Annotated in this window: 81 protein-coding genes and 1 tRNA gene; 31 read left to right on the forward strand and 51 right to left on the reverse strand. The window is 50.3% G+C overall.

The annotated features are described in order from the left end of the window. Positions 1–55: 55 nt before the first annotated feature. From AACY98_RS02370 to AACY98_RS02380, 3 genes are read left to right on the forward strand one after another with little or no spacing between them, the layout of a single operon-like run. The gene (locus AACY98_RS02370) at positions 56–448 is read left to right on the forward strand and encodes a response regulator transcription factor (RefSeq protein ID WP_339801110.1); all 393 of its coding nucleotides are present in this window, start codon (positions 56–58) and stop codon (positions 446–448) included. Between the two features lie 24 nt (positions 449–472). After that, a complete protein-coding gene (locus AACY98_RS02375) occupies positions 473–646 on the forward strand; it encodes a hypothetical protein (RefSeq protein ID WP_339801113.1) in 174 nt (57 codons plus the stop codon). Continuing rightward, a complete protein-coding gene (locus AACY98_RS02380) occupies positions 643–2,331 on the forward strand; it encodes a GspE/PulE family protein (protein ID WP_339801116.1) in 1,689 nt (562 codons plus the stop codon). The genes AACY98_RS02375 and AACY98_RS02380 overlap by 4 nt, the downstream gene beginning before the upstream one ends. A gap of 11 nt (positions 2,332–2,342) precedes the next feature. Here the strand turns inward: AACY98_RS02380 and AACY98_RS02385 are convergent, their stop codons facing one another. The 4 genes from AACY98_RS02385 to AACY98_RS02400 form a co-directional block, all read right to left on the reverse strand. Beyond that, complete coding sequence (locus AACY98_RS02385; protein WP_339801118.1) at positions 2,343–3,830, reverse strand: PAS domain-containing sensor histidine kinase; 1,488 nt, start codon at positions 3,828–3,830, stop codon at positions 2,343–2,345. Positions 3,831–4,229: 399 nt separating this feature from the next. Beyond that, a complete protein-coding gene (locus AACY98_RS02390) occupies positions 4,230–8,192 on the reverse strand; it encodes an autotransporter domain-containing protein (protein WP_339801121.1) in 3,963 nt (1,320 codons plus the stop codon). Between the two features lie 715 nt (positions 8,193–8,907). After that, complete coding sequence (locus AACY98_RS02395) at positions 8,908–9,492, reverse strand: DJ-1/PfpI family protein (RefSeq protein WP_339801124.1); 585 nt, start codon at positions 9,490–9,492, stop codon at positions 8,908–8,910. Positions 9,493–9,502: 10 nt separating this feature from the next. Next, on the reverse strand, positions 9,503–10,156 hold the full coding sequence (locus AACY98_RS02400) for a DNA alkylation repair protein (protein ID WP_339801127.1): 654 nt from the start codon (positions 10,154–10,156) through the stop codon (positions 9,503–9,505). A 157-nt stretch (positions 10,157–10,313) separates the two neighbouring features. Between AACY98_RS02400 and satP the strand changes: the two genes are divergently transcribed. After that, a complete protein-coding gene (satP, locus tag AACY98_RS02405) occupies positions 10,314–10,877 on the forward strand; it encodes an acetate uptake transporter (RefSeq protein WP_339801130.1) in 564 nt (187 codons plus the stop codon). Between the two features lie 91 nt (positions 10,878–10,968). Here the strand turns inward: satP and AACY98_RS02410 are convergent, their stop codons facing one another. Both AACY98_RS02410 and AACY98_RS02415 read right to left on the reverse strand, forming a co-directional pair. Continuing rightward, positions 10,969–11,415 carry a hypothetical protein gene (locus AACY98_RS02410; RefSeq protein WP_126981176.1) on the reverse strand — a complete coding sequence of 149 codons (447 nt, stop codon included), beginning with the start codon at positions 11,413–11,415 and terminating at the stop codon, positions 10,969–10,971. 98 nt (positions 11,416–11,513) lie between these two features. Next, positions 11,514–12,110, reverse strand: coding sequence for a hypothetical protein (locus AACY98_RS02415; RefSeq protein ID WP_339801134.1), 597 nt, complete (start codon positions 12,108–12,110; stop codon positions 11,514–11,516). Positions 12,111–12,325: 215 nt separating this feature from the next. Between AACY98_RS02415 and AACY98_RS02420 the strand changes: the two genes are divergently transcribed. The 3 genes from AACY98_RS02420 (at position 12,326) to speG (ending at position 14,991) form a co-directional block, all read left to right on the forward strand. Next, on the forward strand, positions 12,326–13,462 hold the full coding sequence (locus tag AACY98_RS02420; RefSeq protein WP_339801301.1) for a glycerate kinase: 1,137 nt from the start codon (positions 12,326–12,328) through the stop codon (positions 13,460–13,462). 16 nt (positions 13,463–13,478) lie between these two features. Continuing rightward, positions 13,479–14,369: an aromatic amino acid DMT transporter YddG gene (gene yddG, locus AACY98_RS02425; protein WP_339801137.1), complete on the forward strand. Its 891-nt coding sequence runs from the start codon at positions 13,479–13,481 to the stop codon at positions 14,367–14,369. A gap of 82 nt (positions 14,370–14,451) precedes the next feature. Then, a complete protein-coding gene (gene speG / locus AACY98_RS02430) occupies positions 14,452–14,991 on the forward strand; it encodes a spermidine N1-acetyltransferase (protein ID WP_126981172.1) in 540 nt (179 codons plus the stop codon). Positions 14,992–14,994: 3 nt separating this feature from the next. Here the strand turns inward: speG and AACY98_RS02435 are convergent, their stop codons facing one another. Further along, entirely contained in the window at positions 14,995–15,954 is a 960-nt protein-coding gene (locus AACY98_RS02435; protein WP_339801141.1) for an aldo/keto reductase, read from the reverse strand. Between the two features lie 119 nt (positions 15,955–16,073). Here AACY98_RS02435 and AACY98_RS02440 point away from each other — a divergent pair, with 119 nt between their 5' ends. Further along, on the forward strand, positions 16,074–17,216 hold the full coding sequence (locus AACY98_RS02440) for an enoyl-CoA hydratase/isomerase family protein (RefSeq protein ID WP_339801143.1): 1,143 nt from the start codon (positions 16,074–16,076) through the stop codon (positions 17,214–17,216). Positions 17,217–17,373: 157 nt separating this feature from the next. Here AACY98_RS02440 and AACY98_RS02445 read toward each other — a convergent pair whose 3' ends face one another. From AACY98_RS02445 to uvrC, 5 genes are all read right to left on the reverse strand, one after another. Further along, positions 17,374–19,290, reverse strand: coding sequence for a SurA N-terminal domain-containing protein (locus AACY98_RS02445; protein WP_339801146.1), 1,917 nt, complete (start codon positions 19,288–19,290; stop codon positions 17,374–17,376). A gap of 163 nt (positions 19,291–19,453) precedes the next feature. Beyond that, positions 19,454–19,529 (reverse strand) — tRNA-Val (locus AACY98_RS02450). Positions 19,530–19,568: 39 nt separating this feature from the next. Continuing rightward, positions 19,569–19,841 carry an HU family DNA-binding protein gene (locus tag AACY98_RS02455; protein WP_126981168.1) on the reverse strand — a complete coding sequence of 91 codons (273 nt, stop codon included), beginning with the start codon at positions 19,839–19,841 and terminating at the stop codon, positions 19,569–19,571. 217 nt (positions 19,842–20,058) lie between these two features. Further along, the gene (pgsA, locus tag AACY98_RS02460) at positions 20,059–20,631 is read right to left on the reverse strand and encodes a CDP-diacylglycerol--glycerol-3-phosphate 3-phosphatidyltransferase (RefSeq protein ID WP_126981167.1); all 573 of its coding nucleotides are present in this window, start codon (positions 20,629–20,631) and stop codon (positions 20,059–20,061) included. Positions 20,632–20,949: 318 nt separating this feature from the next. Further along, positions 20,950–23,115 carry an excinuclease ABC subunit UvrC gene (gene uvrC / locus AACY98_RS02465; protein WP_339801150.1) on the reverse strand — a complete coding sequence of 722 codons (2,166 nt, stop codon included), beginning with the start codon at positions 23,113–23,115 and terminating at the stop codon, positions 20,950–20,952. Between the two features lie 67 nt (positions 23,116–23,182). On the opposite strand from uvrC, the gene earP reads away from it, so the two are divergent. From earP to AACY98_RS02485, 4 genes are all read left to right on the forward strand, one after another. After that, entirely contained in the window at positions 23,183–24,316 is a 1,134-nt protein-coding gene (earP, locus tag AACY98_RS02470) for an elongation factor P maturation arginine rhamnosyltransferase EarP (protein ID WP_339801153.1), read from the forward strand. 275 nt (positions 24,317–24,591) lie between these two features. Continuing rightward, positions 24,592–25,146, forward strand: a complete 555-nt coding sequence (efp, locus tag AACY98_RS02475) for an elongation factor P (protein WP_126981164.1) — start codon at positions 24,592–24,594, stop codon at positions 25,144–25,146. A gap of 174 nt (positions 25,147–25,320) precedes the next feature. After that, the gene (locus tag AACY98_RS02480; protein WP_339801156.1) at positions 25,321–26,214 is read left to right on the forward strand and encodes a TIGR00730 family Rossman fold protein; all 894 of its coding nucleotides are present in this window, start codon (positions 25,321–25,323) and stop codon (positions 26,212–26,214) included. Between the two features lie 5 nt (positions 26,215–26,219). Next, the gene (locus AACY98_RS02485) at positions 26,220–27,077 is read left to right on the forward strand and encodes a hypothetical protein (protein ID WP_339801158.1); all 858 of its coding nucleotides are present in this window, start codon (positions 26,220–26,222) and stop codon (positions 27,075–27,077) included. 7 nt (positions 27,078–27,084) lie between these two features. On the opposite strand, the gene phoR is transcribed toward AACY98_RS02485, so the two are convergent. The 7 genes from phoR to pstS all read right to left on the reverse strand — a co-directional run bounded on the left by phoR (position 27,085) and on the right by pstS (position 33,759). Beyond that, the gene (phoR, locus tag AACY98_RS02490; RefSeq protein WP_339801161.1) at positions 27,085–28,437 is read right to left on the reverse strand and encodes a phosphate regulon sensor histidine kinase PhoR; all 1,353 of its coding nucleotides are present in this window, start codon (positions 28,435–28,437) and stop codon (positions 27,085–27,087) included. Between the two features lies 1 nt (position 28,438). Continuing rightward, complete coding sequence (gene phoB, locus AACY98_RS02495) at positions 28,439–29,128, reverse strand: phosphate regulon transcriptional regulator PhoB (RefSeq protein ID WP_423817508.1); 690 nt, start codon at positions 29,126–29,128, stop codon at positions 28,439–28,441. After that, complete coding sequence (gene phoU / locus AACY98_RS02500; RefSeq protein WP_126981160.1) at positions 29,129–29,830, reverse strand: phosphate signaling complex protein PhoU; 702 nt, start codon at positions 29,828–29,830, stop codon at positions 29,129–29,131. A 49-nt stretch (positions 29,831–29,879) separates the two neighbouring features. Beyond that, on the reverse strand, positions 29,880–30,680 hold the full coding sequence (gene pstB / locus AACY98_RS02505; RefSeq protein ID WP_339801168.1) for a phosphate ABC transporter ATP-binding protein PstB: 801 nt from the start codon (positions 30,678–30,680) through the stop codon (positions 29,880–29,882). Between the two features lie 23 nt (positions 30,681–30,703). Then, positions 30,704–31,576 carry a phosphate ABC transporter permease PstA gene (gene pstA, locus AACY98_RS02510; protein WP_239442608.1) on the reverse strand — a complete coding sequence of 291 codons (873 nt, stop codon included), beginning with the start codon at positions 31,574–31,576 and terminating at the stop codon, positions 30,704–30,706. A gap of 12 nt (positions 31,577–31,588) precedes the next feature. Next, positions 31,589–32,593, reverse strand: coding sequence for a phosphate ABC transporter permease PstC (gene pstC / locus AACY98_RS02515; protein ID WP_126981157.1), 1,005 nt, complete (start codon positions 32,591–32,593; stop codon positions 31,589–31,591). Positions 32,594–32,706: 113 nt separating this feature from the next. After that, a complete protein-coding gene (gene pstS, locus AACY98_RS02520) occupies positions 32,707–33,759 on the reverse strand; it encodes a phosphate ABC transporter substrate-binding protein PstS (RefSeq protein WP_404948048.1) in 1,053 nt (350 codons plus the stop codon). 186 nt (positions 33,760–33,945) lie between these two features. On the opposite strand from pstS, the gene AACY98_RS02525 reads away from it, so the two are divergent. The 5 genes from AACY98_RS02525 (at position 33,946) to AACY98_RS02545 (ending at position 37,162) form a co-directional block, all read left to right on the forward strand. Continuing rightward, positions 33,946–34,356, forward strand: a complete 411-nt coding sequence (locus AACY98_RS02525; RefSeq protein ID WP_339801172.1) for a surface-adhesin E family protein — start codon at positions 33,946–33,948, stop codon at positions 34,354–34,356. Positions 34,357–34,457: 101 nt separating this feature from the next. After that, positions 34,458–35,177: a glutamine amidotransferase gene (locus AACY98_RS02530; RefSeq protein ID WP_339801175.1), complete on the forward strand. Its 720-nt coding sequence runs from the start codon at positions 34,458–34,460 to the stop codon at positions 35,175–35,177. A gap of 62 nt (positions 35,178–35,239) precedes the next feature. Beyond that, positions 35,240–35,995: a hypothetical protein gene (locus tag AACY98_RS02535; RefSeq protein WP_339801177.1), complete on the forward strand. Its 756-nt coding sequence runs from the start codon at positions 35,240–35,242 to the stop codon at positions 35,993–35,995. A 2-nt stretch (positions 35,996–35,997) separates the two neighbouring features. Continuing rightward, positions 35,998–36,780 carry a Pr6Pr family membrane protein gene (locus AACY98_RS02540; RefSeq protein WP_339801180.1) on the forward strand — a complete coding sequence of 261 codons (783 nt, stop codon included), beginning with the start codon at positions 35,998–36,000 and terminating at the stop codon, positions 36,778–36,780. Continuing rightward, positions 36,758–37,162, forward strand: coding sequence for a hypothetical protein (locus AACY98_RS02545; protein ID WP_339801183.1), 405 nt, complete (start codon positions 36,758–36,760; stop codon positions 37,160–37,162). Before AACY98_RS02540 ends, AACY98_RS02545 begins: the two co-directional genes overlap by 23 nt. A 47-nt stretch (positions 37,163–37,209) precedes the next feature. On the opposite strand, the gene AACY98_RS02550 is transcribed toward AACY98_RS02545, so the two are convergent. Further along, entirely contained in the window at positions 37,210–38,013 is an 804-nt protein-coding gene (locus AACY98_RS02550; RefSeq protein WP_339801186.1) for a hypothetical protein, read from the reverse strand. Between the two features lie 387 nt (positions 38,014–38,400). Here AACY98_RS02550 and AACY98_RS02555 point away from each other — a divergent pair, with 387 nt between their 5' ends. Then, positions 38,401–40,062 (forward strand): aminotransferase class V-fold PLP-dependent enzyme, encoded by a 1,662-nt coding sequence (locus tag AACY98_RS02555; protein ID WP_339801189.1) that lies wholly within the window; start codon positions 38,401–38,403, stop codon positions 40,060–40,062. 76 nt (positions 40,063–40,138) lie between these two features. Here the strand turns inward: AACY98_RS02555 and nfsB are convergent, their stop codons facing one another. Next, positions 40,139–40,783 (reverse strand): oxygen-insensitive NAD(P)H nitroreductase, encoded by a 645-nt coding sequence (gene nfsB / locus AACY98_RS02560; protein WP_339801192.1) that lies wholly within the window; start codon positions 40,781–40,783, stop codon positions 40,139–40,141. A 182-nt stretch (positions 40,784–40,965) separates the two neighbouring features. On the opposite strand from nfsB, the gene AACY98_RS02565 reads away from it, so the two are divergent. Continuing rightward, positions 40,966–41,577: a glutathione S-transferase C-terminal domain-containing protein gene (locus AACY98_RS02565; protein WP_339801195.1), complete on the forward strand. Its 612-nt coding sequence runs from the start codon at positions 40,966–40,968 to the stop codon at positions 41,575–41,577. A 49-nt stretch (positions 41,578–41,626) separates the two neighbouring features. Here the strand turns inward: AACY98_RS02565 and rmuC are convergent, their stop codons facing one another. The 4 genes from rmuC to pncB form a co-directional block, all read right to left on the reverse strand. Further along, complete coding sequence (rmuC, locus tag AACY98_RS02570) at positions 41,627–43,045, reverse strand: DNA recombination protein RmuC (RefSeq protein WP_339801197.1); 1,419 nt, start codon at positions 43,043–43,045, stop codon at positions 41,627–41,629. A 108-nt stretch (positions 43,046–43,153) separates the two neighbouring features. Beyond that, complete coding sequence (locus AACY98_RS02575) at positions 43,154–44,167, reverse strand: 2-hydroxyacid dehydrogenase (protein ID WP_339801200.1); 1,014 nt, start codon at positions 44,165–44,167, stop codon at positions 43,154–43,156. Positions 44,168–44,170: 3 nt separating this feature from the next. Next, a complete protein-coding gene (locus AACY98_RS02580; RefSeq protein WP_339801203.1) occupies positions 44,171–45,601 on the reverse strand; it encodes a sodium:proton antiporter in 1,431 nt (476 codons plus the stop codon). A 153-nt stretch (positions 45,602–45,754) separates the two neighbouring features. Then, positions 45,755–46,939 (reverse strand): nicotinate phosphoribosyltransferase, encoded by a 1,185-nt coding sequence (gene pncB, locus AACY98_RS02585; RefSeq protein WP_126981146.1) that lies wholly within the window; start codon positions 46,937–46,939, stop codon positions 45,755–45,757. Positions 46,940–47,315: 376 nt separating this feature from the next. Between pncB and ppc the strand changes: the two genes are divergently transcribed. Continuing rightward, the gene (gene ppc / locus AACY98_RS02590; RefSeq protein WP_339801205.1) at positions 47,316–50,021 is read left to right on the forward strand and encodes a phosphoenolpyruvate carboxylase; all 2,706 of its coding nucleotides are present in this window, start codon (positions 47,316–47,318) and stop codon (positions 50,019–50,021) included. A gap of 75 nt (positions 50,022–50,096) precedes the next feature. Further along, positions 50,097–51,047 (forward strand): hypothetical protein, encoded by a 951-nt coding sequence (locus AACY98_RS02595; RefSeq protein ID WP_339801206.1) that lies wholly within the window; start codon positions 50,097–50,099, stop codon positions 51,045–51,047. Between the two features lie 91 nt (positions 51,048–51,138). On the opposite strand, the gene AACY98_RS02600 is transcribed toward AACY98_RS02595, so the two are convergent. The 6 genes from AACY98_RS02600 to AACY98_RS02625 form a co-directional block, all read right to left on the reverse strand. Further along, the gene (locus tag AACY98_RS02600) at positions 51,139–52,494 is read right to left on the reverse strand and encodes a cytochrome c (RefSeq protein WP_339801208.1); all 1,356 of its coding nucleotides are present in this window, start codon (positions 52,492–52,494) and stop codon (positions 51,139–51,141) included. A gap of 12 nt (positions 52,495–52,506) precedes the next feature. Continuing rightward, positions 52,507–54,279, reverse strand: coding sequence for a GMC family oxidoreductase (locus tag AACY98_RS02605; protein WP_339801210.1), 1,773 nt, complete (start codon positions 54,277–54,279; stop codon positions 52,507–52,509). A 2-nt stretch (positions 54,280–54,281) separates the two neighbouring features. Beyond that, positions 54,282–55,004, reverse strand: a complete 723-nt coding sequence (locus tag AACY98_RS02610; protein ID WP_339801213.1) for a gluconate 2-dehydrogenase subunit 3 family protein — start codon at positions 55,002–55,004, stop codon at positions 54,282–54,284. 336 nt (positions 55,005–55,340) lie between these two features. Then, positions 55,341–56,519: an NAD(P)/FAD-dependent oxidoreductase gene (locus AACY98_RS02615; protein WP_339801216.1), complete on the reverse strand. Its 1,179-nt coding sequence runs from the start codon at positions 56,517–56,519 to the stop codon at positions 55,341–55,343. A 63-nt stretch (positions 56,520–56,582) separates the two neighbouring features. Further along, the gene (locus tag AACY98_RS02620) at positions 56,583–57,116 is read right to left on the reverse strand and encodes a hypothetical protein (protein WP_339801220.1); all 534 of its coding nucleotides are present in this window, start codon (positions 57,114–57,116) and stop codon (positions 56,583–56,585) included. An 87-nt stretch (positions 57,117–57,203) separates the two neighbouring features. After that, positions 57,204–57,953 carry a hypothetical protein gene (locus AACY98_RS02625; RefSeq protein ID WP_339801223.1) on the reverse strand — a complete coding sequence of 250 codons (750 nt, stop codon included), beginning with the start codon at positions 57,951–57,953 and terminating at the stop codon, positions 57,204–57,206. A 316-nt stretch (positions 57,954–58,269) separates the two neighbouring features. Here AACY98_RS02625 and AACY98_RS02630 point away from each other — a divergent pair, with 316 nt between their 5' ends. After that, positions 58,270–59,709, forward strand: coding sequence for an amino acid permease (locus AACY98_RS02630; protein ID WP_126981138.1), 1,440 nt, complete (start codon positions 58,270–58,272; stop codon positions 59,707–59,709). A 64-nt stretch (positions 59,710–59,773) separates the two neighbouring features. Further along, positions 59,774–60,436 (forward strand): alpha/beta fold hydrolase, encoded by a 663-nt coding sequence (locus AACY98_RS02635; RefSeq protein ID WP_339801226.1) that lies wholly within the window; start codon positions 59,774–59,776, stop codon positions 60,434–60,436. Positions 60,437–60,509: 73 nt separating this feature from the next. On the opposite strand, the gene AACY98_RS02640 is transcribed toward AACY98_RS02635, so the two are convergent. Next, positions 60,510–61,403 carry a LysR family transcriptional regulator gene (locus tag AACY98_RS02640; RefSeq protein WP_339801229.1) on the reverse strand — a complete coding sequence of 298 codons (894 nt, stop codon included), beginning with the start codon at positions 61,401–61,403 and terminating at the stop codon, positions 60,510–60,512. A 245-nt stretch (positions 61,404–61,648) separates the two neighbouring features. On the opposite strand from AACY98_RS02640, the gene AACY98_RS02645 reads away from it, so the two are divergent. The 3 genes from AACY98_RS02645 to AACY98_RS02655 all read left to right on the forward strand — a co-directional run bounded on the left by AACY98_RS02645 (position 61,649) and on the right by AACY98_RS02655 (position 63,450). After that, on the forward strand, positions 61,649–62,152 hold the full coding sequence (locus tag AACY98_RS02645; RefSeq protein WP_339801231.1) for a (R)-mandelonitrile lyase: 504 nt from the start codon (positions 61,649–61,651) through the stop codon (positions 62,150–62,152). Positions 62,153–62,157: 5 nt separating this feature from the next. Then, positions 62,158–62,895 carry a carboxymuconolactone decarboxylase family protein gene (locus AACY98_RS02650; protein WP_126981135.1) on the forward strand — a complete coding sequence of 246 codons (738 nt, stop codon included), beginning with the start codon at positions 62,158–62,160 and terminating at the stop codon, positions 62,893–62,895. Positions 62,896–62,991: 96 nt separating this feature from the next. Beyond that, positions 62,992–63,450 (forward strand): cyclophilin-like fold protein, encoded by a 459-nt coding sequence (locus AACY98_RS02655; protein ID WP_339801233.1) that lies wholly within the window; start codon positions 62,992–62,994, stop codon positions 63,448–63,450. Between the two features lie 84 nt (positions 63,451–63,534). Here the strand turns inward: AACY98_RS02655 and AACY98_RS02660 are convergent, their stop codons facing one another. Beyond that, a complete protein-coding gene (locus AACY98_RS02660) occupies positions 63,535–64,584 on the reverse strand; it encodes an NAD(P)-dependent alcohol dehydrogenase (RefSeq protein WP_339801309.1) in 1,050 nt (349 codons plus the stop codon). Between the two features lie 602 nt (positions 64,585–65,186). Between AACY98_RS02660 and AACY98_RS02665 the strand changes: the two genes are divergently transcribed. Both AACY98_RS02665 and AACY98_RS02670 read left to right on the forward strand, forming a co-directional pair. After that, a complete protein-coding gene (locus AACY98_RS02665) occupies positions 65,187–67,889 on the forward strand; it encodes a cation-transporting P-type ATPase (protein ID WP_339801236.1) in 2,703 nt (900 codons plus the stop codon). A 359-nt stretch (positions 67,890–68,248) separates the two neighbouring features. Next, the gene (locus AACY98_RS02670; protein ID WP_339801238.1) at positions 68,249–68,848 is read left to right on the forward strand and encodes a YcxB family protein; all 600 of its coding nucleotides are present in this window, start codon (positions 68,249–68,251) and stop codon (positions 68,846–68,848) included. Positions 68,849–68,948: 100 nt separating this feature from the next. On the opposite strand, the gene AACY98_RS02675 is transcribed toward AACY98_RS02670, so the two are convergent. The 7 genes from AACY98_RS02675 to AACY98_RS02705 form a co-directional block, all read right to left on the reverse strand. Continuing rightward, positions 68,949–70,100, reverse strand: coding sequence for a winged helix-turn-helix domain-containing protein (locus AACY98_RS02675; protein WP_339801241.1), 1,152 nt, complete (start codon positions 70,098–70,100; stop codon positions 68,949–68,951). Between the two features lie 463 nt (positions 70,101–70,563). After that, the gene (locus tag AACY98_RS02680; protein ID WP_339801243.1) at positions 70,564–70,905 is read right to left on the reverse strand and encodes a hypothetical protein; all 342 of its coding nucleotides are present in this window, start codon (positions 70,903–70,905) and stop codon (positions 70,564–70,566) included. Then, positions 70,902–71,672, reverse strand: a complete 771-nt coding sequence (locus AACY98_RS02685) for a hypothetical protein (protein ID WP_339801246.1) — start codon at positions 71,670–71,672, stop codon at positions 70,902–70,904. Before AACY98_RS02685 ends, AACY98_RS02680 begins: the two co-directional genes overlap by 4 nt. Positions 71,673–71,834: 162 nt before the next feature. Further along, a complete protein-coding gene (locus AACY98_RS02690; RefSeq protein WP_339801248.1) occupies positions 71,835–72,221 on the reverse strand; it encodes a hypothetical protein in 387 nt (128 codons plus the stop codon). A gap of 93 nt (positions 72,222–72,314) precedes the next feature. Continuing rightward, on the reverse strand, positions 72,315–75,470 hold the full coding sequence (locus AACY98_RS02695; protein WP_339801250.1) for an autotransporter outer membrane beta-barrel domain-containing protein: 3,156 nt from the start codon (positions 75,468–75,470) through the stop codon (positions 72,315–72,317). A 515-nt stretch (positions 75,471–75,985) separates the two neighbouring features. Continuing rightward, positions 75,986–76,681: a tetratricopeptide repeat protein gene (locus AACY98_RS02700; RefSeq protein ID WP_339801253.1), complete on the reverse strand. Its 696-nt coding sequence runs from the start codon at positions 76,679–76,681 to the stop codon at positions 75,986–75,988. Positions 76,682–76,709: 28 nt separating this feature from the next. Next, entirely contained in the window at positions 76,710–77,600 is an 891-nt protein-coding gene (locus AACY98_RS02705; RefSeq protein ID WP_339801255.1) for a hypothetical protein, read from the reverse strand. Between the two features lie 400 nt (positions 77,601–78,000). On the opposite strand from AACY98_RS02705, the gene AACY98_RS02710 reads away from it, so the two are divergent. Then, positions 78,001–78,369: a hypothetical protein gene (locus tag AACY98_RS02710; protein WP_339801257.1), complete on the forward strand. Its 369-nt coding sequence runs from the start codon at positions 78,001–78,003 to the stop codon at positions 78,367–78,369. Between the two features lie 60 nt (positions 78,370–78,429). Beyond that, a complete protein-coding gene (locus AACY98_RS02715) occupies positions 78,430–79,221 on the forward strand; it encodes a hypothetical protein (protein WP_339801260.1) in 792 nt (263 codons plus the stop codon). A 155-nt stretch (positions 79,222–79,376) separates the two neighbouring features. On the opposite strand, the gene AACY98_RS02720 is transcribed toward AACY98_RS02715, so the two are convergent. The 9 genes from AACY98_RS02720 to AACY98_RS02760 all read right to left on the reverse strand — a co-directional run bounded on the left by AACY98_RS02720 (position 79,377) and on the right by AACY98_RS02760 (position 86,291). Further along, on the reverse strand, positions 79,377–79,715 hold the full coding sequence (locus tag AACY98_RS02720) for a hypothetical protein (protein ID WP_339801263.1): 339 nt from the start codon (positions 79,713–79,715) through the stop codon (positions 79,377–79,379). A gap of 4 nt (positions 79,716–79,719) precedes the next feature. Beyond that, positions 79,720–80,169 carry a hypothetical protein gene (locus AACY98_RS02725; protein WP_339801266.1) on the reverse strand — a complete coding sequence of 150 codons (450 nt, stop codon included), beginning with the start codon at positions 80,167–80,169 and terminating at the stop codon, positions 79,720–79,722. Further along, positions 80,166–80,360: a hypothetical protein gene (locus AACY98_RS02730; protein WP_339801268.1), complete on the reverse strand. Its 195-nt coding sequence runs from the start codon at positions 80,358–80,360 to the stop codon at positions 80,166–80,168. Before AACY98_RS02730 ends, AACY98_RS02725 begins: the two co-directional genes overlap by 4 nt. A 119-nt stretch (positions 80,361–80,479) precedes the next feature. Continuing rightward, on the reverse strand, positions 80,480–81,520 hold the full coding sequence (locus AACY98_RS02735; protein WP_339801271.1) for a hypothetical protein: 1,041 nt from the start codon (positions 81,518–81,520) through the stop codon (positions 80,480–80,482). A gap of 63 nt (positions 81,521–81,583) precedes the next feature. Continuing rightward, complete coding sequence (locus AACY98_RS02740) at positions 81,584–82,171, reverse strand: hypothetical protein (protein WP_339801274.1); 588 nt, start codon at positions 82,169–82,171, stop codon at positions 81,584–81,586. 324 nt (positions 82,172–82,495) lie between these two features. Beyond that, positions 82,496–83,110, reverse strand: a complete 615-nt coding sequence (locus AACY98_RS02745; protein WP_339801277.1) for a tetratricopeptide repeat protein — start codon at positions 83,108–83,110, stop codon at positions 82,496–82,498. Beyond that, entirely contained in the window at positions 83,088–83,621 is a 534-nt protein-coding gene (locus AACY98_RS02750; RefSeq protein ID WP_339801280.1) for a hypothetical protein, read from the reverse strand. Before AACY98_RS02750 ends, AACY98_RS02745 begins: the two co-directional genes overlap by 23 nt. An 85-nt stretch (positions 83,622–83,706) precedes the next feature. Continuing rightward, positions 83,707–85,185 (reverse strand): tetratricopeptide repeat protein, encoded by a 1,479-nt coding sequence (locus AACY98_RS02755; RefSeq protein ID WP_339801283.1) that lies wholly within the window; start codon positions 85,183–85,185, stop codon positions 83,707–83,709. 497 nt (positions 85,186–85,682) lie between these two features. After that, complete coding sequence (locus tag AACY98_RS02760) at positions 85,683–86,291, reverse strand: TetR/AcrR family transcriptional regulator (RefSeq protein WP_339801286.1); 609 nt, start codon at positions 86,289–86,291, stop codon at positions 85,683–85,685. A 105-nt stretch (positions 86,292–86,396) separates the two neighbouring features. Here AACY98_RS02760 and AACY98_RS02765 point away from each other — a divergent pair, with 105 nt between their 5' ends. Then, positions 86,397–87,284: an NAD(P)-dependent oxidoreductase gene (locus AACY98_RS02765; RefSeq protein ID WP_339801288.1), complete on the forward strand. Its 888-nt coding sequence runs from the start codon at positions 86,397–86,399 to the stop codon at positions 87,282–87,284. Between the two features lie 55 nt (positions 87,285–87,339). Here the strand turns inward: AACY98_RS02765 and tehB are convergent, their stop codons facing one another. Both tehB and AACY98_RS02775 read right to left on the reverse strand, forming a co-directional pair. Continuing rightward, positions 87,340–88,206, reverse strand: coding sequence for an SAM-dependent methyltransferase TehB (gene tehB, locus AACY98_RS02770; protein WP_339801291.1), 867 nt, complete (start codon positions 88,204–88,206; stop codon positions 87,340–87,342). Positions 88,207–88,349: 143 nt separating this feature from the next. Then, positions 88,350–88,575, reverse strand: a 226-nt coding sequence (locus tag AACY98_RS02775; protein ID WP_339801294.1) for an autotransporter domain-containing protein, incomplete at its 5' end; no start/stop codon positions are given.

Consider the following 88,575-nt stretch of genomic DNA (forward strand, 5'->3'; position numbering starts at 1 on the left):
TTAAAGATTAAGTCATTTCTCTAATTTACACTCTACGTTTGAGGATAATGAAATCATGCCAAGAAAAGTGCGAGTACTGCTTGCAGACGACGAAAAACACGTTCGTACATACATTAAAGCGGTTCTAGTGGGCCTCGGCTGCGAAGTTGTTGGAGAAGCCGAGAATGGATCAGAAGCCGTGTCGCTGTATCAGGAAACATCTCCCGATGTCGTCTTGATGGACGTGAATATGCCCGGAAAAGACGGGCTTGCTGCACTTCGCGACATCAAGAAAAACAATCCCAATGCCGCAGTAATCATGCTGACATCACTTTCTGACATGGCAACAGTTCACTCTGCTGCCGAGCTTGGCGCCCTGCAGTACATTCGAAAAGATACGCCTGTCGCGGAACTGAAGCAAATTATTGTTGAGGCATGGAAAGAGCATCTTAACGATGCCACAGAATAAACCTGCAAAATAGAAAGCTGATATATGGACATGGTAGAAAAACGTGATGATTTCGATGTCCCCAGATTTGACCTGCAGCAAATGTTGAAAGAGGTTGAGTCGGAAACAGGCATGTATGGACAGAGCAGTGTTAAGCAGGCCGACATCACCGAATTGTTCAAGAAAAAAGATAATAAAGACAAGAGGCCTCAATCATGAATACCTCTGCATTTCTTCCCAGTCTGGTCGAGAATGGTCTGGCCGATGAAACGGAAATTCGAACGCTTCTGAGATCATCCGGCGGTGACAACCTCACCATAGCCAAGCAGTTGTTTGAAACTCTCGAGCTGACCAAGGACCGGAATTTGCTCGCCAAGCTGTACAGCGACAGTATCGGCAAAGCCCATGTGCCATTGGGAAAAACACTCTTCCAGCGGGAAGCACTGGCCCTACTGCCAGCAGAGATAGCAAAGAAACTGCTTTGTATTCCTGTTTACAAGATGGGAGATACTTTAACAGTCGCAATGGCTCATCCTGAAGATACAGCTGTGATCGCCAGCCTGGAAAAACTGGTTGGCTGCCCTGTCAGCACAGTATTTGCCTTTCCTCAGGAAATTGAAAACAGCATCGACATTCAATATGAAACAACGGATGAACTAGAAAAGCTTTCGGACCAGCTTGCTGCAGGCTCGCGTGCCCCAGAAAAGATGGATACAGCCCAACTGAAGGAGTTGGCATCCTCTACCGGAGTAGTCGAGCTGGTCAGAGGCATGTTGCTGTATTGCTTACAGAACAGTGCGAGCGACATCCATATCCAGCCCACAGCAAAAACACTGAATGCCCGGTTTCGCATTGACGGGCAGTTGCGAACCGTTTTGCAGCTCAATAAGAATGTAACCCCCACAGTCATGTCTCGCTTAAAAATCATGGCGAGCCTGGATATCACCGAACAGCGTCACCCACAGGATGGGAGACTGTCTCTCGAGTTGAAAAACAGTACCTACGACTTTCGGTTGTCTACAGTCCCAACCGTTTTTGGAGAAAAGGCGGTCATTCGTGTGATCGGATCAGCCGATCAAGTGGGCAAACCAATTGATCAACTCAGCCTCAGCACTCGAAACCAAGGCCTGCTGACTCACCTCATCAAAAAACCCAATGGCGTGTTTTTTGTCACCGGACCCACGGGCTCCGGCAAAACGACCACACTCTATTCAGTACTGTCCAAAATCAACCGTCCCGAAATTAACGTGATTACCGTAGAGGATCCTGTTGAGCTTCGGATTGATGGCATTACGCAGATCCAAACCAATGCCGCAATCGATCTGGATTTTGCAGAAGTGCTTCGGGCTGTTCTTCGGCAGGACCCACAGGTCATTCTCATTGGTGAAATCCGCGATCTGGAAACTGCCCGAATCGCTATGCAAGCCGCCCAGACCGGCCATCTGGTCATGGCCACCATGCATACTAACAATGCATTGCAGGCCATAAACAGGTTGATTGAAATCGGAGTAGATCCATTTATGGTTGCTCCTTCATTGGTGGGTTCTATGGCACAACGGCTGGTACGGCGGATATGCGAGCATTGCAAAGAAAAGTACGAAGCGCCCAAAGAAGTCATCGATCAACTTTTTTATAACCACCCTCCTGAATATCAGGGATACTTTTACCGAGGATTGGGTTGCGACGCATGCAATCACAGCGGGTACTCAGGCCGGGTCGCAATACACGAAATCTTTATCATGACAGACCGGCTGCGCGACCTCGTTATGAACCGCGCATCATCCGTCGAGCTGTACAAAGAAGCCTTGCGCCTGGGGTTCCGGTCTATGCGTTACGACGGCATCATGAAGGCCATGCTTGGGATTACTTCACTTGAAGAAGTTGAACGGGTAACAGCCGGATAAAAGCCGCAAAATCATTGCATTGGCAGGCGTGCCCAGAAGTAGGCTCCCTGCCCTGGTTGGCTATCACAGCCAACCTTCCCTTTATGAAGCTCAATAATAGTTTTCACGATCGACAGGCCAAGCCCTGTCGATGACTCTCCTCCAGTCGGCTTGGCACTGAGCCGCTTGAATTTTCCAAAAAGTTTGGACCTATCCTCTTCGGTCAATCCAGGTCCTTCGTCTTTCACACCAAACTCAATCTGTCCCAGGTCCTGAACTTTCTTAAGACTGACCGTGACCTTCTTGCCCCCCGGAGAGTATTTAATCGCGTTGCTGACATAGTTATCAAATGCCTCTTGCAGACGCGTTTTATCGCCTTGAACAACAACGCCAGGTTCAATCTCATAGGTAATGAGGATTGCTTTTTTCATCGCAGCAGCCTCATTAATGCGAATCAGTGAGGTACACAAAGCGCTGAGATCCACTTCCTTGAAATCAAGCATAGCGCCTTGCTGCTCCAGGCCTTCGCTCTCCAAAATGCCCTTGACAATATTCGACATGTGCAAGGATGCGTCGCAAATGTTCTGGAGAAATTCAATATCCTGTGCTGGTATATTGGGAGAGCTTTTCTTGATGTCCAGCATCAACTGCGCAATGCCATTAATTGCAAGCAGAGGATTTTTCAGGTCATGACTGGCAATCGCCAAAAGCTCTCCTTTTGCTTTATAGGCAGCCTCGGCAGCATCTTTCTTTACCCTCAGTTCCTCTTGTTCACGGCGCGCTGTGATATCAATGATGGATGCCACAGCCACTATCCCTTCTTCGGTCTGAACCGGGTTCAGTCCAATCTCCACGGGGATTTCCGAGCCATCTTTCCTGCGGGCAAAAAGATCACGACCAACCCCCATATTACGGGTTTGTGGATTTGCAAAAAAACCATCCCGAAGGGCACCATGATGCCCCCGGTACCGTTCCGGCAGCAACATCTCCATTTTTTTGCCAACCATGTCAGCCTCACTGTACCCGAACATGATCAGTGCCTGTTGATTCACCAGCGTGATAAAGCCGGCCTGATTAACCAAAATCATGGCGTTAGGAGCAGAGTTGACTATTTTGCGAAACCGGTCTTCTGCCCGCTTACGTTCAGAGATATCAATGATCGTAGCAAGCACCCATGTTCCATCCACCAGCACCAAGGGGTTCAACCCGATCTCAAGCGGGCATATCGTGCCATCTTTACGCAGTCCATAAAGCTCCCTGCCTTCTCCCATACGCCTCATGACTGATGCATGCATGTATTTGCGGCGCAAAGGAACATGCCCTTTACGGAACTGTTCAGGAATCAGCATCTCCACTGCCATACCAATCATCTCGGAAGAGCTATATCCGAAAAGACTCTCACACTGCTTATTCACGTAGGCAATCTTGCCCTCTTGGTTGACTAACAAAACAGCATTCGGCGCTGAATCCACAATCAGGTGAAATGTGATTTCAGTTAACTTTTTTTGATTCAGCTCCATCGTCAATGTCTTTCGCGGGTTTTAACAGGTTCAACTATGATTTAAACGCAATACTCCAAGATAGCCGAAAGCAAAATCCCTCATAGCAGCAGGGCATACATGACTTCTTGGAGCTTATTCATAGCACCGCCACTCTTTTAATGATTGCTTGCAAAAATGGCTCATCAAAGCAGATTTTTAATTTAGCGCCTGTCGGAGGCAATCTATACGCTGTATTGAAGCGGCTTTTTCATTCCTGTCTGCTGAAAACTTCGGCGTGTCTTTACCGCCCAGCCTTTGAGTATCATTCAGGTTTTACACCATTGAAACCGGCAAAAAAACGGCTTTGTCACCCATTGGTAACAAAGCCGTTTGGACTGGGCCTCCCTCTTTTTAGCCTCTAAAAAACTCTTCACCTTATCAGAAGCTGTAGCGGAACTGCACTTTCAGCGCATGCTCCCGGCTCTGGTTACCAAATTGCCCTTCGTAGCCAGCACTCAGCCTCATATCGGGCCTGATCTGATAGGTGCCGCCAAGACCAACAATGGCACTGTCACGGTCCACCCGCGTGCCGTCCACGTTATAGGTGGTGCCACCAATGAAGTTCAGCCGTGCATGGGGTGCTACATCACCCATGTTGTGCTGCCAGCCCAGATGCCCGTCTATGCTCGCCTTGTCATTGAGCTGCCACTGCCCGCGCACCCCGGCTGTCGTGGTCACCAGGTGATCGGAACTGCGGTGCCCCTGAAGCATAGCCTCGCTGCCTTCTTCGGTAAAACTCTCTGCCGTGATTCTTTGATAGGCCACGTTGAGGAATGGGGTGACGCTGGCCTGCTCTGTCAGCTCAAACGTGTGGCTGCCTTCCACATAAGCCTGAACGCGCCCGCCATTGTAGCTGGTCTGGTTTTTGGAGGAGATGCTGCCTACGTTGACGTAACGGGTGGTATCCATATCAAGCCAGCTGTAGCCTGCTGCTGCCCTGATGTCGATCGGGCCGGCACTGGTCCGCCCGTAAGCCAGCAGATGTACCATATTGATGTCGGCCGCAGAGTTGCGGGTGCTGCGTGCTTTGATGTCGGTTTGCTCATAGCCCATGGCCAGACCTGCGGCTGTGGTGCCGTTGTCATAGATATCGGCCCCCACCAGCACGCCCCAGCCCTGGGTTTCAAGCTTGGCCGCGTTGCCGTCGTTTTTAAGGTGACCATCATAGCCCCAGGTACTGACCCACAGTGCTCGTTTGGCTTCGGGCAGGTCGGCATCCGGCACGGGGCTGCGATACAGATGCTCGTTGATGGCATCCCTAGCATAGCGGTTGGTGAGCACAGCGCTCTTGGCACTGCCATGGATTTCGCCGCTGAGGTTGTCAAAAGCATTCAGGGCCGAAAGGCTGTCCATGCTGACAACGGTGTCGTAGATGGCATTGCCATTGCCAAGGCTTTCAATGCCCTTGCCGGTATTGTTTTCGTTGTAAGTGCCTCCGGGCAGTTCATCAAAGCCCACATCGTTGCGGCTCATGGTCAGCCACACCTGGTTTGAAATGTCATAATTGACGGTTTCCGTCAGGAAGGCCAGGTTGCTCGTGACGGTGCCAAATTGGCCTGTCACACCGCCATCGGTATCGATGATGAGGTATCTGGTACTGGTGTTCCAGGTGCCTGCGCCAGCCAGTATCCCCAGTTTGGCACCGGAGTCGATGGTGACGGTCCCGGTGCCGCCCAGAGCAGAGTTGGCGACCAGTTTGTCTGCCGTGCCGTCCGGGTTGACGTCAATCTGATAGGTGGAGCCGCTGTTGAAAATGGCATCTGCCACCGTGAGCGTACCAACTGAATTGCCCGGGGACAGGGTGCCGCCGCTGTTGATGGTGGCTGTGCCTAAAATACGGCCATGTCCACCCAGGGTGGCGCCGTTTTGTACATCCACATGGCCTGCTATCTGGGCACTGCTGCTCTCTGCCGTACTGCCCACCAGCAAGGTGCCATCCTGTACTTCGGTATGACCGGTATAGGTGTTGACACCGTCAAGAATCAAAGTTCCTGCTCCTGTTTTGGTCAGGTCCTGCCCGTTCCAGCCAAAGCCCAGAGCGCTGGTTAAAGTGTTGTCCGCCAATGCAACGCCAACATCAAAACTTTCACCAGTTGGAATGTTAAAAGTGCCGTGCGCACTCGACGGGTCATTGTTGTTCCACACCAGCTCAACCCGTGCAAGGATGTTTTTGCCGGTGGCATCAATCCAGGCCGAGCCGATCAGGTAAGTATCCAGATCCACATAGGTGTGCAAAGGCGCGCCGGCAACTGTGGTTTCAAAGCTGCCGCTCACGCCACTGGTGGTTGTCGCCAGGGTATAAACACCAGAGTCGGTCCTGGCACTGTAACCGTTAATATTGATGATATTGCTGCCTGTCAGCGTGATCGTATCTGCAACCACCGCCGGGGTGCTGGCAATATCCACGCCCAGCGTGGTTCCACTGGCCATGTTCATGGCATTCGCTACCGTCAGGGTACGGCCGGCATCTATGTTCAAGGTACCTGTGTTCAGGTTCACCTGACCAGTTGCTGCATTGGCCGCCAACGTCAATGCATCACTGCCGGCTTTGGTCAGTGTGCCTGTGCCACTCAGAGTGCCGCTGTAAGTGCCGTCGGTTGCCTGGTCAAAAATCAGGGTCGCGTTGTTGACAATATCGCCCTGCAGGCTGGTTGTGTTACCTTGCAGCGTACCTGCTGTGACCTGAGTACCGCCACTGTAGGTATTTGCACCGGTCAGTATTGTGGTACCGGCCCCGTTTTGCTCAAAGCTGCCATCGCCACTGATGATGCCGGAAACAGTCATCGTCCCGGTACGGTTGGCCGCAAGTGTTGCCCCGCTGGCGACCGCCACATCCGATGAGCCAATCGACCCGCTGGCCCCTGCATTACCAATTTGCAATGTACCGCCGTTAACAGCAATGCTGCCGCCAAAACTGTCGTTGTTGCCGGTCAGAATCGTGGTGGAGCCTGCATTCTCCTGATAAACAGCACCTGATCCGGTAATCGGAGATGCAAACACATACCCCGAATCGGTGTGGTTAAACACCAGGCTGCCATACGTGCCCAGGTTGATGGTATTGCTGTTGACAATCGAGCCAGCAGCCACAGCAGCGTTGCCGCGGGCCGCACCGATGTTAAGCACGCCAGAACCGCCAGAACCTGTTCCCACATTGATCTGGGAAGTATTGGTCTTCAACTGCCCGCCATCGGCAACCGTTACACTGCCGGCAGAACTGGCGCCAGTACCAACTTCCAGAATACCCGTTGCGGTTGATTCAAACAACGAACCGCCACCGGTAATCGTCAGAGCCCCCGAGCCACCGGACCCGCTTTGCCCTTTACCAATCTGAACATTGCCGCCACTGATCTTGATGTAGCCGCCATCTTCAACAGTAACAGTGCCGGAGCCGGCACCGTCCCCAATGCGGAACGAGCCTGTCCCTGTCGTCTGAAACTCAGACCCCGCTCCTGACACCGTCAGGGAGCCCTCTCCCGAGCGATACCCGATCCAGGCATAACTGGCGACATTCACCGTACCGCCATTGTTTACATTCATGATGCCTGTGCTGTAATCGCCAACAATAAGCGCAGTACTGCCGCCTAGCGTCATCGAGCCTTCAACATTGACCGTCCCATGCCCCCCGCTGTTGATACCAATACCGACAATGCTGTTGGAACCACTGCTGGTAAATGAACCTCCGTTAAAAACATTCAGCTCGCCGGTACTGTCTCCCCCCACATACATGTAACCGGCCGAATCCAGTACACCGCCACTGTAGATATTCGTTGTGGCAGATGCGCCTCCCACAGCGCCAATATTGCCACCGTTACGGGCGGTAACAATCCCGCCTGAATTGATATTCAAAATGCCGGTTGCACCACTTTGCCCGACCAGCAACTTATCGTACACATCGACCTGCCCGCCGGCGTCGACATTGAGTGTGGCATTCGTGTCTGTTGATCCCCTGCCAATGACAAGTGCCGCACCTGTTCCGCCGGCAGTCGTCTGGATCAGGCCTCCACCTGTGACCGTCACCGTATAAGTGCCAATGCCATCCAGATAGATGTCATCCGCCTCAATGACAGATACATAAAGAATACCATCTATGGTTGTATCACTGGCAAGGTGACGCGCAGCATGAGCCGTACTGCCAAACAACACAGCCGCCATGGCCGATACGCCGAATATGCCACGCAAAAATTGTGAAAACGCTGTACGCTTACAACTAAAAATCTTCGATGAAGTCTTATCTGAAATAGTCGTTGCAGATTTTTCACCATGTCCGTTTTTCGCATGCTCGCAGACTGCCTGAAAAACCCCTTGTTTTTGATTGAAAATAATGCGGTAAATGTGATTCATGCAAATGGCCTCGATAAATTCATAGTTATTAGAACTGCTGATAAATATAATTTTTTATTATTTAGAGATTCCATTCTCCACATAATTCCTCCAGATGAGCATGCAAAAGTCAGATTCATGCTCAAAAGTTTCTGATATGTGAAAAATTACCATTCACCGTGGTAACAATAAAACCTATCGCTGACATCATCATGGAACATGAATGTCAGGCAAAGAACATTGCATGATCACTGAAACCCTGCATTTCTCATTCATTTAAATCAAATGAGCAGAAAGTAAACAGGAAAATTTGGGAAACCATAAATTATCAAAATGAAAACTATAAAAAAATCTTATGCATTTGCACACACTGACACAAACATTGCACAACTTAAAAATAGTTTGACTCCTCAAAATCCCGAGAATACGTTGCATCATATGAAAACGACTTGAGCGCTTCACTTCAGGTTGTCCACTATATGGATGTCCTCTTGAATGGCACTTAATTTTTCAGCCAGCGCACGGATCAACCTGAATAAGCAGGAAAGAACAGAAAAGGATAAAGCCTTTGTATGCAAGCCTGATAGAAGATGTCTGTGAACACATGCAGGTGCAGCAAGATTTTTCCTGCCGCAAACGAACCGGCATTTAGAAATACGGCTCTGTGATGTACAGGTGCAAAACTTGCAAAGTTGATAGCAACAATGAAAAAGGCCGATAATTCCCCTGGCCCTGCTTACCCTGCAAAAGGATCGTTATCGGGGTTGGCATTCCAGACATATTCGATGTGTTGTGCAATATCGTTGGCCTTGTTCATGCCATGCTGGTCTGCAATAAATCCAAGCGTCATATCCATACCCGCCGAAACCCCGGACGACGTATAAAATTTGCCATCCACACACCAGCGTGCCTGCCGCTTCCATAATACCGTCTGGTCAACGGAAGTGACCCAGGGCCAGGCCTTTTTATTAGACGTTGCAACACGCCCGCTCAGTAACCCGGTTTTTGCAAGCAATGCTGAGCCTGTGCATACACTCAGGCAATAAGCCGATTTTGCCGCCAGATTTTTTAGCACGGAAATCGCCTGTGCATCACTGACCAAGGAACGCGTTCCCTGTCCCCCTGGAATCAACAGCACTCCATCCTGATCAACCTGGGAGACAGGCACTGTGACAACCGGTACCTGCTGCCGGCTGGTCACCAGCCCGCCCTGCAAAGAGCAGTAGTGCAGTTGATATGTATCAACGCGCCCCAACACCTCCACGGGCCCAAAGGCATCAAGCGTTTCAAAATCGTTGAACAGAAAAATATTGATATGCATAAAACATCCCTTATAAATATTTACTGCCTTCTCTTGCTGCCAATGCCGAAAGCGAATGCTCTGCCATAAACTGCCTGACCCATTGTGGATTATGCTTGCTGTAATCACGCAATGCCCAGCCTATGGCTTTCTGGATAAAAAACTCGTTTATCGCCAGACTGGCTTCAATGCTCTGCCGCAACAGATCTTCATCTGTTTTTTCTTTATATTGCAATTGCACAGTTATAGCCACCCGGCGCTTCCATAAGGATGCATCATTCATCAGCAGTTGAACCACATGCGCCAATTGATCCGGATTTTGCAGCAGCAAATCCGCCAAAGGCTTTCGCAGGGAATCTACGCTGTCCCACCAGGCCTTTTGGTCCAACAAATCAAAATAGCAGCGCTCCCAATCTGCCAGAGTCACCTTTTTGACATTGGCCTGCACAAGATCAATGGCCAGATACTGGTATTCACGCTCTGGCAGGCCATAGTAATACAGCACTTCTGCCGATAACTGCCGGGGCGTCCAGCTTTGAGAATGCTTTAACAGCGGTTTGATCAACGCATGCCGCTCGGGTTTATTAATCCCCAGAAACGGAAACCTGTTTTTCATATAACGCGCCATCTCCTGCGCTTTGATTGCATTGCCATGCGGTTGCAGATCAATTCTCTGAGGCATCATACCGGTCACTTTATAACTGTTTGAATCATTGCATTATCTACCAACTTGATGCCACCCATGTGCATGCAAAATCTGGTATGACCGACACTGTAGTCTGATATGGTTCGCACCGAATATAATGAATTCACCATAAATAAAATTTCACGGAGACAAACATATGAACGTAGACAAACTGGCCAACCCTGGCCCGCTCGGTTTAATGGGATTTGGCATGACCACCGTTTTACTGAACATCCATAATGCAGGTTTTTTTCCCGTCGCAACAGCCATTGTCGCCATGGGTATCTTTTATGGCGGCTTGGCACAGGTTATCGCTGGCATTTTGGAGTTTAAAAAAGGCAATACATTTGGCGTGACGGCATTTACATCCTACGGCTTTTTCTGGATGACGCTGGTCGGCATCTGGTACCTGCCTGCATCTGCAAGCACTGCGCCAACAAACCACGTGTTCTTTGGCATCTACCTGGCCATGTGGGGTATCTTCACCCTGTTCATGTTCTTCGGCACCTTAAAAGCCAACCGGGGATTGCAGTTCGTATTCGGCAGCCTGACCATTCTTTTTGCGCTGCTGGCCATCGGCAATATCACACAGAGTAAATTCATTTTGAGTATTGCAGGTTTTGAAGGCATTGTCTGCGGCCTCAGTGCCATTTATCTGGCAATGGCCGAAGTGCTCAACGAGCAGTATGGCCGCACCGTTTTGCCGATAGGCGCGCCTTGAATCGGTGGGCTTATATTGCCTCATTTTCTGTGCCTTAAAAACTAAAAAGGAGCCTTTACGGCTCCTTTTTAGTTGCATGAACATGTCAAGCTTATTTCATAACATCTTCAAGTTTTTTCTCATCCAGATACTGGGTGAAACCCATCATGCGTTTTTGCACGTCCGGCGATTGCATCAGGTCCACTGCGGCAACCTGCCCCAGCACCTGAAAGCTTCCCTGCATCGCTGTGTTGCCTTCCCGGCTCACGGCTTCTTTCACCTCGGCGCGGCAATCCTGTGTCAGCAGGCGCATCAGCAGCTTGGCCACGTTCTGGTCATAAGACTGTGCCTGTTTATCCGAGATATTTGCCACCCCTTTCAGGTTGGGGTGTGCGGCCATGGCAGAGAAAAACCACTGCATCAAAGCCATCCGGTCCTGAGGCGTTGTTTTCTGAACCAGGCATTGCCCCATGCGGTCGGCATAAGGGCCGGCATAGACAGATGTCACACCCGCCGTTGCCAGAATCAACCCACAAACAATTGCTTTCACTTTTTTCATCATCATTTCTTTCTAAACAGATTAAGACATGAACCAATTCAAAAACACAGGGTTCAACCTGCAATGGCGCAATTCTAACCTTTAATCTCTCATCGGTTTTACATTGTATTCAGAACATCAGCGACTATCTCGCTGACAAACGGACACAAATGGGCCCGCCAGGCAATATCGCCTTCATCCGTCTGCATACGGAAAAAACCTTCCTCAAAACTCAGACGCGACACCAGCAACCTGCGTTTGGGATTTTTCTGCAGGTAGTACAGTTTGTTTTCCTCGCGGAAGATATAGATGCCATCGTCGGAACCGGCACCGTTTTTCGCCACCATCATGCGGCTCAGGGCTCCGCCTTCAAACTCCATGCTGATTTTGTCATCACCACCAGCCGGCAACTGAACCCCCTGGCAGTGTGCGCTCTCAATATGCGGGAAGATCAACTCGTCACAGGTGTAATTTGCTTTTGCCAGAAACTGGGACTTGCCACCCTTCACAATTGATTCATAAGCCAGGCGTACCGGATCTTGCAGCATTTTCAGTTGCGTAACAGGTGTCAACTCAGGCGTTCCGAATGGGTTGTTATCCAGCATCAACCCCGATTGTCCCCGACGGTATACCAAGGCCTTGCCGACAGAAAAATGCAGTTCTCCTGCTGCCGGGTGGTATTCAAACGTCATTTCTTTTAAGTTCATCTCATGCATAAAGCATCCCTTGTAATGAAGCCAGTTTATTCTACCCTAACAGATTCATTGCTCCACCCACTATCTTACCAAAATATTGACTTACCACCGCTTAATTTGACAGTACGGCCGGGCAACAAACCCCGCACTGCCTATAATTCAAATGAACAGCGGTTTTGATAGCTGCCCATAAGCAGTTCAAACCGGTTACCCTGGTCCCACTCTGCCCCATTGCCATGCCTTCCATCGTCATTGCACCTGATTCGTTCAAAGAAAGCCTCAGCGCTACCGAGGTGGCACAGGCTATCGCACAAGGCTGGCACCACGTGCGACCGCAGGATCTGCTCATTTTGCACCCGATGGCAGATGGCGGGGAGGGAACCGCCGATACCATTCTCAATGCCCTCAACGGTGAAAAAAGAACGTGCAACGCATCAGACCCGTTGGGAAACCCGGTCCATGCCCCCTGGTGCTGGCTGCCTGACTCGCATACGGCCGTCATTGAAATGGCTTGTACCAGCGGGCTGCATCTGGTTCCGCCAAATCAACGCAACCCATTGCACACCAGCACCTACGGCACAGGCCAGTTGATTCTGGCAGCATTGGATGCTGGTGCACAGACCATCATCCTCACACTGGGAGGCAGTGCCACCAACGATGGCGGTTGCGGCATGCTCAGTGCCCTGGGACTGCAATTGCTCGACCGGAACCACCAACCCCTGCCTGCCGGTGGCGCCGCATTGGCACAGCTTGCCGCCATCGGGCTGGATACATTCGACCCGCGTTTAAAACATGTGCGCTTCATTGCAGCCTGCGATGTCAGCAACCCGCTGTGCGGGCCGCAAGGCGCTTCAGCCGTATTTGGCCCGCAAAAAGGTGCATCGGCTTCAGTTGTTGCCGTACTGGACCATGCACTGGCGCACTTTGCCGATATATGCCATCACACCTTGGCTGTAGAGTATCGCAACACTCCCGGTGCAGGTGCGGCTGGCGGGCTGGGTTTTGCCGCCCTCACGTTTCTGAATGCCAGGCTGCGCCCTGGTGTTGAGCTGGTAGCTGAGCTGACCGGGCTGGAACAATCGCTGCGTGGGGCTGATCTGGTCATCACCGGTGAAGGGCAGCTCGACGCACAAACCCTGCACGGCAAAACGCCAATAGGCGTCGCCCGGCTGGCGCAAGCTCAGCATATACCTGTCATTGCGCTGGCCGGCAACCTTCAGGAAGGTTACCAACAACTTTACCAGCACGGCATTACAGCAGCATTCAGCATTGCGCCTGGCCCTGTCACACTCGATTACGCGTACCAGCATGTGCGTGAACTGCTACAACAGCGGGCCGCAGACATTGCCCGGCTATGGACGCTGCAGCATTGATAATGACAGAAAAATCATGACATCTCATCGTGCAACATTATGCGGGCTGCTGGCCATTGTGCTGTGGAGCATGTCTTTGGGCCTGATGCGCAGCATCACCAGTGCGCTGGGGCCAGCTGCCGGTGCCGCATTCATTTTCACCAGTGCTTTTCTGTTTGTACTGGTGCTGCAGGGGAAATCAGCATGGAGCGCTTACTCACGCCCGTACCTGTTGCTGTGCGGCAGCCTGTTTGTTGCTTATGAAATATGCCTGATCGGGGCGATTGGCCTGGCGCACACCCATCTGCAATCGATCGAGCTGGGCATGATCAATTATCTGTGGCCCTGCCTGACGATTCTGCTGGCCATTCCGATCCACAAACAAAAAACCAATGGCGCTGTCTGGCTGGGCATGTTGCTTGCCCTGGGCGGTATCGTCCTGATCATGAGCAGCAATGGCTCATGGTCGCCACATGCGCTCTGGATCAACATTACCGGCAACCCCATTCCTTACACCATGGCACTGGCCGCAGCCATTATCTGGGCTTTGTACAACAATCTGGTCAAAAAATACGGCCGCGGCAACAGAAGCGTTGCACCCTTTCTGCTGGTAACTGCACTGCTGCTGTGGACCAACCTGCTGTTCCAGCCATACCAGCCCATCGTATGGAGTACACGCATCATCATGGAGCTGATCTTTCTGGGCATTTCAACAGCAACCGCATACACCGTATGGAACATCGGCATACAGCAGGGTAACCTCATGACGCTCACTTTTGCGTCTTACTTCACGCCAGCCTTATCTGCCATTATTGCCTGCATGTGGCTGAAAACACTGCCAACACCTTTTTTCTGGTTTGGCCTGATACTTCTCATTTGCGGCGCACTGTTATGCTGGCTGGCCACACGCAGGCTTTCCCGCACATAACCCCATGCGCTGAGCACGGCACACAACAAAGCTAAAATAGAGCCCAGGGAGATACCTCAAAACTCCCATTGTGAGTGCTTTTATGACAGATATCAATAACCTAATTACCCTGCGCCCTTTAGAGCGGGAAGACCTCAGATTTGTTCATACGCTGGACAACAACGCCGTTGTCATGCGTTACTGGTTTGAAGAACCTTTTGTATCTTTTGACGAACTGGTTGAAATTTACCAACGCCATACGCACGACCAGAGTGAACGGCGCTTTATCGTTGCCAATGCCGAGAGCATTCCTGTCGGCCTGGTCGAGCTGGTTGAAATCAACCTGATTCACCGCCACGCAGAGTTTCAGATCATCATTGCCCCAGGGCAACAGGGTCGCGGATATGCCAAACAAGCCACCCAAATGGCCATTGACTACGCCTTCCAGGTACTGAACCTGCACAAACTATCGCTGTATGTCGATAAAGAAAATACCAAGGCCATTCATATTTATACCCAGCTCGGGTATGAGCCTGAAGGCACTTTGCGCGAAGAGTTTTTCGTCAACGGCGCCTATCGCGATGCCATTCGCATGTGCATTCTTCAGCGCGACTATCTGGCAAAGCGGCAACAGCGCAAATAGCCCTTACGGCAAATGACTAGCCCGGGTCAGCAGATCCATGTCATCCTGCCCCAGCTTCAGCGCAGCGGCCTGAGCCAGTTCATGCAACTGCGTTAAAGAAGTTGCACTGACAATCGGGGCGGTAATACCTGGCTGCGCCAGCTCCCACGCCAGGGTAACTGCTGCCGGCGTGGTATTGAGTTTTTGCGCTACGCTGTCCAGCGCCGCCAGTATCCGCATGCCACGGGGCCCCATATACCCCTTCTCTATAATACGCACACCCCGGGCACGCCCCTGCAAATCTTTTTCACTGCGGTATTTGCCGCTCAGAAACCCGGCTGCCAGTCCATAGTAATTGATCACGCCGACTTGTTTCTGCACGCAAAGTGTCTGCATCCTGGCTTCAAACCCCTGCCGGTCATACAGGTTGTATTCCGGCTGCATGCTTTCATAACGCGGCAAACCCAGTTTCTCACTGACATTCAATGCCGCCTCAAAACGCTCAGCCGTGTAATTGGATGCGCCGATCGCCCGAACTTTGCCTTCTTTGATCAAGTCGGCAAATGCGCCCAGGGTTTCTTCCAGAGGTGTTGACGCATCGTCTTCATGCGCCTGGTACAAATCAATGTAATCAGTTTGCAACCGCCGCAAAGACGCCTCCACAGCCTGCTTCATATATGCACGGGAAAGGCCTTTTAACCGTGCTCCCATCGGTTTTCCCAACTTGGTCGCCAGTATCACCCTGTCGCGTTTGCCGGTTGCTTTCAGCCATTTGCCAATGACGGTTTCCGACTCGCCCCCCGCATGTCCGCTCACCCAGCTTGAGTAAACGTCGGCTGTATCCACCATATTAAAACCGGCGTCCAGCCACGCATCCAGTAATGAAAATGATGTAGCTTCATCTGCTGTCCAGCCAAACACATTGCCGCCAAAAACCAGCGGTGCCGTTTTCAGGCCTGATCGGCCCAACGCCCTGAGTTGCATATCGTATCCTTTCCATCAGCTATTCCCGTTTCTTTAAAAACAGGCGATACCCATATCAGGTATATTCCCTATACTGTCGTTATGATAGGACACAACCCAGAGCCAAAGAAAAAATGCCTGTGAATACACCTGTTTCCTTCGCCATTATCCCGACCAAAGGTACTCACACCATTGGCAGAATCACTCTGAACAGCCCCAAAACGCTCAACGGGCTGACGTATGAGATGGTCCGGCTCATCGGCCAACAGTTACAGGCATGGCGCTACGACCCCAACATGATTGCCGTCTGGCTGGAAGGTGAAGGCGACAAGGCTTTTTGTGCCGGCGCCGACCTCAGACAGCTTTACCAGGCGCTGACCGCCCCGCAAGACCCATCGGCTGAGCATGACATTTCATCTTATGCACAGGAATTTTTTGCCAAGGAATACCAGCTCGATTATTTCATCCACCATTACCCCAAACCCATCATTGCGTGGCTGCACGGTTTTGTCATGGGCGGTGGTATCGGCTTATCGCACGGGGCGCGCTACCGCATCGCCACAGAAAATGCCACCTTTTCAATGCCGGAGATTTCCATCGGCCTGTTTCCCGATGTCGCCGGCTCATGGTTCCTGGGGCAGATTCCTGCGCGTATCGGCCGTTTTATCGCACTCACCGCGGCACGCCTGAATGCAGCCGACGCCTTGTTCAGCGGCCTGGCCGATATGATCATTGAACACCAGCGCAAACAGGATGTCATCGGCGCGCTGACCTGGGCTGACTGGCAAACAGACCCGGTACACAACGAGCACACGCTGCACAATATCCTGCAAAGCTTTGCCAGTTGGCAATACTGCCAAAACAGCACACTGCTGGAACACGCGGCAGAACTGGCTGCCTTGTGCAATGCACCGGATTGTCGCTCTTTCCTCATGCAACTGATGCAACTTGGGCAGCAAAACACATGGTTTGAACCTTATATGCTGGCGGCCCGAAACGGTGCGCCAAGCTCGCTGTACCTCTCCTGGATATTGCAGGATATGGCCCGGACCATGTCGCTTGCCGATGTATATAAAATGGAGTTCAATGCGGCCATGGGCTGCTGCGCGCGCGGCGACCTGGTAGAAGGCATTCGGGCACTCGTTATAGACAAAGACAAAAAACCCGACTGGCTGCCGGCGGCCAGTGATGAAAAAGACCTGACCGAACTGATTGAGTTTTACCTGATCCCGCGTTACCACGGTGTCCATATGCTGTCAGATCTGGCCCCTGACACCCTGTAAATACACCCGCAGGCTGCGCACAGGCCCATAAAATGCCCGTCCTGCAATAACGTAAAATATGCAGCCTTTCTGCAAATAAAAATCCCCACCATATCCAGGCTGAACCGGTATGGTGAGGATGTCAAGGCATCCAGCCGTTAATAACGGCCAGCAGTGCTTACTGCCCGCTTGCTCTTAATGCCTCAGCAAAAACTTTCACATCATATTTTGTCTGCAGGTAATTCATGTATGCCTGCTCCTGAGCATTGACTGACTGTTGCATCAGTGCAGACTGAATCATGGCGCGCGTGCTTGCATCCACCGGATCTGCCGGGTCTACCCTTTGCAACTGCACCAGTGCATAGCCCCCTTCATTCAAATTAACACCCAGAGACTGTGGCAACTGTGCTGCCGAAGACAGACGGAACACTTCTGAAGCCGTCTGCGGGGCCACTCCCGTCACAAGTTGGCGGGTAATGGTCAGCTCAGGCGCACTGTTGGCCTGTTCCGGCGATTGCTGCCATGTTTTCAGCGCTTCTTCACCAGCGGCACGGGCCAGATCAACCGCTTTTTCCTGAGTCGCCATTGCCTTCACCTGGGCCTGAACCTCTTCATACGGCTTCAACTGCGCCGGCGTATAAGCCACAACCCGGGCTGTTGCCAGTTGAGTTGGTGTAATTTCCACTGCCGCCGTATTTTGCTGGCCTTCACGTGCCTGCGGTGCAAAAGCAGCCGTTAAAAATGCCGGGCTGGCAAAAACACCGCTGGCGCCGGCTGGCGGTGTGGGTGTGACACGCTCAGCCTTTTCGACTGTCAGCCCATATTTATCTGCCAGCGTTGTCAGCGTATTTTCACCCGCGTTGACATCGTTGCGGAATTCTCTGGCCACCTGGGCAAACTGCTGCTCCACCCATTGTGCATGCAACTGCTTTTCAATATCTGCTTTCACCTGTTCAAAAGGCATGGGCTCGGCAGCCTTGATACCGGTCAGCATGATAATATGGTAGCCATAAGGCGTTATAACCAGGTCGCTGATATCGCCCTCTTTTTGCAGCGTAAAAACGGCATCCTCAAAAGACTGCACCATGGCTTTACGCCCGAAGAAGCCCAGGTCACCGCCTGCTGTCGCACTGCTCTTATCATCCGAACTGGCTTTGGCAATTTCGGCAAACTTGGTTGGATCCTGGCGTACCGTATCCAGCAGTTGCTGCGCTCTGGCACGCCCCTGCTCCTGTTGCTCCAAAGGTGCATCAGGGTCAACTTCAATCAGAATATGACTGGCCCGGCGCTGTTCCGGGTTGGTGAAATAACTCAGATTCTGTTCATAATATTCGCGCAGCGTACTTTCGGGCATTTCCTTGCCAGCCATGTATTTTTCTGCATCAAACACCACATATTCAATGCTGGCAAACTCATCCGTTTTGAAAACATTCTGATGCTGTTCATAATACTGCTTCAGGTCTTCGTCAGACAGTTTCACCTGCGAGGTAAAGTCTGCCGGCACAAAAAGCTGTTGCCGGATCACATATTTTTCACCCAGTATCTGAAGAAACTGATCGATTTCTGTCTGAGAGACAAAACCGCCAGAAACAGCGCTCATCAAACGCTGCTCCATGACGCGTGCACGTACATTTTCCTCATACCGCTGTGGCTGCAAACCATTTCGCTGCAACAATGCCTCATACTCTTTGACATCCAAAGAGCCGTCTGGCTTGAGGAGGGAGCGGATATTGGGATCCTGCAGCAAAGCACCCCGCAATGCGTAGTCCGAAATGAACAACCTGCTGTCCTGCGCGGCAATGCTCTGCAACTGCCCCAAAATCATGCGGTTGAGCATAACCTGCTTGAACTCCGGCGTCTCAAACACCTGCGGGTCAATGCCGGGGTTTTCGTCCATGATCTGGCTCACACGGGCTTTCAGATAAGCATCCAGTTGCACCTTCGTGATCGGCATGCCGGCAATCTTGGCCACTTCTCCGGCAGAACCGGAAGACATATGACTCGACTGTATCCCCCAGAATACGAAGGAAGGGAAAACCAGTAAAACAAGGATCAGCAGCATCAACCGCTTATGTGTCCGAATCATATCCAGCATGTCACAAACTCTTCTTTATGGTAATTAAATAAAACAACAAAAAAGGCGAACCGAAGTCCGCCTTGTTCATGTAGAAGCATCTATCTGCAATACGGTTTGCCATGCTTCTATAAAACTGGCGCCATGCCATTATAGCTGACATTGCACAAATTTCACCGTATTGTGGTGGGTGCTGACGGGTTCGAACCGCCGACCTACGCCTTGTAAGGGCGCCGCTCTACCAACTGAGCTAAGCACCCACAGCCAGAACTTATGTTCTGATCTGTGAAAAGAGCTGCTTATTTTACAGCATCTTTCAAAGCTTTGCCAGGGCGAAAACGTGGCACTTTGGCAGCTTTGATTTTGATTTTTTCTTTGGTACGCGGATTCATCCCGGTACGGGCCTTGCGCTGAGCCACAGAAAATGTACCAAAACCAACCAAAGTCACGGTACCTTTTTTCTTCAGCGTGGTTTTTACACCAGCAATCATGGCATCCAAAGCGCGACCAGCAGCGGCTTTAGGCATATCAGCATTCTTGGCAATGTATTCAATCAGTTCTGTCTTATTCACAAAAACCTCCTATATATAACTACTATCCACCGTTGTATGACAGCAAACCTGCACTGGCATTCAGCCACAAACTGCAAGACTTGATCATATCCTCCGTAACCCGCCTGCCGCCTGGATAAGGCCTTCAGGCAAGATCTGACATCCGCAATGATACATGAACTTAAACGCATTCTCACACGTTTCATCGAATAAACAGACATTATTCAACTTATTTACATCAACTCCTGTTGGCCTGTCTTCGAATTTCTGGTATCGCTTTGCGCAAATAATAAACCATCGACCAGATGGTCAGAATCGCTGCAATATAAATCAGGCAGCTACCCCACCATGCGGTATCAATCACCCAAATCTTACGGTACAACAACAGAAACGGAATCGCCAGCATCTGAACCATGGTCTTGGCTTTGCCAACCATGTGCACCGCCACGCTGGCAGAAGCGCCAATCTGCGCCATCCACTCGCGCAGCGCCGTAATGGCAATTTCACGTCCGATAATGATCAGAGCAATAAACGAGTTGATCCGGCCCAGTTCCAGCAAAATCAGCAAGGAAGCACAGACCAGGAATTTATCTGCAACCGGGTCTAAAAACGCACCAAAAGCCGATGTCTGGTTCAGCTTGCGCGCCAGATAACCGTCAAACCAGTCAGTCACGGCAACTGCGGCAAACAACCCGGCGGCGATGAAATCACGGTATGACGCGGCTTGCGGGAACACATAATAAACCGCGATGATCAGCGGAATGGCAATGATGCGCGTCCAGGTCAATAAGGTAGGAATTGTAAAAAACATCGCAGGCTCAGTTTTTGATCAATGGCATATTTCGCCGCAGGTTTTATATAAAAATCCAAAATCCAATCAATACATCAGCATCAAATCAGATAACGAACGAAGTCCATATTTTTTTGTGAACCCGGCCACTTCAAACGTCGCAAGCATAACTGATAAGCCGCTACTGATAAGGACGTCTCCGAAAGCCCATCACAGCATCTGGATCATTATCCAGCCATTGTCCAGCTTTTCAAAGCTGCATTAGCAGCAAGTATAAGACGAATACACGCTGCTTTGCAGCACATTCAAAAAAGCATGCTTCACCAGTACGATACTATCTTATCTGAGCGCCCGGTAAATTTCATGCGCCAGTTCACGGGAAATCCCCTCTACCGTTGCCAGGTCCTCTTCGCTGGCATTCGCCACACCGCGAACACCACCAAACCGCTGCAGCAGCTTCGCCCTACGCTTGGGGCCGATGCCGGCAATATCTTCGAGCCGGCTTGCGCCAGTGCGCACCTTGGCCCGCTGTGAGCGCATCCCGGTAATGGCAAAACGGTGCGCCTCATCGCGAATTTCAGCCACCAGCATCAAGGCGGCGGAATCGTGTCCCAGATACACTTTGGGGCGCCCATCGGCAAACACCAGTTCCTCCAGCCCCACCTTGCGCCCTTCCCCTTTTTCCACCCCGACAATGCAGGAAAGGTCCAGCCCCAACTGCTCAAACACCTCCCGTGCAACAGCTACCTGGCCTTTTCCGCCGTCAATCAGCACCAGATCCGGCATCCGGGCCGTGACCGTACTGGCAACCTTATCTTTGTCTTGTACGTCACTGTCGGCAGCAGCATCCACCGGCTCGCCAGTTGCCGCAGCGCCCTGCATGGCTTCTACCACTTTGCTGTATCGCCGCAGCAAAACCTGTTTCATCGCGGCGTAATCATCCCCCGCCGTAATGCCGCGGATGTTATAACGCCGGTACTGGGCATTCTGCATCTTGTGGTCCTGGTAAACCACGCAAGAGGCCATGGTGGCCTCGCCGGATGTGTGGCTGATATCAAAGCACTCAATGCGCAGCTCATCAATCCGCTCCACATCCAGCCCCAAAGCCCCTACCAATGCCCGCGTACGCTCGCGCTGCGTTCCTTCCTGCGACAGCAACCGCGCCAGTGCCAGCGACGCCCCTTGTTCTGCCATATCCAGCCAGACCCGGCGTTGCCCGCGCGGATGCGTTACCACATGCACTTTCCGCCCGGCCTGCTCCTGCAATGTGGCAACCAGCTCTGCAGAAATCGGCTGGCTCACCACCAACACCGCCGGCAAAGACAAATCAATATAGTGCTGCGCAATAAATGCTTCCAGCACCGCGTTTTCCGCCGTATGGCTCAACAAGGCAGTCCCTGTTTTTTTCTTGTCCGATGCCTGCTGCTCATCCGGTTGCAACAGTTGCTGGTCTACCAGACGAACCTGCGTACCATCTTCCACATGCGCCGGAAAATAAGCCCGGTCTCCCAAATGCCTGCCACCGCGCACCATCGCCAGGTTCACACAGGCTTTTCCGCCCTGTACCTTAACCGCAATGATGTCCACCTCTTTGTCCATCTGCGTGGCACTGTTGGCTTCTACGGCTTGCTGTTGCAACACCCCGGCCAGCGCACTGAGCTGGTCTCTGACCAGCGCCGCCTGCTCAAACTCCAGTTGTTGCGCATGTGCATTCATCCTGCTTTGCAACTGCCCCATCACGGCATCTGTATCCCCTTCCAAAAACTCCTCGGCACTCAATACATCGGCCCGGTAATCCGCCTGGCTGACCAGCTTGACGCAAGGCCCCGAACAGCGCTTGATCTGATACAGCAGGCACGGCCTGTCACGGTGGTTAAACACGGTGTCTTCACAGGTACGCAGCTTGAACAGTTTTTGCAATAACTGGATCGACTCCTTGACCGCCCAGGCATTCGGATAAGGGCCATAGTAATGATGCTGTTTGTTCACCGCGCCACGGTAGTAGCTGATACGCGGATAGTCGTGCACGCTGATGCGCAGGTAGGGATAACTCTTATCATCGCGAAAAACAATGTTGTAGCGCGGATTCAGCGTTTTGATCAGGTTATTTTCCAGCAACAGTGCTTCTGCTTCTGTGCGAACCGTCGTGGTTTCAAGGCGGGCAATGCGCGAAACCATCAGGCCAATGCGGGTGCCTTCATGGTTCTGGTGAAAATAGCTGGATACACGGTTTTTCAGATTCCGCGCTTTCCCTACATACAACACCTGGTCTGCGGCATCAAAATAACGATACACTCCAGGCAGCGCAGGCAATGCGGCAACCGTCTCCAGCAACAACTGGCGCTGTGCTTCGGTAGGGCTGATCGCAGGTTTATCCTGATCGGTAGCCTGCTGCGCATCAGTTGCAGGCTCAAGCTCTTCAGCGCCTTCACTCTGTACACAGGAGGATGGCGCTGAATCGCTCTGGCTGCTTTTATCTTTGGATTTCTGAGATTTTCGATTCATGGGAAATTCAACCGGCCTTTGGTTACCCTACAGCATAAATGATTCTGCCAATTTGCGACAATACAGCATGATGAAAAAACCTATTTGGGACATTTTTTGCCAGGTTATAGACAACTGGGGCGATGCCGGGATCTGCTGGCGGCTGGCAACACAACTGGGGCAACACGGAATATCTGCACGGCTGTGGATCGACGACCCGCAGCCACTGTCATGGATGAACACACCATCAGCCACATGCCCCCAAGTGCAGATTGTACCTTGGCATGAGGCAGCCGATCATATTGCCCCTGGAGAAGTTCTGATTGAAGCATTTGGCTGCCACGCCCCAGACAGTTATCTCCAACAGGCAGCCGTGCTCCCCCCCCCTCCCATTTGGATTAACCTGGAATACCTCAGCGCCCAGCCTTACGCGGCACAGTGTCATGGCCTTCCCTCCCCGCAGCAGGCAGGGCCAGCCAAAGGCTTAACCCGCTGGTTCTATTACCCCGGCTTCACACCAGAAACCGGGGGGCTGTTGCGTGAGCCTAAATTACCGCAAATGCAGCAGAATTTTGATCCCGGCACCTGGCTGCTGCAACATAGCATCCCTGTGATGCCGGACCATCTGCGCATCAGCCTCTTCTGTTATGCCAACCGCGGCCTGCCTGAATTAATAGCACAGTGGCAAAACAGCGCAACACCCGTACACTTGCTGGTCACGCCGGGAGCAACCGCGCAAGCGCTGAACCCGTTGCTGTCCATTCCGGCAACAGACCTCCCTAATGCGGCGCCTCAGTCGCCCGTCACCCTGCAATATGGTCGCATCACCATCACCTGGCTGCCTTTTCTGTCTCAGCAGGATTTTGACCGCCTGCTATGGAGCAGCGATTTGAACATGGTACGCGGAGAAGACTCCTGGGTCCGTGCCATCTGGGCTGGCAAACCCTTTATCTGGCAACCTTACATCCAAGATGACGGCGAACACCAGCATAAACTGGACGCCTTTCTTGCCCTGGTCCCTGATGCCCCTTCGGCCTGGGTTGATTTTGAACGCCAATGGAGCGCACAATCAGCACCAAACTGGGCCTGTTTGCTTTCGTTATTTGATGCAACTGCACTGGCGCTCAAAAAACTGGAACACCGGCTGATGGCACAACCCGACCTGGTCACATCGCTGATTCAGTTTGTGCAACAAAAAAGCACTGCCACATCGGCAGCATGAACCTGAAACCACTGTATATCTGAATAAAAAACCATGGAAGAGATTCTATATTCCGGCCGCATACCCTATCCATTTGCGCTTGTTCCCTCCAGAGCGCGGCCCGATCTGCTAAAATGTGTTGTTTATCCAATTTGCCATTAGGCAGCAGATACTTTTTCTGAGCATGCTTGATGGCTTAAGCCACAACACGACCATTTAAAATTTGTGAGATTGACATATCCTGCTTTGATCGTGAGCGGCTTCTATTTTTACCAACTCAAGTTACACCATTCGTTATGAAAATTGCTCAAGAAATCCGTGCCGGCAATGTGATCATGCAGGGCAAAGATCCGATGATTGTCCTGAAGACCGAATACAGCCGCGGAGGCCGCGGCGCTGCAACCGTGCGCATGAAACTCAAAGGCCTGCTCAACAACATGGGCACCGAAGTCGTTTTCCGTGCCGACGACAAAATGGACCAGGTCATTCTGGACCATAAAGACTGCACCTACTCCTATTTTGCCGATCCCATGTACGTTTTCATGGATGCCGAATACAACCAGTATGAAGTTGAAGCCGAAAACATGGGTGACGCACTGAACTTCCTGGAAGACGGCATGGAAGTTGAAGTGGTTTTTTATGAAGGCAAAGCCATTTCCGTAGAACTGCCGACCTCTGTGGTGCGTGAAATCACCTGGACCGAGCCTGCCGTCAAAGGCGATACCTCCGGCAAGGTGCTCAAACCCGCCAAACTGACCACCGGGTATGAAGTACAGGTTCCTATTTTCGTCAACCAGGGCGATAAAGTGGAAATTGATACCCGTACCGGCGAATACCGCCGCCGCGTGTAAATGCACGGTGTATAGCAGGTTAACTGCTTGATATCAAGCATGCAGAAAGAGCCTTTCACAGGCTCTTTTCTATTTCATGATCCGTACTTTACATTTTTAGGAAAAATGCCTTGCTTTATAATGCAAGCTTCTCGGGCATGCTATCACGCCCTTTAGCTTTTCAGAATTCAAGTTATGAACGCAAACCTTCATCTTCTCAATACAAAATCAACCATTGCGGCACGTGACATCGTAGACCCGCGTAAAGAACTGGAAGATCCGCCCGCATTTCGCCTGGCTTTCAGTGATGGTGATTTTCTGCTGCGTGATGAAACCCGCGGCGTGCGTTTCCAGCTGGAATTGCTCAAAGCAGACCTGATCCTTAAAGAGCACAATGTCAACTCCACCATTGTGATTTTTGGCAGCGCCCGCCTGCGTTCACGCGAAGCGGCCACACAACTGCTGCGGGATGCAGAGCATCAACTCAGCCTGACCCCGCAGGATTCGGCATCTCAGCTTCAGCTTAAACGCGCCCAGAAACTGCTGGCAGACTCCTGCTACTATGAAGATGCCCGCATTATCGGGCAGATGATCGGCGCCTATGAGCAGGCAGCACCACAGGATCGTAAGGTGTTTGTCTGCACCGGTGGCGGCCCCGGCATCATGGAAGCGGCCAACCGTGGTGCCAGCGAAAGCGGCAGCCCCAACATCGGGCTCAATATCGTCCTGCCGCATGAACAGAAATTCAACCCGTACATTACACCTGAACTGTGCCTGCGCTTTCACTATTTTGCCACCCGTAAAATGCACTTCATGATGCGCGCCAGAGCGCTCATTGCGTTCCCCGGTGGCTTTGGCACGCTGGATGAGCTTTTCGAAATGCTCACGCTGATTCAAACGCATAAAAGCCGACCCGTACCGGTGGTGCTTTATGGCAGCTCATTCTGGAAACAACTGGTCAATTTTGAAATGCTGCTGGACATGGAAATGATCTCCCCCGAAGATGTCGACCTGTTCCAGTTTGTAGACAGTCCGGTAGAAGCCTGGAATGCGGTCCGCTTCTGGTATGACCTGCCTGTAGAAGGGTAAAAGAATTGAACACCCCGCCGGTTGATGCGCTCGAACAGGCTATCGCAGCCCACAGGCAGACACGTCCGCAGGACCGCACATTTCAGCTCACCACCGAACAAGGGCAGGCGCTGTGGATCAAAACGCCCAGTGCGCCCCGGTTACGCTGGTTGTACACCTTCACCAATCAGTTGATGATCTGGATGGAAATGCCTTATTTTCAGGCGCCACCTCATGCCGGCGGCCCTGGCGGCATTGCCTCATTACAGATTGAAAAACAAATGCTGCTGCGCCTGAAAGAAGCAGGCGTTCCGGTGCCCGATGTTGTGGCAAGCACATCCCAATGGATCGCGCTGAGCACGGTGGGTGACAAAAATCTGGATGAGCAGTTAAATGCAGATGCATGGCTTGAGCGCCAGCAACTCTGGCAGCAGGCAGTAAAAAGCATTGCCGATGTGCACGCCCGCGGCTGTTTTCTCAGTCAGTGTTTTGCCCGCAATATGTTGTTGCACAAAATGCCAGCCCCGCTGCCCGGTCAGCCTTCATATCAGATCTATTTTCTTGACCTGGAAGAAGACCCCAGCGCCGTCATGACACTGGCCCAGGCACAGATTCGCGACTGGGCTTTGTTTCTGCACTCCACTGCCAGCCTGGTCACTCAGGACATGGCCGCCTGCCAGCAATTCTTATTGAATTACCTGCAACAAGAGTCTGCTGATGTACAACAGGAGGCCAGACGCCTGTTCCGGCAACTGACCCGCCTGCGCTGGCTGAAACATTTTCAGTGGTTGGGCCGTGACGGCATCAGGTTGTATCAGCTTGGATTATTTGCGCAAGGCATCTCGCAGCACCTGCAACAACAGGACCGCAACGGGTCATATTAATCAATACCTACAGTTCAGCCGGAACTTGAACGTGCCGGACGCGGCTGGCCGGAAACTTCAAGATAAATGAAGAACCTTTGCCCAGTATGCTGTCAATTTCCAGTGCACCTTCGTGACGCTGCATCACATGCTTGACAATGGAAAGCCCCAGCCCGGTACCGCCGGTCTGGCGTGAACGGCTACGGTCCACCCGGTAAAAACGCTCTGTCAAACGCGGAATATGCTCTTTGGCAATGCCGGCCCCATTGTCCTTGACAACCAACAGCCCGCTGCCATCCGGTTCAACCTGCCAGGTCACGGCAATTTTGCTGCCATGCGGCGTGTAACGCACAGCATTGCTGACCAGATTACTCAATGCACTGAGCAGCTCCGTCTGCTCTCCTGCAATCTGGTCTGAGCCCGCCTTTGAAAAACTTATCTCATGTTGTCCGCCGGAAAGCTGTCTGGCTGTATGCTCTGCCTGCTCAAGCAACAAAACAACAGGAACCCATGAGTCTATCCCTGGTGCGGGGCTGCCTTCGAGCTTGGCCAGCGCCAGCAGATCACTGATAAGACCCTGCATGCGGTTGGACTGCTCGGCCATCAACGTCAGGTAATGAGCCTGCTCCGCCTTGTCCAATGGCAGGTTCTGCATGGTTTCAATGAACCCGGCAAGCACTGTCAGCGGTGTGCGCATTTCATGCGACACATTCGCAACAAAATCGCGCCGCATCTGGTCAATACGCTCCTGCTCCGTAATATCCTGAATCAAAACCAGCTTGCGCTGCTCATCGTAGTTGACCACCTGCAATATCAGTGTGCCCTGCTGCCCATGCCCCCACTCCATGCGCAGCGTGTTTTCATAGGCATGCTGCATCAGATAATTGACAAACACAGGCCGCCGCACCAGATTGGTAATATGCTGTCGATAATCGCGCGGAAATTCCAACCCCAGATAGTAGGCTGCATTGGCGTTGCCCCAGGTCACCTGATCATTCTCATCGAGCAATAACACGCCGGTCGGCGCCACCTGCATGGCAGACAAAAACTGTTGCAACTGCTGCTGTTCGGACTGGATCTGGCGATCACGCAAACGCATCAGGCGTACTGCGCGCCGTGCCAGTTCAGACCAGATGTCGACCGGGCCTTTTAACGTCTGCGGCAACTGGGCCTGCGCATCGTCGTTTTCCAGCCAATTCATGACTTTGGTCGCCCGCTGCAAATCAATCAACCAGATCGCTACTAACCCTAACAGCGCCCCCCCCAGCACACCGACTCCGGCAGAAAACCGAAGAAAAGAGGTTGCCAAGCCACCCAGCAGGCCACCGACAAACAATGCCAGCAGAAAATAAAAAATGCGTCTGCTATGCCAGCGCCTCACATCAACCCTTTAAACGGTAACCCGCACCGCGTACCGTTTCAATCAAATCGGTGCAGCCGGCCTGGGCCAGAACAGAACGCAGTCTTTTCACATGCACATCCACCGTACGCTCTTCAATGAAAACATGGTCACCCCATACTTTATCAAGAAGCTGGCCACGGCTGTGGACCCGATCCGGATGGCTCATCAAATAATTCAGCAACCGCAACTCCGTTGGCCCCATGCGCACCGTCTCGTCGTTCCAGGTCAGGCTCAGTGTGGCCTGATCCAGCTTGAGCGCCCCGGCCTCCAGCACCTCTGCTGCAGCTTCGGGTGCCCGGCGCCTGAGCAGCGCACGAATCCGGGCCAGCATTTCCTGGGTTGAAAACGGTTTGATCATATAGTCATCAGCACCGGCATCCAGCCCCATGACAATGTCGGCATCATCTCCACGGGCCGTCAGCATGATGATAGGCAACATGCTGGTACGTGTCTGCTGGCGCCAGTATTTTGCCAAAGACAGGCCATTTTCACCAGGCAGCATCCAGTCCAGCAGTATCAGGTCGGGCAGCTCCCGGTCCACCGCAACCCGCGCGGCCCTGGCATCGACCGCAGTCTCACTGCCAAAGCCCGCATGCTTCAGGTTAATGGCCACCAGCTCTGCAATGGCTGGTTCATCTTCAACAATCAATATCCGTGCTTGCATCATCAATTAATGAATGGCTGAATCGATTTTTTCCCGCGACGTGTGGCGCACATCCGCGCCCTTAACGATATAAATAATGAATTCGGCAATATTTTTGGCATGGTCACCAATGCGCTCCAATGCCTTGGCAATGAACAGCAGATCAAGGCTGGCAGAAATGGTGCGCGGATCTTCCATCATGTACGTGACCAGTTTTCTGACAAAACCATCAAACTCATTATCAATCTGATCATCTTCATGCATGATCGCTATTGCAGCATCCACATCCAGGCGCGCCAGCGCATCCAGCGCCTGGCGTATCAGCTTGGCTGCCAGGTCTGCTGCAATGTGCAATTCGGAAGAAGGCAGGGTTTTAGGCATGCCCATATCAATGATGGACTTCACCATACGGGCAATTTTGACCGCCTCATCTCCAACCCGCTCCAGATTGGTGGTGGTTTTTGAAATGGCAATCAGCAAACGCAAATCGCGCGCAGTAGGCTGGCGTTTGGCAATCACCGTGGTCAGTTCGCGATCAATCTCGACTTCCATCTGGTTGACCAGCACCTCACGTTCAATCACCTGGTCAGATATCTCGGTATTGAATTGTTCCAATGCCTGTATTGCCGCGGCAATTTGAGACTCAATCAGGCCACCCAGCTCCATGATGCGCGAAGATACCGCATTGAGATCCGCATCAAACTGTGAAGATAAATGTTTATCCGCCATATTCATCCTGTCTTTGTGAAGACTCCATATATACTGTTACAACCACACATCAACCAAACCGGCCGGTAATGTAATCTTCCGTTTCCGTGCGATGCGGTTTAAAGAACACCTGATCAGTGGCACCGAATTCAATCAGCTCGCCCAAATACATGTACGCTGTGTAGTCTGAACAACGTGCAGCCTGCTGCATGTTGTGCGTCACAATCATGACCGTGTAATCCTTTTTCAGCTCATGAATCAACTCTTCAATTTTCGCAGTCGAAATCGGGTCCAGCGCTGAACAAGGCTCATCCAGCAGCAGCACTTCCGGCTTGACCGCCACGCCCCGGGCAATGCACAAACGCTGTTGCTGCCCACCCGAAAGCGATGAGCCGCTTTTGTGCAGTTTATCCTTCACCTCATCCCACAAAGCAGCCTGGCGCAGGGCATTTTCCACCCGGTCATCCATATCTGCACTGGAAAGTTTCTCAAACAGCTTGATACCAAATGCAATGTTATCGTAAATAGACATTGGAAAAGGCGTTGGCTTTTGAAACACCATGCCCACACGCGCCCGCAGCAGCGCAGGGTCTTCGGTGGATGCCAGGATATCCTGCCCGTCCATCAGAATTTTGCCCTCTGCACGCTGGTCTGGGTACAGTGCATACATCCGGTTGAACACCCGCAACAAGGTCGATTTGCCGCAACCGGAAGGGCCGATAAACGCCGTCACCTTGTGCTCAGGAACCGATAGCGTAATATCTTTCAGCGCATGAAACTGCCCGTAATAAAAATTCAGGCCTTGTACTTCAATTTTTGGTTTGCCTGCCTGCTGCATTGTATTGAGCCCCATCTGTTTTACTTCCGTCATATTCATATATGTATCAACTTTTATCATTCTTTATTTCTGACCAGCGCACGAGCCAGCATATTGAGCACCAATACCGCCACCAGCATGATAAACACACCGGCCCAGGCCAGTTTTTGCCAGTTGGCAAACGGGCTCATCGCAAATTTGAAGATCGTCACCGGCAAACTTGCCAATGGTCCGGACATCTCCAGGCTCCAGAACTGGTTGGAAAGCGCTGTAAAGAGCAGTGGCGCCGTCTCGCCGGAAATACGCGCCAGTGCCAGCAATACGCCGGTGAGCACCCCGGCTCTGGCGGCACGCAATGAAACCATCAGAACGACTTTCCATTTAGGCGCCCCCAGTGCATAAGCAGCCTCACGCAATGCATCGGGCACCAGTTGCAACATGTTTTCCGTGGTGCGCACCACCACCGGCACAACAATCAGCCCCAGCGCAGCCACCCCGGCCCAGCCGGAAAACCCCTGAAAAGGCCTGACCAGCAAAGCATAAATAAACAGACCAATGACAATGGAAGGTGCAGAAAGCAAAATATCATTCATGAACCGCACCGTAGCGGCAAACACACCGCGCCTGCCATACTCGCACAGGTAAATGCCAACCAAAATGCCAATCGGGGTGGCAATCAGGGTTGCTAAGAAAACCATCATCAGCGAGCCGACAATGGCATTGGCCAACCCACCTTCAGAGCCCATGGGCGGAGGCGTCATCTCGGTAAAAACGGACCATGTCAGGCCGTCAATACCCAGGCGCAGCGCATCCCATAAAATCCATAACAGCCAGAACACGCCAAATGCCATCGCCACCATGGACAGTACAAGCGCCACTATATTTTTACGCCGGCGTGCGCGATGGTGTGCCAGACGGCTTTGCTGCTGCTCTTTGGTCAAAGGTGCCATGCTACTCATCTGTTATTTCCCCTCATGGCGTTTGAGCCGCAACAGCAACAGCTTTGAAAAAGCCAGCACCACAAATGTAATGGCAAACAGCACCAGTCCCAGATAAAACAAGGAAGCCTGGTGCAACCCGCTGGCTGCTTCGGCAAACTCATTAGCCAGCGTGGAGGTAATGCTGTTGGCCGGCTCAAACAGCGAAAGCGAATTCAGCTGATTCATGTTACCAATGACAAACGTCACCGCCATCGTTTCGCCCAAAGCACGCCCAAGCCCCAGCATGATGCCACCAATGACACCGGTTTTGGTATAGGGCAGCACAACCTTGCTGACAACTTCCCAGGTCGTTGCACCCAGCCCGTAGGCCGACTCCTTGAGCATAGGGGGGGTGATTTCAAACACGTCACGCATTACTGACGCAATAAACGGCGTGATCATGATCGCCAGAATAATCCCGGCAGACAAAATACCAATCCCGACGGGTGGCCCTGAAACCAGCGTGCTCAAAAACGGCACGTCTCCAAACCAGGCCTGCAATGGCTGTTGTACAAAACGGGCCAGAAACGGCCCAAAAACCAGCAGCCCCCACATGCCATACACAATGGAAGGCACTGCGGCCAGCAATTCAATTGCAGTACCCAGCGGCTTCTTGAGCCAGTTCGGGGAGAGTTCTGTCAGAAAAATGGCAATGCCAAAACTCACCGGCACCGCAATCAGCAACGCAATGGCCGATGTGGCCAGCGTGCCGTAGATCATAGTCAATCCGCCGTAACGCTGCGCAACCGGGTCCCACTCACTGGTCCATAAAAAAGACAGCCCGAATTCTTTGATCGCCGGCGCGGCACCGATCATCAGAGAAATCATGATGCCGACCAGCATCAGCAAACTGATCACTGCGGCAACCCTGACCAGAAAGGCAAACAGAAAATCTCCGGATGCACCTCGCACCGTACGCAACGGCTGAGAAAGCGAAGCACCTGCGGAGTCGGATGGTTCTAATATTTGGTCTGAAGGCACGGACATGCAAAAAACTTCCTTTTTATGCCATCACGGTTGTTATTATCGTTTTAGAGTATACAAGGCAACTTTCGCCAAGAAAATTGCCTTGATACAGATTTTCCAACAAAACCATGTTGTTATTTGTAGCTGATGACATTGCCCTTGGTATCAACCACACTTGCCCACTCTTTGCGAACAATATCCTTGACCTCTGCCGGGAATGGCACATAGTCCAGCTTGGAAGCGGCCTCATCACCATGGGTGTAAGCCCAGTCAAAGAACTTCAACACGGCACGCATTTGCTCGGGCTTGTCGGTCTGCTGGTAAATCAGGATGAATGTTGCCGTTGAAATCGGCCATGCCTTCTCGCCAGGGGCATAGGTCAGGCTTTGGTCAAACGATTTTGACCAGTCAATCCCGGCAGCTGCCGCTTTGAATGTATCGTCACTGGGAGAAACAAATTTGCCATCGGCATTTTCCAGTTGCACATGTGACATGTTGTTCTGTTTGGCATACGCATATTCAACATAACCAATTGAATTGGCCAACTGCATCACAAAAGCGGAAACGCCCTCGTTGCCTTTGCCACCAGCACCCACTGGCCAGTTGACAGCGGTACCCGTACCAACCTTCTGCTCCCATTCAGGGCTAACTTTGGAAAGATACTGGGTGAAAGCAAAAGAAGTCCCGGAACCTTCAGATCTGCGCACCACCGCAATGGCTGCATCGGGCAGCTTCAGATCAGGATTGAGTTTGGCAATGGCCGGGTCATTCCAGCGGGTGATTTTGCCCAGATAAATATCTGCCAGCAGCCCACCGTTGAGCTTGAGCTCTCCAGGTTTGATCCCCTGAATATTCACCACCGGAACCACACCACCGATCACTGTCGGGAACTGGATCAATCCGGCTTCTTTCAACTGTGCATCCGTTAATGGTGCATCAGATGCACCAAAATCGACCGTTCTGGCTTTGATTTGGTTCACGCCAGCACTGGAACCGACTGACTGGTAATTGATCCGCACACCAGTTGCTTTGTAATAAGCGTCAGCCCATTGCGCATACACGGGTGCCGGAAAAGAAGCGCCGGCGCCTGTTACGTTCTGCGCCATGGCTCCTGTCAGCATACCCAGAGCTACCGTCCCTGCCAATGCCGCCTTCAATATGATTTTTTTAACTGTTATTCTCATCATCGTCCTTTCGTGTCATTTAATGAACATGCTGCAGATTATGACAAGCATTTATGACAGAAATATGACAACACCTTTGCCTTAACAACTTTGCATCACACGTAAAACCGTGTAGTATTTACCCTGAAAAAAGGCTTGGCCCATTTTTAACAATAAAACCACCTATCTTTCCAGTTTGAAATCCGAACCATGAAAAAATACATTCATTTCCTCTTAGCCATCCTGCTGACCGCTCTGGCTGCATGTTCTTCCACAGACAAAACAGAAGCAAACTGGGTGCCTGTTTTTCAGGACCCCAAAGGATTTGATTTCTATCTGGACACCAACTCCATTCAGATCGATTTATCCAACTCCCACTGGAGACGCGTCATATTGGCAAGCGATGTCAAACCGCACACACCAGGCGTCAGGGGAACATCATCGTGGCTTGACATGACACTGGACTGCCAGGCAAAAACCGCACGCATCAACGAAATGCGCCTTTATGAAAAACCCTGGCATCAGGGCAAGATCATAGACACAGCTGGCGCCGAAGAGGAATTCACCCCGATTGGCAGCGATGAAAACGGCATGCGTTTGTTTTATGCTGTATGCAGGTAACCTCTATACCCAATAATCCTCTATGCCCTGGCCGAAAAACGGTCTCATGTTTCAGAAAAATAGCCATGTTGTTTTAACTGCACTCAAAATCAGCAGAAATCATGAAAACGCTTCTCATCATTGAAATGGGCGTTCCGCCTCTTTTCGTTCACCAGAAATGCGGCTCCCATGCCGACTGGTTTATCAGCGCGCTGCAACCTTTGGCAGGCAAAATGTCAACCCCGGTTTGCCGCCCCTATCTCGGGGAAACACTGCAAGAACCTGCCAGCCTGGGCGGAGCCATCATCACAGGGTCCTGGAGCATGGTGACAGACCGGGAAGAATGGAGCGAATACACGGCCCAGTGGTTCAGAACCGCCATGCAGGCGCAACTGCCGGTATTTGGCGTGTGTTATGGGCACCAGTTGATGGCCCATGCATTAGGTGGGACCATAGGCGATAACCCCGAAGGACTGGAAATTGGAACCCGCACCATCACGCTGGATGCCGCTGCCCAAACAGACCCCTTGCTCAGCCAGCACGCTCAAACATTTGATGCGTACCTGCTGCACCAGCAAAGCGTATTGAAACCGCCTGCAGGGGCTGTCAGTCTGGCAACATCTGATCTGGATCGGCACCAGATTTTGCGTTATGCCCCCAACACCTACTCGGTGCAGTTCCACCCGGAATTTTCCGAAGCCGTCATGCGAGCATCCATCGAAGACCTGGCACGCGCACCGGGCCATGGCGCAGAGCATACGCCTATTGCTGCACAAACGCCTTTCTCCAGGCAGATTCTGCTGAGTTTCTGTGACATAGTCCTCACCGCACACCAGAATTGATCACACTGTCATTGAATCTCTTTATACAATAGACGCAATGATTCTTCACAGGATAAATCACTATGGCATTGGTTTTCTGCAAGCGCTGTCAAAACGAATACGATAATCACACATCGACCTGCCCTTACTGCGGCAACCTGACCCCACCTCATACCAGACTGAAGGGGGTATTTGTTATCGCCATCATCGCTGTGGTGGTTGCCGTCACATTTGCCATTCCCTCCCTGATCGCTTCCTGGCAAACGCAACAGAATGCCTCTAACCCCGACCGGGCCGGACATTCTACGGTCGCTTCAGCAACAGACAGCGTCTCCTCCGTTGCTGTCAGTATGCCCCAGCCCAACCAGGGCGATACCACATCAACGACACTGACGCGCTACGCCGAAAGAGTCAATCAATCATTTGAGCAAATGGCACTGTCCAGTACCATTACGCACCTGCCAGCAGATCCCCAGTTTGATCAGGGCTCGCAGACTTTTGTACACCAGATCAACAAGCAGGCAACCCTTGAAATCAAGCTGGACTCACGCGGCAGCCAGATCCTGGCCGTGTATATTTACAATAACAATGTCAAGGCACAGCCCAGGCTGATGAGCAATGTTGCCGCCGCCGCATTCAAAAGCGTGCTGGCTGACGACATGGATATAAGCGAAGTCAGGGACCAAATTACTTATCTGGACCAGTTGGCACAAAGTGCCAGAAACTGCACCGCAGCTTACCAGTTTGAAGACTTCTACCTCTTCGAGACACTTGACAAAGCACAAAACAGCAGTGTTGTCGGCCTCTCATCAGAGCGCCCGCAAAACATCTGCCGCTGAAAATGAACTGCACGCGCACAAAGCTGCTGCTGCAACTGGGCTTGCGCTGTGCGGTGATTCTGGTGATCTGTTACGGCCTTTATCTGGCACTGTACGGTGCGTTTGGCGCATTTCAGTCATGGCAGCTCTCCTTTTACACCGTGCAGTCCAATGCACTGGTTCTGTTGCTGTTTATCGGGTTGGCAGTTAACGATCTCCGGCTGCTTATCAGTCCTTCGCATGTACCGCCACAGGCACATGAAAAAGCTGGTTTTTCAATACACCAGATCAAAGTGGCCCTTACCTGGGCCATTTCCATTACCGGTATTGTCTGGCATCTTCTGCTGGTCCCTTATATCGAGCAGCTTCCTGAGCAGGTCTTTTTTTCTCCTTCTATTTCTCCATCCATCCTGTTGAGTTTTTCACTGCTGCATACCTGGTCACCGCTGCTGGTGTTTCTGGACTGGCTGCTGTTTGACCGCAAGGGCACCCTTCACATTACAACCCCCTGGTGGTGGCTGTTGATCCCGCTGGCTTACTTTGCATTCATCTGTCTGAAAGTGCACTTCACTGGCCCCGTAAATGCCGAATTTGGCCTGGTATATCCCTATCCGTTTATTGATTTCAATGCATTGGGCGCAAGAGCTGTTGCCATCAATGTGGTATTCATGGCAACAGGCATGTTGATACTGGGCTATATTTATTGGGGAATTGACCGATTACTCAGTAAAATGCAGCGTTCCCCCATTTGCACCCCTGAAAACTCACACGATCACACTGATTATGGACACCCAACCAAACATTGAAGACATTTCCAGCATGCTGGCTCCCGGTCAGGTCTGGCATTACCGCACGCGTGTAGGGGAAGAAAGCTCAACCGTCATCATTAACCGCATAGAGTCTGCCCCCAACTACGACCAGATATTTCACATCACCATTCAGGGGCTCAATATTCCCACGCCTGAAACGGGAGAAAGTATCACCCAGATAGACCATGCGCCGGTATCTTTACCCACGCTGCTTACCAGCCTGACCGATCTGGTGGAAACAACAGCCCCCTGCCCGGCGGGCGAGCAAGGGTATCAGACATGGAAAGCCGAATTTGACCAGAACAAGGCCGGCGTTTTTCTCATCAGCATTGCAGACATTGTTTCTGTCATTGAACGCTCTTTTTACCGGCTGCAATAATTTGTGGCCCACCCCATCACCCATCAGCTCTGCACAAGTATCTGTTGTCAGATTGTCAGGTCGCTGGCTGGCTGGCCGATGGCGTTTTCAAGCAGGTCATACATCAACAGAATCTCTCCGGCCTGCAACTGCATATTGACCAGCATGCGTTCATCCAGATAAGCCTCACCGCCTTTGCCACTCATCTTCAAAGCAACCGCGCCCGCGTTCGCAATCTGCTCGATCACATCCCGGTTATCAATCATCAGAATATCACCAAACTCATACAACTGGGAGCCTGTTACCGCCTGCCGCTGGGATTGGTCGGGAGAAATATCCTGCTGGTAAACAACCTTGCCATCTGCCAGCAAAGAAATGTGCTTTAAATACAGCCAGTCCTCGCCAAAATAGATCACACGCATAACGATCTGGGGCCGCTGTCCGTCTTTCAGGCTCAAATAAAACAGCACATTGTTTTTGGCAATACTCTGCCGGCTGGGCGCATAATAATACGTTACGCCCCTGAAAACATCACGGTATGCACTGCTGTGGGCCACACAGTCGTCATCCTGGAGAAAACAGGCGTCAAACTTGTAGTTGGCATTGGGCGCTTCCATCACTTTATTGCTGATTTGCACCAACTGGTCGACACTGCTTTGCCATGCTTGGCTCTGCTCGGCATATGGCAGGGCTTCTGCGCCTGAAGTATCTATTCGCAGCATGCGCCCAGAACTGCCCACACCCTCCATGCCATATGTGGGATGAGACGCCACAGGTGCGCGCTCCTGCACGGAAGGTGCGCTCTGATCACACGCACACAATAGAGCACACAACAGCAATGTCGCTGCTACCTTGACTTTCGCTGTATTCATATTTTTTATTTATATCGGGACCAACCCAATCCCAAGGTTTTCCATTATCGCTCAAAAGGTCTATATTTTAATGCTTTACCCATCGCCAAAAACAATCTGTTGCAGCCGATCAACGATTGTTTTTTCAACCCCCCTCTTACCTGCTGGCATTTCAACGCCGTTTACCCTTCACAATCCGACCCGGTTTGTCCTGGCAAGCCATTGTTTTATTGATCAAAATCAGTCATTTTTGTAATTCAGCTTTGAAGTATCAATTTGCAGTACCCAAAGTATCGTATCATGATACATTTTGGAAAATTGCAGACAGTGCACCTGTAGTTCCAAATAATCGTGCTCGCTCAGTGATTTATCATCTCAAAAGAATGATTTGCGTCATAAGGTAGAAATATGGAACTGCATATCAAGCTGGCCAGTGAAACATGGGAATTTGAACAGATTCATCGTTTGAACTACCGCACATTTGTAGAAGAAATACCGCAGCATCCGCCCAATACAGAAAAACGTCTGGTTGACCAGTTTCATTCGGAAAACACCTACATCATTGCTTTGCACAAACAGCAGGTCATCGGCATGATTGCCGTACGCGGCACACGCCCGTTCTCGCTGGATGCCAAATTGCCGAGCCTAGATCAGTACCTGCCTTCGGGCAGAGCGCCGGTTGAGATCAGGCTGCTGGCGGTAGAACCCCACATGCGCAAAACAATGGTGTTCCTCTCGCTGCTGGACTTTGCTGTCAAACACTGCCAGCAGCAAGGCTATGACCTGGCCGTGATCTCCGGTACAACACGCCAGCAAAAGCTGTATCGTCACTTAGGTTTTCTGCCATTTGGCCCGCTGATCGGCACATCTGCCGCCCAATACCAGCCCATGTACCTGACCCTGGAAACATACCAGCAGATCATGGATAAAAGCGCGGCATTACGCAAAACATTACGTGAACTGCCCGAAACGCACAATGGGCTGAATTTTTTACCGGGGCCGGTTCAGATGACTTCCGAGGTCAGGAACGCATTTTCGGCCCCCTGCATTTCTCATCGGGCAGATACCTTCCTGGCCATGCTGAAACAGGCCAGTAACAAGCTGTGCCAGATCACCGGCGCACGCCATGCCCAGATTTTGTTAGGATCTGGCACACTGGGTAATGAAGTTGTGGCCGCCCAGCTTTCTCTTTTAAAAACTCCCGGCCTGATCGTCTCGAACGGCGAGTTTGGCGAACGCCTGATCGGCCACGCACGCCGTGCGCAGCTCAAGTTCAATACATTGCAATATGCGTGGGGCACACGCATGCATCTGGATGAAATCAAGTATGCGCTGTCACAGCTCCCGGAGGACGGCTGGGTCTGGATGGTCCACCATGAAACCTCTACCGGCATGCTCAACCCTTTTGCAGAACTGAAAACCTTATGCACGCTGCATGGTCTGCACCTGTGTCTGGACTGCATCAGTTCAGTCGGTGCCATACCGGTTGACCTCAGCGCTGTTTACCTGGCTACAGCCGTCAGTGGCAAAGGGTTTGGCAGCTACCCCGGCCTGTCTGTGGTGTTTCATGACTATACGCCAGCCCCCCAGCCCCAAACCCTGCCAGGCTACCTCGACCTGGGGAACTGGGCATGCCAGCACAGCGTTCCTTATACCCACTCATCCAACCTCATGAATGCATTTTTAACTGCGCTTTCTCAGGCAACGCCCGAGCGCATGGAACGCATTCAAAACAACATGGCATGGCTGCGGCAGGAACTGGAATGCTGCGGCTTGTCCGCTCTGGTCTCCCCGCAGGAAGCCTGCGCTGCCATTGTCACCCTTGTTTCTGACCGGCCTGGCCTGACCACAGCCATTGGAGATGAGCTTGAACTACACGGCTGCTGGTTAAGCTACCGCAGCGCCTACCTGCGGGATCGCCATTGGTTGCAGATCTCACTGCTGGGCGATCCGTCAAGGGCGCAGTTGGAAAAACTAATGCAGTTGATTCGCAATGCCTGCCACCAACTGCAAAAAACACCTGCACAAAACCGGCAGCCTGCCAATCAGGCTGTCAATGCAATGCATTAACAGCCATTAAAGTCCGGCACGTTTGGCCACATCCAATAATCAATCAAAGGTGCCCGCCAGAGCACCTTGATGGTTATTACAGAATCGTGAAAATCTGTTCTTCAGGCCAACGTGATTTGGGCAATGCCGCATTAAAATCCTCTTTGCTATGGTAGCCGAGACTTGCCACAACAACACTGGTCAGACCTTTTGCCGGCAGACCCAGAATCTCATCCAGCTTCGCCACATCAAAACCTTCAATCGGTGTCGAATCAATCCCGAGGCTGGCTGCCCCAAACAACAAAGTACCCAGCGCAATATAGATCTGCTTACTTTCCCAGGCCAGCAGGTCCTGCGGTGTTTTATTGTTCAGGCCGACAAAATACCTACGCCCCTTATCCTGCCCCTGCTTCATTTCTTCATTTGCAATGCGCCCATCTTTTTGCTCCTGTTCAATCAGCGCCTTCAGGTACTGATCTGTCATCGCTGTTTTGGCGCAAAAAATCACAACATGCGACGCATCCCGCACCCGCCCATGGTTAAATTCAGCAATGCCAGGCAGAATTCGGGATTTAGCCTCATCTGAGTGGGCCACAACAAAATGCCACGGCTGAGAATTCACCGAAGAAGGGCAGTTTCTCAATAAAGTGCACAATTGCTCAAACTGATCCTGAGGTATTTTTTTTGTTGCGTCATAAGCTTTGGCGGTATAGCGTCTGCTGGCCAGTGTTTTAATATCCAATTATTTTCTCCTTCAGAATCCAAGCGACAATCGGCGACAAGCGGCCACAATCGGCCTGCTCTTTTCACAAATTATCAAACAATATCAATAACCGTATGCAGCCGCACCCCTTATGCAAGGCGGATACGTACTGCTAAAATCCGTCATAAACTGCATTCAGACTGCCTTTGAAAGTTTTACTCATGAAACTGTTTTTTGCCCCCACGTCTCCATTTGTGCGCAAATGCCTGATCTGTGCCGCCGCATTAAAACTACAGGACCGGCTGGAACTGGTATCTGCCAAAGCACACCCTGTTGTACGCGATGTGCAGGTGGTTCAGCATAATCCGTTAGGGAAAATTCCAGCACTACTGACCGATGACGGCCTTACTTTATACGACAGCCGCGTCATTTGCGAGTACCTGAACAGCCTGGTGCAGGGTCCGCTGTTTCCTGCTGACGGCCAAGCCCGTTGGCTGGCGCTGAGCCTGCAGTCATTGGCTGACGGCATGATGGATGCCTGCGTGCTGGCACGTTATGAAGACATTGTCAGACCAGAAGAGTTACGCTGGCCCACTTGGAAAAGTTCACAACTGAAAAAAGTGTCCGCAGGCTTGCGTGCGCTGGAAACACAGGCAGATACGCTTGGCCAGCAACCGGATATCGGCAGCATTGCCGTGGCCTGTGCCTTGTGGTATCTGGACCTGCGCTATGCTGAAATTGACTGGCGCCAGAGTTATCCGCGCCTGGCCCAATGGTATCAGGGCTTCAGCCAACAACCGGCCATCGCTGCAAACTGGCAGACAGAAACCTGAGCAGTAGCGGTACGGTATATCCCTCTGCGCTTTCTCTGCCGCTAACGGCTCAGCGGGGCTCGTCCGGCAAGCCGTTATCCTCTTCCACCACATCTGCACCAGCAGGCAGCACCTGATGAAGCTGCTCTGCGGGCAATGCCTCCACGTGTTTTAAAGCGCGGTTCATCACCCGGGTACGGGTCTGGGCCGCATCAATGGTTTTGGAAACCGTTTGCAACTGGTCGTGCATTTTGGACAGCACGCCCCCAAATTTGCCAAACTCGGTCTTCACAGCACCCAGCACCTTCCAGACCTCGGCTGAGCGCTGCTCCAGCGCCAGCGTCCTGAACCCCATCTGCAGGCTGTTGAGCAGCGCCAGCAACGTTGTCGGCCCGGCAATGGTGACATGGTGCTGGCGTTGCAGCATTTCAATCAGCCCCGGACGGCGCAGCACCTCAGCATACAGCCCCTCGGTCGGTAAAAACATAATGGCAAAATCTGTTGTATAGGGAGCGGCAATGTATTTTTCGGCAATGCTCTTGGCCTCCTGCCGGATACGCTGTTCCAGCGCCTTGCCCGCAGCATCCGCGCCAACAGCATCGGCCTGTTGCTGCGCGTAGAGCAAACGCTCATAATCCTCCGTCGGGAACTTGGCATCTATCGGCAGCCAGCACGGCTGGTCTTCATCGCCCTTTCCAGGCAATGCAATGGCAAAATCCACCGCATCACGCTGTCCGGGCTTGATCATGGCCTGCGCTTTATACTGCTCCGGCGTTAATACCTGTTCCAGCAACTGGCCCAGTTGCACCTCGCCAAACACGCCCCGGGTTTTGACATTGGTCAGCAGGTGTTTCAGGTCGCCCACCCCTTGCGCCAGTTGCTGCATTTCACCCAGTCCGCGGTGAACCTGCTCCAGTCGCTGTGCCACCTGTTTAAAGCTCTCTGAAACCCGTTTTTCCAAAGTGTCGTGCAGCTTTTCATCAACGGTTCGGCGCATTTCCTCCAGCTTGGTTTCGTTGCTGGCCTGCAGTTGCGTCAGGTGCTGTGTCATGACCTGCCGCACCTCCTGCAACTGTTCATCCAGTGTGGTACGAACATCCTGCATGCGTTTGGTATTCATTTCTACCGTTTGCTCAAACTGCCGCGCGAGTGTTTCACTCAGCGCTCTCTGTCCTGCAGCAATCTGGTTAATGACCGATTCAAAACTGGCACTCTGGTTGCGTGCAGCCTCTGCCTGATACGTGACCATCTGTTGTATCAAGCGCTGCATATTCTGTCCCAGCTCCTCACGCTCCAGGCGTGCGCACTCCGTAATCAGTTGCCCCAGATCCTGCCGTATCCGGTCACTTTCGGCTTGTGACGTCTGGCTCAACTGCATCAACTGTTCCAGCGTAGGCTGTCTGGCAGTTTTCACCAGCAGCCACAGCAACAGCAGCAGACTCAACCCTGCCAGAGCCATCAGCCCCCATAAAATGTAGAGTGTGTCCACTTTGTTGATTACCTTTGATGAAAACCCGGAATGACATGCATGGATAAATCCTGCACGGCTTGGTGCTGTGCCAGCGGCATATACGGCAGCAGAATCACTGCAGCCATTTTACCTGCTGCCATACACTTCGGGGTTAATCAGCGTTTCAGGCCTGTGGCCATTGAAAATAGCATCCAGATTGCGAAAGGCCAGTTGACACATGGCCCGTCTGGTTGCATCAGAGGCACTGCCCATGTGTGGCGTCATGACCATGTTGGAGAGTGCCAGCAGGCGCGGATTGATCTGCGGCTCACCCTCATAGACATCCAAGGCAGCAGCCGCAATCCGGTGTGCCTCTAATGCATCCGCCAGCGCGTTTTCATCAATGATGCCGCCACGGGCAACATTGGTCAGTGTGGCCGTTGGCTTCATCAGCGCCAGTTCCTGCGCACCGATCAGGTGGTGAACATCTTTTGTATAAGGCAGTACCAGTACCACATGGTCGGCCTGGCGCAGCACGTCTTCCATTGTGCCATATTGGGCTTGCAGCCCCTTTTCAATATCTGCCTCCAGCTGGGAACGGTTATGGTAAACCAGTTGCATGCCAAACCCATGTACGCCGCGCCGTGCAATCGCCTGCCCGATGCGCCCCATGCCAATGACCCCCAGTGTGGCGCCATGAATATCAGCCCCTGTCATGGCATCCAGCGGAAAAGGCAACTGCCATTTTCCTGCACGTAAAAAACGCTCGGTTTCACTGAGCCGCCTGGCCGCAGCCATCATCAACAAAAAACCAAAGTCCGCTGTGGTTTCAGTCAGCACATCAGGGGTATTGGTACATACAATGCCCCGCTGCGTACAGGCGGCCACATCAATGTTGTTGTACCCGACAGCAATATTGCACACCGCTTTCAGCGCAGGGCAGTTTTCGAGCAATGCGGCATCCACCCTGTCATAAGGAGACAACAAAGCACCTTCTGCATCGCTCATCTTCATGCGCAAGACATCCTGCGACCAGGGCTCGTTGGCCTGGTTATCCACAACGGTATAGCGCTGCTGCAACTGTTGCAACAGATCAGGAAAAATCCGGCACGAAACGACGATACGCCGCGGCACAGTCAGGGGAGAGCTATTTTCCGACATACTTTAAGCGCAATACCAGACAAATGAAATGATGGTAAACAACGGCACCAGAATGCCAAATGACCAGGCCATATAACCGAAGAAACTGGGCATGCGCACGCCCCGGTCTTCCGCAATGGCTTTGACCATCAGATTGGGAGCATTACCGATATAGGTATTGGCCCCCATGAAAACCGCACCGGCAGAAATGGCAGCCAGAGTACCGGCCATCGTGGTCATCAGTACAGACGGGTCACCGCTGGCCGTATTGAAAAAGACCAGATAGGTTGGCGCATTATCCAGGAATGAACTCAGCAACCCCGTTGCCCAGAAATACATCAATGGAATCGGCTCACCCTGTGCATTGGTTACAGAAGCCACAATGGAGGCAAAAGGACCATTGAGGCCGGCACGCAGCATGGCAATCACCGGAATAATGGTCATGAAAATACCGGCAAACAGTTTGGCCACTTCCAGGATAGGGCCCCAGGTGAACTGGTTGGAACGCCGCACACTTCTTTCCGTGATTCTCAAAGACACGATCACCACCGCAATCAGCCCGATGTCGCGTACCAAACTGGGCAGGGTCAATATCGTACCGGCAATGTCAAACTCAATACCAGGCTTCCAGATACCGCTGAGTAATACCAGGCAGACAATGACAATCAATAAAATAAAATTGGCATAACCCTGAATACAAAACTTCTCTGCCGGCACACTGCTCTCTGCTTTCTGGGCTAGTGAGCCTTCGGCCATTTCTTTTTTAAGCATCCAGTTATCCAGCAGGAAAAATAAGACCAGCAAAGCCCCGATCAAAAACAACATTTGCGGCAACAGGTGCTGTATCGTCCAGAAAAAATTGATCCCTTTTAAAAATCCAAGAAACAGGGGCGGATCGCCCAGCGGTGTCAAAGCACCGCCAATGTTGGAGACAATAAAAATAAAAAATATCACCGCATGGGCACAACGCTTGCGGTGCTGGTTGGCACGGATCAACGGGCGAATCAGCAGCATGGAAGCCCCTGTGGTGCCCATGACGCTTGCCAGTATGCCCCCCAGCCCCAGTATGCCGACATTGACCAAAGGTGTGGCGCGTATATCCGTCTGAATATAAATACCGCCGGCAACCACAAACAAAGCCAGCAGCAGCAGAATAAATGGAATATATTCGGCAACCAGTGCATGAATAAAATTCACCCACAAAGCTTCAAAACCGAACATAAATGCAAACGGCACGACAAACACCAGTGCCCACAGCGCGGTAATTTTACCGTAATGATGATGCCAGAAAATCGGTGCAACAACCGGTACGATCGCGATGGAAAGCAGTGTTGCGGCAAACGGAATACCCCACCACAACGAAAGTTCACTGCCATCCAGAACAGCCCCCCAAGCGATCTGTGGACATAAAAACAAAACCACAGTAAGGAATGCCCCGAATTTCAATTTCTTCATCCTTTTGATCTCCTGCCGATTCTCTTTTTATCTCTAAATACGCATCCTATCTTTTTTTAGGTAAAAAGTATCAATTGCAATCAAGTAACGAAGAGATTTATCAGGCTTTATGCGCTGATCAGCGATAAACCCGACAATATTTTAGGGCGTGCTTTAGGCAGGCTCGGGCAGATCAAAAACCTGCCGCAGATAAGCCAGGTAAGCCTTGTCATCGCACATGCTTTTATTCGGCGAATCCGAGACCTTAGCCACCGGCTGCCCGTTGCAGCGCACCATCTTCAAGACGATCTGCAGCGGCTCATACCCCAGGTCGTTGGTCAGATTGGTGCCAACACCAAAAGACAAACCACAGCGGCCGTTAAAACGCCGGTACAGCTCTATCACGCGGGGAATATTCAGCCCATCGCTGAATATCAGCGTCTTGGTGCGCGGGTCAACCCGGTGCGCCTTGTAATGGTTCAGTATCAGCTCGCCCCATTCCAGCGGGTCACCCGAATCGTGCCGAGCTCCATCAAAAAGTTTACAGAAATACAGGTCAAAGTCACGCAGGAAGGCCTTCACGCCATACACGTCTGAAAGTGCAATCCCCAGGTCGCCCCGGTATTCGCGCGACCACGACTCAAAACCAAAAATCTGTGAATCACGCAGGCGCGGCCCCAGCGCCTGACAGGCCTGCAGGTACTCGTGCGCCATGGTCCCCAAAGGGGTGAGCCCCAACTCCCAGGCATACAGTACATTGCTGGTACCCACCAGGTGCGCGCACCCTTTCCCATTTAACTTATTTTGCAGATGCACCAAAACCCGCTTCTGCCAGTCACGCGAAAACCGCCGCCGTGTTCCATAATCTGCAATCCGGCAGTCCTCAAACTCTTTGCCGGTCAGCATCTGTATCTTGGCATCCATGCGCCGTATGCCTTCAGCATAGTCCGGCTGCGACTGAGTGGCGCGAAAATAAGTTTCATTGACAATGGCCAGCACTGGTATCTCAAACGGAATGGTATGCAACCAAGGCCCTGCGATGGAAATGTCAATCTCCCCATTGGCCAGCGGCTTGACCTGAATGTATTTTTCATTCAGGTGAAACAGCCCCAGAAAGTCGATGAAGTCGCTTTTAATGAAACGCAGTTTACTCAGATAGTTCAATTCATCATCGGTGAACTTCAAAGAACATAAATGCTGAATCTGGGCACGGATTTCATCCACATAAGGGGCTAACTGCACCCCGGGGTTGCGGCATTTGAAACGGTATTCAACCTTGGCGCCTGGAAACTGGTGCAATACCGCCTGCATCATGGTGAATTTATACAGGTCGGTATCCAGTAAACTGTCAATAATCATATTCAGAAATCTCTGCTTATAGCAACGATGTGCAATGCAGCTTCTGTTCTGCATTACCCGCATTCGCACAGGGCTGGTTCAGACCTCCCTTTTGCATATCAGCATCATAACCCTGCCCCTGGTTTTTATCTTGATACAAACCAATTGGACCACAGGAGGCAATGGCCTTTCTCCTTCCTCTTCTATATTCTCATCTCCTTTCCCAACAGGCAGACCAGGGCTCAGCGTCTTGCCAGCTTGTGCCTTCATCATGCCTATCTGGCTTCCGGCTCACTCATGCCTGGGGGTTTATCTCGGTGAAGTGCTTTGTTTTTGCAGTTGCTCAATAATAAGAACCGCTTCGTTTGCCGATCATTGCTAACAGGGACATAGATTTATGCGTCACCTTCTCGATTCCAAAAAAGATGCGCCGCTTCTGCACGACATTGAATTGCTCAACCGCATTTTGCAGCGCATTATGCAGGCAAAAATCAGCCCCCAGTCTTTGCAGGCGTTCCAGTTATTGATCAGCGATGAACACCATGACACCAAAATAGCAGAGCTGCTGTCCGGCCTTTCACTGCAGGAAACGCAGGAACTGGTCGCTTCGTGCGGCCTGTATGCGCAGGTCTTCAACATTGCCGAGGATGTTCACCATGCAAGGCGGCGGCGCGCTTATGAAGCAACAGGTGCCAGCGCCTCCAAAGGCAGCATTGAAGAACTGTTGCAGAAAATCAAAACCAGCCACATTTCAACACCCCTTTTGCAGAACGTATTGGACCATGCGCAAATTGGTGCCGTGCTGACTGCACACCCCACAGAGGTACAAAGACAGACGACCCTGACTTTATTGCGCAAGGTATCTCACCTGCTCAGCGTTTACAGCCAGCCTGAATTAAAGCTTGAAGATAAAAACAACATTGAAGAAACGCTGCTTTCTGCCTTGCTGACGCTGTGGCAAAGCGATGAAACCCGCCACTTCAAGCTGACGGTTGAAAACGAGATCAGCAATGGCATAGCCTACTTTCCCTTGAGCTTTTTTGAAGCTCTGCCCAAACTCTACCGCAAACTGGCTCGGGGCCTGAAAGAAATTGACCCTGCCATCAAACTGCCCGAAATCATCCACATCGGCAGTTGGATTGGTGGTGACCGCGATGGCAATCCGTTTGTTTCTGCCAATACGTTAAAAGCCGCTTTTCAGAAACAGGCACAGACCCTGTTCCATTTTTACCGCGGGCAATTGAAATCCCTATACGAAGAACTGTCCGTCTCTATCCGTAAAGTGACGGTGGATGATGCGTTGCTGACACTGGCCAAAAGGTCGCCGGACACCAGCATTGCGCGGGAAGAAGAGCCTTACCGCAAAGCCATTGCGCTGATCCTTTCACGCATCATTGCCACCGGTGAAAAGCTGGGAGCCCAGCTCACATCCAAATTCGGCCTGGGGGACCCTTATCACCATGTGCAGGAATTTCTGCACGACCTCGAAGTGATCCGCGCCTCACTCATCAACAACGGCAGTGCCCCGCTCATTCAGGGCCGGCTCACCAAGCTGATCCGTTGTGCCAACCTGTTTGGTTTTTATCTGATGCCTGTTGACCTGCGCCAGCACGCCCAAATGCACACACAGGTGGTCGCTGCGCTTTTTGCCCATGCCGGGGTGGAAGACTATAGCGCCCTCAATGAAGCAGAAAAATGCCAGGTTTTGCTGCGGGAACTCAAAAGCAAACGCCCTTTGTATTCGGAATTTGCCCATTACTCCAAAGAAGTGCGCAACGAGCTGATGATCTTCCAGGCAGCACGGGAAATCCAGCAACAATATGGCGTCAAAGCCATTCAGCAAAGCATCATTTCCAACTGTGACCACATCAGCGACATTCTGGCGCTGGCGCTGATTCTCAAAGAAACCGGCCTGCTGGAAACTGACGAAAACCAGCCGCAGTCACGCATACACATTGTGCCCCTGTTTGAAACCATCGAGGCCCTGCAAAACGCCCCCGGCATCATGGATGCGCTATGGGCCGAACCCTGGTACCTGGCCCTGCTGAACAGCATGGACGCAACGCAGGAAATCATGCTGGGCTACTCTGACAGCAACAAAGACGGCGGCTACGTCACCAGCCAGTGGTTCCTGTACATGGCGGAAGAAGCACTGGTCAAATCAGCTCAGAAACACCAGGTTCGCCTGCGCCTGTTTCACGGGCGTGGCGGCAGCGTGGGCCGCGGCGGCGGCCCGGCATACGAAGCCATTCTGGCACAGCCTGCGGGCAGTGTTAACGGGCAGATCCGTATTACAGAACAGGGCGAAGTCATCACCTTCAAATATGCCGACCCCAACAATGCGCAACGCAATCTGGAAACCCTGGTTGCCGCAACGCTGGAAAGCACGTTGCTCCCGCATGTGGAAAAAGACCCCGATCACGGCCTGATGCAAAAGCTATCAGACCATGCTTTTGCAGAGTACCGGGCATTGATCACGCATGCAGACTTCATTGACTTCTTTTTACAGACCACGCCGATTGAGCAGATTGCCAGCATGAACATCGGCTCGCGCCCGGCCAGCCGCAAAACACTGGCACGCATTCAGGATTTGCGCGCCATACCCTGGGTTTTCTCATGGACCCAGACCCGGCTGATGCTGCCGGCATGGTACGGTTTTGGCAGTGCAATCCATACGCTGCAACAAACAGATGCATCTGCCCTGTCGCAGCTTCAGAAAATCTACCAGTCCAGCCCTTTCTTTCAAGCCATGCTGTCCAATATGGAGCAGGTGCTTGCCAAGGTGGACCTGCATATCGCGCAGGCGTATGTCAGCTTGAGCGACAACCCGGCCAAGGCGCAAGCCATTTTTGCCAGATTGAAGCAGGAATTTGAACTGAGCCGCAATGCGCTACTGAGCATCATACAAACACAGGATATTTTGCAGGACAACAGAACGCTCTCCCGTTCATTGGCGTTGCGCCTGCCCTACCTGAACACGCTGAACTGGCTGCAGGTCGAACTGCTCAAACGGTTGAAACAAGAGCCCCAAAATGAAGAGATATTGGGCCAGATTCACGCCACCATCAACGGCATTGCACAAGGCCTGCGCAATACCGGCTAAAACCGGGGCTGCACAGGTGTTGGAATCAAGCATGGTACGATCACAACATTGCCGTTAACTTTTCAAATGTCATCTATGCCTGGTTCAGACAGACTTTATTCGCGGTACAGCACATTCAGACGCCTGGCCTGGTTACAGACCAGCCTGCTGCTGGCTTTTGCCTGCCTGCTGTTGCAACCCTCACACGCCAAACCTGCAGAGCCCACCACACTGACGCCTGAAAATGGTGTGACAGCTGAGGTACAAAAACTCGATGAACTGAATAACTACCAGCTATTGCAGCCCGATGGCAGCATTTTGATACTGGGCCGTATCGACCAGCTTGAGGTTGACGACTTCAACTTTGACGGCCATACTGACTTGCACGTTGCCCGCACCCAAGGGCTTAACACATACGACCAGATTTACCTGTATCAGCCAGCCGAAAAGCATTTTGCTTTACTGAAAATCCCGGAGGACATTCAAACTCACCTGCTGTGTGATGGTTTCATGAACGTGCTTATTTTTAAACAATTAGACGGCTCCAAAATACTGCGCAGCAGTTGCATTCTCAAAGGTGCCGATGCCACCCATTTTGAAGATTTTCAGTTTGACGCCCAGGGCCGGTTATGGATTTTCCGCCAGTATGCAAGCCTGAAACGGCAACTGCCCGAAACGCTCCTGCCCTATACGGATCTGCCCTGGGGAGTTACTCAAATGCTTACCGCATTTTCTCCTGAGGGGAAAGTCATTCAACAGCAGCTCACCAGCCGGGCACTGGAGCCCATCACTTTCAAGGCGCTCACCTCCGGCCTGGCATTGCGTGACAGCCCGGCAAGTGAGGCCAAACCGGTATTTTCCATGACTAAAAACCAGGTCTGCAACCTCATCGACTTTGATGCCGAAAGCCTGACCCTCCAACTGGAATGCCGCGCCGCCAATGGCCAGACTTACCGTGGCTGGTTGAACTGGCAGGAAGCCATTGACAAGCATACCAGCGCCAGGCCATTTATTCTGACGGAAATCGGCTCGGCCAAACTGTATTAAATATGGGAGCTTGTTAACACGCCCTGGGCAATCTCACAATTCAAAAAGGCTGCCGTAGCAGCCTTTTTGTTCAGCACAAAACAGTATGACTCTAAGGTGTCAGAGGAACAGGCTTGTCAGACCCCGGAGGTAACTGACTGCGGTACTTGCCGACCTCTGCCGCATCAACCGCAGCGGCCTGGTTACCCCAACTGCTGCGAATGAAAGTCAGCACATCGGCCACTTCCTGATCACTCAGCCGCCATGCAAATGCAGGCATGGTGTAAGAGGTTGGCGCACCTTGTGTGCCTTCCAACGTAGCGCCTTTGAGCACGATATTGATCAGTGACGAAGGGTCTGCCCCCTGCACCACCGGGTTACCGGCCAGTGCCGGGAACGTCTGCTCATACCCCTTGCCGGTGGTACGATGGCATGCGGCACAGTTATCGACAAATACCTGTGCGCCACGCTGACTGACATCGCCGCTGGACAAGGCCTGCGCAACCTTGTCATCATACACAAACGGCTGGTCATTGCTATTGGCTGCCGGCAGCGTTTTCAGATAATGCGCTATGGCGCGCAAATCGTCATCACTGAGGTGTTGCAGGCTGTCATTGACCACATCGGCCATACCGCCAAATACAGCCGAATGTGAGTTGCGCCCTGTTTTCAGCAGTTCAAACAGCTCTTCTTCGGTCATGCTGCCCAGGCCATCGCGGTGATCACCGCGCAGGCTGATTGCCACCCAGCCATCAATCGGCGTTGCACTGCCTGACAGATACAACGGGCTTTGATCTGAATACGCCCGCTCTGCCAGCGTCAGCCCGTTACGCGGTGTATGGCAGGTACCGCAGTGGCCCAGCCCCTGTACCAGGTAGGCGCCCCTGGCGGTCATGGCATCTTGCCCTGGCGCAGGCGTGAAAGGCTTGGCCTCTGGAGCAAACACCATGCGCCACGCCGCCAAAGGCCAGCGCATGGACAAAGGCCAGACAATATCTGTACCCCTGTTGGCTGCTGAAACCGGCTGTACACCATGCATGAAATAGGCGTACAGCGCCTGCACATCTTCATCGCTGGTTTTGGCAAATGAAGGGAAAGGCATGGCCGGATACATGCTGTCGCCATTTTGGCGTACACCGTAACGCAGCGCGTTATCAAAATCCTGCAATGTATAGTTGCCGATGCCGGTTTCCTTGTCGGGTGTGATGTTGGAGGTATAAATCATGCCTACAGGCGATGCAATACCCAGACCGCCGGCAAACGGCTGCCCGTCTTTGGCCACATGGCAGGCAATGCAGTCCCCGGCCCGAGCCAGATAGGCGCCACGCTGTATCAACTCTTCCTGAGATAAAGTAGAAGTGGGTTGCAGCGTAGACCTGTTTCCCTTATAGATGTAGCTGAAAAACACCATCACCAGAATCAGCAACAAGACCAAAGCAAGCACCAGTAATTTAAGTTTTTTCATCATGATGCTGCCTCCTTATGCCTGCACCAGTGGGCCAGGGTTTTTCAGGTACTGGTCTTTCAAAGCCTGCGCGGCATGGTATGCCAGCGCCCCGACCAGGCCGGTCGGGTTGTAAGCCAGATTCTGCGGAAATGCCGATGCACCGGTCACAAACACATTGGGCACATCCCAGCATTGCAGGTATTTGTTGATCACGCTGGTTTTCGGATCGGCCCCCATGATTGCACCACCGGTTGTATGGGTTGACTGGTAAATGCGCGTATCGTAGGTTGACCCAGGGGTGCCGGTACTGTACGATTCGGCCCCCAGATGCTTGGCAATTTCAGCAGCGCGGTTCACCACATACTGTCCCATTTTGATTTCATTGTCATGCCAGTTGAACGTCATGCGCAGCAACGGCAGGCCAGCAGCGTCTTTATATGTCGGGTCCAGGTCCAGATAGGCGTCGCGATATGCCATGACCGAGCCTTCCATGCCAATGCTCATCTTGCGCTCGTAAGTATCTGCCACGGCCGCCTGCCAGCCCTTGCCCCAGGTTGGAGCACCTTTGGGAAGCGATGTCTGGAGAATCGGGCGGCCACCGGTAAAGCCGGCACTGGTATAAGCCCCGCCGACAAAACCCAGCGGCCCATGGTCAAACTGGTCGCCGTTGAAATTATCCAGCGCGTACATGCCTGCGGCCCCGGCACCGATAAACGGATTCATGTGCGTGCCTTTAGGCATCATCACCGTTACGCTGGGGTTGTACTGGTATGCATAGTTTTTCCCGACCACACCTTCACCGGTGACCGGGTCATACGGCTTGCCAATGCCCGAAAGCAGCAGCAACCGCACGTTATGCATCTGATACGCCGACACAATCACCAGATCAGCCGGCTGCTCCACCTCATTGCCCTGCCCGTCAATGTAAGTAACCCCGGTCGCTTTTTTGCCCGAAGCATCCAGATTGATTTTGGTCACATACGAATTAGCACGTATTTCCAGATTTGGCCGATGCCGGATCACCGGCAGAATGGTCGTCTGCGGCGATGCCTTGGAATACATATAACAGCCAAACCGCTCGCAAAATCCGCAGAAATTACACGGCCCCAGGCGCACGCCATATGGATTGGTATAGGCCTGCGAAGCGTTGGACGCCGGCAGCGGAAACGGGTCATAACCTGCTTCTTTAGCGGCCTTGGCAAACAACTGTGCCACGTACATCGGTGAAGATGGCGGCAACGGGTATTCCTTGCTGCGTGGCGCTTCCAGCGGGTTGCCACCGGGCATGATCTGCCCGTTGATATTGCCTGCCTTGCCCGAGGTGCCGCACACCTCTTCAAAATGGGTGAAGTACGGCTCCAGTTCCTCATACGTCACGCCATAGTCCTGAATCGTCATTCCCTCAGGAATGAAATCTTTGCCATAACGCTCTTCAAAATGGCTGCGAATCCGCAGGTCCTCCGGCAGTGCGCGCCAGTGCTGGCCATTCCAGTGAAAACCGGCACCGCCCACCCCATTGCCCAGCAGGAATGACGCATGCTGGCGGTATGGCACCGCCGTTTCTGACATGCGGTGGCGAATCGTCACCGTCTCTTTGGCCAGCGGCTGAAACAGCTTGCCCCTGACCGCATAGGCCAGCTCATCTGCAATTTGCGGATAGGCCGCCGCATCGGCTGTATCTTTATTCGGGCCACGTTCAAGCGCCACCACTTTCAGACCCTCGTCTGTCAGCACCTTCGCCATGATCGAACCGGTCCAGCCCAGGCCGATGATAACGGCATCCACAGCATCTTTTTTCATCGCCATGATTACCCTCTCTTTCCTTCAATAGACACCGGCCCTAATGGATAAGCCTTGTTCGGCTGCTCAATCCAGTCCATGTAATCCGCCCGTGCGCCCGGAAAACCAACCGTTTTCCAACCGGCCAACTGCTGGTTTCCGCCGTACATCGGGTCGGAAAAATAACCTTCTTTGGTATTGGTCAGCAGGTACTGAAAAAACGTCTTGCCCGGAATATTCTCCAAAACAACATCACCACTCTCCAGCCCCGAGAGCACTTTGATCTGCTCCTCCTCGGTCAAATCCTGGTAACGTTTGCCCGCATACTGTTTCTGACAGTAGGCCTGGGTATCTGTTATGCCCGTGCGGTATATTTCCTTGGGCGTATATTTCAACTGGTAACCCAGCTCCGGTACGGCGTCCGGATGGAATGGCCCCTGCATGTACCACAGCCCGCCGTCACCATAGGGTGTCTGCATCTGCTTATCAATAAAAACCGGCACATGGGCCGCAATCGCACCTGGGCCAGCCTCTTCAGCCGGAATCAGCCGGTCACATGCAGCCAGCAGAAATTGCCATTCATCCTCTTGAAAATAAACCGGCTTGTAGCCCGCCAGGCTTTCGCCTGGTGCGTTCTGCGCCAGTGCGCCTGATACCTGGGCCATGCCGGTGCCGGCCAAAGCCACTGCCGGAATAATTTTGACGGGTCTGGACAGAAATTTTCTGCGCGATTCATCATGCTTTTCAGCCATTGCGACATTCTCCTTCTTGTTATTGTGTCCTTATGGCAGCATTTCACCTGACACCGCTGCCCATCAAAGACTTCATCGTTGAATGCAAATACGCGGCCTGTACATCTTCAATTATTTATCAGGCTGCTTGTCCATCATAGAGCGCTCAAAGCATGTAGTTCAATATTTAGAATGTTATCCATGCTTGCAACCATGTCATAGCCCTACCGGAAAAAATGTTATTCCCCCCTGCTGGAAAAGGTGCTTTTTAATGGTGAAGCCACACCTGCCCCTGTTGCTGCGTGCGTCATATGCAGCACAAGCCAGCGCATTTTGATATCACGGTTTTCCGGCAGTTCAGCTATTCATGCCAGCCACGTAACCACTGGACCATGCCCACTGAAAATTAAAACCGCCCAGCCAGCCGGTCACATCCACCACCTCTCCAACAAAAAACAGGCCGGGCATGTTTTTGGCCATCATGGTTTTGGAATCCAGCATCCGCGTATCCACGCCGCCACGCGTCACTTCGGCTTGTTTGTAGCCCTGGGTGCCGTTAGGCAGCACGGCCCAGTTCTGCACAGCTTGAGCAAACTGCAACTGTTTTTTAGCCGATAGATCCCGGACATAAACGTCCTGCATCCCCTGCAATGCCAGCCAGGCATCGGCAAACCGCCGTGGCCAACCCTGCTCGGACAGCACCCGCGCCAGTTTCTGGTGGTGGTGCTCAGGCGCTGAGAGCAACGCGCTGACATCCCGCCCCGGCAGCAGGTTCAGCACAATACTCTGTCCGGGTGACCAGTAGGAAGATATCTGCAAAATAGCCGGCCCCGAAATACCTTTATGGGTAAACAGCATCTGCTCACGAAATGCTGTTTTGCCGATACGCGCCTGCACTTCCAGAGATGTTCCTGCCAGCGGCGCAAAACGTTCGCTGTCCTGCACATGCCATGTCAGCGGAACCAGTGCCGGTTCGGGCGCGAGCATGTTCAGGCCAAACTGCTCTGCCAGCCGGTAACCCAAGGGTGTGGCACCGATTTTAGGCACCGCCAGCCCCCCTGTGGCAACCACCAGCGATTCACTGGTAAAACCCCCGCGCGAAGTTTCAACCTGAAAACCATCACCATGAGATACCGACTTGATCTCTGTTTGCATCATGCGGGTCACGCGGACAGCCCTGCACTCCTCATCCAGCATGTCAATGATCTGCTGGCTGGAATTGTCGCAAAACAGTTGTCCCTGTGTTTTTTCATGCCAGGCAATGCCGTGCCGGGCAACCAGTGCAATAAAGTCGTGCTGGGTATACTGCGCCAGCGCCGAGCGGCAAAAGTGCGGATTGGCAGAAAGATAGCATTCGGGCCGGATATGCAAATTGGTAAAGTTGCAGCGCCCCCCGCCGGATATGCGGATTTTTTCGGCCAGCTTGGTTGTATGGTCAAGCAGCAGAACACGCCTGCCCCTGTGGCCCGCAGTTGCCGCAGCCATCAGCCCTGCGGCACCGGCACCTAAAATAATGACATCATATGACCCGTTCATTGCATGGCTGCCCCATTACTTTGTTGTTTTTCAAGCAGCCAATGCGATATTGCCTTGCCGTGCTTATTCAAATTCAGGAGGGTCAATGTTGTCGCTGATGAAATTGACCACATCCACCTGATTGGTCAGTATTGTACGCACAGATACGTCCCCCCTCACCTGCCATTCGGCAACAAATGAGCCTGCCGCATCTGAAAACAGCCCGCGAAACTGGCAATAAGGCGCGTAGTCAAAACAGGTTCCGCCAAAATACCGGGTATGCTCGTCATATTGCAACGGGCGGCCACCCCAAGCGTTATACATATCCGAGACATCCAGCTCATGCGTTTGGCCCTGGTGGGTGATACGGATACTCTTCACATAAGAACCGGGCACACTTCCATCCACACCAAACGGGATACGCCCGTTGATCAGACAAACGTCACTTTGACCATCGCAACCGGTCACCTCAAACCTGCTGCGGTCAAAATCAGCCTCCACAATTTCCACCGAGGCACCGCTTGGCAATACAAACGAGGCCTTTTCATCTGCGCTGGCAGATACTGCTGCGCCTAAACAGCCGGCGATCAGTGCCAGCTTTACAAAATACGGTTTCATCGGCTTTCCCCTTTTGTATAGTTTGTATATGTTGTCAATTCTGTGCCTGCAGGCTCAAACACAGTGCTCTGGTATCGGTACACGCGGTCAACATGGAGATACTTCAATGTGAATGCTTGATAGAATTCCATTGATGATTCTGCAGCGGTTGAAAATAATATCGCATAAAAGCGCAAAAACAATCCCGATATAAACCAGGTAAAACCAACCTACATAGCTACTGAACAGAATGGTATGCAGCCAGTTTTGCTGGAATAAATACAAATAAGCGGCAATGCCTGTTGCCACAACCAAAACAGCGACAGGTAATATCAACTGAACTTTCGCTCTGCGCTGCACCAGCGCTGCCACAACCAGCAGAAAAAAGACAATTCCATTGGAGCCGGTAAAAATACGAAACTCCCGCGTCAGCTGCGCTACCGTATCCATATATTTCACCTGAATAAAAGAGGTCAGTTGCTGCTGCATCTGCGTAAGGCTTGCGATACGCCAGTTCATGCTGTCTCTGATTCGCTCCTCGGTGATCCGGCGGCACTCACAGTCCAGGTTGCGCATTTGCGCAATCACAGCCGCCAGTTTTTCGGGCAGCTTGTCTGCCAGCAGTTGTTTTAACCGCTCCAGCTCACCGGCCTGACTCCCCAGCAAGCTCCGTGCATGGCCGATCAGAACATGATCATCCAGTGAGTCGATTTTCCCCTGTGTCAGCGTCTGCAGCCGATAACGAATGGCATCCTTGGTGGTCTGCTCCACAAATGTAGGTTTCGCATAGGACAGCGCGAATAATGTACCAAATAACAAACATCCCAGTATTCCGAAAACCAGTGCCAATTTACGCAAAATGCCCTCCAGTATATGCCCCGGCAATTATCAGGTATGGCACGTTATAACATATTGAGCTTTTTATGGATTCATAACCGCCACCCCGCATCACCCGAAACAACTGGTCGGCACCCCCTTTAAAGGCTTATCTTACTTTCTTGTTTTACGAAGCTATACACCGGCCAACAGGCCAAAACACCAAAAGTGCAATATACTGCGGCAACTCAATAACAGCGCTGCCGTTACAGATGTCGTATACCAACAAAGTAGACAACACTGCGCACACCATTGCACCATGGTTCTCTAACCCAGCAGCCATTTTTATTCAATAACAATGCTGAAACGAGATCTTAAAGCACGCCACCTGACCATGATCGCCATTGGCGGATCGATTGGAACCGGGCTGTTTGTTGCCTCCGGCGCAACAGTTGCCAACGCAGGGCCTGCAGGGGCTCTTCTTTCATACATCATCATCGGTGTCATGGTTTACTTTCTGATGACCAGCCTGGGTGAGCTTGCTGCCTACCTGCCGGTTTCAGGTACCTTTTCGACCTATGGCTCCCGTTATGTCGATGAAGCGTTCGGTTTTGCAATTGGCTGGAACTACTGGTACAACTGGGCTGTCACCGTTGCAGTGGACTTGGTTGCTGCGCAGTTGGTGATTTCCTACTGGATTGATCTGTCCTCGGGCTATAGCTGGTTATGGAGCGCGCTGTTTTTAAGCGTTATCTTCTGCCTGAACTACATCTCGGTCAAAGGCTTTGGTGAGGCAGAGTTCTGGTTTGCGCTGATCAAGGTCATCGCCGTGGTGTGTTTCATCGGCATTGGCCTGCTGATGATCGTAGGCATCCTGCGCGGCAGTGAACATACCGGCTGGCATAACTGGACCATCGGGGACGCACCTTTCGTGGGGGGCTTTTCATCGATGATCGGGGTCGCGATGATTGTGGGGTTCTCATTTCAGGGGACGGAGCTCATCGGCATTGCAGCCGGAGAATCCAAAGACCCTGAAAAAAATATCCCGAAAGCCATGAAACAGGTGTTCTGGCGCATCCTCCTGTTTTACGTGCTGTCCATCTTTGTGATCAGCCTGATCATTCCGTACACCGACCCTCGGCTGCTGCGCAGTGAGGCAGGCGATATCAGCGTCAGCCCGTTCACACTGGTGTTTCAAAATGCCGGGCTGTTGTCTGCTGCCGTCGTGATGAACGCCGTGATTTTGACGTCGGTACTCTCCGCCGGCAATTCCGGGTTGTATGCCTCGACACGCATGCTGTACGCACTGGCCAGAGAAGGCAAAGCGCCGCGGATTTTTGCGCGCCTGTCCAGGTCAGGCGTGCCGCGCAATGCCCTGATCGCCACCACCCTGATTGCCATGCTGTGCTTTTTGACGTCGCTGTTTGAAGACCAGATGGTCTACCTGTGGCTGCTCAACATGTCAGGCATGACCGGCTTCATTGCCTGGCTGGGCATTGCCATCAGTCACTACCGGTTCAGAAAAGGCATGATCGCGCAAGGCCTGGATACCAGCATGCTGCCCTATAAAGCCAGTTGCTTCCCGTTTGGCCCGGTGTTCGCTTTCATACTGTGCCTGATCATCACTTTAGGGCAAAACTACAAAGCCTTTACCGAAAACAACATCGACTGGTACGGTGTGGTTGCCACTTACGTCGGCATTCCGCTGTTTTTTGCCATCATGCTGGGTTATAAAATTGTGAAGAGAACCAAATTCGTTCAATACAAAGATATGGATTTTTCCAGATCAACGTATTAACACCTGAGCGCCATTCATTTATCCAGTGCTGTAACGCGCCGCAGACATCGCAAAGGTATGCGTCATGAAAGCCCAAGTCAATCACATTGAACTGTTTTATGAGAAGTCAGGCGCAGGAGCGCCGCTGATCATGCTGCATGGCAATGGTGAAGATCACCACATCTTTGATGCCATCACCGCCAAACTGCAACAGCACTTTACCGTTTACGCCATTGACAGCCGCAATCACGGCCAAAGTTCCAACACAGGCACTTACGCGTATGAAATCATGGCTGAAGACATTAGCGCCTTCATCCGGGCACTTGAGCTGGGGCCGGCCAACATCATCGGGTTCAGTGATGGGGCCATCATCAGCCTGATGCTGGCGATGAAACACCCCGAGAGCATTCACAAAATGGCGCTTCTGGGCGTGAACCTGAAACCGGATGACTTTACGCCGGAAAGCTACCAGTACGTTAAAGACACTTATGAAAAAACAAAAGACCCGCTGTTCAGGCTGATGTTGGAGCAACCTGATATCGAACTGGATGATGTCAGAAGCGTCAACATCCCGACACTGCTGATCGCGGCGGAAAACGATATCTACCGTCCTGACCTGTACCGCGACCTTGTCAACGCGCTGCCTGATGCGCAACTGAAAATCATGCAGGGCCATGAGCACGACAGTTATATTGTGAACCAGGATATGTTATACCCTGACTTGCTGGCGTTTTTTAAAAACAACTGAACTGGGCTGGTTCATGTATATTCATGTATATGTGTGGCAGCCATCCGCATGAACCTGCGGCACGCCCGTTATATCACCCCCGATAGCGCAGTGCATCCACCAGCAAGGCAAACGCCGGTGACGCCTGGCGGCGGTTGGGGTAATAGAGGTGATACCCGGAAAATGGCTCGCACCAGTCCTCAAGCACACGGTTGAGCTGCCCTTTTGCCACATAGGTTTGTGCCAGCCCCTCAGGCACATAGGCCAGCCCGAATCCGGCCAGTGCAGCATTGAGCATATGCGCCGTTTTATTGAAAACCAGCCGCCCTTCAACACGCACCCGGAGTTCATGGCCGTTTTTCCCAAACTCCCATGCATACAGGCCGCCATAGGTCGGCAAACGCAGGTTGATGCATTCATGCCGGGTCAGGTCTTGCGGCACAACTGGCGGAGGCTGCCCGCGAAAATACGCTGGTGCCCCGACAACGGCCATACGCGTATCCGGGCCAATGCGCACGGCAATCATGCCGCTGGCCACCTGCTCACCCAGGCGGATGCCTGCATCATAGCGCTCGGCCACAATATCGGTCATTCCATAGTCGATATTGACCTCCACCTTGACATCGGGATAAGCCGGTAAAAAATCCATCAGCACCGGCCATAAAATAGTGTCCACCGCGTATTCCACTGCCGTAATGCGGATGTTACCCGCAGGCTTTTCACGCAGTTCACTCAAGGCGGACAACTCGGCCTCAATCTCTTCAAAGCGGGGGCCTATGCTTAAAAAGAGGCGCTCCCCGGCTTCCGTAGGCGCAACACTGCGTGTGGTACGGGTCAGCAGCCGGATACCCAGCCGCTCCTCAAGCGAGCGGACAGTATGGCTCAATGCCGACTGGGAAACCCCCAGTTGCGAAGCCGCTTTGGTAAAACTCCGCTCTTTTGCCACCGTTAAAAAAGCAAGCAGGTCATTGAAGTTTTCGTGTGCCATTCATGAATTTAGTTCATATATCTATACGAAATATACCATCTAATCATCTGTATCACAGCAGATAAAATGAAAGCGTCAAAAGCAGTTCACAGCGAACCCGTACTTTAATCTGGCAGCACCACAAGCTGGAATCCATACCCGGCCGTCATCTTCAAACAAAGGCCATCCGGAACCTATCCGATAGAACGTCAGGCGTCGATTCATGTGATCTGTGTTAAATCCACCCTTTGCCGAAAGGAATAAAAATGAACCCCTTCATCACCGCCGCAACATCCATCTCATTACTGGCCTCAGCCAATGCCATTGCAAACCCGGCTTCAGGCTCGGATACAACGGCCAGAGATCATTTGCAGACATCAATCAGCCAGAATGGCTCGCGTCCATCGGCCAAAGGGCCGGCAGACTATTTCACCGGCAACGTGCGCGTCGACCCTCTTTTTGCAGTGAACCCAGCAACCAATGTATCCGGCGCTTATGTCACATTTGAACCAGGTGCCCGCTCTGCATGGCATACCCATCCTGCAGGGCAAACACTGGTTGTGACGGCCGGCACGGGATGGACGCAGGAATGGGGTGGCCCCATCAAAGAAATTCACCCGGGCGATGTCGTTACATGCCCGCCGGGCGTAAAGCACTGGCACGGCGCAAGCCCCACCACGGCCATGACGCACCTGGCCATCACGGGCGACCTTGATGGCAAAAATGTTGAATGGATGGAAAAAGTCAGTGACGAACAATACAGAAAGTAAGGCGCATGAAAAAACAATTCATTTCCATTTTTTCAGCCATCAGCATTTTCATGTTTGGTTTCATCCACGTTTCAGGAGCGCAGAACATGCAGCATGAAGAATCAGGCCTCAGTACCAGACAGCAGCACATTGTGCGCATTGCCGCGCTGACGGCCAAAGGAGATATACCAAACCTGAAAACAGCCCTGAATGAAGGGCTGGATGCCGGGTTAACCGTCGGCGAAACCAAAGAGGTGCTGGTGCAGATGTATGCTTATTGCGGCTTTCCACGAAGCCTGATGGGCATCAACACACTGATCGCTGTACTGGATGAACGGAAAGCACAAAACATCCATGACCATCAGGGACCGCAGGCATCCCCGATTACCGACACACGCGATAAATACACCAGAGGCAAAGAAATACTGGAAACCCTGACCGGCCGCACAGACACAGGCCAGACAAGTGGTTTTGGTGCATTCAGCCCTGAAATTGATGTTTTTCTCAAAGAGCACCTGTTTGCAGATATTTTTGAGCGTGATATCCTGAACTACCAGGACAGGGAGCTTGCAACCATTGCCGCACTGGTCAGCCTGGGTGGTGTTGAACCAATGATGCAGTCCCACATGAACATCGGTATGCATGTTGGTCTGACAGAGCCCCAGCTCAGGCAGGTTTTGTCGATCATCGAGTCCTCAGTCGGCCAGCAAGAGGCTGCGGCCGGTGCCGGTGTACTTGACACCGTACTGGCAGGCCGAAAATAATCAGGGCCATCGGTCATAACCAACTTTGGTCAGCTCTGGTTGGTTATGGTCGGTTTTGCCATGGTACGGCATGCATGAATCAAACAGGAGAATCAGATGAACAGGATTGCCATTTTGATGCTGACCGGCATGCTTTTATATTCGCCAGGCTATGCCGAAAACACCCGGCAACCCGCAGAATTCACCCCTGAAAGGACAGAAACCATGGAAATCAACCTGACCATCGGCAATACGGTGCTGACAGCCACGCTCAACAACAACCAAGCAAGCCAGGATTTCATTTCCCTGTTGCCTTTGACACTGACACTGCAGGACTATGCCGGAACAGAAAAAATAAGCGACCTGCCTCATCAACTCTCCACGGCAGGCGCTCCATCAGGCAGTACCCCCGCAGCGGGAGACATCGCTTACTACGCCCCGTGGGGAAATCTGGCGATCTTTTACAAAGGCGACAGATACGCCAGTGGGCTGATCATTCTGGGAAAAATAGAGGGGCAGATGGAAGCGCTGCGTGCGCCCGGCAACATCAATGTCACCATTGATCTGGTGAAATAAATATCCAATTTGCTGATACAGGGCGGCCCCTGTCCTGATACTGCTTAATCATCAACAGTCAGGACAGGGATCTATAGAAACAGTTTATTTTTTCTGCAATGAGGCCATGTCAATAACAAAGCGGTATTTCACATCGCTCTTCAGCATGCGCGCATAGGCTTTATCAATATCCTGCATGTTGATCATTTCCACATCGGACGTGATGCCATGCTTACCGCAGAAATCGAGCATCTCCTGTGTTTCGGCAATGCCGCCGATCATCGAGCCTGCTACAGATTTTCGCCCCGTAACCAAAGCCGATGAATCCACCGCCGGTTGCAATTCCCCCAGAAAACCGACCAAAACCAAAGTACCGCTCAGAGACAACGTCGGGATGTAGGGGTTCAGATCATGTGCGTAAGGCACTGTATCCACAATCAGGTCAAACCGGCCTTTAACCGCAGCCATCTGGTCTTTGTCAGTCGAGATGATCACCTCATCTGCCCCCAAACGGCGAGCATCGGCCTCTTTCCCTGTGGAGCGTGTGAACAGCGTCACACGGGCACCAAGCCCTTTGGCCAGCTTGATCGCCATATGACCAAGCCCGCCAAGCCCGACAACCGCCACATGGCTGCCCTCCTTGACTTGCCAATGCTTCAGCGGAGACCAGGTGGTAATACCTGCACACAGCAGGGGGGCAGCACCTTTCAAATCCAGCCCGTCCGGAATTCTGAGCACAAACTTGTCTGATACCACAATCTTTTCAGAATAACCACCGAAGGTGGGCCGCTGGTCATGGCGGTCTGTGTCGTTGTAAGTCAGCGTACTGCCCTCTTCGCAGTATTGCTCAAGCCCGAGTTTGCATGGCTTGCAGTGCTGGCACGAATCCACCATACAGCCAACACCGACACGATCCCCCGCTTTAAAGCGGGTGACATTCTGACCGACACTGATGACACGGCCGATAATCTCGTGCCCGGGCACAACGGGGTAATTCGTTTTCCAGTCGCCATTCACATGGTGCAGGTCAGAATGGCACACGCCGCAGTAAAGGATCTCAATCACAACATCATCAGGGCGTGCATCACGCCGTTCAAAACGGTATGGTTCCAGATGCGCTTTGGCACTTTTTGCCGCATATCCAAGTACATTCATTGTCATTGATTTTTCTCCATTCATATCACAATGGGTATCTCAGTTTGCACTTCAACCCTTTTCACACAATTTCTGCCATATCTCTCGATACAGGCTTTTCGCCCAAAAACTCAACAGAAACTGCCGGCAGAGCCCAGGCCACTGTACCCGAACCACAATGCCATTAACCACAGATACAATTTTAGGAACACTTTAGGAACACAAGTACAAGCCTAAAGGCACAACATATATCCATGGCATTATGCACTTCATCTGCGAATGTACCAGATAAATAATGTGCTGATTAGAGGGAGATTAATGCATAAACTTATGAGTCAGATTCATAAATTCACACCCATTTTCATTAATCTGAATACCGCCCCTATTCCTCAATGCTTGCCTTGCAGCAATGAACCGCTTTTAGTCATTCTTCATTAAGCGGACAGATCGGACACTCCACTGCAAAAGCGCATTAAAGGAATTTTGCAAGTATGGGTAATATGCTTCCCATACACTGTTCAGTTAAGTAGCTCTATATCTATATATTCATCTGGGCATCAAACAGATGCCAGCTTTGACAAGATGCCATCCGAGTTCCTTACAAAGGTGATACGGTGAGCCAAATGACTGAAAAAAAATCTGAACACAACTGGTACCTGCTGGATAGTCAAGAGGTTATCAAGCAGCTCGACAGCTCCACCAAAGACGGCCTGACTCAGGCGCAATGTGAACAAAGGCTGGCAGAATACGGGCCCAATACGCTGCCTCAAACCAAACAAAAGCCTGCCTGGTTGCGGTTCATCGCGCATTTCAATGATGTCCTGATTTATATCCTGCTTGCTGCGGCTCTTATAACCGCCTTCATGGGGCATTGGGTCGATACCTTTGTCATTCTCGGTGTGACAATTGTTAATGCGCTGATTGGCTTTATTCAGGAAAACAGCGCAGAAAAATCACTCAAAGGCATTCAGGGCATGCTGTCCAGCACCGCCACGGTCATCCGGGATGGCAACAAGCAGGACATTGATGCATCGGCCATCGTGCCCGGGGACATCGTCTTCTTAAAGCCCGGAGCAAAAATACCGGCTGACATACGCCTGTTTGAAGTGCATGCACTGCAGGTTGAAGAAGCCATTCTGACGGGAGAATCCACCGTCATCGAAAAACAGACCTACCGTCTGGAACAGGAAGCCTTGCTGGGCGACCAGATTAACATGGCATTCTCAGGCACCACGGTCAGCGCCGGCACGGCCTATGGCATAGTTGTGGCGACAGGCGCCAACTCTCAGTTGGGCCACATCAACCAGATGATGAATGACATACAGGGGCACAGAACGCCCCTGCTGGAACAAATTGACAAACTGGGCAAAAACATCTTCATCGTGCTCCTGGTCATGATGGCTGTGCTGTTTGTCATCGGCTTTTTTATCCGGCATATGCCAATGGGCGAGCTGGCCCTTGCCCTCATCAGCCTGGCAGTGGCTTCGGTGCCCGAAGGCCTGCCCGCAATCATATCCATCATTTTGTCTCTGGGCGTTCAGACCATTGCCCGTAAACAGGCGATTATCCGCAAGCTCCCCACCGTGGAAACTTTAGGCGCACTCACAGTCATCTGCTCTGACAAAACAGGCACATTGACCATGAACGAAATGGTTGCGCAGAAAGTCATTCTGGCAGGCACTGCTTATGATGTGACAGGCGATGGCTACACACCTGTAGGGCAAATTATTGCTGAAACTGACAGACAGCCTGTGGACCTGGCCACTTTGCCCGTACTCTCCCAGTTTCTGACTGCTGTGATGCTGTGCAATGACAGTCAATTGACCCAAAATGACATGGGGCATTGGCAGGTGACCGGCGGACCAACAGAAGGTGCGCTGAAAGTGCTGGCAACAAAATCAGGCATACAGACCGCACATGCACAAAGAACAGGAAAAATCCCGTTTGACTCCCGCTACAAGTACATGGCAACGTCAAACCAGGTGGCCGACCAACGCTATATCTTTGTCACAGGCGCACCTGACGTGCTGTTTAAACTCTGCCATCAGCAATTGACGGCTCAGGGGGCACAGGCATTCGATCAGGGCTACTGGGAACAGCAGATTGAGGCATACGCCAGCCAGGGGTTGCGCATGCTTGCCGCAGCCTACAAACCCGATTCACGCAGCAACCAGCAGACGCTGGACCATACAGATGTGGAATCCGGACTGGTTTTTCTGGGGCTGGCAGGCATTATGGACCCGCCGCGTCCTGAAGCCATTGAAGCCATTGCACAATGCCAGGCTGCAGGCATCCGGGTCAAAATGATTACCGGGGACCACCAGCAAACCGCCATGGCAATAGGCGCAAGGCTCAATATCGGCAATGGCAAAGACGCCATTACCGGCAGTGAGCTGGAGCATGTCAGCGATGATGAACTGCCGGCAATTGCGCAGCGATATGATATTTTTGCCCGGACCAGCCCTGAGCATAAGCTGCGCCTGGTCAAAGCGCTGCAAAGCACAGGCGCCATTGTGGCAATGACGGGTGACGGTGTTAACGATGCTCCCGCGCTTAAACAGGCAGAGGTAGGCATCGCAATGGGCATCAAAGGCACCGAAGTGACCAAAGAAGCCGCAGACATGGTGCTGGTAGACGACAATTTTGCAACGATTGCCAACGCCGTCAGGGAAGGACGCCGTGTCTATGACAACCTGAAAAAAACCATTCTGTTTGTACTGCCCACCAACCTTGCGCAAGGGCTGTTGATTGTCATTGCCATTCTGCTCGGGCTGGCCATACCACTGACACCCCTGCAAATCCTGTGGATGAACATGGCGACATCAACCACCTTGTCGTTTGGCCTGGCATCAGAACTGGCAGAAAAAAACATCATGGACCGGCCACCGCGCAATCCCCAAAAGCCGCTGCTCGACTTGTATGCCGTATGGCGCATTGCATTTGTAGGCTTGCTGGTAGCGGTTGCAGCATTTTTATTAGAAGCCTATCTGGTGAATAAAAACTATTCTGTTGAATACATTCGCACTGTGCTGCTACAAACACTGGTCACTGCGCAATGGGCATATATGTTCAACTGCCGTACGCAAGCCAGTTTCTCTCTCGATAAAAGCATGCTGCAAAACAAAGGGCTGTGGATTGTTTCAGGCATCTTGCTGCTGCTGCAACTGGCGATTATCTATGTGCCGGTACTCAACCATGTGTTTGGCACAACGCCCATTTCGCTGTACTACTGGGGCATAACGCTGGCTATCGGAGTTGCCATATTCTTTGTGGTGGAAGCTGAAAAGTGGGTTGTGCGAAGATACATCTCGCATGGTGGCCTTTAAGCTACCAACAATGCCTAACAATGCCTCCGACCCAATCGGCCCAATTTGGGGCTATATGGAATCCAGCATGAACTGTATTCGTTAACTCAGCCATAACAGCCCCAAAAGCGCATGAAGATGTTTTGATACGTCCATGCGCTACTCTGGGGCCGACTCCGATTGCTCTTTGTTGCGTTTCTTTGTTGCATTTGATGGGCAAGCGTAACGAATTGAATACGTTCTTGCTCAACCCCATTCCGAACAAAAGCCACATTCAGCGCAGCGAAACACTGGATACTGCGTTTCAGAATTGATCAAAAAATAATTCATATAAAATACAGCTTCAAATTTCTATTTTGATCAGTAGGCAAGGAATCTTTGTGGACAACAGCCAATCCAGCGTTACCATCAACAATCAGCTCAATGAGCAGGACTGGCTTGCGATTAACCGCACCGTTATCAATCACACCGTTGGTAAAAAATACCGTAATACCATTGGGATCATATTTGCCCTGTTCATTCTTGCCACCGCATGGTTCAGCTATACATGGCTTGAATACCATCAAACATATGAACACTACTTCTCAACACATTCCTCGTTGCCGTATTTTCTGAAACATATGTTTTGGCCGATCGTATTTCTGGCAATCCTTGTCATTTTTTTCATCAGAATAAAAACCTATCCTCAATCCGTCACGCGGATGACCGTGAAAAATCCAGACAATAGTACGTACCTCAGTCCTGCAACCATCACGTTCAGCGACGAAGGACTTTATACAGAAAAAGAATATGTGAAGGGATATTATCAGTGGCCCGCCATTGTCAAGGTGATGGATACGCCACAGTTTCTGATCCTTTTTGTAAGCGCCGCTCACGGCCATTTCATCAAAAAATCAAACTGCTCCGCAGACGAACTTCAATTCATTATGAATCTGCTGCACCGGCATTACACGGGCAAAATCATTACGCTTGCCCGCTGAACATATTTGCAGGTTTGTTTGTTGCAACTGCGATTAAAAGATACCGCTTCAAACTGCCAGCCGTCATATTCACTGCCCTGCCCATCAGGATTTCAGCCGATCATGGCCATTCGTCATTCAAGGCATAACCAAAACCCCGCACCGTACGAATAACCTGAACATCAGGGGCAACAGCCTTCAGTTTGGCCCTCAACGTTTTAATGTGCGCATCAACCGTTCTATCCAAATTTTCACTATCTTGTCCCCACACCATATCCAGCAATTCATCTCTGGTAAAAACCTGCGCTGGATTTTCAATGAAAGTAGACAAGAGTTTATATTCATAGCGTGACAGATCAAGACTGACTCCATAGAATTTGATCTGCATCCGCTGGGGATAGTATTCAAAAGGCATATCGCTATTTATTGCCCCTTGAGCTTTTACTGAGATTTCATCCTCTTTATCCTCATTCTCCAAATCATTTGCCTCTGAAACACTTTCTTTAGAATCCTCTGCCAAATCATGGGAGACCATCTCCTGAAATGGGGATACTTCTTCATCCGTTTTTTGAGCAAAATGATTTGACTCTGTAGATACAGTGGCTGGAGCATTTGTTTCAGTGCCATTGATATGACCTTGCCGTCTCCAACATACCATCAGCAAAAAGAAAACAGCTGTAGCAACACCAGAGGCCAATACAAGCAACAAGGTCTGAACTCGCACACCCGCATAGTAAGGCGCACAGCTGTCAAGAGGCTTGCCCAAACCGATAGCACCAACAACGCCAGACTCTCCTCTTAGAGGAAGGCTAACGTAAATGAACGTCTCTTTAATCCCGCCGATATTTTCCTGCGCCATCCTGACACCTTGCTGCCCTTTTAAGGCCTGCATCACATCTTTTTGCTGTGTATAGACCTCCCCAATTGGAAGGTCCCAGCTGTCATATATCAGCCACCCCTGCTTATCAACAATATAGATACGCAGGTCAATCTGGTGCTCTGCTTTATCAGCGGTGCTATTTTCAGGAGAGCGCATGTAAAGCAGTTGGTCTTCCAATGTATCGCGGATATATGAGCCCCCTCTCATCCCATCCCCGCCATGCGGTTTGATTAATGCTGCAATCAGTTTTGCAGTATCTCCAAGAGAATTCTGTGCCTGGTCTATATACTGTTTATCAATTCTTTGAACTAAAAAATAGATCAACGAACAGGCACAAAATACATATATAACAATGGCCAGCAAAAAAAATTGTTTCTTTGTTTTAGGTTGCATATCAATTACAAACAGTTAACAAACCTTTTGCCCGCTCCAGACAGGGCAAGAAAAATACCAATGGCAAAATATACTGTCTATTTTAAAAGACATATATCCGTTGCATTCAATAAGTTACAAAGACGGTACTTAATGTTGGCCACTTTTTAACTCCGTGCCAAATAATCTTTAACTGGCAGGCATTGAAGATCCTTTGCCAAAGTATTCAGGAAATATTGAATACAGAATTTCTCTCCCATAAGAGACAACAGTTGCTGCGGTGTCATGCTTTTTGTCACACGGTTAGCTGCAATCAGTGAATCATAACAATGATTGACATAGGAAAGCACCCTTATATCCCAATCAAGCTGAGATACCGGTCCATTCGTCCTGCGCACTGAAGCTCCTTCCTTAAGCCTGGCATCAATATATAAATACAAAATTTCCGGAGATGGCCAGATTAAAACACTTTCACCATATGCTTTTACAGCCTGCCCCCATAATTCTTTCTCACTTGCTTGAGCACCCAGATATAAAAATCTGTCAACATCCCTTTTTGCTGCTCATTGAGCATCGTTGCAGACAGATAATGGGAAACCCTGTAACTATTCGATATATCAAATTGAGACAGAAAAAACTGTGGCTCCGATTTCATTTCTTGAGCATCTGCACCAGGCCATATCTGTAAAAACCAGACCAGAAATATCACAACACATACCTTTCCTGCTCCCCATATCTCAATATGCCACTGGTAAACACCACGAAAATGGAGATTTTCAACCTCCATTCTCTGACGCGGCCAATTTAGAAGCACTGATTTCATCATGCCATATCACCCGCAGGTTTAATCACACGAATCAACAACAAAGGCATACTTCTGACCTGCCGGATTGCCGTCCTGAATTCACTCAGTTGTCTGCGTTCATCCTCTGTCAGACGATGACCATTTTTTGCATCATACTGAGCCAGTTGATAACTGGCTTCATACCACATATCCAGTAAACGCTGCTGTTCTTGAGGTTCAATTGTTGAAATATAGTCATGCGCCAGGTTCCGTAGCGCCTGAGTAGCTGCCTGTATTTCAGGGTGATCAAACTCAGGAATTTCAGGTGGCAAAGATGCCCTGATATCTATTGCTTCCGGCCTTTTCAGATTATTTTCATAATAGCCTGACACATTGTACTTTTGCTCATAATAGGCAATGAAATCATCGCAGCTGAACACCTTGCTGACAACAGGTCCCGCTGTTGCAGACGCTACATAGCCGGGAAAATTTTCATGCACCCCATACGTCCAATCCGGTAATATATAGAAACTGTCATAACGTGTGAAGCTGCCTTCAAAAGATACTCCATTCACTTCAATGCGGCTCACTGGCGGTCTTTGCATAGCCCCCCCTGCTCTTGGCCGGTAAACCTCATCGACTTTAATATAAATACTCAATGTTGGGTTGATGATGCCCCCGGCATCTTTGGTCGGGTACACATGAAATTCAACTTCACCAACAGCCTCGCTGATCAAGCGATGGCTTCCGGGTTGTAGTCCAATACGTATCTCACTTTTCGCAGGGATCACATAAAGAGTACCATCCACCTTAACCTCTATGGCATCTGCAGTCGGGTTATCAAGCGCAAAATACCGTGCATCGCCACACCCGCTCAGCAACAGCATAACCATACCAGCAGCCAGCGCTGCAACAACTTTTTTCACCATGCTACTCTTTTATCCAATGCTTTTGCGCTCAAACCTCTCCTTTTATGCCTCCGGCTTTATAGCCCTGGCTTTTACCGTAAATTCTGAAGCATTCCAGCCTTCTGCAGTATTGAGCCATAAGTCATGAATCCAGCGCTCAAAGCTGCATAAAGCCCATCTACCAAAACTGACCAGTTCCTTACAGGCCATTCCATATTCCGTGAGCCATTCTTCAAAGCATTGCTGACAAGCCATCGCAGCCAGCCCGAACTCATCCTGACCAACAACCAGGGCTCCGCCCTTCAGATCACGAAAGCGACGTACAACCGTTGCCAAAGCTTCATGATCAGATAAATTGAAAAACAGTTTTTCCAGTTCAGGATATATCCCCTGAATAATCTCCTGAGCATCCTCTAAAAAACCCGCACGAACCTGATCATCCAAATCCATAGCATCATCTCCTGTTTATTATTTTTAATCTCTCTGATAGCAGACCAAGCTGCAAAAGCTCAGTCTGAAAAAAATCTCCCTCCCCCGAACTGATCAGAACTGGTAGCGATACCCCAGATTGAACTGTCTGCGGTCAAACTGCGATCCTTGGGAAAAATTAAACTCCCCGAAAATATGGTGACGGTTATTGATCGTCGCCGACACGCCCAGCCCCAAATCTACCCAGCCGCCGCCAAACTCATTGGTTTCCCTTGAGCCGTTCAGATAATACGCGCTGTTGTCCCTGAATTCACGCGTGTATCCCGTTTTGGCGTACAGATCAACCGGGTTCTTTTCGTCATCAATCCGGTAGCCGATGATCAGACTGGTACGCCCCTGTACAGAGCTGTAGTTATCCATGTTCACGTGCAAACCGTTACTCGCGTAAATGTCTGTACCGCTCTGGCGGTTGTAGCTCAACTGCACTTGCGGCTCCAGATAGAATGCAGGAGTAGTGGCTATCGGGTGAAAACGTTTCCCGGCTTCTACTGAAACCGTGTACCCATGGCTGGTTCCGCTGCCGGTTACACCAGCACCCGCCGTATCCCGTACGCTGAACTCATGTTTCAGACGATTGTATTTGATGATACCGTCAACATAAATGCCTGTGCCTTCATGCCGGTAAGTGCCATATGCACCTGCATGGGTTCCTTTAACGGTACCGGAACCTGCATTGTTGTCATAGCCGGGCGAACCATGCGTGTACCCGCCCATAACCCCCACATACAATTTACCCGATGCCAGATCAAACTGCCTGTCAATGCCGGCCTGCATACCGTCATAATCCATCTCAAAGCCGCTGAGCTTGCCGCTCCCGAAAGAATCCAACGTCCCGGTAAATCCGCGCACCCAGAAGTCGCCTTGATGTCCAGGCGTGTTGCGCAACTCTCCCATGCGTTGCAATAGAGTCTGGGTATCCACATAGGTGAGCAGATACCCCGTTTTCAGCGTGCTGGCTGCCGCATTGGCAGTCGTGGTAATGCCTGGGGGCTCAGGGCTAGGTGCCACATACTCAACCGGGCCATACAGCTCATAATTGTTGCTGCCCTGCTGCTGGCGCAGGTTGTAGACATAGCCCCCGGCCTCCACCGGGTTGGCCAGGCTGTGGCTGGCACCATTTGCATTTGCCTGAACCACGGTTAATACCTCGGTGCCATTGGTCACTGCTGCGCCGTTATTCGCAATATCCAGCACATAAGTGTTACCCATAATCTCATGTGCAGTCAGTAAATCACCCCGCCGGGCACCCATGTCCACATTCATCAGAAAAGTTCCGCCCGTGCCATCCAGTGTATTGACCGCCAGTGTGTTGTAAGCCCCCGGCGTACTGGAGCGCAGATTCACACGGCTGTCTGCGCTTACCTCCAGCGTATCCAGTGCCGAGCTGCGGTGCATATCCCAGGAAGAAGCGTTGTTCAGGCGCATGATGCCGGCATTGTTCACAGAGCCTGCCAGTTGCGTATTGTCAGCGTTCAACGTCATCGCGCTGCCGCTGATCAGCTCACCGGCCGTCAGTGCCGTACTGTTGGTAAGCGTTAAGGTGTTACTGATGTCGTCGCTGTGCAGCAGGGCGTTAACAGCGCTGTCTGCGTTCGATAACGTGGCATTGTTGAGCAACACCCTGTTATTGCTGCCATCATAACGAATGGCATTGGCACCACCAGCAGCAGTTACTCTGGTACTAGTATTCGCTTCATTGACACTCATGGTACTGCCATTGCCCACATAAATCCCCACCGCATCCGCTTGTGCCGTTTCAATTTCCATCGACAATGAGCCTCGATAACTTTCCGACCTCATGTGAGCTGCACTCAGCTCTAAGCCATGTGCACCGCTACCCTGTGTCACAATGCTGACTTCATTTTTAAGAGACAGCCAACTACCATCCTGAACCTGAATGCCAACGGCATCATCTCCAGTCGTTTGAATGTGAAGACTCGTAGCCTCGTCAGAGAACATTGATACATAGCTATAACCAGCATCTCCTCCAATTGCACTAATACCATGTGCAGCATACCCTGACGTATTCACCTGTATTGGCCCATGAGCTAATACTTGCCCACGATTTATGCTGAGAATACCTATCGCATAATCTCCATAGGTGGTGATTTCAAGCAGACTGGTATTACCAAATGAACCATTAGTAGTGCTAAGAAGCCCTCCATCTACAGGATCGCCCGCAACAACGCCATGTGATCCGATACCATAGGTTGTGATGAGACTGCTAGCACCATGGAAGAATAACCCCGAGTCCCCTGAAACTGATGCACCATAAGCCCAATCGCCATACGTATTGACACTTATTAAATTTCCATTAACATCATTTGCCCCACCTATCCCCAGACCATGGGCAGCAATGCCATATGCACCGTCTCCAGCAGTCTCTATAAACAGGTTACCATCCACTCTTATCTGACTATTCCGATAAGCCAATATCCCGAAGGCGCCATTTCCATCCGTTCTGATAGACGTGGCCCCATAAATGTAAACACCACCATTTGAATTAGCATCACCTGCAACAACAGCATGAGATTCCGATGTATAAATCTGATTATTAGCGCTATTCAAAGTGACGCGTGAACCGCCTGTTGCAGCAATTGCAGCGGCTTCGTTTGAGGTGATTGAAATTCCGGTAGCATTATCGGTGTTCCTTAAGGATACGATAGACTCATCCTGTGCCCATATTCCGTAACCTCGTTCAGCCACCACTTCGATCGGGCCAGCCGAATTCACATAGACGGTTCCCTTTGTGCCATTGCCACCAACCAGCAATGCATCACCTGCGCTACGCACATTGAAGGTATCGTTAACTGTCAAATTCGAATCACTATGCACATATACCGCCGGTACGGTTTTTTCTCTTATAACCGACAGTGGAGCATCAAAAATGACACCTGCAGATGACAATTCTACCCCTATGGTTGGGGTATTTGCTCCCTGATCAGTCACCAGATACGGTGTATTTACACGTTGCCAGTAGATCCCTGTAGAATCATAATATAAGTTTTCTACCACCGTTGTCTGTGCCATCGTAGAAGCAGCAGCCAATGAACCCAACATAAAAGCCGCAGCAAGTGCCGTCGTTTTTACATTGGCTTTTGATGATTTATGCTTGCCTTTGGCCTTCTCGGGTGCAGCAACCCAGCATTGCAAACCGTCATTCCACAAAACCCGAAAATAATGGTTCAACCCCTGCTTGTGCCCTATCACTGCTTTTCTCCTGTAAGGTTCATGACCAGGTCAGGCGATCAAACCGGCCCGGCTAAAATTGAATGCCCCAACGATAAATGCTCAGGGCATCAAAAAAATGAACGTTTGAAGAAAGTTTGATGAAACAGGTTTATGAACGTTTGATGATGCTTTTATGAAGATTTGATGAAATGATTTATTTATTTAAAATCATATGGTTATAATTTTAAAACACTTTCACATAGGTCTACTTCGGGTGTTATGCATGTGATTACCTGAGCAGCGCATCTGTTATAAAAAAGCTGCAACGGCACCTACTGATGGCAAAACGCCCCAGTCCAATGCGTTGAGCCATATTCAAAACACGACCTTCTCTTGTAATGAAAAGGACAGGAGTTAATCTTTCTTGAATAGGCATTACCATCACATTTCATGCAAAAAACAGCGCTACATTGCCAACATACGATGTGAATAAAGCCCTCAAAATCCATGCCTTGATTTGGCTCCTATCTACATGCTTGTTACATGCCCAGGCCTCACGTCTGTGACTTGACGGACTGATACATCAGGTGACTAAGGCTCTGGTCCTGGCCTTCAGATTTCTGACGCCAGCAATCGCCTTTTTCGGTGCTCTGCTCAACACCTTTGCCGTTGTAATACAGCTCTGCCAATCTCCCATAAGCCTGGGAAGCCCCTTGGTTCGCAGCTTCAAGATACCAATGTTTGGCTTCTTCGTAACTTTGCTTAACGCCCCATCCATCGCAATACATATCGCCTAACAGCACTTGAGCTGCTGTATGCCCCTGTCTGGCTGCATCTGTTATCCATTTAGCGGCAGTCTGATCACCCTTTTCAACAATCTGACCACGTAAATACATTTTCCCCAACTGGTACTGCGATTCTGCATCCCCCTGTTCTGCCGCATTGAAAAACCATTTGGCAGCCATATTGTCATTGGCTCCGTCAAGATAACCATACAAGTGCATCATTCCTAATTGGCATTGAGAACCAATGTGCCCCTGTTCTGCTGCTTTTAAATACCAGTATGCGGCAGCTTCATAATCCTGTTCAGCATCTCTCCCAAAATAATACTCATTGCCCAGTTCATACTGTGCATCAGGCAACCCCTTTTGCGCATTTTCAAGAACACCCGCCGATACCTGGCCACTGAGTCCAAGGTACACTGCCAGACACATAATGAGTTTTATAAACAAGATTGATTTTTGCTTCATTGACTAAATTCTTAAATGATTTCTGAATTTATCTTAACTGCAGTTCACGCAACATGAGCATTAATTCTCTGCGTTGGATCACAAGCTCTTGGGCATCATCAGCAATGGCAATCCTGGTTTTCAGGTTTTCAATGAATGTTTCGAGTACTTCAAGCTGAGGTGCTAGGTCTTGCCTGGGCATTCGTGCCAGATATCCAAACATCACGCTTTTAATGCGCTCATCGTCAGTACTGATCAGCAAAGACATCGCCATGTCAATATCATCTGGATCAGGAGCCGCGTACAGCATTTTAGAGAATAACCCAGGATACCCTCCCTCTTCATCCATTTTTAACAGATATTCCAAACACAATGGATTGATCGTTTCTTTATATTCGTAACGAGCCGCATGACCATACCTGTTATAGACAACGTCAGCGCCCAATATCGTTGGCCTCCATCGCCTTACTTCGGCCTCAAATTCATCACTGTTGATTTCACGTAAAAATTCACGGTAAAAATCTCCGTCGTGTAACCAGCCATACAGTATTTTGGCCTGAAAGTAGTCCTGCCAATCACCAGAGGATAAGTAGGGGTGCAACCGCTGATCAATATCCGGCTGTGCAAGCAGCCTGTCGCGCGCATCCATATACGACTGGCCATTCAGGGTTTTGAGCGCTTCAAATTCTTGCCAGATATCTATGGTTGCCACATAAAACCGATTTTGATCGCCATCAACCGGCTCCTCGAACTTTTGAAGCCAATAAGTGTCTTTACCCTCACCTTGTTCAACAGCCTCACCTGAATAGTACATTCTGGTCAACACAAACTGAGCCCAGACATTTCCACCCCGGGCATCTTCAAAAGCGCCGGCCAATCCCTGGGTACTAAATCTAAGATATATCAATACACAAGCGATCAATTTAAAAAATGAAGTCAATCCTGGCCTCATCGCGCACTTTCTCATTTATTCATCGTGCTGAAATGATAATTGTCCATACTCTTTTTAAGATGAAAGTTTGATGAAATTTTTGTGAAATACAAATCTGTGCATAAACATCGTGAGCGCAATAAATTGAAAAATCAACAAGTTATCCCTATCTGGCAAAATAGATTTGCGTTTCATATAAAAGATAATGTGAACACATATAATTTGCCCATCATTTGATCTTTTACGCGAAAACTCAATAAATGAAGTGACTCTTGCCCATATCGTTCTGTATTTCTCTTTTGAACTCATCTGCTACCCTGGTAGTAGCTTTGTCTATGGATTCTGTGCACATAGTACCCATCCCCGGAGAAAAGCTGGCTTCTAAAAAAGACTTCAATGAATTTGAATCATGTTGAACTTTGAATGCTATTTATCCTCTCTTGAAAGTACCCTGCTGAAACCTGTCAGAAAATGTGCGTTCATTCAAAGCATGACTTTCGATACAGGCAAAATAGCTGTTCTGGCAGCTATTGCCCCCCCTCTTGTCGGGCAGGCATACAACTCAGCGAAAGATATTGAACTTGTTGTTTTAACAAGCCGTCATCAGGGTGAGAATATCGCCTCTATCCGTAACTTCCCATTTTTTGTATTCATATCCAGGCCATTAATCGATGATATATGTAACAGACAAATCATCCACACCAATGAGCTTGAAATACTTGCATGGGGAGAACTTTACAGAACAGCATATGACGCACAACACCACATTTTTGAATAGCTCAGGTCTTATCAATACGAAAATTTTTTACAGAACATTAAATATATTTATTCAATCGTTATGGCTATTTTTCAACGTTACACAATATTTCTGGGCATCCTTGCCATATCTGCCTTTTTGCCCATCTGCGCGCAAACGTATAACTATGAGGCTGAAATGGAAAAATTTATAAATGCCAATGAAGCCAATAGCTGGGTTATCGTCACCCCAAGCAGCAAGCCTTATCCATCATATCCGCAAGGACTCATCAGGAATAACGGACCCGTTGTTTTTCATGACGGGCAGGCCCCAACCCAACCTGAAGGAGAATGGCTTGCTCTGATAGAACAAGATGGGCAATGGAGACTGGAGCCTACCCTGCTTCACATCAACCGCACCTATGATAGCCTGACGGACGCCGCAGGCGAAACAACGGGCATTGTGATTGAAAGCTCAGAGCATCCGGATGCCATTGCTTTTCTGCAACACCCCCAGATAAAGCCTGGCCTGCTCGAAACACCAGAAAAGGCTATGTGGGCAGCACAACAAGACGGTGAGGCACAATCTCCCCTTTTCCGGTTTGAATTTTTAAACTATGCCTATCAATTAAACACCTCGGCAATAGATGCTGAATTTCAACGAATTACCTACACATTCAATGATGGCCTTCAAGCCTCAGAATTATCTGTAGGACCAGTTTCTTCGATTCGCAATATCTGGATCGGAGATTTGGACCGTGATGCTATTGCCGATATACTGATCTGGACGGATGACGGCTACAACGTATCCCCAGCCTGTGTGTTTCTGTCTTCAAATGCAAAGCAGAACGAATTGGTGGAAAGAGCCGGATGCCATATTACTTCCGGATGCTGATAACAATAGAACCGCCTACTGTTTTCTATTCCCTTTTTAAGGGATCAAGCAGCCACATGTCCTGCATATAAATTTTCTACTGCGGTCGCACTGATCACAGTATGCCGCCTCAATCAATAAGCAAATCAATGTGGCAGCTGATGTCGTTTAATCCTTCAGTTACCGCAGGAATCAGCGGCGTCATTCATTGCAGCCAATCCCTCTAAATATCTTTCATGTTCGAGCGTTCCTGAAAAAAATGCCTCCAGCTCACTGGGCGAGAAAATAAGTTCTAATCTGTCCATAACACAATGGCAGATCTGTACTGAATACGCTGGGCGATTATCTGTATATGCATGCTCTTCAGTACAGACCTGAACCCATTCCTCCCGGAGAATTTTTAACAGCCCCATCTCCTGTTCACTCAAGTTCTGTGGTTGCCCAGCATAAAGCCAGCCAGAGGCCAGGCCTAAAATCATAATCCCCGCCATTTGAAAAACCTCCGTTTTTTTCATACTATCATCCTTGCACATTTTTCCTGAAATACCGGCCTTTCAACACAGTTTGGAGCCTTTGGCGATATCCATCATTGACCCCGTCACAAACAGCTTGAGCATGGGTAAGAAGCGCTATCGCCTTTAACAGATCCTCCTTGGACGGAGGATTTATTTTCATCATCAAAATGAAAGCATTCAAATAGCCATCATATGGCAACGAATAGATACAGCGACAGACTTGCGTTGTTTGTCCGCCATAATGAACGCATGGACTTCTGGTCCAATCTTCATCCTTATTTAACTCATCGGCGTGGGTTGTGTGCGCATATAAAAATATAAAAACCGCAAATAGCAGATGGCTCAGATGATACTTCAAAAAAAGAAACATGTTTAACATCGTTCTTTCCCAGTGCACATTAAAAAACTGGCGCTGAATAAGTTTCTCAGGATGAGTCTGATTGTTTTCTATCACTTTTTTCTTGTTAACATTGCAAATACACCCAGCCCCAGAAGAGCCACAAAACCAGCAATGCCAACAAGAATATCCCCCCACCCGGAACCTTTAAGGTCACCAGCAGAATGTGTATAAATAACCAATCCGCCAACAACACCTGCCAATATACCCAGGATGATTAACAGGCTGAATGTCTGTCGTCCACGCACAAGCAACTCCTTTCATATTTTTATATCCACAGTAGATTTTTCAGGTGCAACCCTACGGATTAAATAGGACCACATGCAACGTCATCTGACAAACGAATTCTCTCCCGGCACCCTTCAAATTACATTTCATCAGCTGCATCTTCTTTCAAAATGAAGAGAATACCTGCCCGTCGCCCATGCAAATCGCAGGTAATTTCTAAAACAACCTTTTCACCAATTTTTAAATTGCCATCATCAGTATCCAAATAATGAAGCTGTCCCCCTACACGATACCACTCAACATTCATAGGGCAGCGTCCTACCAAAATGCGTGCAGTAACTATCTCTGTCACAACTCCGGAAATCTGCATCATATGTGTTGTACGGCGCAGCCTGAACCACTTAGGCAAAATGAAGATAGCATTCACCAAGCCTAATACCACTAAGCTGAGAAGAGCCAAAGCAATTGCTGCAACGATTCCGCCAATATAAAAACCCAAAAAAAGCATCAGAACTGCTACGATGACACACATATTCATCATCAGTTCAATATCTGGCTTTAAATGCCTTTTCCATTCATTTTTCTGCACGCGCCTCAACTCGCGATGTATCTGAGTGCAGGGTTCGTCAAGAACCTGTAACAACAATTTAACCTCCGAGTTCATTTCAATGTAATGTAATTGGATTTCACTGCCAATATGCCTCTGGATATTTTTGATAGGGTGTCGTGAATAACTTAAACGATTGGTTGTTCCTAAAATAACCGTAACATTCAAAGGAATGCCATCAATCACATAGCGTAATGTGCCTGTAGGCATGATCGAGACAGAATCCAGAATTCCTTTTACAACAGTTTTAGGCAAACGTTGACTCAAAGCCTTTTTCAGTGCCTGCTCAATCGAACTCCTATTTCTTTGAAGCTTGTCATAAGCAACTATTAAAAATACTGTCAATATGCTCATGACCAAAGGAACAATAAATACCGCACTGATACCTAGCCCTGTAGCACGCCCACTGATAAATATGCCAAATGCCAAGAACATTCCTACCAAGGCAATCAGGATACCAGCCATTACGACACGCCCATTTATACGGGATGCAAATACAGCATTTTCCAGCAGACTGACATCACTCTCTGAAAGAGAGTGGAAAGATTTTCTTAACAGCATATGATTTTTCATAAAAATTAAAAATCAGTTTTAAAAAATTCATCTTTTATAACCAAAGAGGTATTCCACTTTCGCCTATACATTTTCCAGGGCCTTCTTTTGACCTGCGCCTGAGGGAGAATCATCAATAACCTGTAGCAGTAATTTAACCTTAGGATTTATTTCAAGATAATGCAATTGAGCCTTCACGCCAACAGGCCCTTGAGTCGATGTAACAGGATGTTGAAAATAACCTAAATATTTGGTTGTACCCGAAATGACAACAACATCAAAAGAAACACCATTAATTACATAGCGTACCTTCCCAGCAGACATCACAGTCACTGAGTTCAGCATCCCCTTTACTATAGTTTTCAACATATTTTGCTGCAGTGCCTGTTTAAAAAAATAATGAAGTAGATTGTCTTTTTTCAAGAGTTTTTCACATATTGACACTGCACAAGCAATTGCTACAGCCAATATAAGAAAAGACGGAATGCCCAAGATAAAATCATTCCCTTTCCAGTCAAAAATTAAGCCTCCCAACATTGCTGCCGGAACTGTTAAGATGATAGTGCAGCCACACATTATGAATAGCCGGTGCATACGACTTGCAAAAAGGGCATTCTTCAATAGCTTAGTATCACTTTCTGAGAGACTGCTTGAAAGCTTTTTAGAGGTCATAATTTTTAGAAAATCAGAACATTAAGATCTGAGTTTTGCTCTGAAGCGTTTTGTGCATAACACGCGAAAGCGCCTTCAAAAATTAATAGCATAAAAATATACGAAACAACAACATCAAATACCTTTCATGAAAAGATACACCATCATATCCTTGAGAAACTCTAAAAAAATGAAGTTTTGATGAAAACTGTTTGTGAAGATTTTTTGATGAATTGAAAAGACTGCTACTTGAATACTTGAGCAGCCTGATGGTCAAGCAATGCCCATGTTTAACGGCTTGTTTTTTGAATATGCCCCAAACAATGCAAGCGGCATACACTCTTATCAGTTACCGTGGAAACTATCCAGCCATTTTCGTGCCAGGGATTCGTCTTGCTCTACCCCAATGCCATGCAGGCACATTGCACTCAATTCATATTGAGCTCGTTTATTGCCTTGTTGGGCTGCTTGTAAAAGCAATTGTGCCGCCAATTTGTAGTCATAATTTGGCCAGCCATGCCTATACATTAACCCTGCTTCAACCTGAGCATAAACATGCCCCTGTTCTGCAGCTTTCACGTACCAATATCTGGCGACCACTTCATCTTTAATATCAGAGCATTCGCCATGGTATAAGCTAGCCAAACGATATTGCGCTTCGGCATGCCCTGACTCTGCCGCTTTCAAATACCAGTCCGCAGCGTGTGCGCAGCCTGAAAATCCCTTTTGTTGCTCAATGAATGTGCCCTTTTCGTATAAAGACTGTGGAGTTTCCAGCTGTGCCGCCTCCTTTATATCCTCGGCCTGTGAGAAATTGCCAGAACATAAAAGTATCCATATTGACAGCAAAACCCATACACTTTTGCAATGCCGATAAGTCATCTGTTTTCCCGGATAAAAGCCAGACATAATAATTTCTAAATATAAATCATTTTTCTTATAAAAATTGTCCCAGGCCACATGGACCAAGTACAAGTTGACCGGTGTCGAAATCAAGCTGATATTTAAAAATATAACCCCCTTCAAACTTTGCCGGTACAGCCACTATAAGCTGGTTGTGGCCTTCTAAAGAGCGTACAAAATCAATACCATTCTTGCGGTCCATGCGGAAAATTAAAGAAACATTGCCTGGGCTACGAAAACTTTTTAGATTGGCAGGCATAGAAAATTCTATTTCATTATCAAGCTCCATGAGCAGGAGAAACGGCTCTGCAGGAGGCTCCAAGCCATATCCGTTGTCAAAATCTTCAGCTCTTAAAGAAAAATTCAAAGACACATCCACATCAGACCTGAACCTGAAGCAGGTAATAGACAGTTTAGCCACAAGTGCGTTGCTGGCGGGCGTAATTGAATGCAAAGAATATGTGCGATACGATTTTCCAATAAACCAATGCCCCGTGCCTTGACCGTTAACTACAGATGCCATGCAAACCAGACTCCATAAAAAAATGCCTGCCAGCAGCTTTTTCATTTCTGAATCCACCAAATATCAATACCTACGTTGCATTGGCATTCAATCTTGCTCTATTCTGCCTGCGCGTTTTTACAATGCCAAATTAATAGTCAAATAAAAGAGAAATCAGGTTTTTTACGATATTCGGACCTTCAAAACTGGCTTCCTTCAGCCAGTGGCGTGCAAGAACTTCATTCTGCGGAACACCGATGCCACTGTAGTACATCATTCCCAGACGAATCTGCGCTACAACATCGCCCTGTTCGGCCGCTTTCAACAACCAGTAAGCTGCTATTTCATAGCTTTGAGGCACTCCTTGTATTCCATAATAATAGTAACCACCAAGAAGATCCTGAGCTCCAGAAAATCCTTGCTCCGCAGATTTTAAAAGCCACTCCATAGCCTCAGTATCATTGTGAACCAATCCTCCCAAATCATCCCTGTATATCAATGCAAGGTAGAACTGCGATTCAGCATTTCCTTGCCGAGCGGCCTTTAAAAACCAATTGGCTGCCGCCTCCTGATTGCTGGGCACATCTATTCCCTGATCTCCGGTAAGATAGAGTAACCCGACTACATGTTGAGCTTTCGCATAGCCATCCTGTGCAGACTTCAAAAGCCATTGCGCTGAAGTGTTCAGGTTTTTTGTGACACCAAACTCATTATTGCCATATACCACTGCCAACTGATAAGAAGCCCTAGCATGTCCTTGATCGGCAGCTTTTAAAAGCCACAGTTTTGCCACTTCGTAATTTCTCTTAACGTCAGAATACATATACAACATACCCAGTTCAAACTGGGCTTGTGCATATCCCTGTTGAGCCGCCTGTAAAAACCACTTTTCGGCGTCCAGATGTCCTTGTCGACCACTAAGTCCAAAATTACTGATCATCCCAAGGGTATATTGGGCTTTGACGTCTCCCTGTTCTGCAGCCCGCAGAAGTTCTGCTCTGTAACTCTCGACAGCAGAAGAACTCAAATAATCACTCAATCTGGTCAATGCAACAGGATCCTGTTGAACGGCCCCTTTCAAATACCAATAAATTGCCTGTTCAGTGCTTTGCTCTACGCCTCTGCCTTTTTGATACATATGGGCAATACGCTCGAAAAGGCTGATGTATCCTCCGCGTGAAGGAACCTCGTTGTCATGTTCTGCCGCCTTCAGATACCATTGCATTGCTTTCTCATCATTGCGTTTAACACCACTACCATCAGCGTACATATTGGCTATGGCGTACTGCGCATTGGCATTCCCCTGCTCTGCAGCCTTTAAATACCAGTATGCGGCTTTCTCTGCATAACCTGCTCCAGACCTATCCTGATTGCCCATAAACCAATAAAGATCCCCCAAGTGGAGTTGCGCCTTTACACTGCCCTGATCCGCTGCCTTCAAAAACCATTCCATTGCAGCTTCATTATTTTCATCAAAAACCTGACCTTCATAAAACATCATACCGATTCTGAACTGCGTTTCTGCATCGGCATGTTTGGCATCCTCCAAAATATCGGCAACTGCTAAGCTGCTGATACTTAAGCAGAAACAAATGTAAAGCCATACTTTTATAAGAAAATTATTTCGCATATATTAAATTTCAATAAATTTAAAAAATTTCAGACAAATCGAATATTCTTTTTGCTGGTTAAATATGAATATGTCGATTTTAAATTGCTACGTTTGACTCTATTCACCTTGAAACTAACAACTTAAGATTGTTGGTTTATCTCTCAATTGTCAGATTATCTTCTGTACATTTTAAAAGGGTAACGGGAAAGATTTATGAAGATTGCGTGATGAACTCATGAAAACAATGAAATTTTGTAAGGCTTGATCATTAAAAATAAAACTGAACTGATCCTTAAAATGAAAATTTGACTAAATGATTTTTAGAACTGCTCATATTCCCCATTTATGGTGATGTATCAATTAAAGTCTGCCCGCAGCTTTATTAGGAACAACTAAGGCTAATCATTGCTGATGCGCTGGCCTTCATATTTGAATTTAAATGGTCCATGCAGCAAAATTCCGAATCGTGCATTTCATTTCAAATTCCGCCATAAGTCAGATATCAAAACACGAATTCATTCAACCAGAAACACGCGTACCAGCCTGACCAGTTCGTCTTCAAACTCCGGCTTTCCAAGGTAGCTTGACTGCTCCATCAAAGCAGCGCGTAGCGTGCCGATGACTGCGCGGGTCAAAACATAAGCAGCCACCGGATTGATCATTGGTATCTCGGTATTGGTTTCTTGAGCATGTGCCGACAGAATACTCTGCATAACATTATCAACAGGAAGCGTTAACTCATTGACCAATCCGTTGGCAATCAGACCTTCAATTAATGCTTTTCGTGCACGCTGACGCCCTTTAAAACCATTAAGAAGTGCACGAATACCAGCACGTACAGGGTCAGCGGCTTCGGATACCGTCATTAGGCTGTTGTTCACTGTTTCTGCCGTAACTGCCAGTTCCTGACGCGCCAGCGCAATCATGATGGCACTCTTGTCAGGAAAATACTGGTATAGCGTACCAATGCTGACACCGGCAAGCTCAGCGATGGCATTGGTGGTTAATGCCCGATCACCATGAGTCTGCAAAATCTGAGAGGTTGCTTCCAGAATCACATTTACCGTCTCTTGCGAACGCGCCTGTTTCGGAAATTTCCTATATGGATCAATGACTTTTTTCATTTTGCCCGATGCTGTGCAGAAATTTGAAATGCGAGTAGGAAAATGTGAGTATTACTCATATTATTGTCATTATGCATCGACATTTGATATCTGAAAGGACAGACAATGAAATCAGCAGAAAAAATCGCGGTAATCGGGCTTGGCAAAATGGGCACCGGTCTGGCACATAACATCCAGAAAAGCGGCTTTGATCTTGTGGTGTTCAACCGCACGGCGCCCAAAGCTCAAGTCTTTGTTGACAGTGGCGCCACCCTGGCCAGAACTCCGCGCGAGGCAGCCTCACAGGCCAGTATCGTACTGACCAGCCTTATGGACGACAATTCAGTACGTCAAGCCGTCATTTCTCCAAATGGCATACTGGCAGGCTTGACACCGGGAAGTATTCATCTGTGTGCAACAACAATTTCGCCCGATTTGGCCAAAGAGTTGACCGAACTGCATCAAAAACACGGCAGTCATTTTGTCTCGAGTACAGTCATCGGGCGTCCGGACGCTGCACAGGCCGGAAAACTGTTTACCCTGATGGCTGGCGATAAAGACAGCGTGGAACGTTGTAAACCGGTTTGTGAGTCGTATTCCAGCAAAACACTGGTTCTTGGTAAAGAACCATATCTTGCCAATTGCGCAAAGCTATCCGTCAATTATTTTGCTGTTGCCAACCTGGAATTGATGGGGCAACTCTACGCCTACGGCGAAGCCGTAGGCATCAATCGCGAATTTTACGCACAGCTGTTCGATACCAGCTTTGCAAACCCAACGCTCAAAATGTACGCCAGAAAAATTGGTGATAAAGCCTTCCAGGACAACATCGGGTTTGAGCTTACAGGGGGATTAAAAGATGTAAAACTCATGCAAGCAGCTTCCAATGCAACGTCATGCTCGTTGAGCTATACACCTATCATCATCGAAAAAATGGAAAAGGCAATCTCTATGGGTTGGGCGGCCTGTGACTGGAGCGTGTTCACTGAGTGTTCTGTTCAAAATCGTTGTTGAAATTGCAGAAACACTTGGTCAGCTACATTCTTCCAAAAGCCTTCGAAAAACTTTTTCAGGCAGTCTGTTTCCGTGCAAGTAACGTGGCAAACCGCAGTTTTATACGGTTACCCTGCTCATCTGTACGGTGCAACTCACCCGGATTTTCGTTGTATTTAATCAGCTCCCAGCCTGCGTAATACGAAGGAAGTTCACCGGGCTTCAGGGTAAATGAAAATGGGACGGTACACGGATAATCCGGCGTATCCATTGCTGAAACAATCAGGTTATAACCACCGGGCTTGGTGTGTTCCTGCATGTTTTTCAGAATCGATGGTATTTGCTGTGCCTGCAAAAACATGAGTACCACCGTTGAAATGATCCAGTCATAGTTTTGCTCAATCGCTGCCTGGTTGATGTCATACACCCTGGTTTGCAAATGTTGAAGCTGCTCTGCCTCCATAATCTGGTCAAGCCTGGCAATGCTGCTTTCGTTATGATCGTAAGCTGTAACATCAAACCCTAATAAATTCAGGTATAAAGCATTGCGGCCAGAACCACATCCCAAATCCAGCGCCTGTCCGGGCTTGATCGTCTGGGCTGCTTCAAGAACTTCGGAGTGAGTAGCTGTCAATCCGTATTTTCTGGTGTAGTACTCCTGCGCTTCACAATAAAATGCAAGCTGACACTGCACATCATCAGAAAATGAAACAATTTTATGCCAGCATTGGGGCTCTATGAAAGGCGGCTGTTTTTCTGGTGAAAAGGTATGTGTTGAAATTGTTTCACCGGCTGGCGTCAAAAAGGCAAAATGAATTTCCCCTTTCAGCACCGTTAGTTTGGCCCAGACTCCTTTTTGGGTATTGTGTTTTTCCTGAAAAGCTGCGGGTATTGTCTGTGCATCCCACACCGGTAATTTTTTATAACTATAGAGCTTACCCATATATTTCTTGTACCATTCGGTCATTAAAAAAATAGATGTTTTCGGTTATTGAAAATGTCAAGTTTAGTATGAAGCCGGCTCCATCACCCTGGCAGCAGGTATTCCCAGATATTCCTGCATCACCAGGGTGCTTGTCTCTAAGCTCAGAAGTTCAGCCTCCACAGGACCTTGAGCGCATTGTCCCGGCTCCTGTTGCCGAACTCTCCCTCATACCCCACACTCAGGTGCATGTTGTCCTGCAACTCAAAGGTGGCCCCTGCCGCTATGATGGCACTGTCACGGTTCATTTCCACGCCCCGGATGTTGTAGCTGTACCCGCCTATGAAGTTGAGGTCGCTGTCTGCGGTGTCGCTGCCAAAGTTGTGTTGC

The organism is Saezia sanguinis (assembly GCF_963921665.1).
Classification (GTDB): domain Bacteria; phylum Pseudomonadota; class Gammaproteobacteria; order Burkholderiales; family Burkholderiaceae_C; genus Saezia; species Saezia sanguinis.

Coding starts and splice junctions, on each gene's coding strand:
- AACY98_RS02370 (WP_339801110.1), top strand. CDS start 56: ATGCCAAGAAAAGTGCGAGTACTGCTTGCAGACGACGAAAAACACGTT.
- AACY98_RS02640 (WP_339801229.1), bottom strand. CDS start 61,403: ATGGCACACGAAAACTTCAATGACCTGCTTGCTTTTTTAACGGTGGCA.
- AACY98_RS02535 (WP_339801177.1), top strand. CDS start 35,240: ATGGCATTGGTTTTCTGCAAGCGCTGTCAAAACGAATACGATAATCAC.
- AACY98_RS02605 (WP_339801210.1), bottom strand. CDS start 54,279: ATGGCGATGAAAAAAGATGCTGTGGATGCCGTTATCATCGGCCTGGGC.
- ppc (WP_339801205.1), top strand. CDS start 47,316: ATGCGTCACCTTCTCGATTCCAAAAAAGATGCGCCGCTTCTGCACGAC.
- phoU (WP_126981160.1), bottom strand. CDS start 29,830: ATGGCGGATAAACATTTATCTTCACAGTTTGATGCGGATCTCAATGCG.
- AACY98_RS02620 (WP_339801220.1), bottom strand. CDS start 57,116: ATGAAACCGTATTTTGTAAAGCTGGCACTGATCGCCGGCTGTTTAGGC.
- AACY98_RS02645 (WP_339801231.1), top strand. CDS start 61,649: ATGAACCCCTTCATCACCGCCGCAACATCCATCTCATTACTGGCCTCA.
- AACY98_RS02750 (WP_339801280.1), bottom strand. CDS start 83,621: ATGAAAAAGCTGCTGGCAGGCATTTTTTTATGGAGTCTGGTTTGCATG.
- AACY98_RS02545 (WP_339801183.1), top strand. CDS start 36,758: ATGGACACCCAACCAAACATTGAAGACATTTCCAGCATGCTGGCTCCC.
- AACY98_RS02690 (WP_339801248.1), bottom strand. CDS start 72,221: ATGGATTTGGATGATCAGGTTCGTGCGGGTTTTTTAGAGGATGCTCAG.
- AACY98_RS02530 (WP_339801175.1), top strand. CDS start 34,458: ATGAAAACGCTTCTCATCATTGAAATGGGCGTTCCGCCTCTTTTCGTT.
- pgsA (WP_126981167.1), bottom strand. CDS start 20,631: ATGTTTTTTACAATTCCTACCTTATTGACCTGGACGCGCATCATTGCC.
- pstB (WP_339801168.1), bottom strand. CDS start 30,680: ATGACGGAAGTAAAACAGATGGGGCTCAATACAATGCAGCAGGCAGGC.
- yddG (WP_339801137.1), top strand. CDS start 13,479: ATGACATCTCATCGTGCAACATTATGCGGGCTGCTGGCCATTGTGCTG.
- satP (WP_339801130.1), top strand. CDS start 10,314: ATGAACGTAGACAAACTGGCCAACCCTGGCCCGCTCGGTTTAATGGGA.
- AACY98_RS02630 (WP_126981138.1), top strand. CDS start 58,270: ATGCTGAAACGAGATCTTAAAGCACGCCACCTGACCATGATCGCCATT.
- pstC (WP_126981157.1), bottom strand. CDS start 32,593: ATGTCCGTGCCTTCAGACCAAATATTAGAACCATCCGACTCCGCAGGT.
- AACY98_RS02445 (WP_339801146.1), bottom strand. CDS start 19,290: ATGCTGGATATGATTCGGACACATAAGCGGTTGATGCTGCTGATCCTT.
- AACY98_RS02565 (WP_339801195.1), top strand. CDS start 40,966: ATGAAACTGTTTTTTGCCCCCACGTCTCCATTTGTGCGCAAATGCCTG.
- AACY98_RS02555 (WP_339801189.1), top strand. CDS start 38,401: ATGGAACTGCATATCAAGCTGGCCAGTGAAACATGGGAATTTGAACAG.
- AACY98_RS02635 (WP_339801226.1), top strand. CDS start 59,774: ATGAAAGCCCAAGTCAATCACATTGAACTGTTTTATGAGAAGTCAGGC.
- tehB (WP_339801291.1), bottom strand. CDS start 88,206: ATGGGTAAGCTCTATAGTTATAAAAAATTACCGGTGTGGGATGCACAG.
- AACY98_RS02575 (WP_339801200.1), bottom strand. CDS start 44,167: ATGTCGGAAAATAGCTCTCCCCTGACTGTGCCGCGGCGTATCGTCGTT.
- pstS (WP_404948048.1), bottom strand. CDS start 33,759: ATGATGAGAATAACAGTTAAAAAAATCATATTGAAGGCGGCATTGGCA.
- earP (WP_339801153.1), top strand. CDS start 23,183: ATGATGAAAAAACCTATTTGGGACATTTTTTGCCAGGTTATAGACAAC.
- AACY98_RS02720 (WP_339801263.1), bottom strand. CDS start 79,715: ATGAAAAAAACGGAGGTTTTTCAAATGGCGGGGATTATGATTTTAGGC.
- AACY98_RS02740 (WP_339801274.1), bottom strand. CDS start 82,171: ATGACCTCTAAAAAGCTTTCAAGCAGTCTCTCAGAAAGTGATACTAAG.
- AACY98_RS02395 (WP_339801124.1), bottom strand. CDS start 9,492: ATGCATATCAATATTTTTCTGTTCAACGATTTTGAAACGCTTGATGCC.
- speG (WP_126981172.1), top strand. CDS start 14,452: ATGACAGATATCAATAACCTAATTACCCTGCGCCCTTTAGAGCGGGAA.
- AACY98_RS02600 (WP_339801208.1), bottom strand. CDS start 52,494: ATGATGAAAAAACTTAAATTACTGGTGCTTGCTTTGGTCTTGTTGCTG.
- AACY98_RS02610 (WP_339801213.1), bottom strand. CDS start 55,004: ATGGCTGAAAAGCATGATGAATCGCGCAGAAAATTTCTGTCCAGACCC.
- AACY98_RS02615 (WP_339801216.1), bottom strand. CDS start 56,519: ATGAACGGGTCATATGATGTCATTATTTTAGGTGCCGGTGCCGCAGGG.
- AACY98_RS02480 (WP_339801156.1), top strand. CDS start 25,321: ATGAACGCAAACCTTCATCTTCTCAATACAAAATCAACCATTGCGGCA.
- AACY98_RS02755 (WP_339801283.1), bottom strand. CDS start 85,185: ATGCGAAATAATTTTCTTATAAAAGTATGGCTTTACATTTGTTTCTGC.
- AACY98_RS02375 (WP_339801113.1), top strand. CDS start 473: ATGGACATGGTAGAAAAACGTGATGATTTCGATGTCCCCAGATTTGAC.
- AACY98_RS02550 (WP_339801186.1), bottom strand. CDS start 38,013: ATGAATACAGCGAAAGTCAAGGTAGCAGCGACATTGCTGTTGTGTGCT.
- AACY98_RS02400 (WP_339801127.1), bottom strand. CDS start 10,156: ATGATGCCTCAGAGAATTGATCTGCAACCGCATGGCAATGCAATCAAA.
- AACY98_RS02580 (WP_339801203.1), bottom strand. CDS start 45,601: ATGAAGAAATTGAAATTCGGGGCATTCCTTACTGTGGTTTTGTTTTTA.
- AACY98_RS02675 (WP_339801241.1), bottom strand. CDS start 70,100: ATGCAACCTAAAACAAAGAAACAATTTTTTTTGCTGGCCATTGTTATA.
- AACY98_RS02655 (WP_339801233.1), top strand. CDS start 62,992: ATGAACAGGATTGCCATTTTGATGCTGACCGGCATGCTTTTATATTCG.
- AACY98_RS02410 (WP_126981176.1), bottom strand. CDS start 11,415: ATGAAAAAAGTGAAAGCAATTGTTTGTGGGTTGATTCTGGCAACGGCG.
- AACY98_RS02415 (WP_339801134.1), bottom strand. CDS start 12,110: ATGCATGAGATGAACTTAAAAGAAATGACGTTTGAATACCACCCGGCA.
- AACY98_RS02760 (WP_339801286.1), bottom strand. CDS start 86,291: ATGAAAAAAGTCATTGATCCATATAGGAAATTTCCGAAACAGGCGCGT.
- AACY98_RS02660 (WP_339801309.1), bottom strand. CDS start 64,584: ATGAATGTACTTGGATATGCGGCAAAAAGTGCCAAAGCGCATCTGGAA.
- uvrC (WP_339801150.1), bottom strand. CDS start 23,115: ATGAATCGAAAATCTCAGAAATCCAAAGATAAAAGCAGCCAGAGCGAT.
- AACY98_RS02380 (WP_339801116.1), top strand. CDS start 643: ATGAATACCTCTGCATTTCTTCCCAGTCTGGTCGAGAATGGTCTGGCC.
- AACY98_RS02435 (WP_339801141.1), bottom strand. CDS start 15,954: ATGCAACTCAGGGCGTTGGGCCGATCAGGCCTGAAAACGGCACCGCTG.
- efp (WP_126981164.1), top strand. CDS start 24,592: ATGAAAATTGCTCAAGAAATCCGTGCCGGCAATGTGATCATGCAGGGC.
- AACY98_RS02650 (WP_126981135.1), top strand. CDS start 62,158: ATGAAAAAACAATTCATTTCCATTTTTTCAGCCATCAGCATTTTCATG.
- AACY98_RS02735 (WP_339801271.1), bottom strand. CDS start 81,520: ATGAAAAATCATATGCTGTTAAGAAAATCTTTCCACTCTCTTTCAGAG.
- pstA (WP_239442608.1), bottom strand. CDS start 31,576: ATGGCACCTTTGACCAAAGAGCAGCAGCAAAGCCGTCTGGCACACCAT.
- AACY98_RS02540 (WP_339801180.1), top strand. CDS start 35,998: ATGAACTGCACGCGCACAAAGCTGCTGCTGCAACTGGGCTTGCGCTGT.
- pncB (WP_126981146.1), bottom strand. CDS start 46,939: ATGATTATTGACAGTTTACTGGATACCGACCTGTATAAATTCACCATG.
- AACY98_RS02390 (WP_339801121.1), bottom strand. CDS start 8,192: ATGAATCACATTTACCGCATTATTTTCAATCAAAAACAAGGGGTTTTT.
- AACY98_RS02715 (WP_339801260.1), top strand. CDS start 78,430: ATGGCTATTTTTCAACGTTACACAATATTTCTGGGCATCCTTGCCATA.
- AACY98_RS02765 (WP_339801288.1), top strand. CDS start 86,397: ATGAAATCAGCAGAAAAAATCGCGGTAATCGGGCTTGGCAAAATGGGC.
- AACY98_RS02420 (WP_339801301.1), top strand. CDS start 12,326: ATGCCTTCCATCGTCATTGCACCTGATTCGTTCAAAGAAAGCCTCAGC.
- AACY98_RS02385 (WP_339801118.1), bottom strand. CDS start 3,830: ATGGAGCTGAATCAAAAAAAGTTAACTGAAATCACATTTCACCTGATT.
- AACY98_RS02710 (WP_339801257.1), top strand. CDS start 78,001: ATGTTGAACTTTGAATGCTATTTATCCTCTCTTGAAAGTACCCTGCTG.
- AACY98_RS02680 (WP_339801243.1), bottom strand. CDS start 70,905: ATGATGAAATCAGTGCTTCTAAATTGGCCGCGTCAGAGAATGGAGGTT.
- AACY98_RS02525 (WP_339801172.1), top strand. CDS start 33,946: ATGAAAAAATACATTCATTTCCTCTTAGCCATCCTGCTGACCGCTCTG.
- AACY98_RS02595 (WP_339801206.1), top strand. CDS start 50,097: ATGCCTGGTTCAGACAGACTTTATTCGCGGTACAGCACATTCAGACGC.
- AACY98_RS02700 (WP_339801253.1), bottom strand. CDS start 76,681: ATGAAGCAAAAATCAATCTTGTTTATAAAACTCATTATGTGTCTGGCA.
- AACY98_RS02665 (WP_339801236.1), top strand. CDS start 65,187: ATGACTGAAAAAAAATCTGAACACAACTGGTACCTGCTGGATAGTCAA.